The organism is Kitasatospora sp. NPDC101157, from assembly GCF_044768255.1.
Classification (GTDB): Bacteria; Actinomycetota; Actinomycetes; order Streptomycetales; family Streptomycetaceae; genus Kitasatospora.
The window spans coordinates 26,030-133,579 of the sequence record NZ_JBIWPL010000013.1; the positions used below are offsets into that span (position 1 = coordinate 26,030).

111 protein-coding genes and 11 pseudogenes (1 of these 122 running past the window's edge) are annotated in these 107,550 nt (G+C 72.9%); 54 read left to right on the forward strand and 68 right to left on the reverse strand.

Annotated features, from left to right (window positions below):
• Window positions 1–147: 147 nt before the first annotated feature.
• Entirely contained in the window at window positions 148–321 is a 174-nt protein-coding gene (locus ACIRVF_RS24140) for a CsbD family protein (protein ID WP_402821365.1), read from the reverse strand.
• A gap of 158 nt (window positions 322–479) precedes the next feature.
• Here ACIRVF_RS24140 and ACIRVF_RS24145 point away from each other — a divergent pair.
• Window positions 480–659: pseudogene (locus ACIRVF_RS24145) on the forward strand (GNAT family N-acetyltransferase); the annotation flags it as partial.
• A 198-nt stretch (window positions 660–857) separates the two neighbouring features.
• A complete protein-coding gene (locus tag ACIRVF_RS24150; protein WP_402821367.1) occupies window positions 858–2,207 on the forward strand; it encodes a M48 family metalloprotease in 1,350 nt (449 codons plus the stop codon).
• Between the two features lie 200 nt (window positions 2,208–2,407).
• Here ACIRVF_RS24150 and ACIRVF_RS24155 read toward each other — a convergent pair whose 3' ends face one another.
• Window positions 2,408–3,040 (reverse strand): hypothetical protein, encoded by a 633-nt coding sequence (locus ACIRVF_RS24155; protein WP_402821370.1) that lies wholly within the window; start codon window positions 3,038–3,040, stop codon window positions 2,408–2,410.
• A gap of 211 nt (window positions 3,041–3,251) precedes the next feature.
• On the opposite strand from ACIRVF_RS24155, the gene pip reads away from it, so the two are divergent.
• Window positions 3,252–4,208, forward strand: coding sequence for a prolyl aminopeptidase (pip, locus tag ACIRVF_RS24160; RefSeq protein ID WP_402821373.1), 957 nt, complete (start codon window positions 3,252–3,254; stop codon window positions 4,206–4,208).
• Between the two features lie 205 nt (window positions 4,209–4,413).
• Here the strand turns inward: pip and ACIRVF_RS24165 are convergent, their stop codons facing one another.
• The 5 genes from ACIRVF_RS24165 to ACIRVF_RS24185 are packed head-to-tail and all read right to left on the reverse strand — an operon-like array spanning window position 4,414 to window position 10,295.
• Window positions 4,414–5,181: a 3-oxoacyl-ACP reductase gene (locus ACIRVF_RS24165; RefSeq protein WP_402821376.1), complete on the reverse strand. Its 768-nt coding sequence runs from the start codon at window positions 5,179–5,181 to the stop codon at window positions 4,414–4,416.
• 5 nt (window positions 5,182–5,186) lie between these two features.
• Entirely contained in the window at window positions 5,187–6,560 is a 1,374-nt protein-coding gene (locus ACIRVF_RS24170; protein ID WP_402821379.1) for an aldehyde dehydrogenase family protein, read from the reverse strand.
• On the reverse strand, window positions 6,557–7,333 hold the full coding sequence (locus ACIRVF_RS24175) for a gamma-glutamyl-gamma-aminobutyrate hydrolase family protein (protein WP_402821382.1): 777 nt from the start codon (window positions 7,331–7,333) through the stop codon (window positions 6,557–6,559). The genes ACIRVF_RS24170 and ACIRVF_RS24175 overlap by 4 nt, the downstream gene beginning before the upstream one ends.
• Entirely contained in the window at window positions 7,330–8,688 is a 1,359-nt protein-coding gene (locus ACIRVF_RS24180; protein WP_402821384.1) for a glutamine synthetase family protein, read from the reverse strand. Before ACIRVF_RS24180 ends, ACIRVF_RS24175 begins: the two co-directional genes overlap by 4 nt.
• Window positions 8,685–10,295 (reverse strand): amino acid permease, encoded by a 1,611-nt coding sequence (locus ACIRVF_RS24185; RefSeq protein ID WP_402821387.1) that lies wholly within the window; start codon window positions 10,293–10,295, stop codon window positions 8,685–8,687. The genes ACIRVF_RS24180 and ACIRVF_RS24185 overlap by 4 nt, the downstream gene beginning before the upstream one ends.
• Before the next feature lie 211 nt (window positions 10,296–10,506).
• On the opposite strand from ACIRVF_RS24185, the gene ACIRVF_RS24190 reads away from it, so the two are divergent.
• The 3 genes from ACIRVF_RS24190 to ACIRVF_RS24200 all read left to right on the forward strand — a co-directional run bounded on the left by ACIRVF_RS24190 (window position 10,507) and on the right by ACIRVF_RS24200 (window position 12,773).
• A complete protein-coding gene (locus ACIRVF_RS24190) occupies window positions 10,507–11,256 on the forward strand; it encodes a FadR/GntR family transcriptional regulator (protein WP_402821390.1) in 750 nt (249 codons plus the stop codon).
• 176 nt (window positions 11,257–11,432) lie between these two features.
• Window positions 11,433–12,320, forward strand: coding sequence for an NAD(P)H-binding protein (locus ACIRVF_RS24195; RefSeq protein WP_402821393.1), 888 nt, complete (start codon window positions 11,433–11,435; stop codon window positions 12,318–12,320).
• 216 nt (window positions 12,321–12,536) lie between these two features.
• Complete coding sequence (locus ACIRVF_RS24200; RefSeq protein ID WP_402821395.1) at window positions 12,537–12,773, forward strand: hypothetical protein; 237 nt, start codon at window positions 12,537–12,539, stop codon at window positions 12,771–12,773.
• 110 nt (window positions 12,774–12,883) lie between these two features.
• On the opposite strand, the gene ACIRVF_RS24205 is transcribed toward ACIRVF_RS24200, so the two are convergent.
• From ACIRVF_RS24205 to ACIRVF_RS24230, 6 genes are all read right to left on the reverse strand, one after another.
• Window positions 12,884–13,507, reverse strand: a complete 624-nt coding sequence (locus ACIRVF_RS24205; RefSeq protein WP_402821396.1) for a hypothetical protein — start codon at window positions 13,505–13,507, stop codon at window positions 12,884–12,886.
• A 466-nt stretch (window positions 13,508–13,973) separates the two neighbouring features.
• A complete protein-coding gene (locus ACIRVF_RS24210; protein ID WP_402821398.1) occupies window positions 13,974–15,245 on the reverse strand; it encodes an ATP-grasp domain-containing protein in 1,272 nt (423 codons plus the stop codon).
• Window positions 15,238–16,878, reverse strand: a complete 1,641-nt coding sequence (locus ACIRVF_RS24215; RefSeq protein ID WP_402821399.1) for a condensation domain-containing protein — start codon at window positions 16,876–16,878, stop codon at window positions 15,238–15,240. Before ACIRVF_RS24215 ends, ACIRVF_RS24210 begins: the two co-directional genes overlap by 8 nt.
• Entirely contained in the window at window positions 16,868–17,758 is an 891-nt protein-coding gene (locus ACIRVF_RS24220; protein WP_402821400.1) for a thioesterase II family protein, read from the reverse strand. Before ACIRVF_RS24220 ends, ACIRVF_RS24215 begins: the two co-directional genes overlap by 11 nt.
• A 19-nt stretch (window positions 17,759–17,777) precedes the next feature.
• Window positions 17,778–19,127 (reverse strand): lysine N(6)-hydroxylase/L-ornithine N(5)-oxygenase family protein, encoded by a 1,350-nt coding sequence (locus ACIRVF_RS24225; RefSeq protein ID WP_402821401.1) that lies wholly within the window; start codon window positions 19,125–19,127, stop codon window positions 17,778–17,780.
• A gap of 49 nt (window positions 19,128–19,176) precedes the next feature.
• Window positions 19,177–20,703 (reverse strand): condensation domain-containing protein, encoded by a 1,527-nt coding sequence (locus ACIRVF_RS24230; RefSeq protein ID WP_402821402.1) that lies wholly within the window; start codon window positions 20,701–20,703, stop codon window positions 19,177–19,179.
• A gap of 193 nt (window positions 20,704–20,896) precedes the next feature.
• Between ACIRVF_RS24230 and ACIRVF_RS24235 the strand changes: the two genes are divergently transcribed.
• Window positions 20,897–21,100: an MbtH family protein gene (locus tag ACIRVF_RS24235; protein ID WP_402821403.1), complete on the forward strand. Its 204-nt coding sequence runs from the start codon at window positions 20,897–20,899 to the stop codon at window positions 21,098–21,100.
• 69 nt (window positions 21,101–21,169) lie between these two features.
• Here ACIRVF_RS24235 and ACIRVF_RS24240 read toward each other — a convergent pair whose 3' ends face one another.
• The 9 genes from ACIRVF_RS24240 to ACIRVF_RS24280 all read right to left on the reverse strand — a co-directional run bounded on the left by ACIRVF_RS24240 (window position 21,170) and on the right by ACIRVF_RS24280 (window position 35,365).
• Complete coding sequence (locus ACIRVF_RS24240; RefSeq protein ID WP_402821405.1) at window positions 21,170–24,397, reverse strand: amino acid adenylation domain-containing protein; 3,228 nt, start codon at window positions 24,395–24,397, stop codon at window positions 21,170–21,172.
• The gene (locus tag ACIRVF_RS24245) at window positions 24,394–26,202 is read right to left on the reverse strand and encodes an amino acid adenylation domain-containing protein (RefSeq protein WP_402821407.1); all 1,809 of its coding nucleotides are present in this window, start codon (window positions 26,200–26,202) and stop codon (window positions 24,394–24,396) included. Before ACIRVF_RS24245 ends, ACIRVF_RS24240 begins: the two co-directional genes overlap by 4 nt.
• 13 nt (window positions 26,203–26,215) lie before the next feature.
• Window positions 26,216–27,460 carry a cytochrome P450 gene (locus ACIRVF_RS24250; protein WP_402821410.1) on the reverse strand — a complete coding sequence of 415 codons (1,245 nt, stop codon included), beginning with the start codon at window positions 27,458–27,460 and terminating at the stop codon, window positions 26,216–26,218.
• Window positions 27,461–27,479: 19 nt separating this feature from the next.
• Window positions 27,480–28,274, reverse strand: a complete 795-nt coding sequence (locus tag ACIRVF_RS24255; RefSeq protein WP_402821413.1) for a thioesterase II family protein — start codon at window positions 28,272–28,274, stop codon at window positions 27,480–27,482.
• Window positions 28,271–29,563 (reverse strand): cytochrome P450, encoded by a 1,293-nt coding sequence (locus tag ACIRVF_RS24260; RefSeq protein ID WP_402821415.1) that lies wholly within the window; start codon window positions 29,561–29,563, stop codon window positions 28,271–28,273. Before ACIRVF_RS24260 ends, ACIRVF_RS24255 begins: the two co-directional genes overlap by 4 nt.
• Window positions 29,560–31,443, reverse strand: coding sequence for an amino acid adenylation domain-containing protein (locus tag ACIRVF_RS24265; protein WP_402821418.1), 1,884 nt, complete (start codon window positions 31,441–31,443; stop codon window positions 29,560–29,562). Before ACIRVF_RS24265 ends, ACIRVF_RS24260 begins: the two co-directional genes overlap by 4 nt.
• Window positions 31,440–32,201, reverse strand: coding sequence for a hypothetical protein (locus ACIRVF_RS24270; RefSeq protein WP_402821421.1), 762 nt, complete (start codon window positions 32,199–32,201; stop codon window positions 31,440–31,442). Before ACIRVF_RS24270 ends, ACIRVF_RS24265 begins: the two co-directional genes overlap by 4 nt.
• Entirely contained in the window at window positions 32,194–33,990 is a 1,797-nt protein-coding gene (locus ACIRVF_RS24275) for an amino acid adenylation domain-containing protein (protein WP_402821424.1), read from the reverse strand. The genes ACIRVF_RS24270 and ACIRVF_RS24275 overlap by 8 nt, the downstream gene beginning before the upstream one ends.
• A 91-nt stretch (window positions 33,991–34,081) precedes the next feature.
• Window positions 34,082–35,365 carry an MFS transporter gene (locus ACIRVF_RS24280; protein WP_402821851.1) on the reverse strand — a complete coding sequence of 428 codons (1,284 nt, stop codon included), beginning with the start codon at window positions 35,363–35,365 and terminating at the stop codon, window positions 34,082–34,084.
• A gap of 707 nt (window positions 35,366–36,072) precedes the next feature.
• On the opposite strand from ACIRVF_RS24280, the gene ACIRVF_RS24285 reads away from it, so the two are divergent.
• Window positions 36,073–36,870, forward strand: a complete 798-nt coding sequence (locus tag ACIRVF_RS24285) for an acetate uptake transporter (RefSeq protein WP_402821427.1) — start codon at window positions 36,073–36,075, stop codon at window positions 36,868–36,870.
• A gap of 48 nt (window positions 36,871–36,918) precedes the next feature.
• On the opposite strand, the gene ACIRVF_RS24290 is transcribed toward ACIRVF_RS24285, so the two are convergent.
• The 3 genes from ACIRVF_RS24290 to ACIRVF_RS24300 form a co-directional block, all read right to left on the reverse strand.
• The gene (locus ACIRVF_RS24290) at window positions 36,919–37,815 is read right to left on the reverse strand and encodes an aminoglycoside phosphotransferase family protein (RefSeq protein WP_402821430.1); all 897 of its coding nucleotides are present in this window, start codon (window positions 37,813–37,815) and stop codon (window positions 36,919–36,921) included.
• 70 nt (window positions 37,816–37,885) lie between these two features.
• Window positions 37,886–39,049 carry a serine hydrolase domain-containing protein gene (locus ACIRVF_RS24295; RefSeq protein ID WP_402821433.1) on the reverse strand — a complete coding sequence of 388 codons (1,164 nt, stop codon included), beginning with the start codon at window positions 39,047–39,049 and terminating at the stop codon, window positions 37,886–37,888.
• A 69-nt stretch (window positions 39,050–39,118) separates the two neighbouring features.
• Window positions 39,119–40,282 carry a serine hydrolase domain-containing protein gene (locus ACIRVF_RS24300; protein WP_402821435.1) on the reverse strand — a complete coding sequence of 388 codons (1,164 nt, stop codon included), beginning with the start codon at window positions 40,280–40,282 and terminating at the stop codon, window positions 39,119–39,121.
• A 304-nt stretch (window positions 40,283–40,586) separates the two neighbouring features.
• Between ACIRVF_RS24300 and ACIRVF_RS24305 the strand changes: the two genes are divergently transcribed.
• Window positions 40,587–41,342 (forward strand): hypothetical protein, encoded by a 756-nt coding sequence (locus ACIRVF_RS24305; protein ID WP_402821437.1) that lies wholly within the window; start codon window positions 40,587–40,589, stop codon window positions 41,340–41,342.
• A gap of 135 nt (window positions 41,343–41,477) precedes the next feature.
• On the opposite strand, the gene ACIRVF_RS24310 is transcribed toward ACIRVF_RS24305, so the two are convergent.
• The 4 genes from ACIRVF_RS24310 to ACIRVF_RS24325 all read right to left on the reverse strand — a co-directional run bounded on the left by ACIRVF_RS24310 (window position 41,478) and on the right by ACIRVF_RS24325 (window position 44,291).
• Window positions 41,478–42,095: a DUF3159 domain-containing protein gene (locus ACIRVF_RS24310; protein WP_402821440.1), complete on the reverse strand. Its 618-nt coding sequence runs from the start codon at window positions 42,093–42,095 to the stop codon at window positions 41,478–41,480.
• Complete coding sequence (locus ACIRVF_RS24315) at window positions 42,092–42,418, reverse strand: hypothetical protein (RefSeq protein WP_402821443.1); 327 nt, start codon at window positions 42,416–42,418, stop codon at window positions 42,092–42,094. Before ACIRVF_RS24315 ends, ACIRVF_RS24310 begins: the two co-directional genes overlap by 4 nt.
• Window positions 42,419–42,468: 50 nt before the next feature.
• Window positions 42,469–43,149: a DJ-1/PfpI family protein gene (locus ACIRVF_RS24320; protein WP_402821446.1), complete on the reverse strand. Its 681-nt coding sequence runs from the start codon at window positions 43,147–43,149 to the stop codon at window positions 42,469–42,471.
• A gap of 188 nt (window positions 43,150–43,337) precedes the next feature.
• Complete coding sequence (locus ACIRVF_RS24325; protein ID WP_402821449.1) at window positions 43,338–44,291, reverse strand: GlxA family transcriptional regulator; 954 nt, start codon at window positions 44,289–44,291, stop codon at window positions 43,338–43,340.
• 192 nt (window positions 44,292–44,483) lie between these two features.
• Here ACIRVF_RS24325 and ACIRVF_RS24330 point away from each other — a divergent pair, with 192 nt between their 5' ends.
• Together ACIRVF_RS24330 and ACIRVF_RS24335 are read left to right on the forward strand one after the other, a co-directional pair.
• Window positions 44,484–45,596: an FAD-dependent oxidoreductase gene (locus ACIRVF_RS24330; protein WP_402821452.1), complete on the forward strand. Its 1,113-nt coding sequence runs from the start codon at window positions 44,484–44,486 to the stop codon at window positions 45,594–45,596.
• A gap of 263 nt (window positions 45,597–45,859) precedes the next feature.
• Window positions 45,860–46,474: a hypothetical protein gene (locus ACIRVF_RS24335; RefSeq protein WP_402821455.1), complete on the forward strand. Its 615-nt coding sequence runs from the start codon at window positions 45,860–45,862 to the stop codon at window positions 46,472–46,474.
• Between the two features lie 96 nt (window positions 46,475–46,570).
• Here the strand turns inward: ACIRVF_RS24335 and ACIRVF_RS24340 are convergent, their stop codons facing one another.
• Complete coding sequence (locus ACIRVF_RS24340; protein ID WP_402821457.1) at window positions 46,571–47,839, reverse strand: Ig-like domain-containing protein; 1,269 nt, start codon at window positions 47,837–47,839, stop codon at window positions 46,571–46,573.
• A gap of 235 nt (window positions 47,840–48,074) precedes the next feature.
• Here ACIRVF_RS24340 and ACIRVF_RS24345 point away from each other — a divergent pair.
• Together ACIRVF_RS24345 and ACIRVF_RS24350 are read left to right on the forward strand one after the other, a co-directional pair.
• Window positions 48,075–48,290: pseudogene (locus tag ACIRVF_RS24345) on the forward strand (helix-turn-helix domain-containing protein); the annotation flags it as partial.
• A gap of 378 nt (window positions 48,291–48,668) precedes the next feature.
• Window positions 48,669–49,406, forward strand: a complete 738-nt coding sequence (locus tag ACIRVF_RS24350; RefSeq protein ID WP_402821869.1) for a hypothetical protein — start codon at window positions 48,669–48,671, stop codon at window positions 49,404–49,406.
• Between the two features lie 81 nt (window positions 49,407–49,487).
• On the opposite strand, the gene ACIRVF_RS24355 is transcribed toward ACIRVF_RS24350, so the two are convergent.
• Window positions 49,488–49,907: a hypothetical protein gene (locus ACIRVF_RS24355; protein ID WP_402821460.1), complete on the reverse strand. Its 420-nt coding sequence runs from the start codon at window positions 49,905–49,907 to the stop codon at window positions 49,488–49,490.
• 331 nt (window positions 49,908–50,238) lie between these two features.
• Here ACIRVF_RS24355 and ACIRVF_RS24360 point away from each other — a divergent pair, with 331 nt between their 5' ends.
• Both ACIRVF_RS24360 and ACIRVF_RS24365 read left to right on the forward strand, forming a co-directional pair.
• Window positions 50,239–50,634: an STAS domain-containing protein gene (locus ACIRVF_RS24360; RefSeq protein ID WP_402821463.1), complete on the forward strand. Its 396-nt coding sequence runs from the start codon at window positions 50,239–50,241 to the stop codon at window positions 50,632–50,634.
• A 64-nt stretch (window positions 50,635–50,698) separates the two neighbouring features.
• On the forward strand, window positions 50,699–51,145 hold the full coding sequence (locus tag ACIRVF_RS24365) for an ATP-binding protein (RefSeq protein WP_402821466.1): 447 nt from the start codon (window positions 50,699–50,701) through the stop codon (window positions 51,143–51,145).
• A gap of 127 nt (window positions 51,146–51,272) precedes the next feature.
• On the opposite strand, the gene ACIRVF_RS24370 is transcribed toward ACIRVF_RS24365, so the two are convergent.
• The gene (locus tag ACIRVF_RS24370) at window positions 51,273–51,635 is read right to left on the reverse strand and encodes a hypothetical protein (protein WP_402821469.1); all 363 of its coding nucleotides are present in this window, start codon (window positions 51,633–51,635) and stop codon (window positions 51,273–51,275) included.
• A 123-nt stretch (window positions 51,636–51,758) separates the two neighbouring features.
• On the opposite strand from ACIRVF_RS24370, the gene ACIRVF_RS24375 reads away from it, so the two are divergent.
• Together ACIRVF_RS24375 and ACIRVF_RS24380 are read left to right on the forward strand one after the other, a co-directional pair.
• The gene (locus ACIRVF_RS24375) at window positions 51,759–52,514 is read left to right on the forward strand and encodes an alpha/beta fold hydrolase (RefSeq protein ID WP_402821472.1); all 756 of its coding nucleotides are present in this window, start codon (window positions 51,759–51,761) and stop codon (window positions 52,512–52,514) included.
• Window positions 52,507–52,965 (forward strand): MarR family winged helix-turn-helix transcriptional regulator, encoded by a 459-nt coding sequence (locus ACIRVF_RS24380; protein ID WP_402821475.1) that lies wholly within the window; start codon window positions 52,507–52,509, stop codon window positions 52,963–52,965. Before ACIRVF_RS24375 ends, ACIRVF_RS24380 begins: the two co-directional genes overlap by 8 nt.
• Before the next feature lie 167 nt (window positions 52,966–53,132).
• Here ACIRVF_RS24380 and ACIRVF_RS24385 read toward each other — a convergent pair.
• Window positions 53,133–53,411 (reverse strand): annotated as a pseudogene (locus tag ACIRVF_RS24385) (response regulator transcription factor); the annotation flags it as partial.
• 171 nt (window positions 53,412–53,582) lie between these two features.
• Here ACIRVF_RS24385 and ACIRVF_RS24390 point away from each other — a divergent pair.
• A complete protein-coding gene (locus tag ACIRVF_RS24390) occupies window positions 53,583–54,392 on the forward strand; it encodes a hypothetical protein (protein ID WP_402821478.1) in 810 nt (269 codons plus the stop codon).
• Window positions 54,393–54,604: 212 nt separating this feature from the next.
• Window positions 54,605–55,219 carry a class I SAM-dependent methyltransferase gene (locus tag ACIRVF_RS24395; protein WP_402821481.1) on the forward strand — a complete coding sequence of 205 codons (615 nt, stop codon included), beginning with the start codon at window positions 54,605–54,607 and terminating at the stop codon, window positions 55,217–55,219.
• A gap of 122 nt (window positions 55,220–55,341) precedes the next feature.
• Here ACIRVF_RS24395 and ACIRVF_RS24400 read toward each other — a convergent pair whose 3' ends face one another.
• Window positions 55,342–56,193 (reverse strand): class I SAM-dependent methyltransferase, encoded by an 852-nt coding sequence (locus tag ACIRVF_RS24400; protein ID WP_402821483.1) that lies wholly within the window; start codon window positions 56,191–56,193, stop codon window positions 55,342–55,344.
• Between the two features lie 272 nt (window positions 56,194–56,465).
• On the opposite strand from ACIRVF_RS24400, the pseudogene ACIRVF_RS24405 reads away from it, so the two are divergent.
• Window positions 56,466–56,615 (forward strand): annotated as a pseudogene (locus ACIRVF_RS24405) (FCD domain-containing protein); the annotation flags it as partial.
• A 169-nt stretch (window positions 56,616–56,784) separates the two neighbouring features.
• Here the strand turns inward: ACIRVF_RS24405 and ACIRVF_RS24410 are convergent.
• Both ACIRVF_RS24410 and ACIRVF_RS24415 read right to left on the reverse strand, forming a co-directional pair.
• Window positions 56,785–57,429, reverse strand: coding sequence for a DUF4360 domain-containing protein (locus tag ACIRVF_RS24410; protein ID WP_402821486.1), 645 nt, complete (start codon window positions 57,427–57,429; stop codon window positions 56,785–56,787).
• Between the two features lie 207 nt (window positions 57,430–57,636).
• The gene (locus ACIRVF_RS24415) at window positions 57,637–58,674 is read right to left on the reverse strand and encodes an Lrp/AsnC family transcriptional regulator (RefSeq protein WP_402821489.1); all 1,038 of its coding nucleotides are present in this window, start codon (window positions 58,672–58,674) and stop codon (window positions 57,637–57,639) included.
• 202 nt (window positions 58,675–58,876) lie between these two features.
• Between ACIRVF_RS24415 and ACIRVF_RS24420 the strand changes: the two genes are divergently transcribed.
• Window positions 58,877–59,593, forward strand: coding sequence for an SDR family oxidoreductase (locus ACIRVF_RS24420; protein ID WP_402821492.1), 717 nt, complete (start codon window positions 58,877–58,879; stop codon window positions 59,591–59,593).
• A 53-nt stretch (window positions 59,594–59,646) separates the two neighbouring features.
• Here ACIRVF_RS24420 and ACIRVF_RS24425 read toward each other — a convergent pair whose 3' ends face one another.
• Entirely contained in the window at window positions 59,647–59,982 is a 336-nt protein-coding gene (locus tag ACIRVF_RS24425) for a YrdB family protein (RefSeq protein ID WP_402821495.1), read from the reverse strand.
• Complete coding sequence (locus tag ACIRVF_RS24430) at window positions 59,979–60,374, reverse strand: hypothetical protein (RefSeq protein ID WP_402821498.1); 396 nt, start codon at window positions 60,372–60,374, stop codon at window positions 59,979–59,981. Before ACIRVF_RS24430 ends, ACIRVF_RS24425 begins: the two co-directional genes overlap by 4 nt.
• A gap of 61 nt (window positions 60,375–60,435) precedes the next feature.
• Here ACIRVF_RS24430 and ACIRVF_RS24435 point away from each other — a divergent pair, with 61 nt between their 5' ends.
• From ACIRVF_RS24435 to ACIRVF_RS24450, 4 genes and pseudogenes are all read left to right on the forward strand, one after another.
• The gene (locus ACIRVF_RS24435) at window positions 60,436–60,888 is read left to right on the forward strand and encodes a MarR family winged helix-turn-helix transcriptional regulator (RefSeq protein WP_402821501.1); all 453 of its coding nucleotides are present in this window, start codon (window positions 60,436–60,438) and stop codon (window positions 60,886–60,888) included.
• A gap of 311 nt (window positions 60,889–61,199) precedes the next feature.
• Window positions 61,200–61,523 (forward strand): annotated as a pseudogene (locus ACIRVF_RS24440) (hypothetical protein); the annotation flags it as partial.
• A 251-nt stretch (window positions 61,524–61,774) separates the two neighbouring features.
• Window positions 61,775–61,936 carry a hypothetical protein gene (locus ACIRVF_RS24445; protein WP_402821872.1) on the forward strand — a complete coding sequence of 54 codons (162 nt, stop codon included), beginning with the start codon at window positions 61,775–61,777 and terminating at the stop codon, window positions 61,934–61,936.
• Between the two features lie 105 nt (window positions 61,937–62,041).
• Complete coding sequence (locus tag ACIRVF_RS24450; protein ID WP_402821504.1) at window positions 62,042–62,812, forward strand: hypothetical protein; 771 nt, start codon at window positions 62,042–62,044, stop codon at window positions 62,810–62,812.
• Between the two features lie 193 nt (window positions 62,813–63,005).
• On the opposite strand, the gene ACIRVF_RS24455 is transcribed toward ACIRVF_RS24450, so the two are convergent.
• The 4 genes from ACIRVF_RS24455 to ACIRVF_RS24470 form a co-directional block, all read right to left on the reverse strand.
• Window positions 63,006–64,490: a purine-cytosine permease family protein gene (locus ACIRVF_RS24455; RefSeq protein WP_402821507.1), complete on the reverse strand. Its 1,485-nt coding sequence runs from the start codon at window positions 64,488–64,490 to the stop codon at window positions 63,006–63,008.
• 483 nt (window positions 64,491–64,973) lie between these two features.
• Window positions 64,974–65,180 carry a hypothetical protein gene (locus tag ACIRVF_RS24460; protein WP_402821510.1) on the reverse strand — a complete coding sequence of 69 codons (207 nt, stop codon included), beginning with the start codon at window positions 65,178–65,180 and terminating at the stop codon, window positions 64,974–64,976.
• Window positions 65,181–65,302: 122 nt separating this feature from the next.
• Window positions 65,303–65,755 carry a peptidoglycan-binding protein gene (locus ACIRVF_RS24465; protein WP_402821513.1) on the reverse strand — a complete coding sequence of 151 codons (453 nt, stop codon included), beginning with the start codon at window positions 65,753–65,755 and terminating at the stop codon, window positions 65,303–65,305.
• 262 nt (window positions 65,756–66,017) lie between these two features.
• The gene (locus ACIRVF_RS24470; protein ID WP_402821516.1) at window positions 66,018–66,305 is read right to left on the reverse strand and encodes a hypothetical protein; all 288 of its coding nucleotides are present in this window, start codon (window positions 66,303–66,305) and stop codon (window positions 66,018–66,020) included.
• Window positions 66,306–66,549: 244 nt separating this feature from the next.
• Between ACIRVF_RS24470 and ACIRVF_RS24475 the strand changes: the two genes are divergently transcribed.
• Entirely contained in the window at window positions 66,550–66,882 is a 333-nt protein-coding gene (locus ACIRVF_RS24475) for a hypothetical protein (protein WP_402821518.1), read from the forward strand.
• Window positions 66,883–67,060: 178 nt separating this feature from the next.
• Here the strand turns inward: ACIRVF_RS24475 and ACIRVF_RS24480 are convergent, their stop codons facing one another.
• On the reverse strand, window positions 67,061–67,534 hold the full coding sequence (locus tag ACIRVF_RS24480) for an ArsI/CadI family heavy metal resistance metalloenzyme (RefSeq protein ID WP_402821520.1): 474 nt from the start codon (window positions 67,532–67,534) through the stop codon (window positions 67,061–67,063).
• Window positions 67,535–67,622: 88 nt separating this feature from the next.
• On the opposite strand from ACIRVF_RS24480, the gene ACIRVF_RS24485 reads away from it, so the two are divergent.
• From ACIRVF_RS24485 to ACIRVF_RS24505, 5 genes and pseudogenes are all read left to right on the forward strand, one after another.
• Window positions 67,623–67,994 (forward strand): ArsR/SmtB family transcription factor, encoded by a 372-nt coding sequence (locus ACIRVF_RS24485; RefSeq protein WP_402821523.1) that lies wholly within the window; start codon window positions 67,623–67,625, stop codon window positions 67,992–67,994.
• Entirely contained in the window at window positions 67,991–68,737 is a 747-nt protein-coding gene (locus tag ACIRVF_RS24490; protein ID WP_402821526.1) for an aquaporin, read from the forward strand. Before ACIRVF_RS24485 ends, ACIRVF_RS24490 begins: the two co-directional genes overlap by 4 nt.
• A 45-nt stretch (window positions 68,738–68,782) precedes the next feature.
• Window positions 68,783–69,223 carry an arsenate reductase ArsC gene (locus ACIRVF_RS24495; protein ID WP_402821529.1) on the forward strand — a complete coding sequence of 147 codons (441 nt, stop codon included), beginning with the start codon at window positions 68,783–68,785 and terminating at the stop codon, window positions 69,221–69,223.
• A 374-nt stretch (window positions 69,224–69,597) separates the two neighbouring features.
• Window positions 69,598–69,975: pseudogene (locus ACIRVF_RS24500) on the forward strand (MFS transporter); the annotation flags it as partial.
• Between the two features lie 405 nt (window positions 69,976–70,380).
• Entirely contained in the window at window positions 70,381–70,608 is a 228-nt protein-coding gene (locus ACIRVF_RS24505; protein ID WP_402821532.1) for a hypothetical protein, read from the forward strand.
• On the opposite strand, the gene ACIRVF_RS24510 is transcribed toward ACIRVF_RS24505, so the two are convergent.
• Both ACIRVF_RS24510 and ACIRVF_RS24515 read right to left on the reverse strand, forming a co-directional pair.
• Window positions 70,605–71,114: a GNAT family N-acetyltransferase gene (locus ACIRVF_RS24510; RefSeq protein ID WP_402821535.1), complete on the reverse strand. Its 510-nt coding sequence runs from the start codon at window positions 71,112–71,114 to the stop codon at window positions 70,605–70,607. The two genes, ACIRVF_RS24505 and ACIRVF_RS24510, sit on opposite strands and share 4 nt — an antisense overlap.
• Window positions 71,108–71,596, reverse strand: a complete 489-nt coding sequence (locus ACIRVF_RS24515) for a rhodanese-like domain-containing protein (RefSeq protein ID WP_402821538.1) — start codon at window positions 71,594–71,596, stop codon at window positions 71,108–71,110. Before ACIRVF_RS24515 ends, ACIRVF_RS24510 begins: the two co-directional genes overlap by 7 nt.
• 108 nt (window positions 71,597–71,704) lie before the next feature.
• Between ACIRVF_RS24515 and ACIRVF_RS24520 the strand changes: the two genes are divergently transcribed.
• The 4 genes from ACIRVF_RS24520 (at window position 71,705) to ACIRVF_RS24535 (ending at window position 73,624) form a co-directional block, all read left to right on the forward strand.
• Complete coding sequence (locus ACIRVF_RS24520; RefSeq protein ID WP_402821541.1) at window positions 71,705–72,064, forward strand: NucA/NucB deoxyribonuclease domain-containing protein; 360 nt, start codon at window positions 71,705–71,707, stop codon at window positions 72,062–72,064.
• Window positions 72,065–72,096: 32 nt separating this feature from the next.
• Window positions 72,097–72,630, forward strand: a complete 534-nt coding sequence (locus ACIRVF_RS24525; RefSeq protein WP_402821543.1) for a hypothetical protein — start codon at window positions 72,097–72,099, stop codon at window positions 72,628–72,630.
• Between the two features lie 397 nt (window positions 72,631–73,027).
• On the forward strand, window positions 73,028–73,441 hold the full coding sequence (locus tag ACIRVF_RS24530) for a hypothetical protein (protein ID WP_402821546.1): 414 nt from the start codon (window positions 73,028–73,030) through the stop codon (window positions 73,439–73,441).
• Window positions 73,442–73,465: 24 nt separating this feature from the next.
• Window positions 73,466–73,624, forward strand: coding sequence for a hypothetical protein (locus ACIRVF_RS24535; RefSeq protein WP_402821549.1), 159 nt, complete (start codon window positions 73,466–73,468; stop codon window positions 73,622–73,624).
• Between the two features lie 69 nt (window positions 73,625–73,693).
• On the opposite strand, the gene ACIRVF_RS24540 is transcribed toward ACIRVF_RS24535, so the two are convergent.
• The 3 genes from ACIRVF_RS24540 to ACIRVF_RS24550 form a co-directional block, all read right to left on the reverse strand.
• On the reverse strand, window positions 73,694–74,686 hold the full coding sequence (locus tag ACIRVF_RS24540) for a nucleotidyl transferase AbiEii/AbiGii toxin family protein (protein ID WP_402821552.1): 993 nt from the start codon (window positions 74,684–74,686) through the stop codon (window positions 73,694–73,696).
• 159 nt (window positions 74,687–74,845) lie between these two features.
• Window positions 74,846–75,481 (reverse strand): dihydrofolate reductase family protein, encoded by a 636-nt coding sequence (locus tag ACIRVF_RS24545; protein ID WP_402821555.1) that lies wholly within the window; start codon window positions 75,479–75,481, stop codon window positions 74,846–74,848.
• A 298-nt stretch (window positions 75,482–75,779) separates the two neighbouring features.
• The gene (locus ACIRVF_RS24550; protein ID WP_402821558.1) at window positions 75,780–76,070 is read right to left on the reverse strand and encodes a DUF4287 domain-containing protein; all 291 of its coding nucleotides are present in this window, start codon (window positions 76,068–76,070) and stop codon (window positions 75,780–75,782) included.
• Window positions 76,071–76,444: 374 nt separating this feature from the next.
• Between ACIRVF_RS24550 and ACIRVF_RS24555 the strand changes: the two genes are divergently transcribed.
• Window positions 76,445–77,575 carry a helix-turn-helix domain-containing protein gene (locus tag ACIRVF_RS24555; protein ID WP_402821854.1) on the forward strand — a complete coding sequence of 377 codons (1,131 nt, stop codon included), beginning with the start codon at window positions 76,445–76,447 and terminating at the stop codon, window positions 77,573–77,575.
• A gap of 57 nt (window positions 77,576–77,632) precedes the next feature.
• Here ACIRVF_RS24555 and ACIRVF_RS24560 read toward each other — a convergent pair whose 3' ends face one another.
• Window positions 77,633–77,932, reverse strand: coding sequence for a hypothetical protein (locus ACIRVF_RS24560; RefSeq protein ID WP_402821561.1), 300 nt, complete (start codon window positions 77,930–77,932; stop codon window positions 77,633–77,635).
• A 473-nt stretch (window positions 77,933–78,405) separates the two neighbouring features.
• Here ACIRVF_RS24560 and ACIRVF_RS24565 point away from each other — a divergent pair, with 473 nt between their 5' ends.
• Together ACIRVF_RS24565 and ACIRVF_RS24570 are read left to right on the forward strand one after the other, a co-directional pair.
• Window positions 78,406–78,822: a nuclear transport factor 2 family protein gene (locus ACIRVF_RS24565; RefSeq protein WP_402821564.1), complete on the forward strand. Its 417-nt coding sequence runs from the start codon at window positions 78,406–78,408 to the stop codon at window positions 78,820–78,822.
• Between the two features lie 158 nt (window positions 78,823–78,980).
• A complete protein-coding gene (locus ACIRVF_RS24570) occupies window positions 78,981–79,610 on the forward strand; it encodes a helix-turn-helix domain-containing protein (protein ID WP_402821566.1) in 630 nt (209 codons plus the stop codon).
• Between the two features lie 136 nt (window positions 79,611–79,746).
• On the opposite strand, the pseudogene ACIRVF_RS24575 reads toward ACIRVF_RS24570, so the two are convergent.
• A pseudogene (locus ACIRVF_RS24575) lies at window positions 79,747–80,040 on the reverse strand (helix-turn-helix domain-containing protein); the annotation flags it as partial.
• Window positions 80,041–80,126: 86 nt separating this feature from the next.
• On the opposite strand from ACIRVF_RS24575, the pseudogene ACIRVF_RS24580 reads away from it, so the two are divergent.
• Window positions 80,127–80,216, forward strand: a pseudogene (locus ACIRVF_RS24580) (IS5/IS1182 family transposase); the annotation flags it as partial.
• A 7-nt stretch (window positions 80,217–80,223) separates the two neighbouring features.
• On the opposite strand, the gene ACIRVF_RS24585 reads toward ACIRVF_RS24580, so the two are convergent.
• Complete coding sequence (locus ACIRVF_RS24585; RefSeq protein ID WP_402821568.1) at window positions 80,224–80,610, reverse strand: hypothetical protein; 387 nt, start codon at window positions 80,608–80,610, stop codon at window positions 80,224–80,226.
• Window positions 80,611–81,041: 431 nt separating this feature from the next.
• Here ACIRVF_RS24585 and ACIRVF_RS24590 point away from each other — a divergent pair, with 431 nt between their 5' ends.
• On the forward strand, window positions 81,042–81,653 hold the full coding sequence (locus ACIRVF_RS24590) for a hypothetical protein (RefSeq protein ID WP_402821571.1): 612 nt from the start codon (window positions 81,042–81,044) through the stop codon (window positions 81,651–81,653).
• A 151-nt stretch (window positions 81,654–81,804) separates the two neighbouring features.
• Here the strand turns inward: ACIRVF_RS24590 and ACIRVF_RS24595 are convergent, their stop codons facing one another.
• The 3 genes from ACIRVF_RS24595 to ACIRVF_RS24605 form a co-directional block, all read right to left on the reverse strand.
• On the reverse strand, window positions 81,805–82,395 hold the full coding sequence (locus tag ACIRVF_RS24595; RefSeq protein WP_402821574.1) for an adenylate kinase family protein: 591 nt from the start codon (window positions 82,393–82,395) through the stop codon (window positions 81,805–81,807).
• 141 nt (window positions 82,396–82,536) lie between these two features.
• Window positions 82,537–83,082: an MFS transporter gene (locus ACIRVF_RS24600; RefSeq protein WP_402821577.1), complete on the reverse strand. Its 546-nt coding sequence runs from the start codon at window positions 83,080–83,082 to the stop codon at window positions 82,537–82,539.
• Window positions 83,049–83,828 carry an MFS transporter gene (locus tag ACIRVF_RS24605; RefSeq protein ID WP_402821580.1) on the reverse strand — a complete coding sequence of 260 codons (780 nt, stop codon included), beginning with the start codon at window positions 83,826–83,828 and terminating at the stop codon, window positions 83,049–83,051. Before ACIRVF_RS24605 ends, ACIRVF_RS24600 begins: the two co-directional genes overlap by 34 nt.
• 696 nt (window positions 83,829–84,524) lie before the next feature.
• Between ACIRVF_RS24605 and ACIRVF_RS24610 the strand changes: the two genes are divergently transcribed.
• Complete coding sequence (locus tag ACIRVF_RS24610) at window positions 84,525–85,349, forward strand: nucleoside-diphosphate kinase (protein WP_402821583.1); 825 nt, start codon at window positions 84,525–84,527, stop codon at window positions 85,347–85,349.
• Between the two features lie 10 nt (window positions 85,350–85,359).
• Here the strand turns inward: ACIRVF_RS24610 and ACIRVF_RS24615 are convergent, their stop codons facing one another.
• From ACIRVF_RS24615 to ACIRVF_RS24630, 4 genes are all read right to left on the reverse strand, one after another.
• Window positions 85,360–85,833: a transposase gene (locus ACIRVF_RS24615; protein ID WP_402821586.1), complete on the reverse strand. Its 474-nt coding sequence runs from the start codon at window positions 85,831–85,833 to the stop codon at window positions 85,360–85,362.
• 157 nt (window positions 85,834–85,990) lie between these two features.
• Window positions 85,991–87,013 carry a transposase family protein gene (locus ACIRVF_RS24620; RefSeq protein ID WP_402821589.1) on the reverse strand — a complete coding sequence of 341 codons (1,023 nt, stop codon included), beginning with the start codon at window positions 87,011–87,013 and terminating at the stop codon, window positions 85,991–85,993.
• A 157-nt stretch (window positions 87,014–87,170) separates the two neighbouring features.
• Complete coding sequence (locus ACIRVF_RS24625; RefSeq protein WP_402821591.1) at window positions 87,171–87,548, reverse strand: bleomycin resistance protein; 378 nt, start codon at window positions 87,546–87,548, stop codon at window positions 87,171–87,173.
• A 148-nt stretch (window positions 87,549–87,696) separates the two neighbouring features.
• Window positions 87,697–88,284 (reverse strand): DUF6939 family protein, encoded by a 588-nt coding sequence (locus tag ACIRVF_RS24630; RefSeq protein ID WP_402821594.1) that lies wholly within the window; start codon window positions 88,282–88,284, stop codon window positions 87,697–87,699.
• 1,067 nt (window positions 88,285–89,351) lie between these two features.
• Between ACIRVF_RS24630 and ACIRVF_RS24635 the strand changes: the two are divergent.
• Together ACIRVF_RS24635 and ACIRVF_RS24640 are read left to right on the forward strand one after the other, a co-directional pair.
• Window positions 89,352–89,504 (forward strand): annotated as a pseudogene (locus tag ACIRVF_RS24635) (IS5/IS1182 family transposase); the annotation flags it as partial.
• Between the two features lie 40 nt (window positions 89,505–89,544).
• On the forward strand, window positions 89,545–89,742 hold the full coding sequence (locus tag ACIRVF_RS24640) for a hypothetical protein (RefSeq protein ID WP_402821596.1): 198 nt from the start codon (window positions 89,545–89,547) through the stop codon (window positions 89,740–89,742).
• Between the two features lie 76 nt (window positions 89,743–89,818).
• Here the strand turns inward: ACIRVF_RS24640 and ACIRVF_RS24645 are convergent, their stop codons facing one another.
• From ACIRVF_RS24645 to ACIRVF_RS24655, 3 genes are all read right to left on the reverse strand, one after another.
• Window positions 89,819–90,298, reverse strand: a complete 480-nt coding sequence (locus ACIRVF_RS24645; protein WP_402821599.1) for a hypothetical protein — start codon at window positions 90,296–90,298, stop codon at window positions 89,819–89,821.
• Between the two features lie 45 nt (window positions 90,299–90,343).
• The gene (locus ACIRVF_RS24650) at window positions 90,344–90,754 is read right to left on the reverse strand and encodes a DUF5959 family protein (RefSeq protein WP_402821601.1); all 411 of its coding nucleotides are present in this window, start codon (window positions 90,752–90,754) and stop codon (window positions 90,344–90,346) included.
• A 218-nt stretch (window positions 90,755–90,972) separates the two neighbouring features.
• Window positions 90,973–91,425 carry a DUF6210 family protein gene (locus tag ACIRVF_RS24655; protein WP_402821604.1) on the reverse strand — a complete coding sequence of 151 codons (453 nt, stop codon included), beginning with the start codon at window positions 91,423–91,425 and terminating at the stop codon, window positions 90,973–90,975.
• Between the two features lie 220 nt (window positions 91,426–91,645).
• On the opposite strand from ACIRVF_RS24655, the gene ACIRVF_RS24660 reads away from it, so the two are divergent.
• Window positions 91,646–93,148, forward strand: a complete 1,503-nt coding sequence (locus ACIRVF_RS24660) for a hypothetical protein (RefSeq protein WP_402821607.1) — start codon at window positions 91,646–91,648, stop codon at window positions 93,146–93,148.
• Window positions 93,149–93,174: 26 nt separating this feature from the next.
• Window positions 93,175–93,288: pseudogene (locus ACIRVF_RS24665) on the forward strand (Imm7 family immunity protein); the annotation flags it as partial.
• Window positions 93,289–93,351: 63 nt separating this feature from the next.
• Here ACIRVF_RS24665 and ACIRVF_RS24670 read toward each other — a convergent pair.
• Window positions 93,352–93,660, reverse strand: coding sequence for an HIT family protein (locus tag ACIRVF_RS24670; protein ID WP_402821609.1), 309 nt, complete (start codon window positions 93,658–93,660; stop codon window positions 93,352–93,354).
• A 283-nt stretch (window positions 93,661–93,943) separates the two neighbouring features.
• On the opposite strand from ACIRVF_RS24670, the gene ACIRVF_RS24675 reads away from it, so the two are divergent.
• Entirely contained in the window at window positions 93,944–94,366 is a 423-nt protein-coding gene (locus tag ACIRVF_RS24675; protein WP_402821612.1) for a hypothetical protein, read from the forward strand.
• An 83-nt stretch (window positions 94,367–94,449) separates the two neighbouring features.
• Here the strand turns inward: ACIRVF_RS24675 and ACIRVF_RS24680 are convergent, their stop codons facing one another.
• The 4 genes from ACIRVF_RS24680 to ACIRVF_RS24695 form a co-directional block, all read right to left on the reverse strand.
• The gene (locus tag ACIRVF_RS24680; protein ID WP_030556097.1) at window positions 94,450–94,854 is read right to left on the reverse strand and encodes a DUF6009 family protein; all 405 of its coding nucleotides are present in this window, start codon (window positions 94,852–94,854) and stop codon (window positions 94,450–94,452) included.
• Window positions 94,851–96,548, reverse strand: a complete 1,698-nt coding sequence (locus ACIRVF_RS24685; RefSeq protein ID WP_402821617.1) for a phage/plasmid primase, P4 family — start codon at window positions 96,546–96,548, stop codon at window positions 94,851–94,853. The genes ACIRVF_RS24680 and ACIRVF_RS24685 overlap by 4 nt, the downstream gene beginning before the upstream one ends.
• A complete protein-coding gene (locus ACIRVF_RS24690) occupies window positions 96,545–97,648 on the reverse strand; it encodes a bifunctional DNA primase/polymerase (RefSeq protein WP_402821620.1) in 1,104 nt (367 codons plus the stop codon). Before ACIRVF_RS24690 ends, ACIRVF_RS24685 begins: the two co-directional genes overlap by 4 nt.
• Window positions 97,649–98,616: 968 nt before the next feature.
• Window positions 98,617–99,204, reverse strand: coding sequence for an SMI1/KNR4 family protein (locus ACIRVF_RS24695; protein WP_402821623.1), 588 nt, complete (start codon window positions 99,202–99,204; stop codon window positions 98,617–98,619).
• Window positions 99,205–99,454: 250 nt separating this feature from the next.
• On the opposite strand from ACIRVF_RS24695, the gene ACIRVF_RS24700 reads away from it, so the two are divergent.
• Both ACIRVF_RS24700 and ACIRVF_RS24705 read left to right on the forward strand, forming a co-directional pair.
• Window positions 99,455–99,607 (forward strand): hypothetical protein, encoded by a 153-nt coding sequence (locus ACIRVF_RS24700; RefSeq protein WP_402821626.1) that lies wholly within the window; start codon window positions 99,455–99,457, stop codon window positions 99,605–99,607.
• Window positions 99,604–99,975 carry a fic family toxin-antitoxin system, toxin component gene (locus ACIRVF_RS24705; protein WP_402821629.1) on the forward strand — a complete coding sequence of 124 codons (372 nt, stop codon included), beginning with the start codon at window positions 99,604–99,606 and terminating at the stop codon, window positions 99,973–99,975. The genes ACIRVF_RS24700 and ACIRVF_RS24705 overlap by 4 nt, the downstream gene beginning before the upstream one ends.
• Before the next feature lie 11 nt (window positions 99,976–99,986).
• Here the strand turns inward: ACIRVF_RS24705 and ACIRVF_RS24710 are convergent, their stop codons facing one another.
• Window positions 99,987–100,946: an alpha/beta hydrolase gene (locus tag ACIRVF_RS24710; RefSeq protein ID WP_402821631.1), complete on the reverse strand. Its 960-nt coding sequence runs from the start codon at window positions 100,944–100,946 to the stop codon at window positions 99,987–99,989.
• 486 nt (window positions 100,947–101,432) lie between these two features.
• Here ACIRVF_RS24710 and ACIRVF_RS24715 point away from each other — a divergent pair, with 486 nt between their 5' ends.
• The 5 genes and pseudogenes from ACIRVF_RS24715 to ACIRVF_RS24735 all read left to right on the forward strand — a co-directional run.
• A complete protein-coding gene (locus tag ACIRVF_RS24715; protein WP_402821634.1) occupies window positions 101,433–103,820 on the forward strand; it encodes a helicase-associated domain-containing protein in 2,388 nt (795 codons plus the stop codon).
• 192 nt (window positions 103,821–104,012) lie between these two features.
• Entirely contained in the window at window positions 104,013–104,774 is a 762-nt protein-coding gene (locus tag ACIRVF_RS24720) for a carbonic anhydrase (protein ID WP_402821637.1), read from the forward strand.
• A 334-nt stretch (window positions 104,775–105,108) separates the two neighbouring features.
• On the forward strand, window positions 105,109–105,246 hold the full coding sequence (locus ACIRVF_RS24725) for a hypothetical protein (protein WP_402821640.1): 138 nt from the start codon (window positions 105,109–105,111) through the stop codon (window positions 105,244–105,246).
• Window positions 105,247–105,448: 202 nt separating this feature from the next.
• Window positions 105,449–105,739, forward strand: a complete 291-nt coding sequence (locus ACIRVF_RS24730; protein WP_402821643.1) for a hypothetical protein — start codon at window positions 105,449–105,451, stop codon at window positions 105,737–105,739.
• A gap of 126 nt (window positions 105,740–105,865) precedes the next feature.
• Window positions 105,866–106,246 (forward strand): annotated as a pseudogene (locus ACIRVF_RS24735) (TetR-like C-terminal domain-containing protein); the annotation flags it as partial.
• Here ACIRVF_RS24735 and ACIRVF_RS24740 read toward each other — a convergent pair.
• On the reverse strand, window positions 106,234–107,085 hold the full coding sequence (locus tag ACIRVF_RS24740; RefSeq protein WP_402821646.1) for a LysR family transcriptional regulator: 852 nt from the start codon (window positions 107,083–107,085) through the stop codon (window positions 106,234–106,236). The pseudogene ACIRVF_RS24735 and the gene ACIRVF_RS24740 overlap by 13 nt on opposite strands.
• 81 nt (window positions 107,086–107,166) lie before the next feature.
• Here ACIRVF_RS24740 and ACIRVF_RS24745 point away from each other — a divergent pair, with 81 nt between their 5' ends.
• Window positions 107,167–107,550 carry the 5' portion of a cupin domain-containing protein gene (locus ACIRVF_RS24745; RefSeq protein WP_402821649.1) on the forward strand. Its footprint extends 111 nt past the window's final position, so 384 of the gene's 495 nt are visible here — the first part of the coding sequence; it begins with the start codon at window positions 107,167–107,169; its stop codon lies off the right edge, out of view.

Below are 107,550 nucleotides of genomic sequence, written 5' to 3' on the forward strand. Positions count from 1 at the left end.
TTGGTGGCGGGGGGGGGGGGTGGGGGGGGCCCCTTGTTCCTGGGGGGGGCGGGGGGGGGGGGGGGGGGGGGGGGCGGGTGGGGGGGGGGGGGGGGGGGGGGGGGGGGGCCGCCCCCCCACCGCGGGAGAGAGGCAACGGGCGCCAGGTCAGTGCTTGAAGGCGTCCTTGACATGCTCGCCGGCCTGCTTGATGTCGCCCTTGGCCTGGTCGGTCTTGCCCTCGGCCTGCAGCCGCTCGTTGCCCGTGGCCTTGCCCGCGGCTTCCTTGGCCGCGCCCTTGGCCTTCTCGGCGGCGTTCCCGATCTTGTCACCCATGCCCATGACGGCCTCCTCGGTAGGGCTGCTTCGCGGTCCTTGCGACAGTCCGTGTGCCCCCGCCGGCGAGGAACATGCCCGGTGGATGAGCCGCCGCCGGCCGGGCAGTCGCACGGCCGAACGCTGGTGGCCGGGGCGGCAGTTGACGGTGAGGCCAGCCGGTCGGCTACTCGCGGTTCTGTCCGACCGAGGACCTGGACGACGACCCTGCGACCGTGTCGATGGGCACCCTCTACCTGCTGCCCGAGGTGTGGGGTACCGGGATCGGCAGGACCTTGATGGCGCGGACACTGACGACCACGGCCGAGGCAGGGTTCAGGCCGGCGTCGCTGTTGGGTCCTTGAGGACAACCTGCGTGCCCGACCCGACCCGCAGCGCCATCACCACCGGCCCTGCGCGGGCACACCCTGACGCGCACCCGAGGAGCGGGAGAAGAGAAGGCCCTGTGCTCCCGGCCGGGGCAGCCCGAAGGGGAACGGGCATGGTCACGATACGAATAACCCCCTGCCCACCAGCGCCCCGACCCGCCATCATGATCAACCGTGTCCACCTCCACCGAGCCGCCCGCCGCGGCGTCCGCCGGCAGGCCCGTCCACGGTTCGCCGTGCCCGCGCTGCGCCGCCCCTCTGACCGACGACCCGCGCTTCCTCCTCTGGTGCCCGGCCTGCGACTGGAACCTCGTGCCCGGCGAGGACGCCGCCGCCGGACTCACCCGGCGTGAGCGGGCCGCGGTCGCCCGCACCGACCGGCTCTACGAGGAGCAGGCCGCCGGGGGCGACTCCCCCACCGCCCGCCGGGACTGGCTGCTGGCCTCCGTCGCGGCCGGGATGATCCACCTCGTCACCGTCGGCACCTTCGCCCTGGCGCTCTGGCTGCTGATCACCGGGACCGTCGTCCAGCGCTGCGTCGGCGCGGTGGTGCTGGTGATCGCGGTGACCCTGCGGCCCCGGCTCGGCCGGCTGCCGAAGGACGCGGGCGTGCTCGACCGCGCCGGGGCGCCGGCCCTGTACGGTCTGGCCGACCGGGTGGCCGCCGAGGTCGGCGCCCGCCCGGTGGACGTCATCCAGGTCACCGACGAGTTCAACGCCTCGTACGGGCTGGTCGGGCTGCGCCGCCGGTCGGTGCTGCGGATCGGCCTGCCGCTGTGGGAGGTACTGGACGACCGGGAGCGGACAGCCCTGCTCGGCCACGAGTTCGGCCACCGGGTCAACGGCGACCGCCGGCGCTCGTTCTGGCTGTACAGCGCCGTCTCGGCGCTCTGGGCCTGGTACGACATGGCCCGCCCGGGCCATGCCGGGCCGGTCGTGGGCCGGGACGAGGTCTCGCTACTGGTGCGGCTCGGCGCGGTGTTCGGCCGGCTGGTGCTGCGGGGCGTCGCCTGGGTGCTGTACCGGGGGCTGGTGCTGTTCGACCGGCTGACCTCCCGGGCCGGCCAGCAGGCCGAGTACCACTCGGACGTGCTCGCCGCCCGGGTGGCGGGCGGCGAGGCGGCCCGGGGCATGCTCGCGGCGCTGCTGCTGTCCGGCTCGGTGGACACCGCGATCCACCAGATCCGGGCCGAGGAGCGCGGACGGCCCCGGATCGGCCGCGCCCGGAGCCGCCGGGCCGAGGACGCGCCCGCGCCGCCCGCGCCGGACCTGCTCTGGGAGCGGGTGCGCGAGCACCTCGCCTCCGTCCCCGCCGTCGAGCGGGAGCGCCTGCTGCGGCTCAGTGCCCGTGACCGGTCTGCCGTGGACGGCTCCCACCCGCCGACCCACCTGCGGATCGCCCTGGCCGCCGGCGCCGGGGACGGGGACGCCGCCGTCACCGTCACCGCCGCCGAGGGCGCCTCGGTCGCCGCCGAGCTGGCGCCGCACCGCGCCCGGATCGCCGCCGAGCTGCTGGCCGGCTGACCAGGCGGGCCGGCGGCGGAGCGCCGACCTCGCAAGCAGACCGACGGCACACCGAGGCTCCGGTACAGGGTGACTCGGCAAGGTCACCCCTTCGACCGGAGCCTCGGTGCGTCGGCAACGGGTCGGCCGAACGGGGGCCGAGCGCGGAGCCGCTCGCAGAGGCGGACTGCTGCTGTCCCGCTCTGCCTCGGATCCAGGTCCTATGCGTCTGTTCCGTTGCCGTGGTGCCGACGCGTCCGCGGCGACACCAGACGGGCGACCGCCTGCCGGGCGGCCTCGCGGTGGTCCGGGCGAGGCGCCGGCACCCGGGGGCCGGCCAGGTCCCGGCCGGTGAGCGACCTGGCTCCGACCACGGTCCAGTCGGCGCGGTGCACCACGGCGGCATGTCCTTCCACGTGGGCCTTGTGATCCTTCCAGTCGTCCGGTGGCGCCATCAGGACGCGGAGGTCCTGGTGGTTCAGCCAATCCAGGCCAAGGATCTGGCGGCCGAGGTGGTGTTCGATGAGCGAGCGGGTGGTACCGGTCTCCAGGTGGACGAGCAGGAGCTCCCCCTCGAAGTGGTAGCCGCCGTCGTACTCGCCGGATCCCACGGCCAGCAAGGGAAGAGTGGGATGGAAGGCCATCGCGTTCACCGGGTACTGCGAGCTCAGGAGCCAGCGGCGGCGGGCGCGGTCGGTGACGTGGAAGACGCCTACCGTCCTGGCCTCGTCGTACTCGTGCGCGCCGGCCACCGCCACCACGCCTCGCCGCTCGTCCGCGACGGCCAGGACGGGATCGCCGATCTCGGCGAAGGGGTCACCGGAGGCATCGCGGTCAGCAGGAAACAAGGTCATGCCGAGGATCTTCGCAAGGATCCGGGCGGGATGAGTATCCGAGCGCTGGTTGAGCCGCCGGCTGCACACCTTGCCCAGCTGGCCGACTTGTCCGCAAGCGGCGCAGGGGCGTGCTTGCAGAAGGCGACGACCCGAATGGTGCAGGCGGCCGGCACCGGTGAACTGCCGGACGGGGCACGGTGGCGCGGTTCAGGTGGCTACGATCGCGTCCATGACCCTCTACGCTCCGACCGAGCCGTACGACTCCGGGTTACTCGACACCGGTGACGGCAACCAGATCTACTACGCGCAACTCGGCAGCCCCCAGGGCAAACCCGCCGTGTACGTCCACGGGGGCCCGGGGGCGGGCACGGTACGACGGCCGCTCAGGGCCTGGGACCCGCAGCGTTACCGCGTCGTCCTCTTCGACCAGCGCAACTGCGGCCGCAGCACCCCGCACGCCAGTGACCCGGCGGCGGACATGGGCCTGAACACCACGCAGCACCTGATCGACGACATGGAGCGGCTGCGCGAGCACCTCGGCATCGAGAAGTGGCTGGTCAACGGCGCCTCCTGGGGGGTGACCCTGGCACTGGCCTATGCGCAGCAACACCCCGAGCGGGTCAGCGAGATGATCCTCCAGGCCGTGATGACGACCAGCCGCACCGAACTCGACTGGCTCTACCGGGGGGCGGGGCGCTTCCGCCCCGAGGCCTGGGACCGGTTCCGCGACGGCGTCCCCGAGGGCGAGCGGGACGGCGACCTGCTCGCCGCGTACGCACGGCTGATGGAGCACCCGGACCGCGCCGTGCGGGCGAAGGCCGCAGCCGACTGGCTGGCCTGGGAGGACGCGGTGATCACCGGCGAGCCGAACAACTCGCCCGGCATGTACAGCAACCGGGAGGTCGACGAGCAGATCGCCTTCGTCCGGATCTGCTCCCACATCTTCAGCCACGGCGCCTGGCTGACCGAGAACCAACTCATACGCGACGCCGGCAAGCTGGCCGGCATCCCGGGCGTCATCGTGACCGGCCGCCACGACATGGGCTGCCCGCCGCAGACGGCCTGGGAGCTGGCGAAGAACTGGCCGGGCGCCAGGCTGCACATCTCGGACGACTCCGGCCACATCGGCAGCCCGAGCATGGTCCAGGTCGTCCACGACGCCATCGAGGAGTTCAAGACCCGCTGACCGGTAGGGCCGCCCCGGGCCGCCCCGGCCCGCAATGACCCGAAGGCCGGCCCGCGAGACAGTGTCTCGCGGGCCGGCCTTCGCCGTTGCGTCCTGGACCACGCGTTCCCGGCTGCCCCTTGTCCGGGGTGGCGCTGCTCGAACCGGCCCCGTTCCAGGGCCTGTTGGAGGTTCGGCAGGGCCGGTCCGGCCGGGGCGGGCGCGGCTACTGCGGGGTGACGTAGGCGCCGGAGATGCCGCCGTCGACGAGGAAGGTGTTGGCGGTCATGAAGGAGGAGTCGTCGGAGGCGAGGAAGGCCACCGCGGCGGCGATCTCCTCGGGCTCGGCGAAGCGGCCCAGCGGGATGTGGACCAGGCGGCGGGCGGCGCGCTCCGGGTCCTTGGCGAAGAGCTCCTGGAGCAGCGGGGTGTTCACCGGGCCGGGGCACAGGGCGTTGACGCGGATGCCCTCGCGGGCGAACTGCACGCCCAGTTCGCGGGACATGGCCAGCACGCCGCCCTTGGAGGCGCTGTAGGAGATCTGGGAGGTCGCCGCGCCCATCACGGCGACGAAGGAGGCGGTGTTGATGATCGAGCCCTTGCCCTGGCGCTGCATGTGCGGGATCGCGTACTTGCAGCACAGGTAGACGCTGGTGAGGTTGACCTCCTGGACGCGCTTCCAGGCCTCCAGGCCGGTGGTGAGGATGGAGTCGTCGTCCGGCGGGGAGATGCCCGCGTTGTTGAAGGCGATGTCGAGGCGGCCGTACTCGTCGACGGCCCGCTGGAAGAGCTCGCGCACCGCACTCTCGTCGGTGACGTCGGCCTGGACGAACAGGCCGCCGACCTCGTTCGCGGCCTTGGCGCCGGTCTCGGGGTCGAGGTCGACGCAGACCACCTTCGCGCCCTCGGCGGCGAAGCGGCGGGCGGTCGCCAGGCCGATGCCGCTGCCGGCTCCGGTGATGACGGCCACGCGGCCGTCGAGTCGCTGGGTCATGCTGATCATTCCTCCGTGGAGATGAAGACGTTCTTGGTCTGGGTGAAGGCGTCGAGGGCGTCCGGGCCGAGCTCGCGGCCGAGTCCGGACTGTTTGAAGCCGCCGAACGGCGTGGTGTAGCGCACCGAGGAGTGCGAGTTGACGGACAGGTTGCCGGCCTCGACGCCGCGCGAGACCCGCAGCGCGCGGCCGAGGTCCCTGGTCCAGACGGAGCCCGACAGGCCGTACTCGGTGGCATTGGCGATGCGCACGGCGTCCTGCTCGTCACGGAACGGGACGACGGCGACGACCGGTCCGAAGATCTCCTCGGTGAAGGCGCGGTCCTCGTGCCGCACCGGCGCGAGGACGGTCGGCGGGTACCAGAAGCCCGGCCCGTCGGGAGCGCTGCCGCGGAAGGCGACGGCCGAGCCGTCCGGGACGTACGAGGAGACCCGCTCGCGGTGGGCGGCCGAGATCAGCGGGCCCATCTCGGTCTTCTCGTCGGCCGGATCGCCCACCCGCACCCCGCGCACGGCCGGTTCCAGGAGGGCCATGAAGTCGTCGAACACACTGGCCTCGACGAGGATCCGGGAGCGGGCGCAGCAGTCCTGGCCGGCGTTGTCGAAGACGGCGTAGGGGGCGGTCGCGGCGGCCTTGGCGAGGTCGGCGTCGGCGAAGACGATGTTGGCGCTCTTGCCGCCGAGTTCGAGGGTGACCGGCTTCACCTGGGCGGCGCAGCCCGCCATGATCTCCTTGCCGACCCTCGTCGAGCCGGTGAAGACGACCTTGCGCACGTCGGGGTGGGTGACGAAGCGCTGTCCGACGACCGGACCGCGGCCGGGCAGGACCTGGAGGACGCCCTCGGGGATCCCGGCCGCCAGGGCGAGTTCGGCCAGGCGCAGCGCGGTGAGCGGGGTGAGTTCGGCCGGTTTGACGATGACGGTGTTGCCGGCGGCGAGCGCGGGGGCGAGGGCCCAGGCGGCGATCGGCATGGGGAAGTTCCAGGGCACGATGACCCCGACGACGCCGATCGGTTCCTGGAAGGTGACGTCGATGCCGCCGGCGACGGGGATCTGCCGGCCGAACAGCCGCTCGGGGGCGGCGGCGTAGTACTCGATGACGTCCCGGGCGTTGCCCGCCTCCCAGCGGGCGTTGCCGATGGTGTGGCCGGCGTTGGCGACCTCCAGGGCGGCGAGGTGTTCGCGGTCGGCGTCGACGGCGGCGGCGAAGGCGCGCAGCAGTCGGGCGCGGTCGGCGGGGGCCACCCGGCGCCAGGTGTCGAAGGCGGCGCGGGCGCGGGCGACGGCGGCGTCGGTCTCGGCGGGGCCGGCCAGTTCGACGGTGGTGATCACCTCCTCGGTGGCGGGGTTGACGACCTCGTAGAGGTCCGGTTCGGTCATCGGGCGGTCTCCCTCTGGCTGGCGGTGATGAACGCGTGGAACAGGCGCGGGTCGCCGGGGTCGGTCTCCGGGTGCCACTGGACGCCCAGGGCGAAGCGGTGGCCGGTCAGTTCGAGCGCCTCGACGGTGCCGTCGGCGCTGTGCGCGGTGGCCGTGAGGCCGGTGCCGATCCGGTCGACGGCCTGGTGGTGGTAGCAGGAGACGTCGGCGGCGGGTCCCAGGACGGCGGCGAGGCGGCTGCCAGGCCGAGGGGTGATCCGGTGGCGGACGAAGCGGGCGGGGACGGTCTGGTGGCTGTCGTCGGGCAGGTGCTGGACGAGGGTGCCGCCGAGTTCGACGTTGAGCAGCTGCATGCCGCGGCAGATGCCGAGCACCGGGAGGTCCCGGGCGAGGGCGGCGTGCAGCAGCCGGCTCTCCCAGTCGTCGCGGGCGTGGTGGGGCGGGCCGGTGCGCGGGTGGGGCGCCGCCGCGTAGCGGGCCGGGTCGACGTCCGGTCCGCCGGCGAGGAGGAGTCCGTCGAGGGTGTCGAGCAGGTGGCCGGTCCCGCCGGGCTGGGGCGGCAGCAGGAGCGGGGTGCCGCCGGCGCGGACGACCGCGTCGACGTAGGTCTGGGGCACGAGGGAGGCGCGCTGGTTCCAGACGGACCAGGCGGCGTCGTCCTGGTAGCTGCTGATGCCGATGAGTGGTCGTCGGTGGTCGTGGGGTGGTGTCAGGTCGGTGGCGGTCGCACCGGTGCCGGTCGCGTCGGTGCGTGGCGGGGCGGTGCCGGTCACAGCCGCTCGAATCCGCGGCGCCGCTCCCAGTCGGTCACCGCCCGTTCGTAGGTGGCGAGTTCGGTGCGTCCGGCGTGGGTGTAGTGCCGGACGACGTCCTTGCCGAAGGCTTCGGTGGCGACGGCGCTGCGTTCGAAGGCGTCGACCGCGTCGCGCAGGGTGGCGGGCACCCGGGGCGCGTCGGAGGCGTAGGCGTTGCCGGTGAACTCCGGCTGGAGTTCGAGCTGTTGCTCGACTCCGTGCAGTCCGGCGGCGATCAGGGCGGCGACCGCGAGGTAGGGGTTGACGTCGCCGCCGGGGACGCGGTTCTCGAAGCGCAGCGACGGGCCGTGGCCGACGACGCGCAGGGCGCAGGTGCGGTTGTCGCGGCCCCAGGCGATGGCGGTGGGCGCGAAGCTGCCGGGGACGTAGCGCTTGTAGGAGTTGACGGTGGGGGCGAACAGCAGGGCGAAGTCGGCGAGGCAGGCGAGCTGGCCGGCGAGGAAGTGCTCCATGGTGCGGGAGAAGCCGTACGGGCGGTCCCCGGCGAACACCGGGGCGCCCCGCTCGTCGCGCAGGCTCAGGTGGATGTGGCAGGAGTTGCCCTCGCGTTCGTCGTACTTCGCCATGAAGGTGAGGCTGCAGCCCTCCTGGGCGGCGATCTCCTTGGCGCCGGTCTTGTAGACGGCGTGGTTGTCGCAGGTGGTGAGGGCGTCGGCGTACTTGAAGGCGATCTCGTGCTGGCCGAGGTTGCACTCGCCCTTGGCGGACTCGACGGTCAGCCCGGCGCCGGCCATGCCGTTGCGCAGGCGGCGCAGCAGCGGCTCGATGCGGCCGGTGCCGAGGATGGAGTAGTCGACGTTGTACTGGTTGGCCGGGGTGAGGCGGGTGTAGTCCCTGTCCCAGGCCTGTTCGTAGCTGTCCCGGAAGACGATGAACTCCAGTTCGGTGGCGGCCTGGGCCTGCCAGCCGTAGCCGGCCAGGCGGTCGAGCTGGCGTCGGAGGACCTGGCGCGGGGAGACGGCGACGGGGGTGCCGTCGTGGTGGACGACGTCGCACTGGACCATGGCGGTGGCGGGGTGCCAGGGGACGGCCCGCAGGGTGGTGAGGTCGGGGCGCAGGGTCAGGTCGCCGTAGCCGTTGTCCCAGGAGGAGACCTCGTAGCCGTCGACGGTGTTCATGTCGACGTCGACGGCCAGCAGGTAGCCGCAGCCCTCGGCGGCGCCGGTGACGACGTCGTCCAGGAAGTAGTCGGCGGCGACGCGTTTGCCCTGGAGGCGCCCCTGCATGTCGGTCATGGCGAGCACGACGGTGTCGACGGACCCGTCGGCGACGCGGGTGCGCAGCTCGTCGAGGGTGAGCCGGGGGGTGGTCATCGGGTCTCCGGTTCGGTGTCGGGGGTGGGCTGCGGGGCGGTCATCGGGTCTTTCGGTCGGGGGGCCGGGGCGTCGGGCGCGGACGGCGTGGCGCCGGTGTGCGGCCCGGTGAACCAGTGCCGGGCGGAGGCCAGCCACCAGAGGCCGGCGAAGCCGCCGACGACGATGACGGCGACCGGGGTGTAGTTGAAGCTCTCGGCGGTGATCGGGCTGGCGGTGGGCAGCATGAACAGGACGCTGATCACCGCCGTCCAGGCGACGGCGACGACGCCGATCGGCCTGCTCCAGCGGCCCAGGTGCCAGGGGCCGCGCGGGAAGTCCTCGCCCTGGCGCAGCCGCAGGTACACCGGGATGACGTAGGAGATGTAGAGGCCGATGACGGAGATCGAGGTCACGGCCGTGTAGGCGGTGTTGTTCCAGAGCGCGGGCAGTCCGAGCAGCAGGGCGCCGCCGGTGGCCAGCCAGACCGCGTTGGTGGGGGTCTGGGTGCGCGGGGAGATGCGGTGCCAGAGGCGGGAGCCGGGGAGCGCGCCGTCGCGGGAGAAGGCGTAGATCATGCGGGAGTTGGCGGTGACGGAGGCCATGCCGCAGAAGAACTGGGCGCCGATGACGATGAGCAGCAGGAACTGGGCGCCGCCGGAGCCGATCGCGTCGATGAAGATCTGCGCGGGCGGGACCTGGGTGGCGCTGTCCAGCGCGCCGTCGTAGTCGCGGATCGCGAAGGTGATGCCGAGCAGCAGGATCCAGCCCGCCACCAGGGAGACGGTGATGGCGTTGACGATGCCGCGCGGGCCGGAGCGGGCGGCGTCCTGGGTCTCCTCGGTCATGTGCGCGGAGGCGTCGTAACCGGTGAGGGTGTACTGGGCCATCAGCAGGCCGAGCATCGCGACGTAGAACTGGCTGTGGAAGCCGGTGCGGTTGACGAACTCCGTGAAGACGGAGGAGGCGGAGGCGTGCCGTTCGGGGAGCAGCGCGAGGGCGCCGACGATGATCGCGACGCCCGCCAGGTGCCACCAGACGGAGACGCTGTTGAGGACGGCGACCAGGCGCACCCCGAAGGTGTTGAGCAGGCCGTGCGCCAGCAGGATGACCGCGAAGATCTCCATGGTGTGCTCGGGGGTGGCCGCGAGGCCGTAGCGCAGTTCGAGGAACGCGTTGGTGAAGAAGGCGGCGCCGTAGTCGACGCTTGCGGTCACCGCGACCTGGCCGAGGAAGTTGAACCAGCCGGTGAACCAGCTCCAGGCCGGGCCGCGGCTGCGGGTCAGCTTGGCGGACCAGTAGTAGAGTCCGCCGGCCGTCGGGTAGCTGGAGCAGATCTCGGCCATCGCGAGGCCGACGCAGAGTGTCAGCAGGCCGACCACCGGCCAGCCCCAGATGATCAGGGCCGGGCCGCCGGTCTTCATCCCCGTCCCGTAGAGGGTCAGGCAGCCGGACAGGATCGAGACGATGGAGAAGGAGACGGCGAAGTTGGAGAAGCCCGACATCGAGCGGGCCAGCTCCTGGGTGTAGCCCAGCTCGCGGAGGCGTTGTTCGTCGGCGGAAACGGGGGATGACTCCACCGGAAACGCGGCGGGGCCAGGGTGGTCGGGTGAGCGTGCGTCGGTCATGGGCACCCCTGGGGGTTGAGGGTGTGCCGGGTGCTCGCGGCCACGACGGCGTGGCGCACCCGCCCCGGCGGGTCGACGGTCTGACGGCTCTTCAATGGTCTGAAGTCAGACCATTGGGTGGGTGAGCAGCATCGTTCCGGCTGGACGGCGGCCACGTCAAGGGTGGAACGGGAACGAGTGCGGGAGATCCGTTCGCAGGTACGATTCCGGCGTGGACGTGGACGTGACGCGTGAGCAGGCACGCCTCGACTGGGAGGCCGGGGCGATCTTCCGCCCGATCCGGACCGGCAACGCCTTCGAGGAGACCGTCGAGCGGCTGCTCCAGGCGATCAAGCTCGGCGTCTTCGGCCCCGGCGACCGGCTGCCCGCCGAACGCGACCTCGCCGCCCGGCTCGGCGTCAGCCGCGAGACCCTGCGCGAGGCGCTGCGCACGCTCCAGCAGGCCGACTGCGTCGAGTCCCGCCGCGGCCGCTACGGCGGCACCTTCGTCACCTACCGGATGCCCGAACCGGACGTCGCCGACCTGCGTCGCGCCGCCCGCGACCTCGGCGGCGCCCTGGAGGACGCGCTGACCTACCGGCAGGTCCTGGAGGTCGGGGCCGCCGAGGCCGCGGCCCGGCGCCCGCTCTCCCCCGAGCAGCGCGCTCACCTGGAGGGCCGGCTGACCGAACTGGACGCGGCCCCGGCGGGGCAGTACCGCCAGCTCGACTCGCGCTTCCACCTCGCCATCGGCGAGCTCACCGGCTCCCCCGCCCTCGCCGCGGCCATCACCGAGGCCAGGATGCGGCTCAACGACCTGCTCAACGCGATCCCCATGCTGGACCGCAACATCGAGCACGCCGCCGAGCAGCACCGGGCGATGGTCCGGGCGATCCTCGACGGCGACGGCGACGCCGCCCGGCGCGCCACCGAGGAACACCTCGCCGCGACGGCCTCGTTGCTGCGGGGATTCCTGGCCTGACGGCCACCAAGGCGCCGCCGGTCCGGCTCACCGGCGGCCGCCGATGTCGGCGGCGAACGCCCCGGCGTCCCGGCGGGACGGATGCCGCCTCGCCGTGGTGGTCGGCGAACCGGTGCAGCACCAGGCATTTCATAACCGAGTTGCTTTTTTAACCAAGTAAGGTTTCTATGGGCGGCATGAACCAGCCACCCATTCCTCCCGTGCTCGTCACCGGGGCGACGGGCCGGATCGGCCGCGTCGTCATCGACCAGCTCCTCGACGCGGGCGTGCCGGTCCGCGCCCTGACCCGTCGTCCCGCGGCGGCGGCGACGCTGCCGGCGGAGGTCGAGGTCTTCACCGGCGACCTCACCGTGCCCGAGTCGCTCGACCCGGCGCTGAGGGGCGCCGGTGCGGTCTTCCTCGTCTGGACCGCACCACCCCGGACCACCGAGGCAGTCGTCGAGCGACTGGCAGCCCACGTGCGACGGCTCGTCTTCCTCTCCTCCCCGCACCGGACGCCGCACCCCTTCTTCCAGCAGCCCAATCCCATGGCGGCGCTGCACGCCGACATCGAGCGGCTCATCGCCGCCACCGGACTCAGCTCGACGATCATCCGGCCGGGGATGCTCGCGTCGAACGCGCTGGCCTGGTGGGCACCCGCGATCCGGGCCGGCGAGGTCGTCCGGTGGCCTCACGGCGCTGCCGAGACGGCACCGGTCGACGACCGCGACGTCGCAGCCGTCGCGGCGCGGATGCTCCATCAGGACGGACACGTCCGAGGGGACTACGTCCTGACGGGCCCCGAATCGCTGACCCAGGCCGCACAGGTGAGCGTCATCGGCGACGCCCTGGGGCGGCGGATCGCATTCGAGGAGATGACGCCGGACGAGTTCCGGAGCCTGTCGGCCGGTACCGCGCCCAGCTCCGCCGTCGACATGCTGCTCGCCGCGTGGAGCGCGGCGGTCGGCCGGCCCGCGTACGTCACCACCGCGGTGGCCGACCTCCTCGGGAGGGCGCCGCGGACGTTTCGCCAGTGGGCCGCCGACCACGCCACCGGGTTCACGGAGGGTCCGGAGGGTTCGTGAGGACACGGCCTGTCAGGTTCCGGACAGCGCACGACCTGTCCGGAAGGCGATCCTCGGCCCGGCGGAGGAGCCCTTGACCTGCGCCGTCACAGAAGCACCCCACTGCTTCCGGTCGGAATTGGTCTCGACCATTGTCTCGTCTTCACATTCGGAGGATGCTCCTCGACGAAGCGCAAGGGGGGCAGACCCCGGCGCTCACCGTTGAGAGGAAGACCCATGTCGCTTCGCAAGGCGTTCTCCGCCGTCGCCGTGGCCGGCCTCGTGGCCGGCGGCGCCCTCATCGCCGCTCCGGGCGCCCAGGCGGCCACCTACACCTACATCGGCATCTACCCGACCGCCGCCGCGTGCCACGCGGCCGGCCAGGCGTACGTGAACAGCCAGCAGGCCATCGTCTACTTCTGTGACACCACCACCGAGACCGGCCCGGCGCGGCTCTCCGTGGTCCTCCGCTGAACCACCGGAACGCACTGATGGTGGGCCGCACGGCCGGCGGCCCACCATCGATCGAAGGGGTCGGGTTCCCCCCGGCGTAAGGCCGTCAGGCGTCCGGCCCGGTCACCCCCTTACGGGGCGAAGGTCAGCTGCGGCCGGGGCTTGAGGCTCGTCAGGCACAGCAGGTACTTGTCGCTCCCCCGCTTGTACGTGAAGTAGCTGTCGGCGTCGGGGTACTTGCGGCACTCCGCCTCACCGTCGGTGGTGTCGTCGGCCCGGCCCACGACGCGGGCGTCCGCCTGCGGGTCGGAGCAGGGGACCACCTTGACGTCCGGGTTGGTGTCGGTCAGGCCGGACATGGCGAGCGGGCTGCTGTTGTGGATGCAGTCCCCGGCCTTGGCGAACTCGGGGTCGTCCTTCAGCAGGACGAAGAGCAGCGTGATCAGGACCGCCGGGATCAGCAGGCCGACGATCGTGGGCCGCAGGTAGACCGGCTTGCCGGTGTCCATCGGCGTACCGGGGGCTCCGGGCAGCGGCTCCGCCAGCTTGTTGATCTTCAGCCGCTGCGGGATGTTGAACAGCATGACGATCGGGTTGACGATCATCGACGGAATGCCCCACCAGCCCTGCCAGAGGGTGTCGGAGGTCATCTCCCGATGGGTGGCGATGCCGCAGGTGCGGCAGAACGGGCCCCGTCGCTTGAGGTAGCGCATGACGATGACGAAGCCCTGGTGGCCGCGGATGGTGGCGTCCACAGCCGGGACCGAGCCGCAGACCGCGCAGCTGAGCTGCCCCTCGCCGTACGCCGGCGCCCCCTCGACCGGGGCTGCGGAGGCGGTCTCCGCGGGCGCGGTGGTGTCGGGCAGCTCGGCAGACTGAGTGGAAATGGTGAATCCCCCGTGGTGATCAATGAAGTGCGCCGGGGAAACCTATCGTCCTGCGGACACCGAGAACGGGCCAACGGCCTCCCAAGAGCCGGAAGGTCACCGAACCGTGATCACAAACCCCCTCACAACCCCGGAATCCCCGCTGGGTGCTGGTCGTGCTCGGCGCGCAGCAGGTGCGCCATGACGGCGGTTCGGGCGTGTACCAGCCGTCGCGGCGAGGGGCCCCGGCCGCGGGCGTGCGCGCTGCGGCGGCCGTTTCCCTGGCCGCGGTCCCGGCTGATGACGGGTCAAGGGTGGCGGCGGGGCCGCGGCCTCTCGGCGGGCGCGGACGCCGTCAGCCGTGAGGCGGGTGGGACCGGCGCGGGGACTCGGTCCAGGTGGCGCTGCCGTCGGTGAACTCGTAGCGCAGGAGGGGCAGGGCGCGGTCGAGGAGGTCGACCATGGCCCGGTGGTCGGGCGCGTCGCCGGTGAGGAGGTCCAGGAAGACGCTGCCCACGCCGCCGGGGAGCTGGTCGCCGGGGCGGACGTAGGGCCGGTGGCCGGTGATGCCGTCCAGGCTCCGGACCTCGTCGCCGCCGGTCAGGGCGCGCAGTCGCCCGGGGCGGACCGGGGCCAGGCCGTTGAACTGGAAGTACACCCGGTCGGGTGGGGCCGGGGCGGGCGGCGGGAGGGCGCCGAGGGCCAGCAGGGCAGCGGCGCGGACGAGGTCCGTTCCGCAGGCGCGGCGCGCGAGTTCGTTGAGGTGGCCGCCCAGCCGGCCGTTGACCTCGATGATCCGGGGGCCGTCGGGCGTGAGCTTGATCTCCGTGTGGCACAGGCCCGTGGTCACGCCGAGGGCGTCGACCGCGCGGACCGCCAGCCGGGAGACCGCCGTGCGGTCCCGGTCGGACAGCGCGGAGGGCCAGAACTGTCCGCTCTCCCGGAACGGTGGGGTCAGCGGGTGCTTGCCGGTCACCGCGAGCACCGTGGTCCCTTCCGGGCCGGTCGCGGTCTCGACGGACACGTAGTCGCCCAGGGGCCCGCTCGGCCGTCCCGGCAGGAGTTCCTCGACCACCCAGGTCTCCCCCGGGCCGGCGAACAGCCGTGCGCGTGTCCGCTCCGCCTCCGCCCGGTCGTGGACGGCGTAGGTACCCCGGCTGCCCTGGCCGTGGACGGGTTTCACGACCGCCGGCAGGCCGACGGCCGCCAGGGCCGGCTCCCATGCGGCGGCGTCCGGGACGGTCCGGCACCGCACCGCGTCGACGCCGGCGGTGCGCAGCCGTTCGCGCTGCCGGTACTTGTCGGTGAGCAGCTCGGCCACCTCGGGCGGGTGGCCGGGCAGGCCCAGGGCGTGGGTGAGGGCCGAGGTCAGGCGCACCAGGTTCTCGGAGAAGGTCAGCACTCCGGCCGGGGCGAGCCGCCGGACCAGGACGGTGTCCCGCCGCCGGTCCCCGGTCAGCTGGACCACCCGGCCCAGTCTGGACAGGACCGGTCGCAGGGTGCGCACGTGCGGCGAATGGGGCAGCAGGAACGCCAGCGGGGCCAGGTCCGCCGCCCCGACCGCGATCTCGGCCGGGGAGACCGAGCCGACGTCGTACGCCACCGCGAGCGGCGCCGGTTCAGCCATCGAGGGACTCCGTCCCCGTGGTGTGCGCGTTGCGGGCCGCGGCGCGCAGGCCGGCGGCGGCCAGGGTGAGGTAGGCGTCGACCCGGTCCTCGCTCAGCCGGTGCGGGTCGAAGGAGAGGAGCAGCCCGCTGCCGAAGCCGGGGTAGTCCAGGGTGAAGTCGCAGGAGAGCGGGTGGCTGGCCTTGTCGCGGTCCCACCAGCCGTCCGTGGACAGTGCGCGGAGCGCGGAGAGCCGGCGGTAGACGTGGAAGTCGGTGAAGTTGAAGGTCACGTCGAAGGAGCGGCGCCCGAGGTCCTCCTCGATCAGGGCGAGCGGGTGGCGCCGGTGGGGCGCGGCGGCGACCTCGGTGTCCCGCAGGGTCCGGGCGAGGTCGGCCCAGGTGCCGCTGGTGGAGGGCAGGCGCAGGGGAACGGTGTTGAGGAACAGCCCGACGACGCGGTCCGCGTCCGGCAGCTCGGGCCGCCCGTTGACCACGACGCCGGTGACCACGTCGGTGGTGCGGTCCGTCATCCGGCCGAGGGCCCAGCAGTGCACCGCGAGCAGCAGGCTCTTCAGCGGCACACGCGCTTCGGCGGCCTGCCGGCGCAGCTGGACGAACAGTTCGGGGGGCAGCGCGGCGGCGCGGCGGGCGGAGGCGTCGGCCGGGCGGCCGTAGCGCTCCCGGTCCGGCAGCAGGGGCGGCACGTCGCACTGGGCGCGCCAGAACGCGGTGGACTCGGCGTGGTGGACGGCGGCCCGTTCGAGCCGGATGAACTCGGCGGCCGCGGCCGGGGGCGGTTCGGGCAGTCCGTGGCCGGTGTCCGTCAGCCGGGCGTCGTACAGGGTGAGCAGGTCGACCAGGACGGTGGCGAAGCTCCAGCCGTCCATGATCGCGTGGTGGATCGCGACCGTCAGCCGGAAGGTGTCGCCCGGTCCCGCGACCACGTGGCAGCGGAACAGCGGGGCGTGCTCCCAGTCCAGGGCGGTGGAGAGCTGCGCGTCCCGCCAGGCGGCCACGGCGGCGTCGGCGTCCGCGGCCGTGGTGGCGCGCCCGGTCTCCAGGGGTTCGGTGACGTCGTCCCAGAACAGCTGCATCGACTCCGAGTAGCCGCCGAGGTCGAAGGAGCTGCGCAGCGCGGGGTGGCGTCGCAGCAGTTCGCGCAGCGCGGCCCGGAAGTGGTCCTCGTGGTAGGGCGCCGTGACGCGCAGCCCGATCAGGTCGTGGTAGAGGCTCGGGTCCTCGGCCATCTCGCACTGGAAGATCAGTCCGGTCTGGAGCGCCGAGGCGGGCAGTGCGTCCCCGACTCCGGGAGGCAGGGCGGCGCGGTCCTCCGGGTCCACCAGCGGGTCGGCGGGGTCCGCCGGGGCGTCGCCGGGGTGCGTGGGAGTGCGGCCCGGGGTCTGCGGTGTCCGGGCCCCGTCGGCGGTGGCCGTGGCGCGGACGTGGTCGGCGAGTTCGTGGACGGTCGGGTTCATCAGCAGGTCGATCAGGCGCAGCGGGATGCCCTGGGCCGTGGCGCGGGTGATGACGCGCACGGCGGTGAGGGAGTCCCCGCCGACCGCGTAGAAGTCGTCCTCCGGGCCGATCTCGTCGGAGCCGATCTCCTCGCGGAAGAGCGTGAGGAGGGTGCGGGTCGTGGGCTCAGGCTCCATGGGCCGTGCTCCTTCCTTCGGCGGTGAGGCTTGCTCCGGCGGTCGGGCCTCCGGCGGTCGGGCTTGCGGCGGTCGGGCCTCCGGCGGTCGGGCTTGCGGCGCCGGCCTCGGCGAGGGCCTCCTCGACGGCGGCGAGGACGGCGTCGCGGTGCTGCCTCAGGTAGAAGTGGCCGCCGGGGAACATGCGGACGCGGATCGGCGCGCTGAAGTGGTCCTGCCAGGCGGCCAGCCGGGACTCGGTGACGTCGTCCTCGGTGCCGCCGAGGGCGAGCAGCGGCACGGGCAGGCGGCCGAACGCCGGTTCGTAGTCCCGCAGCAGCCGCAGGTCGCTGCGGATCGTCCCGAGGAGGATCTCCCGCAGTTCGGGGTCCTCCAGCAGTTCGGCGGGGGTGCCGCCCGCACTCAGGACGCGCTCCACGAGCCAGTCGTCCTCGGGTGTGCCGGGATCGGGGCGGACGTGGTTCACCGGTGGCCGCGCCGAGACGGCGATCAGGGCGGGCAGCGGGTGGCCGGCCCGTCGGAGCCAGGCGGCCACCTCGGTCGCGATCGCGCCTCCCATGCTGTGCCCGAAGAGCACGAAGGGCCCCGGAGCCAGATCGGTGATCAACGAGCCGATCAGGGCGGCGAGTTCGGGCATCCGCTCGATCCCGGGCGAGTCGATCAGCTGCTCGCGTCCGGGCAGTTGGACGGGCTGGACGTCCAGGGTCGCGCGGGCCCGGACCCACGTGCGGTAGGCGGAGGCGCCGCCGCCCACGTGCGGGAGGCAGAAGACGGTGGCCCGGGCGCCGGGCGGCCGGTCGTCCCAGAAGGGCAGGAGGGCGCGGGCCGGGTCGAGCGCCCGGGCGCGGTCCTCGGACCGGTGGGGGTGGGGGGCGTGCACGGGGGTCCTTCCGCTCGGATCAGTGGGGGGCGGCCGGCCGGTGCCCGGCGGCGATCGACTCGGTGATCTCCCACGCCCGCCCGGCGATGTTGGAGAGCAGGGAGGCGGAGATGCCGTGGGTGTGCTCGGTGCCGCCCTGGACGTAGATGCCGGCCCGCACCGACGGCTCGGTCTCGACCCGGTGGTCGCGGGCGACGCGCAGGGTGCCGGAGTCGGTCCGCTTGCACAGCTCGGCCACCGGGCCCAGGACGGCCACCGCGTCCATCGGGTCGTAGCCGGTGGCGAACACCGCCACGTCGACGGCGAGTTCCTCGGTGCGGTTCGTCATCGCCCGGTCGACGCGCAGCCGGACCCCGCCCCCGGTCTCGGTGGCTTCGGTCACCCGGCTCATCGGGAGCATCCGGATGCGGCGCGGGCCGCGCACCGACTCGCGGTACACGCGCCGGTAGAGGTCGTCGATCAGGTCCTGGTCCACGACCGCGTAGTTGGTGTTGGCGTGGTAGGCGTAGAACCTGTCCTTCACGTCGGGCGGGGAGTGGTAGAAGTCGTCCACCGCGTCGGGGTCGAAGACCTGGTTGGCGAACGGCGAGTCGTCGGCGGGACGGTAGCCGTACTGCGGGATCACTCCGGTGACCTCGGCCTCCGGGAAGGCGGAGTGCAGGTGGGCGACGACCTCCGCGGAGCTCTGCCCGGCGCCCACCACCGCGAAGCGCCGCGGCTGACGGCCGTCCAGGCCGGCGAGCCGGTGCAGCAGTTCGGAGCTGTGCCAGATCCGGTCGGACCGGCTGACACCCGCGGGCATCCGCGGCACCAGGCCGGTGGCGACCACGAGGTTGCGGGTGCGCAGGGTGGCGGTGCGGCCGGTGGCCACGTCGCGGGTGGTGACGTCGAAGGCGTGGACCTCGCCGCCGGCCCGGACGGGCAGGGCGCGGACGGCTTCGGTGCCGTAGGTGACCAGGTCGGGGAACTTGGCGGCGGCCCACTCCAGGTAGTCGTGGTACTCCAGCCGGGTGGGGAAGAAGTCCTTCTGGTTGACGAAGGAGACCAGTCGGCCCCGTTCGTGCAGGTAGCTCAGGAAACCGTACGGGCTGACCGGGTTGCGCAGGGTCGCCAGGTCCTTCAGGAAGCTCACCTGCATGGTGGCGTCCTCGATCAGCATCCCGGGGTGCCAGCCGAAGCGCGGCCGGCGTTCGAGGAAGGCCGCCCTCGCGCCCTGCCACGGGTGCTCGCGCAGGGCGACGGCGAGGGCGAGGTTGGCCGGGCCGAAGCCGACGCCCAGGACGTCGTACCCGGCCCCGCCGTACGCGTCGGGCCCGCCCCGGGCCTGGTCCGTATGCCCCGCGGTCCGCGGCGCTCCCGCAGCTTCCACCCCAGCCTCCGTTCCCGCCTCGATCGGTGTCCGCGCCGCCCCGGGGACGTCACCCGGTGCCGACGCTCCAGTCGTCCAGCAGGGTGGACCGTTGGCGCGCGGAAAAGATCGGCACGCGCGACAGCCGCAGCCCCGGGTCGGCGGCGACCGCCGCCAGGAAGTTCGTGTAGTGCTCGCAGAACGCCTCCGCCGTCGCCGCCCCGAAGAGGTCGGTGGCGTACAGCAGGCGTCCGGTGACCGTTCCGTCGGCCCGCTCGCCGAGGTGCATCTCGGCGTCGAAGCGGGTCCGCAGCCGTCCTTCGGTGAAGTAGCCGATGCGCACCCCCGGCAGGTCGAGGAGGTCCGCCGCGGTGCCGGTGCCGCCCGCGTCGAGGTCGAACCAGACCTGGACGAGCGGGTTGCGGCTGAGGTCGCGCTGCGGCGACAGCTCCCGCACGATCCGGTCGAAGGGCACGTGCTGGTGCGCGTGCGCGGACAGCAGGGCCTCCCGTGCCCGGTCCACCATGACGGTGAACGCCGGGTCGTCCCCGAGCCGGGCGGTGATCGGCAGGGAGTTGGCGAAGAACCCGACGAGCCTCTCGTACGCCACCTTCATCCGGCCGTTGACCGGACAGCCGACCGTCAGGTCGCTCGCACCGGTGTAGCGCGACAGGAGGCCCTGGAAGGCGGCCAGGCAGGTCATGAAGAGGGAGGCGCCGCGGTCGGCGGACAGCTCGCGCAGCCGGTCCGCGGTCCGCGCGTCGACGTGGACCGCGGCCTCGCCCGCCCGGTACGTCGGCTCCTTCGGCCGCTCGTGGTCGGCGGGCAGTTCCAGCACGGGCGGCACGCCGTCCAGGGTCTCCCGCCAGTGGCCGAGGGCCCGTTCGTACACGGGGGTGCCGGCCAGCCCGCTCTGCCAGACGGCGAAGTCCGCGTACTGGGCGCCGAGCGGGGGCAGGCCGGGTGCCGCGGCGCCGGTGCCGGCCGGATCGGGGGTGCCGGCCGGATCGGGGGTGCCGGTGCCCGTCTCGGCCCGGTAGGCCGCGGACAGCTCGCCGGTCAGGATCGTCAGGGACTCCCGGTCGAACGCGATGTGGTGGACCACGACGCCCAGGACGTGGTCGTCCGGCCCCAGCCGGGCCAGCCACACCCGGAGCGGGCCCTGCGTGTCGAGCCGGAACCGGTGGTCGGCCTCCTGGCCGGCGAGCCGCAGGGCCGCCTGCGCCGGATCGGGCGCCGAGCCGAGGTCGTACCGGGTGACCGGTGTCCTCCCCGGCGCCTCCGGCCCCGCATCCGTCCCCACCTCCGGCCCCGCGTCCAGCACCCGCTGGAAGGGCTCGCCCGCCTCGTCGGCCGGGTAGCAGGTGCGCAGCACCTCGTGCCGTCGCACCACGCGGTGGACCGCGCGTTCCAGCGCGTCGGCGTCCAGGGGGCCGAGCAGCCGGTACGCGGTGGACACGTTGTAGGCGGGGCCGCCCCGGGTGAGCTGGTGGAGGAACCAGAGCCGGCGCTGGGCCGGGGCGAGCGGCGGGCGGTCGGGGCGTGGGGCCGGGGTCTCCGGCGGGGGCGCCGCCAGGCCGGCCAGCCGTCGTTCCATGAGTACACGGGCGGCTTCGGAAAGATTGCCCGTCACATTCCGCTCCCTTTTCGGTCGGCACTTCCGCAAGCTGGACGATACGCTTCCCCGGCATCTGGCACAAGGGATTACGACGCCCTCGACAATTCCCGTTCCGGATGCCTACACTCCATCGCCGGTGAGTTCTCTCCACCACGAGTCCGGGAGGTTTCGAATGGCCGACGACCGCACCTACCAGGTTGTGGTGAACCACGAGGAGCAGTACTCGATCTGGGACTCCGAGATGGATGTTCCCGCAGGCTGGAGCCCGGTCGGGGTATCCGGGAGCAAGGCGGACTGCCTCGCCCACATCGAACGGACCTGGACCGACATCACCCCGCTGAGCGTACGGAAGAAGTATTCCGTGGCCACTTCCTGAGGAAATTTGTCCGGGCATCACGGATACCGCCGCGACATGGCGTCGCGGCGGTATCTCCGTGTTTCCGCCCTAGGGATTCAAGGCCGCGTCTATTTCACTCTCGGTCATCCCGGCAATCGATTCGAGGACGAGTTCCTCGATCGCGGCGCACTGCTCGGCGACGGTACGGAAGTCGAATACGGACCGCACCGGGAAGTCGATTCCGAAGACCTCCCGGACCCGTACCGCCAGCCGGGCCGCGGACAGCGAGGTGCCGCCCGAGGCGAAGAAGTCGTCCTCGACCCCCGGTGGAGGCCCGGGCAGCACCTCCGACCAGAGTCCGTGCACCGCCGACTCGGCCGGGGTGCGGGGCGCCACCGCCGGGCCGGCCCCGGCCGCCGACGGCGGGCGCAGCGCCCCGCGGTCGATCTTGCCGGTGGCGGTCAGCGGCAGGCTCTCCAGGCGGACGAAGACGGCGGGCACCAGGTGCGAGGGCACCTCCCGGCGCAGCCGGGCGCGCAGTTCCGCGTCGCCCGGAGCGCTCGGGTCGCACACCAGGTGGGCGGCGAGCATCCGCGCTCCCTCGGGGCCGGCCGCGGTGACCACCGCCTGCCGCACGCCCGGGCAGCGCAGCAGCACGGCCTCCACCTCGGCGGGCTCCACCCGGTGTCCGCTGACCTTCAGCTGGCCGTCGGCCCGGCCCCGGAAGCGCAGGGTGCCGTCGGCCGACCAGTGCGCCAGGTCCCCGGTGCGGTACATCCGCGCTCCCGGTTCCGGGGCGAACGGGTCCGGCCGGAACCGTTCGGCGGTCAGCCCGGGCCGGCCCGGGTAGCCGCGGGAGACCAGGGCGCCGCCGAGCCACAGTTCGCCGCGGACCCCGCGGGGCACCAGGTTCAGCCGGTCGTCGAGGAGGTAGGCCCGCACCCCGGCGATCGGCCGGCCGATGGAGCGCTCCGGCCAGGGTGGTGCGAGGGCGTCCGTCGCGGTCGCGACCACGGTGTTCTCGGTGGGGCCGTAGTGGTTGAACACCGGGATGCCCGGGGCGTCCTCGGCGCGCGGGCGGAACAGGTCGCCTCCGGTCAGCAGCCGCCGCAGCGGGGTGCGCCGGCCGAGCGGCTCGCGGATCAGCAGTTCCGCGGACGGGGTGGGGACGAAGACGGAGCCGGTGCCCGAGGCGGCCAGCCGTTCCAGCAGGCGCGACGGCGTGCGCACCTCCTCCGCCGAGCACACCTCCAGCCGCGCGCCGCTCGCCAGTGCCGCCCAGATCTCCCAGGCGGCGGCGTCGAAGGAGGATCCGGCGGTCTGGGCCACGGCCGTCCCCTCGCTCACCGGGTACCGGTCCAGGTGCCAGTCGAGGAGCCGGGTGAAGGTGCGGTGGGTGACGCCGACGCCCTTCGGCAGGCCGGTGGAACCGGAGGTGTAGACCACGTAGAGGAGCCGGTCCGGGTCGGGTGCCGTGGCCGGGCCGTGCACGGACGGCCCGGCGGACGGGTCGGCGGACGGGCCGGGCGCCTCCGCCGGACCGTCGACGCGGACCAGGCGCACCCCGGTCGCGGCGGTCAGCCGCTCGGTCCGGGCGTCCCCGAGCACCGCGACGGCGCCGGAGTCGCGCAGCAGGTACGCGATCCGCTCGGCCGGGAGCTCCGGGTCGACCGGCAGGTAGGCCGCGCCCGAGCGGACGACGCCCAGCAGGGCGCAGACCAGTTCGGGCCCGCGCGGCAGGCAGACCGCGACCACCCGTTCGGGCCCGGCTCCCAGCTCCCGGACGGTCCGGGCGATCCGCCGGGCGCGTTCGTCGAGCCGGCGGTAGGTGAGCCGGCGCTCTCCGGCGCCGACGGCGACCGCGTCCGGGACCCGGGCCACCACCCGGTCCACGTGCGCGTCCACCGTCGCCGGACCGCGGGGTGCGGTGGGCCCGGTGCCCAGTTCCAGCAGCCGGGCGCGTTCGGCTCCGGCCGTGACGAGCGGGATCGAGTCCAGCGGCCGGCCCGGTTCGGCGGCCGCCGCGGCGAGCAGCGCGGCGTAGTGCCCGGCCAGCCGCTCGGCGCTCTCCCGGTCGAACAGGTCCGCCGCGTACAGCAGTCGACCGGTCAGGGCGGCCCCGTCGGGGCGCAGGTGCAGTTCGGTGTCGAAGCGGGTGGTGGTCTCCGGGGCGGGGACCGGCCGGACCCGGATGCCGGGGAGGATCAGCGCCGGCCGGTCCAGTTCCGGGTCCGCGAGGTCGAACCAGTGCTGGAAGAGCGGGTTGCGGTGGGCCTCGCGGGTCACTCCGAGCCCGGCGACGAGCTGGTCCAGCGGCAGGTCCTGGTGGTCCAGGGCCTGCAGCAGCCGGTCCCTGGTCCGCCGCGTCAGCTCGTCGAGCGACGGGGACCCGTCGAGGTCCCCGCGCAGCGGTACGGAGTGGGTGAAGAACCCGATGGCGTGCTCGACCGCCGGATCCTCGCGGCCGGCGAACGGCACTCCCACCAGGACGTCCCGGACGTCGGCGTAGCGGCCCAGGAGGTGCTGGTGGACGGCGAGGGCCACGCAGAACAGGGTGGTCCGGTGCGCCGCCGCGACGCGGTGCAGGGCGGCGGTGACCTCCTCGGGGACGTGGAGGTCCACCTGTCCGGCGCGGATGCCGGGCTCGGCCGGGCGCGGGCGGTCGGACGGCAGCTCCAGCACGTGCGGCGCGCCGTCGAGTGCGGCGCGCCAGTGCGCCAGCAGCCGGTCCCGTTCGGCCGGGGTGAGCGCGGCGCGCTGCCGGGCCGTGTGGGCGGTGCGGTCCGGGTCGGACGTGGCCGTCGGTGCCGGCCGGCCGCCCGTCAACTGCCGGTACTGCGCTGACAGTTCCCGTTCCAGGATGCCCCGGGACACTCCGTCGAAGGCGATGTGGTGCACCTGGACGTGGAGGAGGAAGCGCTGTTCGGCCAGCCGGAACAGCACGGCCCGCAGCCAGGGCGCCGCGGTGAGGTCCATGGGGGTGGCCAGCAGGGTCCGCACGGCCTCGTCGGCGGCCCGGTCAGGGTCCGGGGCGCCGCTCAGGTCGGCCCGTTCCAGGCGCACGGTCGTGGCGGCCTCGGCGACGGGGACGGGCCGTCCGGCGGTGGTGTCGATCCGGGACCGCAGCACCGGGTGGCGTTCGGCCACCGCCCGCAGTGCGCGCTCCAGCAGGTCGGCGTCCACCGGGCCGTCCAGCAGGCGGCTGAACGGTGTCAGGTAGCCGGTACTGCCGGGAGAGAGCTGGTCGAGGAACCAGAGGCGCTCCTGGGCGAAGGACAGCACGGGCCGTGCGTCCGGCTCGCCGGCCGTCGGCCGCGCCGTCCGCCGCGCCGTCATCCGCGCTCCCCGCGCAGCCGGCGCGCCTCCTGCGCCAGCCCGGCGGCGGTCGGCCGTTCGAAGACCGCCCGCAGGGGCAGCTGCACGCCGAGTTCGGCGCGCAGCCGATGCACCACCTGGGTCACCAGCAGGGAGTGGCCGCCGAGCCGGAAGAAGTCGTCTGTGACGCCGATCCGGTCCCGGCCGAGGGCCTGGGCCAGGATCCGCGCCGCCGTCCGTTCGGTCTCGTCGCGCGGCGCGACCCAGGGCCGGTCGCCGCCGTCCGGCAGCGGCAGGGCCCTGCGGTCCACCTTGCCGGTGCCGGTCATCGGGAACTCCGGGAGGACGACGTAGCGGCTCGGCACCATCGGTGCGGGCAGCCGCACCGCGAGGTACTCCCGGAGGTCGTCCGGGGTGGGGGGTTCGCCGTCGGCGGTCAGGTAGGCCGCCAGGTAGGCGTCCCGGCCCTCGCCGATCCGGACGACGACGGCGCGTTCCACGTCGGTCCGCTCGCGCAGCAGGGCCTCGATCTCGCCGGGTTCGACGCGGTAGCCGTGCAGTTTGATCTGGAAGTCGGCCCGGCCCAGGTACTCCAGCACCCCGCCGGGCCGCCAGCGTCCGAGGTCACCGGTGCGGTACATCCGGGCGCCGGGCGTCTTCGCGTACGGGTCGGGCAGGAAGGCGGCGGCGGTCAGGTCCGGGCGGCCGGCGTAGCCGCGGGCGAGCGGGCCGCCGCCGACGTAGATCTCCCCCTGCACGTTCGGCGGTACGGGTGAGAGGTGGTCGTCGAGGACGTAGATCCGCGCCCCGGACATCGGTCGTCCGGTCAGCGGGTGGTCGGGCCATTCGGCGGCCGGGGCGGTCAGCCGGGGGGCGGTGACCACGTTCACCTCGGTCGAGCCGTAGTGGTTGTCGAGGAACGTCCCGGGGTGGCGGTCGCACAGTTCGCGGACGGCCGAGGTGATCACCTGCCGGTCGCCGGTGGTGATCAGCTCCCGGAGGGTGGCCAGCCGGCCGGGTTCCGTCCTGCCGTGGCGGGCCAGTGCGTCCAGGACGACGACCGGCAGCAGGGCCTTGGTGATGCCGTGGCGTTCGGTCAGTGCGGCCAGTGCCGGGACGTCGTAGCGCTCCGGCTCGGTGGCGATCACCGCGCAGCCGCCCAGCCACCAGGTGGACATCAGTTCCAGGAAGGCGACGTCGGCCGTGACGGGGTAGTACTGCAGGGCGACCGGGCGCTCGGCGTAGTGCTCGCGGCACCAGTCGAGCAGGGTGATCTGCGGCCCGCACTGCATGGCGATGCCCTTGGGCCGCCCGGTGGACCCCGAGGTGTAGATGACGTACAGCAGTTGGTCGGCCTCGCCCGCCGGTGCGTCGTCGGCTCTGCGGGCCGGGCCGGCGGCGACCGGCGGCGGGTGTTCGCCGTCCAGCTCGTGGGCCGGGACCGGGCCCCAGCGTTCGGCGTCCAGGCCGGCCGACACGGACCGGTCGGTCACCACCAGCCGGGCGCCCGCGTCGGCGAGCACCGCACGGGACCGCTCCGCCGGGTGCGCGGGGTCCAGCGGCAGGTACGCCGCGCCGGACTTGACCACGCCCAGCACCGCGACGGCCAGGCCGGTCCCGCGTTCGACGCAGAGCCCGACCACCGTCTCGGGCCCGGCGCCGAGCGCGCGCAGGTCAGCGGCCAGCGACTCGGCCGCCTCGTCCAGTTCGCGGTAGCTGAGGGTGCTGCCGCCGGAGGTGACGGCGGGTTCGTCGGGGGCCTTGGCGACCCATGCGTCGTAGCCCTCCAGGACCGTCCGGGCCGGGGCGGCCCGATGTTCTGTCATGGCGCACTCCAGATCAGATCGTCGTCTCGTGGTTGCCCGGGGCTCGGGAGGGCGCGGTGGCCGGCAGCCGGACCGGTAGCGTCCGCGGTCCGCGGAGCATGGGCCCGTACGTCCACACCACCTCGTCGAAGGGCACGGCCAGCTCGATCCCGGGCAGCCGCCGGAAGAGGACGTCGAGGGCGACCTCGCCCTCCAGCCGGGCCAGGTGGGCGCCCAGGCACCGGTGGGCGCCGTGGCCGAAGCCCAGGTGGCCCGGGCCCCCGCGGTCCGCGCGGAAGACGTCCGGGTCGGGGAACCGGGCCGGGTCGCGGTTGGCGGAGCCCAGGGAGATCAGCAGCGCGTCGCCCTTGCCGATCCGCACGCCGCCCAGCTCGATCGGCTCGGTGGCGAAGCGGTACGCCGTGGACTGGATCGGGGCGTCGTAGCGCATCAGCTCGTTCACGGCGGACTTCCAGGGGATCCGCCCCGCCCGGATCGCCGCCAGCTGGTCCGGGTGCTGGAGCAGCCGGTACACCGCCGTGCCGAGGAACTGGACGGTCGTCACGTGCCCGGCGCCGATCACCGAGAGGATCATCGCCGCCAGCTCGTTCTCGTCGCGCAGCTGTCCCGACTCCAGTCCCCGGACCAGGTGGGTGCCGACGTCGGGCCCGGGGTGGGTCCGCTTGTACGCGGCCAGGCCGGCCGTGTACTCCAGCAGCCGGGCCAGCCGGTCCACGTCCGGCGGGTCGGTCAGACCGGTGTGGTAGAAGAGGTCCAGGCAGCGCGCCGGGGGCTCGCGCAGCTCCGGTGGGATCCCCAGGACCTCGTGGATGACGGCCACCGGCACCGGCAGGGAGAAGTGCTCGACGAGGTCGCAGCCGTCGGGGCCGGTCATGGTGTCGACGGCCCGGTGGGCGGTGCGGGCGATCGTCCCCCGCATCCGCGCGACCGCGGCCTCGCCGAACGCGCCCGCCACCAGCCGCCGCAGCCGGGTGTGTTCGGGCCGGTCGAGGTCGAGCAGTCCTCGCGCCGGGTCCCACTCGCCCGTGCCGAAGGGGGCCTGGGCGCCCGCCGAGTTGCGGTCGTCGTTGCTGAGCCGGGGGTCCAGCAGGCAGGCGCGGGCCAGGTCGTAGGTGGTGACGAGCCAGGTGGTGCCCGCCCGGTGCGGGGTGTAGACCTCGCTGACCGGGGCGTGTTCGCGCAGCCAGGCGTAGTTCGGGTAGGGGTCGGGGTCGCCGTTCTCCTTGATGGAGCCGGACACGTAGGCGTCGGAGGCCACGTCGATCTCCTCTCGGTGGTCAGCGGGACGCGGCCGCGGCGACCGCGCCGGCCATGCCGTCGGCGAGTTCGTCGATCAGCGGGCCGGGGGCGCGCAGGAAGGCGTGGTGGTCGCCCGGCAGGATCTTGCGCTCGCACTGCCCCGGCGGGCAGCAGGCCGACCAGCCGGTCATCAGCCCGGGTGCGACCTCCTGGTCGTCGCTCCAGCCGAGCAGCCGGATCCGGGTGGGCAGGACGACCGGTCCCGCGGTCCGGTAGGCGCGGTTGGCCGCGAGGTCCGCCGTCATCACGCGCAGCCCCAGCTCGATCAGGTCCGGGACCGGCTCCGAGCCCATGATCCGGGTGAGGCGCTCCAGTTCGGTCCTCAGCTGCGGCTCGTCCATCGTGAGGTAGCGGCCGTACGGGCCCTCGTGCGGTGCCACCTGGGAGGAGACGAAGAGCACGTCGGGGACGGGGAGGCCGAGCCGGGCGAGCCGGTGCGCGGTCGCGAAGGCCGCGAGCGCGCCCCCGCAGTGGCCGAAGAAGCCGAACGGCCGGTCGAGGTGGGGCAGCAGGGCCGGGGCGAGTTCGTCGGCGAGTTCCTCGTAGGTGGCGAAGTTCGCTTCGCGCACCCGGTTCTCGCGGCCGGGCAGCTGGATCCGGCACACCTCGGCCGGCCCCGTCCGGGCGGGCCACTTGCTGTACATCGACGCGCCGACCCCGGAGTACGGGAAGCAGAACAGCCGGGCCGGGGCGTCCGCGTCCGGGGTGCGCAGCAGCCATCTCTTCTTGCCCGGCGCCCGGCGCGGGGCCGGGTCCGCTTCCTGCGGGGTCATGCGAGCACCTCCGGTCGGGGCAGCGGTCCGTGGGCGGCCAGGGCGTCGCGCATGCCGTCGCGCAGGACGGCGGTCACGGGCAGGGAGCTGATCCCCGCGACGAAGTTGGACCCGAGGTGGCGGACGGGACCGGCGGGCCGGAACTCGGCCACGTGCCGGACGATCTCCTCCAGCATGATGCCGAGGGCGATCCGGGCCAGGGGCGCGCCGACGCAGTAGTGCGGGCCGAAGCCGAAGGCGACGTGCCGGTTGGGGGTGCGGTCGACGGCGAAGCGGTACGGGTCGGGGAAGACCGAGGCGTCCCGGTTCGCCGAGCCCAGCCAGGCGACGACCGCGTCACCGCGCGGGATCCGCACGCCGTGCTGCTCGGTGTCCCGGACGGTGTGCCGCAGGAAGTGGTTGGCGGGTGAGGACCAGCGCAGGCCCTCCTCGACCGCGCTGGGCACCAGCTGCGGTTCGGCCAGCAGCCGGCGGTACTGGTCGGGGTTCTCCATCAGGGCCAGTACGGTTCCCGCGAGGGCGTGCGGGGTGGTGACGTTCGCTCCCAGCAGCAGGCTGTAGCAGTTGTAGACCAGCTCGTCCTGGCGCAGCGGGCGGCCGTTCGCCCTCATCCGGACCAGGAAGCCGGTGAGGTCGTCGCCGGGGTCGGCGGAGACCTCGCGCACCCGCTGCGCGAAGTACCGGAACAGTTCGTGGTGGGCGGAGAGCAGGGTGGTGTGTCCCCCGCCCTCCTGGAACGCCGGGTCCTGGGGGGCGACCGCCATCGTGGTCAGCCGGGCGAGTCGGGCCCAGTCCGCCTCGGGCAGTCCCATCAGCGCTCCGGTGAACGCCATGGGGAAGGACGCCGCGGCCTCGGCCAGGTCCAGCGGGCCGTCGGCGAGCGGCGCGAGCAGCCGGAGCACCAGGTCGCGGATGCGCGGCCGCCAGCGTGCGAGGGCGCGGGCCGACATCGCCTTGCTCAGCGGCTCGCGCAGCGCGGTGTGCGCGGGCGGGTCGCTGGCGGCCATCATCAGGCCGCCGGCCGGGTCGGCGGAGCCGAGGACGGAGAGCAGCGTGCCGCGCTCCGAGGTGTAGCGGGTGTGGTCGCGCAGCACGTCGTTGACGTCGCGGTAGGTGGTCACGGACCAGAAGGACCGGCCGTCGGGCAGGGTCTGCCGGTGGACGGGGGCCCGTTCGCGCATGGCGTGCCAGACGGTGTGCGGGTCCCCCGAGGCGTACAGCTCGGGGTCGGCGAGGTCGACGGTGTCCAGCGCGATGGCCGCGGGGTCCGCGGGGTGGCCGGTCCTCATGACGTCATCTTTCCCAACTCCTGTATCACTTCGGCGAGTTCGGCGACGGTGGGGTTCTCGTAGAAGGACCGTGCGGTGACGAACACGCGGTGGACCCGGCCGATCTCCTCGGTGATCGCGGCGGCGACCAGCGAGTGCCCTCCCAGGTCGAAGAAGTCGTCGTCCACCCCGACGGTGTCGATCTCCAGCAGATCGCCCCACAGCTGGGCCAGCCACTGCTCCAGTTCGCTGCCGGGCAGCCGCAGCGGCGCGTCGACGGCGGGTCTGGAGCGTTCCTCGCGCGCGGCGAGGGCGCGCCGGTCGACCTTGCCGGACGGGCCGAGCGGCAGCTCGTCCAGCTGGACGAAGGCGCCGGGCACCAGGTGGGCGGGCAGCCGTTCGGCGAGCTCCCTGCGCAGACCCGGCAGGTAGAGCGGCTGGTCCGCCGTCAGGTAAGCGACCAGGGCGCGCTCCCCGGTCGGGCGGGTCCGGGCGACGACCGCGGCGTCCCCGACGCCGGGCAGTGCGCGCAGCGCCGCCTCCACCTCGCCGGGCTCCACCCGGAATCCGCGGATCTTGACCTGGTCGTCCACGCGTCCGTGGAACTCCAGGAGCCCGTCCGGGCGCCGCAGGGCCAGGTCGCCGGTGCGGTACAGGCGGGCGCCCGGATCGGGCGAGAAGGGGTCGGGGACGAACCGCTCGGCCGTGGCGGCCGGCCGGCCGAGGTAGCCGTGGGCGACACCGGTGCCGCCCGCGTACAGCTCCCCCACGGTGCCGTCGGGCACCGGTCGCAGCCGCTCGTCGAGCAGGTGCACCTCGGTCCCGGGAATCGGGCGACCGATCGGGACGGGGCCGGGAGAGACCGGTTCGGTCACGGCGTGGCAGCAGGTGAAGGTGGTGTTCTCGGTCGGACCGTACCCGTTGACCAGCGTCATCCCGGGGAAGGCCGCGAGCATCGCGTCCACGTGCCGGGCGGAGAGGACGTCGCCGCCCGCGAGCAGTCTGCGGACCGTCGCCAGCCGGGGGTCGGGCCGCTGCGCGACGAGGTGGAACAGGCCGGCGGTCAGCCACATCGCGGTGACCCCCTCCGCCTCGACCACCTCGGCGAGCCGTTCCGGGGTCACCTCCCCGTCCGGGAAGACCGCCAGCCGCGCGCCGTTGAGCAGGGGCGCCCACAGTTCCAGCGTCGAGGCGTCGAAGGCGGCGGGTGCCAGGTGCAGCACGACGTCCCCGGGGCCGACCGGCAGCACGTCGCTGTCCCTCACCAGGCGCAGCACCGCGCCGTGCGGCACCAGCACGCCCTTGGGCTCGCCGGTGCTGCCCGAGGTGTAGGCGAGGTAGGCCGGGTCCCGGCCGTCGCCCGGTGGGGGCGGCGGCGACGCGGGGGCGGTGCCCGGGGGGTCGGTGCCGAGCGGGTCGGTGCCGAGCGGGTCGGAGGCGTCGGAGGCGTCGGAGGCGTCGAGGGTGTCGGGGGCACCGGGGACGTCGAGGGTGTCGACGTACACCGGCTTGACCTCGGCGAGGAGTTCGGCGGGCGCCTCGGGCCGGGTGACCAGCAGCGCGGCGCCGCAGTCCCGCAGCAGCGCGGCCGCCCGGGCGGCGGGTTCGCCCGGGTCCAGTGCCACGTGGAAGCCGCCGGTCTTCAGTACCGCGAGCAGGGCGACGACCAGCGCCGGCGAGCGTTCCAGCCGGACGGCCACCGGCCGGCCCGGCCCGGCGCCGAGGCCGCGGAGCCGGGCGGCGAGCGCGTCGGCCGCGGCGTCCAGCCGGGCGTACGTCAGGACGGTGCCGGCGCAGCTGAGCGCCGGTGCCCGGGGGGTCGCGCGGGCCTGGGCGGTGAAGCGGGCGTGCACGGTGGCCGGGTGGTCGCCACGGGTCGTGGGGGCCTGGTGCCGGTTCATGCGCTGTCCCTTCCTCGTGGGTCGGAGACGGGGGTGCCGGGGTGGGTGAGCGCGGTCCAGGTGGCGGTCGCGCTGGCGAGGAGTTGCGCCGAGGTGTCGTAGAGGGCGCTGTCGACGCGGAGCAGCCGGCCGCCGACGGTGCCGCGGCGGGCGACCACGACGCACGGTTCGCCGGCGCGCGGCGCGCGCAGGACGACGGCGGTCATCCGGGTGAGCAGCCGGGGGCGGGCGACCGGGTCGTCGGTCCAGCCGCCGGGGCAGTCGAGTGCGCTCCACAGGAGCTCGGCGGGGACCGGGGCGCCGTCGACCGCGTCCTCGGTGGCCGGTCGCCAGGGGCTGGCCACGGTGCCGGGCCGTCCCTCCACCGGCCCGGGGGCCAGTCCCAGGCCGTCCCGGGCGGGTCGGCGGTCCCCACAGGCGAAGCAGGTGGGGAACGGGTGCCCGGTTCCTCCCGGGAAGCGGTCGGCGGCGGCCCGGGCGGCGGCCGGGTCCACGGCGGGTGGCGGATCGGCGGGGGTGCTGCCGGGTGCCACGGTGGCCAGCAGCCGGGTGCCGTGGGTCACCGTCGAGCGCCGGAGGCCGGGGACGAAGGTGAGCGGCTCGTCCAGCGGGACGGGGGCGTGGAGGGTGACGGTGGTGACGGCGCCCTGGTGGGCGGCCGCGAGTGCGGCGAAACGGCCGCAGACGTACCCGCCGTGCCCGCTGGCCGCCGGCCCGTTGTACCGGGGCGGTATCCGCAGTGTCCGTCGCTCAGCCAACGCCGGACCCCTCCCGCTCGGCGACGGCCGCGTCCACGGCGGCGGCGAAGCCCGCCAGGGTCGGCGCGTCGAAGATCGTCCGGGTCGGCAGCCGGACCCGGAACCCGGCCCGGACGCGGGCGATGAGTCGCATGGCGAGCAGGGACTGCCCGCCGAGTGACAGGAAGTCGGAGTCACGCCCGACGCGTTCGACCCGGAGCAGGTCCTGCCAGATCAGGGCGACGGCCCGTTCGGTCTCGGTGTGCGGGGCCCGGTGCGGCGGCCCGCCGGGGGCGGTGGCGCCGTCCCGGGCGGATTGCCGGGCCAGTTCCAGGCGGTCGATCTTGCCGCTGGTCAGCCGGGGCAGGGCCGGGTGGCGCCGGTAGCCGTCGGGGAGGGCGGCGGAGACCAGGCGGTCGGCCAGGAAGCGGCGCAGCGTGGCGTCGTCGGGCGACCGGTCGCCGGTCACCAGGTGGGCCACGAGCCGCACGCCGCCGTGCGGCCGGTCCTGGACGGCGACCACGGCGGCCTGGTCGACGTCGGGGTGCAGCAGCAGGGCGTGTTCGACGTCGGAGGGCTCCACCCGGACGCCGCGGATCTTCACCTGCTGGTCGACCCGCCCGAGGAATTCGAACACCCCGTCCGGCCGTCGGCGCGCCAGGTCACCGGTCCGGTAGAGCCTGCCGCCGGGGGCGCCGTGCGGGTCGGGGACGAACCGGGCGGCGGTCGCGGCGGCGGCCCCCGCGTACCCCCAGCCGACACTGGTGCCGCCGATCAGCAGTTCGCCCGGGGTGCCGGGCGGGACGGGCGCTCCGGCGTCGTCGGCGATCACGGCGTGCACGCCGTCGATGGGCCGGCCGATGGGGACGGCGTCCAGTTCCTCGTCCCCGGGGCCGATCTCGTGGGTGAGGACGTCGATGCAGGTCTCGGTGGGGCCGTACTGGTTGAAGATCCGCGCGCCCGTCAGGTCCAGGACGTGGCGGACCAGGTCGCCGGGCAGCCGCTCGCCGCCGATCAGCAGGTAGCGCAGTGCCGCCAGGGCGGGGCCGCCGCCCTCGGCGGTGAACTCCCGCAGCAGGGAGGGGACGGAGTGCATCACGGTGACCCGGTGGCGGTCGAACCGGGCCGCCAGTTCCCGGGGTTCGGCTTCGGTGCCGTCGGGGGCGACGTACAGGGTGGCGCCGAAGCAGAGGGGCGCGAGCAGGAGCCAGAACGAGCAGTCGAAGACGAGCGACCCCCAGTGGGCGACGGTGTCGCCGGGGCCGATGGGATAGCAGCTCTGCGCCCAGAGGAAACGATTCTGCAAAGCGCTGTGCGGCACCTGGACCGGCTTCGGCCGCCCCGAGGAGCCGGAGGTGTGGAGCACGTAGGCGAGGTCCGCCGGCCCCGGACCGGGCGGCGGTGGCGAACCGGACGGCACCCCGTCCGCCGACAGCAGGTCGTCCAGGCGCAGCGCGCCGGGGACGAGCTCCGCTCCCGCGGTGTCGGCGAGGACGGCGGCGGGTGCCAGCCGCGCCACGTTCTCGCGGACGGCCGCGGCGGCGTGGCGCACGTCGAAGGGCGCCACGGCGGCCCCCGCGCCGAGGATGCCGACCAGGGCCAGCACCTGCTCCACCGACCGGGTGGAGCACAGCGCCACGGTGTCCCCCGGCCGCACGCCCGCGGCGTGCAGCGCCCGCGCGAAGCGGGCGGCCGCAGTGGCCACCTCCGCGCGGGTGAACCGACGGGTCCCGTCGGTCAGGGCCACCTCGTCGGGCCGGTCCGCATTCGTGGCGGCCATCAGGTCCCACACCGTCGTGTCAGGTCTCACGCCGGTACCTGCGCATGACGACGAGAAATCCGTGAAATCACCATGACCCCCGTTTCGGGAAGCTGCGGCGGAAAGGAGGAGAAGGAATGTGTCAGGTTGCCGACGTGGTGGATCCGGCGGAATGCGCCGGATCCGTCGCAATGCCCTCGGCGGGGCCGGAATTCGGCGCACGCAGGTTCCGCACGGCCGGGGACATCAGGACGAGGAAATTGGCGGCGATCTGCCAGCCGACACCGACGGCCAGCACCAGACCGATGCTGGTGGCCTCGGCCAGCGGGCCGGCGAGGGCGAGCCCGACCGGTCCGATCGAATAGGCGCCGAGGGTCACGTACGACATCACCCTGGACAGGCTGTCCGCCGGGACGTGCTGCTGGATCGTCGTCATCCAGAGGCTGTTGAACACCGCGCTCGACACACCGGCGGCGAGGGCCGCGGCGCACACCGCCCACAGCGGCGCGCGGACCGCCAGGGCCGCCGAGGGCGCCGCCCACAGGAAGGTGACCAGGGTGGTCACCACCAGCGGACGGGACGGCCGCCGGCCGAGCAGCACCAGGCCGCCCAGCAGGGAGCCCCCGCCGAACGTGCCGACGATCAGGCCCCAGGCCTCCGGTCCGCCGTAGCTGCGGTCCGCCGAGACGGGGCCGAGCACCAGGTAGGGCGCCCACACGATCAGGTTGAACAGGGTGAACTGGAGCGTGACGGTCCACAGCCAGGTGTGGGCCGAGAAGGTCCGCCAGCCGGCCCGCAGTTCGGCCGGCAGGGAGCCTCCGCCGAGGCCCCGCCCCCGGTCGCCGACCCGCAGCAGGAGCAGGGCGCCGATGCTGACCAGGTAGCTGAGGGCGTCCACCAGCAGCACGGCGGCCGCCGAGGTGACCGCGACCATCACGCCCGCGACGGCCGGCCCGCCCACCGCCGCCGCGGACTGGGCCATCCCCAGCAGCGCGTTGGCCTCGGGCAGCCGGTCCTTCGAGGCGATCTGCGGGACCAGACCGTCGAACGAGGGCCGGAACAGGGCCTCGCCCAGCCCGCCACAGGCGGCGAGGGCGAGCACCGTCCACAGCGGCACCGGGCCGGCCAGGAACAGCACCGCCAGCGTGCCCTGGCTGAGGGCGCGGACGGCGTCGGCCGTCAGCATCACCAGCCGCCGCGGCAGCCGGTCACCGAGGACGCCGCCACCCAGCAGGAACAGCACCATCGGGACGATGCGGGCGGCGAGCACGAGGCTCAGGTCGGTGGGGGACCCACCGTTGTGCAGAACCGCGAAGGAGAGCGCCACGGACGCCATGGACGTGCCGAGGTTGGACGTGACGTATCCGACGAAGAAGACCGAGAAATCACGTTCACGGAAAACCGCGAAACGCTCCCGTGATCCCATCACCGACCGGTCCCGGCCGCCACGGGAAAAGAATTCTCCGGCGCAGCTGCACGCGCTGACACGAAATCCCCCTTCGCGCGACGGACAACCAACTTCCGGAACGTCGTGAGCTTAGGCACCGCCGGCAACCGAAGTCAATCATGATCAGCGCGGCGGGCACAGTCGGAATGGGCTGTTCTTCACATCTTCCTTGGAATCAGGGGGAAGGTCCCGCCTTCTTTCGGCCACGGTGGTTCCCGCCATTCCGTTTTCCGCCGGTCGGCCTGCCGCCCCTCGGGGCGCCCTGAGCTGGCCGGACGGCACCGGTCCGGTGTGGCCCGTGGGACGGAAGGGGCCAGGCGGGCGCATCGGTACGGACGAGGCCCCGGGGGCCGCGAGGCGAGAGTGTCCGGATCGCGCCCCTCGGCGTCCGCCGGCGCCGCCGGGGCCGCCGGCGCGTCGAGCTCACCGCCCACGTCCGCGCGCACCTCACCGAGCGGCGGAACGAGCGCGCACCTCACCGAGCGGCCCCCCGCCCGCCGTTTGAGCCCGGGCGGACCGGAAAGGCGCGCCCGATGCGACGGGCCGGCGGCCGGGGAGCCCTCCCCGGCCACCGGCACGGCCGCCGAGCAGCGGGTGCCCGGGACACCCGCGTTCCGTCCGGCGTCGTGTCCGCCCTTGGACACGGACGGGCGGGCGCGGCCGGCACGCCGTGGAGAGGAGTCAACGTGGCAGTTCCCGGCCGGACCGATCCCGGGTCCGTACTCCCCCCGAAACCGCCGGCCCCGCCGACGCCCCCGACGGCCCCCGAGGCCGTCGCCGATCCGGGCGCCCTCGGCCTCGCGGCCTTCGCGATGACCACGTTCGTGCTGAGCTGGTTCAACGCGGGTCTGATCAACGAGTCGGTGGCCGGGGTGGTGCTGCCGCTGGCCCTGTTCTACGGAGGCATCGTCCAACTGCTCGCCGGGATGTGGGAGTTCCGGCGCGGTAACACCTTCGCCGCGACGGCCTTCGCGTCCTTCGGCGCCTTCTGGCTGGCGTACTGGGGCTTCGCCCACCTCGTCGTGCCGCAGCTGCTGCACACGCCCCAGCTCTACCAGGCGACCGGCCTGTTCCTGCTGGCGTGGACGATCTTCACGGCCTACATGACCATCGCCGCCCTGCGGACGACGGGAGCCGTCCTCGCGGTCTTCGTCGTGCTGACCCTGACCTTCCTGCTGCTGACCATCGGGGCCTTCGCCCGGTCCGACGGCTGGACCAAGGCCGGCGGCTGGCTGGGACTGGTCACCGCGGTGATCGCCTGGTACGCCTCCTTCGCCACCGTCACCAACGGGACCTTCCGACGGACCGTCCTCCCGGTGTGGCCGCTCAGCGGCCCCGCCGCTCCGCTCGGCCCGACGCCTCCCACCGGCCCTCCGCCTCCCGCCGGCCCCACGCCGCCGGCCGGTGGTTCCGTCCCGCCCGCCGGCCCCTCGGATCCCGGGTACGGGCAGGCCCGGGGGTTCCCGGACCGCCCCGGGGAGTAGCGAGTGAGCCGCATGACCGAGCTGTCGGTCAGCCATCAGTAGCGTGCCTCAGAAGCCCTTCAGGACACGAGCGAGTGCCGCCCGGCCCGCAGGACCCCAGTGCGGCTTGCCACCGGGAAGACCCCGATCGCCGTTCTGCCCCATGAGCATCAGGAAGAGGCTCTTCATCGCGGCCAGGCCACGAGCGCGCCGGATCGCCGCCTCGTCGGCACGCGCGTACCGGTCGAAGAACCGTGCGGCCGTGCCCGCGGGGAGCAGCACCCAGGCGGCGGCGAGGTCCCACGCCGGGTCGCCGGCGACCATGGCACCGAAGTCGACGATGCCCGACAGCGTTCCGTCCGAGAGGACGACGTTCGCGGGATGGAGGTCGCCGTGCACCCACACCGGCGGGCCCTCCCACGCGTCGGCCGTGACGGCGTCGTCCCAGACGGCCCGGACGTCGTCCGCGGTGCCGTCGGGGGCGACGGCCCGGAGGAAGCTCTCGAAGCCGTCCGTGCAGTTCCTGGGGTGGGTACCGAAGTCCGTGGCGACGGGCGCCTCGGCGGGCGCCTCCACATGGAGCGCCCGGAGGAAGCCCGCCAGCGTGTCGGCCGCGTGGGCGCCGCGGCTGATCGAACCGTGGTCCAGCGGCTCGCCGGGAACCCACGTCATCACGGTCCAGTGCTTGGGGAAGCGCTCGGACGGGTCACCGAACCGCACGGGGAGCGGCACCGGGAGCGGCAGGCGCGGGGCCAGCACCGGGAGCCACCGCCGCTCCTTCAGCTGGAGCTCCGGAGTGGGGTCCATGCGCTGCATGCGCACGGCCAACTCGTCCCCGAGACGCCACATCTGGTTGCCCCAGCCGCCCGCCACCTCCCGGATGGCCAGCCCCGCGAGGTCGGGATGCTGTTCCCGCAGCAGCTCGCGAACCAGGTCTGCGGTGATCTCGATCTCGGTGTCGGCCATGCGACGTCACCGTACCGGGCGGGGGGCGGAACGGCTGCCGTTTCCCGGAATCGCCGGGGCCGGGCGGGAGTCAGCGGCAGAGGGCCGCGTCGACTGCGTCGGTCAGGCGCACGGCGGTGGGCCCGTCCGGGACGACGGTGAGGGCGATGTTCACGGCCCGGCCGTCCTCCGTGACGCCGCCCCGGGTCCGGTAGGCCATGGCGGTGCCACCGTGGCCCCAGACGAGGCCGCCACAGGTCAGCGGCCTGCTCTGGATCCCCAGGCCGTAGCGGACGCCGGGGCCCAGGAACTCGGCCGGGACGGTGGTGCGCATCTGGGCGAGCTGGGCCGCGGGCAGCAGGCGGCCCGCCAGGAGGGCGCCGTAGAAGGTGTTGAGGTCGGTGTTGGTGGACACGACCGCCCCCGCGGCCCAGGCCATCGAGGTGTCCATGTCGGTGTAGTCGACCAGTGGCGCGTCCGGGGCGGTGCGCAGGTAGCCGTGCGGGTGGGGCTCGCGGAGGGTGGTCTCCCCGACGGCCGGTACGTAGGTGTGGCGCAGGCCGATCCGGTCGATGACGCGCTCGGTGACCTCCTCGCCGAAGGGCCGGCCGGTGACCTTCTGGATCAGCAGGCCGGCCACCAGGTAGTTGGTGTTGCTGTACTCCCACTGGGTGCCGGCGGGGAAGTGCGCCTTCTGGGCCAGTGCCCCGTCGAGGAGTTCGCGCGGCTCGAAGTAGCGGAACCGGATGGCGGTGTCGTCCGACAGCGCGGGGGCTGCCATGTAGTCCGGTAGGCCGCTGGTCTGCTGGAGCACCTGGCGGACCGTGATGTTCCGGCCGTCGATGCCGTCGCCGCGCAGGAGGCCCGGCAGGTAGGTGTCGACGGGCGCGTCGAGGCCGACCTTCCCCTCGGCGACCAGTTGCAGGACGACGACGGCGACGAAGGCCTTGGTGTTGCTGCCGGCCCGGACCTGCCCGTCGACCGGGACCCGGGCCCTGGTAGCCAGGTCGCCGACACCGGCGGTGTAGGTGCGGCTGCGGCCGTCGCGGCCCTTGACGGTGGCGAGGGCGGCGGGCACCCCGTCCTCCTTCACCAGCGCGTCGAGGCGCTGCTGCACGACGTCCGGCCGCGGTGCGGCGGAGGCCGGGCGCGGGGTGAAGGCGGTCAGGGCGAGCCCGGCGGCGGCCGTGGCCGTCAGGGCGTGCCGCACCAGGCGGATGCGGTGCGCCCGGCGCTGCGGGGCGTTCTCGTTCATCGGGACTCCACTGCTGAGAAGCGAGGGGGCAGGTAGGCGGTGGTGCGGCGGGGTGGCGGGTGTCCGGGGTCAGTGGCAGAGCGCATCGTCCACCGCCTGCCCCACGTGCGCCCCGGTGTCATCGCTCGGCAACGTGGTCACCGCGAAGTTCACGGCGCGGCCGTCGTCGGTGGCGCCACCGGCGGTGTAGGTGCCCGGGATCGCCCCGCCGTGCCCCCAGGCGACACCGCCGCAGGAGAGCGGGCGGCTCACCAGGCCGAGTCCGTAGCGGGCTCCGGGGCCGAGCGTCTCGGCGGGGACGGTGGTGCGCATCTGGGCGAGCTGGGCCGCGGGCAGCAGGCGTCCGCCGAGCAGGGCGCCGAAGAAGCGGGTCAGGTCCGTGTTGGTCGAGACCATCGCGCCGGCCGCCCAGCCCCAGGACGGGTCCAGCGAGGTGAAGTCGCGCGTCGATCCGTCCGCGGCGCGCTGGTAGCTCCTGGGATGGGCCTCGTGGATAGTCGTGTCCCCGGGGACGGGGAAGTAGGTGTGGCGCAGGCCGATCCGGTCGATGACGCGCTTGGTGATCTCCTCGCCGAGCGGGCGGCCGGTGACCTTCTGGATGATCAGGCCCGCCAGCAGGTAGTTGGTGTTGCTGTACGCCCACTGGGCGCCGGGGGCGGACCGGGCCCTCTTGGCCAGCGCGGCGTCGAGGAGTTCGCGGGGCTCGTAGTAGCGCTCGGGGGCGCTGAGCACGCGCTCGTGGTCCACGTAGTCGGGCAGGCCGCTGGTCTGCTGGAGCAGCTGACGGACCGTGATGTTCCGGCCGTCGATGCCCTCGCCGCGCACCAGGCCGGGCAGGTAGGCGTCCACGCTCGTGTCCAGTCCGACCTTGCCCTCGGCGACCAGTTGCAGGACGACGACGGCGGTGAACGTCTTGGTGTTGCTGGCGATCCGCACCTGTCCGTCCACCGGCACCCGGGACCCGGTGGCCAGGTCGCCGACACCGGCGGTGTAGGTGCGGCTGCGGCCGTCGCGGCCCTTGACGGTGGCGAGGGCGGCGGGCACCCCGTCCTCCTTCACCAGCGCGTCGAGGCGCTGCTGCACGGCGTCTGGCCGCGGTGCGGCGGAGGCCGGAGCCGGTACCAGGGTGGCGGCCACCGCGGCGGCGGCCGCCGCGGTCACGGCCGCCGCCACCCCGCGCCGGCCGGCGCGGGGGCGGTTCGGACGGTGGTGCCGCGGTGCGTGTTCGTTCATGGGAAAGCCCCTCCGGGTAGGGCGCCGGAGCTCTTCTCGGCGCCCTCCAAGAGGACCATCCGACGGACCGTCAATCCGTCCGCACGCAGGACGAATCCGCACCCGGGAACGCGCTCCGGGTCCGGGCCGGGCACAGGACCGTGCTCCCGGGGCCGTACGGCTCCCCCCGCGTGCACATCAACCGGCGACCCGCCGCCGCGATTCCCAACTTCCCCGGCTGACAACGTCGTTGACGGCCCGCACGGCCGTCGGGCGGTGGATGGCAGCTCTTGAGCGGCCGTGGTGGTGGTGCTTCACTGTGCGGATGAGCGGCGAGGCGGAGATGACGGAGCGGTTCGGTGCCAGAATCGGCCGGCACCGGGTGGACACCAGGGCACGGTGGCAGAACACCGCGTGGGCGCTGGTGGTGGCCGTGCCCACCGGCTGGCTCGGGCTGTGGGCCCTGCTCAGCGCGGACGACGGCCGCCCGGGCGGCGGACGGGCGATCGGCGTGGTGATCGGCCTGTCCCTGGGCGCGCTGTACGTCGCCGTGACGCAGGCGTGGCGCGCGGTGCGGGGCGGGTCGGAAGAGTACTTCGAGGTCCGCGAGCACGGCCTCGTCCACGGCTCACGCCGGGGCGCGACGGGCTGGGAGTGGAGCCGGGTGGTGTCGATCACGATGCCCGGCAGCCCGAGGATCCACGGCCTCGCCCGCCGGCTGGGAAACGACTACCGCTGCCGCCTCGCCCTCGACGACGGCACCCGCCTGCACATCGACGGGCACACCGCGGGGGCCTCCGGCCTGGGCCGCGCGGTGGTGGAGCACTGTCCCCGCGCGCGCCGGCTGCAGGGGGACGAGTGGCAGGAACGGGCGGGCGGCTGGTTCCTCGCCGGGGCGGTGGTGTTCCTGGCGGTCGGCGTCTCGCTGGTCGCCTACTTCGTGAGCCACGCCGACGAGGACGCCCAGAACGTCAGTGCGGGCGTGACCATGGCGGTCGGGCTGGGCCTGCCCGTGTGCGCGATCGGCGTGATCACCTGCGTCGTGCTGTACGTCCGCTACCGGATGTACCGCCCGCGCTGACCTCCGACCCTCAGCCTGGCCTCCCGACCCCGCGCTCCTGACCGCCGTCCGCCCGGCTGCCGCCCGTCGCCGGCCCGGCCGCCGCCCGTCGCCGGCCCGGCCGCCGCTCGTCGCCGGCCCGCAAGCACCGGTCCGTCAGGAGCGCGTACGGCCCCCGGCCCCGGCGGCGTCCCGCTCACGGGTGACCGCCCTGCGGGCCAGCAGGAGGGACAGCGCCGTGACGCCGGCCCACAGCGGTCCCATGAGGACGTGCAGGAGCCCCAGCCAGGCGACATCGCTCCAGCGGTACAGTGCCACCTGCCCGGCCAGGCTCGCGGAGCTCACCAGGGCGATCACCAGGGTCGACACCGCGTAGAAGCGGTGCAGCACGCGGTGGGAGCGCCATCCGGGCGGGCCGCCCACCACCCGGTTCGCGACCAGGCCGGCCAGGGGCCGGTCGGCCGCGAGGGACAGCAGGCAGGCCGCCGTCGCCGCGGCCGGGACCGCCATCGGGAGCAGGAAGAACCCCCGCGCCTGACCTGTCCAGAGGGCCACGCCGGCGCACGCCGTGGCCAGCAGGGCGCCGAGGACCGCGTGCGGCACGTACTGACGGGCTCGCAGCCGCCACCCGAGGAGCACGACGGCGGTCACCGCCGCGGCGACGGAAGCGGCGCGCGGGCCGCCGGTCCCGTTCGCGGCCAGGAACACCACGGTGGGGGTTCCCGCCACCGCCGCGGCCGTGGCCGCCGTCCTGGCGCGCGGTGGGGTCGTCACGCCGGCCCGGCTTCGTCGTCGCGGCGGCGTCGGCCGGTGACTTTCGAGGACGGCAGGCGACCTGCCCTGGAGATCCCGGTGAGCGTGTCACCGTCGACGGTGACGCTGAAGGTCAGGTCGAGACGAACGGGCCGGGTGACGGACTGCTTCCAGGTCAGCCGGTCACCGTCGAGGACGATGTCCCGGAGCGGCAGGATCTCGTCCCCGCCGTGGGCGGTTCCGACCAACTCCCCCTCGTGTGACCGCAGTTCGACGACGGGTCGGACCCGCCCGATGGGCGTGGCGATGGTCAGCTCCCAAACGCCCTGGACTCGGGTGGACATGGAATGCCCCTTTCTCACTCACAAATCGGGAACGGACAGCTGCGGAGCGTTCAGAGGACGGCGGGCGCGGGACCGCCGGGGCGCCAGGTGGTGCCGCGCCGCTCGTGGGCGAACAACTCCTCGACGGCGTGGGCGATCCGCGGGCCCACCTCGCGTTCCAGCAGGTACAGGCCGAGGTCGAGTCCGGAGGTGACCCCGGCGGCGGTGACCAGGTCGCCGTCGTCGACCACGCGGGCGCGCACGGCGTGGACACCGGTCGCGTCGAGGAGATCCAGGCCCAGGTGGTGGGTGGTCGCGTGGCGGTCCTGGAGCAGGCCCGCCATGGCCAGGACGAGCGCGCCGCCGCAGACCGTCGCCACGGTGACCCGCGCGTCCTCCATGGCGGCCTTGAGCAGCGCCGGCAGTTCGGTGTCCAGCGTACGAGCCAGCCGGGCCACAACGGTGTCCCGCTGCTCCCCGTCGTCACCGGGGTCCTCGCCGTCGTCAGGATCGCCGAGGCGCCCGGAAGCGCCGGGCACGAGGACGACACCGGGACGACACGGGTCGAGGAGGCCCGTGGTGCGCAGCGACAGGCCGCCGGTGCCGCTGACCACCTCGCGCGGGCCCTCGGCGCTGACCAGCTCCACGCCGACCGCGCCCCCGGAGGCGGTTGCGCCGGCGTGGAGGACTTCGAACGGTGCGATGGCGTCGAGCGGGTCGAACCCGTCGAACAGCACGATCTGGACGTGCACGTGAGCGCCTTTCATCGGGCGGGAAGCCGGTGGTCACCGGCTTGACCTCGATGCTAGGAGCGGGTGCACACGGCGGAGAGGGGCCCGAATGACACATTCCGACGGGATCTCGCCAGGAGCGCGCGCCGCCGCCCGGAGCTGCTCCCCGACCGCGCCCGGGCACCGCGTCGGTGCGCGACCCGGGCGCCTCAGCTGCGCTCGCGGCTGCGGAAGGCGGCGCGGTAGCTGTGCGGAGTGGTACCGGCAATGCGTTTGAAGCGCTCGCGGAAGGCGGTGGGGGAACCGAACCCGGCCTGGTCGGCTATCCGCTCGACGGTGTGGTCGGTGTTCTCCAGGAGGAACTGCGCCCGCCGGATCCGCGCCCGCAGCAGCCACTGCAGCGGCGTGGTGCCGGTCTGTTCACGGAACCTCCGGCTGAAGGTGCGCCCGCTCATGCCGCTGCGCCGGGCCATGAGGTCGAGCGTCAGCTCCTCGTCGAGGTGGTCCTCCAGCCAGGCGAGCACCGGTTCGAGCGTGGAGCCGCGCGGGACCGGCGGCTGGGGATGGACGATGAACTGTGCCTGCCCCCCTTCGCGTTCCAGTGGGGCGACGGCCAGTCGGGCCGCATCGGCGGCCACCGCGGAGCCGAAGTCGCGGCGGATCATGTGCAGGCACAGGTCGAGACCTGCCGAGGCGCCTGCGGAGGTGAGCAGCTGCCCGTTGTCGACGTAGAGGACGTCGGGGCGCACCTCGACGGCGGGGAAGCGCCGGGCCAGTTCGGCGGCGGCGACCCAGTGGGTGGTCGCCGCCAGTCCGTCGAGCAGTCCGGTCAGGGCGAGGTCGAAGGCGCCGGCGCAGATCGAGGCGATCCTGCTGCCCCGGGCCGCCGCTGCGCGCAGCGCCTCCAGCACCTCCCCGTCCGGCGCGGGCGCGTCCTGCGCACGACCGGGAACGACCACGGTGTCGGCGTCGGCCAGCCCCTCCAGACCCCAGGGGGCGGTGATCACGAATCCCTCGGCCGGGATCCGCGCCCCGGGTCCGCACACGCGCACCCGGTAGGGGTGGCGGCCGTCCGGGAGCCGGACCCGGGTGAACACCTCCAGGGGCGTGGCGAGGTCGAACGGGATGACCTGGTCGAGTGCCAGGACCGCGACGGTGTGCACGACGACTCCTCAACTACGGCGGGGCCACGACGGGTCCCCTGGTTCTGCGGTTCGCGACGGCGTGGTCAAAGGATCAGCCGGTTCGGGGCCGAGGGGGAACCGGATAATCGTTGGATCTGCGCGACCGGTCCGTGTTTTCGTGGCGGAGCGCCGGAACTCCCGGCATTTCCCCGACCTCTGAGAGACAGTCCCATGCGCTCCACCACCAACGCCCGCGTCGCCGTCGTCGGCGCCGGCCTCGGGGGCCTCACCTGTGCCCGCGTCCTGCACCGTCACGGCCGGTCGGTCACCGTCTTCGAACGCGAGGAGTCCGCCGACGCCCGCCCCCAGGGCGGTAGCCTCGACATCCACTCCGGTACCGGGCAGGCGGCCCTGCGGGCGGCGGGTCTGCTCGACGGGTTCCGTGCGCTGGCCCGCCCGGAAGCCCAGGAGTGGCGCATACTCGACCCCGCCACCGCCGCCGTCCTCCCCGTCCCGGGGCCGCCCCGCCACGACGACGACAGCCCAGAGATCGACCGGGGCCAACTGCGTTCCCTCCTCCTGGACTCCCTCCCCGAGGGCACCGTCCGGTGGGGCCGCGCCGTGACCGCCGTCAGCCCGATCGGAAACGGCACCTGGCGCCTGCTGTTCGAGGACGGGAGCACGGAGGAGGCCGACCTGGTGATCGGCGCCGACGGTGCCTGGTCACGCGTGCGCCCGTCCGTGTCCGAGGCCACCCCCGCCTACAGCGGCGTCACCTTCATCGAGACCGGATTCACCGACTGCGACACCCGCCACCCGGCGCTGGCCGCCCTCGTCGGCAAGGGCACCATGCTGGCGACCGCCGACGGCAGGGCCCTGCTGGCCCAGCGCAACGGCGAAGGCCACGTCCGCGTCTACATCGCCTTCCGCGCCCCGCAGGACTGGCAGGTGGCGGCGGGTGTGTCGTTCGACGACGTCGAGACCGTACGCGCGCACGTGTTGAACCTGCTCGACGGCTGGGACGGGAGCCTGCTCGACTTCGTCCGTCACAGCGAGAGCGGATTCATCGCCCGGCCCGTGTTCGTCCTGCCCGTCCCGCACGCCTGGGAGCACGTGCCCGGCATCACCCTGCTGGGCGACGCCGCACACCTGATGCCGCCCGTGGGCCTCGGCGCGAACCTCGCGATGCTGGACGGCAGCGACCTGGCCCACGCCCTCGTCACCGGGACGAGCGTCGAGGACGCGGTCCGGGCCTACGAGGACACCATGCTCCCCCGCTCGGCCCGAGCCGCCCAGGACTGCGCCGAGGCCCTGGAGGCCATCCTCGCGCCGGGGGCTGCCTGATCGGTGGCCGGATCGGCGGCCGGAAGCCACGGCTGTCAGGGGCTCGGAAGGACGTGCTCGGTGACGACGATCGGCCGACCTGAACCGGAGGAACCGCGCACGGGTGTCTAGACGGCGGCCGACGGGATGATCAATCCGGGACGGAGCGGAGGGCTGACGGCTCACCGTGCGTGCTAGAACCTTCGACGGCGGTGAACGCTCACCCGCGACCACCGCCGTCAGCACCGTGCATCCACCGGCCGCTCCTCCACCGAAGGGGAACCATGTCCGTCGCACGAACCGCACGTTCCGTCAGGTCCGCCCTGCTCGCGGCCCTCGCCGCGCTCGCGCTGCTGCTCTCGGGCGCGGCCGCCACCACGCCGGCCTCCGCCGCCACGGCCGCCGCCACCGGTCTGGACGGCGTCTGGGCCTGTGACGTCCCGGCCGGCTACGTCTACGACCAGGTGTCCATGAACCGCAGCTGCAGCGGCGGCGGCTCGTGGAACTCGCCGCAGTTCCACCTGCGCACGCCCGTCGACGGGCTGACCGCGTGCACCAGCACGCCGGCCTTCGTCTACGACTCCATTTCCTGGGGCTACGCGTGCAGCCAGCAGTCCGGGGTGATCTCCAACGCCTACCACCTGCGCACCCCGTACGACGGCCTGACCGCCTGTGTGGGCACCCCCGCCTTCACCTACGACTTCGTCGGCCACAGCACCTCCTGCAGCCTGTCGTACGGAAGCGGCGTGTCCGCCACCACCTTCCACCTCCGCACGCCGGTCAACGGCATGTGGGCGTGCGACGTCCCCCGCGGCTGGACGTACAGCGCCACCACCTCGAACCTGGACTGTGCCGGCATCCAAGGCGTGCCGACCACCAAGTTCCTCCTGGTCGGCTGATTCCGCGCAGAACCCGTGGAACGGGTGGGCGCCCCGGCTGCGGCCGGGGTGCCCACCCTCCCGCCCCGCTGTGGACGGCTGCGCGGCGGGCGGGTGCTACCAGCTGGCCCAGGGGAGGTTCCAGCCGCCGAGGCCGTTGTCGGGAGCGACGATCTTCTCCTTGGTGTTCACGACCCTGACGACGTCGCCGATCATCGAGCTGTTGAAGAACGACCCCGCGGGGGACGTGTCGCTGCCGCCCTCCACGTCCTTGAGCGAGACGCAGCCGTGGCTCGTGTTGGCCTTGCCGAACAGGTCGACCTTGTACCAGTAGTTCCCGTGGACGTAGGTGCCGCTCGTCGTCAGCCGCATCGCGTGCGGGGCGTCGGGGATGTCGTACTCGTTGCCCAGGCCGACGGTCTGGGAGTTCATGTGGGTGACCTTCTCCTTGGACATGATGACCATGATCCCGCCCCAGGAGGGGTACTTGTCGTCGCCGAGGGTGGCGGGCACGGTGGTGGACTTGTCGTCCCGCACGATCGTCATCTGGTGCGTGGCCGCGTCCGCGGTGGTGACCTGGGACCGGCCGATGGTGAACGGTTCGTCCTTGTCGACGTCGCCCCACACACCGGGGGCGACCTCGACGTTCTTCAGCCGGTAGTGGATGGTGACCTTGGTGTTCGGCTTCCAGTAGTCCGCCGGGCGGAAGTCGATCCGGTTGTCGCCGAACCAGTGGCCCTTCACCTCCGTCCCGTTGTCCGTTTCGAAGGTGATGGCCTTGGCGACGGCGTCCTTGTTCACGATCCTGCTGCTGAACTCCACCTTGACGATCATGCCCACGCCGTAGGTCTGGCCGTCGGCGATGTTGTCGTCGGTGGACACCTGCTTGCCGGGCGCAGCGGTGGTGAAGGCGCTGGTGGCCGCGACGACCAGACCCTCGGAGTCCTTGGCCTGGGCGTTCACCGTGTACGCCGCGCCGGGGGCGAGCGCGGCGGCGGGCTTCCAGCCGGTGCCGTCCGCCGTGATCGAGCCCTGGACGGGCTTGCCGTCCTTGTCGGTCACGTCGACCGTGGTGAGCTTGCCGTGCGACACCGACACCTGGAGCGCGGTCGGTGCGACTCCCCGGGCCCCGTCCTTCGGCTCCACGTCCAGTACGGCGGTCGAGGTCCTCGCCGCGGCCGTGGCCGCCGTCCCGCCCGGGGCGCCGGGCGTGGAGGTGGCGGCGGAGGTGGCGGTGCCGGCGGCATCGGCGCTCTTGTCCTTGCCGTCGCCGTCGCCGCAGGCCGCGGACATCAGCAGGACCCCACCCACCGCCAGTGCCACCGCACCGCGGTGGAATCGGTCGTTGGCGCGTATCGCGGCCCGGGCCGCCCGAACAGTGCTCACAAGTTGCTCCTCTAGGTGTTCGCGGTCAGCTTGTGCGCCGGTTCGTCCCCGCCGCAACGGGGGGCCTGCGATCTGGGACGCGGGGACGCCTCTACCCTGTTTGAGCTGGGAAGACGTAACCTTCCTGGGACGCGCCGTCAGGGGCTCGGGACGGCGCGGCCGGTGCTGCCGGCGACCTCGGGGGAACCGTGGGACGGTCTGCGGCGTGCGCGGTTCGCGAGCGGGTGGAGGATCAGTGTCAGAGGGGACCGGGGAGTTGGGGGAGGCACAGGAGATCGCACGGCTGCTCCAGGAACTGAAGAGCCGTTCGGGTCTCAGTTACGGCGCGCTGGCGAAGCGGCTGCACGTGAGCACGTCGGCGTTGCACCGCTACTGCACCGGCGACGTGATGCCGGTGGAATTCGATCCGCTGGAGCGCTTCGCGCGGTTGTGCCGGGCGACACCGGAGGAGCGCGCCGAGCTCTACCGGCTGTGGGTCGCCGCCCACACGACGCGGGGGAACCGGCAGTCGTCCGCACCCGCGCCCGCGCCGAAGGCCCCGCCGGCATCGGAAGCGGAAGCGGCGCCGGAAAAGGGTCCGGTTCCCGAACCGGTCGCAGAAACGGTCGCGGACCCGGTCACGGAACCGGTCGCGGAACAGGTCGCGGAACAGGTCACGGAACCGGAACCGGAACCGGTCGCGGAACCGGAACCGGAAACGGTCGCGGAACCGAAACCGGAACCGGAAACGGTCGCGGGAAGCGTCGTGAAGGAGGACGGGGCGACCGCCCCTGCGAGCGCCCCCACCGTGCCGTCCCGGCGGGGCGTACGCCGGGGCATACTCGCCGGCGTGACGGCCGCCGCCATGCTCGCCACCCTCGGGGCCGTCGCCACGGGGCTCAAGCCCCACCCCGGTGGTGACCCCACGTCCGCTCCGGCCCCGGCGGCGGGCGCCGGACCGACCGGCGCCGTGGACCGGGGTGCGGGCGCCCCGATCACCGTCACGGTCCGCCCGGACGTCCGGGACGCCGAGTGCGACAAGTACCTGGTCAACCGCCCGCCGTCCGAGGTCCCCCGCCCGCCCGCGGTGGTGGACGTCCCCGGCTGGGCTGCCGAGACCGGCGCGGTCGTCGGCCACTACCAGTCGATCGAGCTCACCGTCCAGGGCATCGGCAGCGAGACCGTCGTGCTGACCGCGCTCAACGTCCGCATCGCCCGGATCGCGGCCCCGCTGGCCTGGAACGCCTACTCCATGGGCGAGGGCTGCGGCGGAGGAGTCGACCTCCACTCGTACGACCTCGACCTGGACGCGGCCCGCCCCCGTCCGGTCGTGACCGCCGGCAGCACCGGCCTGCCGGTCAAGGTGAGCGAGCGGGATCCGGAGGTCATCGAGGTCACCGCCGAGACCACCTCCCACGACGTCAGCTGGTACCTGGAGCTGGAGTGGTCCAGCGGCAACCGGACGGGCACCCTGCCCATCGGCGTCCGTGACGGCGTGCCGTTCCGGATCAGCGCGGTCAAGGGCCGACCGCTGTTCAGCTATCCGATCGACGGGAAGGCGTGGAAGCCGAGCGCCTTCCAGGAGTGACGGGACGACCTCGCGGACGTCAACGACGCGGGCTGGCCCGTCAGCCGGACGAACGAACGGTCCGGAGCGGAGCGAGGGCGGTCAGGCGCTGTGGCCGGTGCGGGTGAGCATGGCGGCGAGGTGCCGGACGGCGGCTTCGGCGTCGGCGAGTTCGTCTCCGGCGGGCAGAACGGCCCCGAAGGTGCGGTTGTCGGGAGCGTCCAGGGCGCGCCAGTGGAGAACCGGTGCGAGGTGGCTGCTGGCGTCGGCGAGGAACCAGGCGAGGGGGCCGTGGGTACGGGCGACGGTCACGGCGACGGCGGCGAGGGCCTCGCGCAGCGCGGCGAGCCGCTCGATCCTCGGCAGCGCCTCGTGTGCCTCGGCGGGACCGACGGCATCCGTCAGGGCCGCAGCGGTCTGCCGGACCAGGTCCGAGTCGGCGGGGCGGAGCTCCCACACCCCGTCGCCGAGCTGGAGCTCCGCCTCGTGAACGACCCGAGCGACCGCTTCGAACATGCCCATGACGGTGAGCCTATCCGGGCACTGTCCCGAGTCGTCGCCCGGCAGGCGGGGCGGTCGGGGGCGGAGCCGCCGTTGCTGCCCCCTACGCGCCACCGCGGACGGCCCACCTCGTCCGGGACCATCCCCTGGGCCCCTTGCGGATCGCCTCGGCCGGTTCCGTGTAGGGGCGACCGCGGGGGGGTAGGAGCGGGCTGTACCGGGTTCCGCCACCGTGGCGGACCGGATGCCCGTCGGCTGTCGCCGCACTGTCCCCCGCTCGTCCGCGCGGGTTCGATGCCCCGGCCCACCTCTGACGGTGGAGCCTTCGGTGGGCTTGGCTTGGAGCAGTGCCGTGACCACGTACCAAGATCACGCAGACGTGTATGCGGAGCCGGACCTGAGGATCGAGACCAGCCGCGTGGGCAACGCCGTGGTGTGCTCGCTGGCCGGTGACCTGCACATGGACAACGAGGAACCGGTCCGCGACGCCCTGGCCCGGGCGCTCGACCAGGCGCCGGGCCTGCTCGCCGTGGAGATGTCCGCCGTCACCCTGCTCACCCTCAGCGGTCTGAACGCCCTGCTCACCGTCCGCCGGCGCGCGAACAGCAGAAGCGTGCCGCTCGTTCTGGCGGCACCCAGCCCGACGGCGCGGCGCCTCCTGCGGATCACCGGGACCGATCTCGTCCTCCCCGTCTACCCGTCCCTGGACCAGGCGGTGCGCCACCGGAGACCGTCACGCAGGGTGTGAGCCGCGTCCGGCCGGGCACACGCACGGATCGGACCCCGACCCGGATTCCCGTACGGACGTTCTCATGCCTCCACCCCTGGCCGCCCCGGCCTCCCGCGACCGTCTGGACTTCCCGGCGGGCAGCGCACGGTGCGCGCGCCGCGGCCTCGCGTTCGTCCGGACGACGATGGCGCGCTGGCGGATCGATGCCGACAGCAGGGCCGTCGACGACGCGCTGCTGGTGACGGCCGAACTGCTCGCCAACGCGGCCGACCACGCCGGCGGCCCCCTCGCGCTGGACGTACGGCTCGACCCCGACAGGCGGACCCTGCGGATCGCCGTCACCGACGCGCTGTCCGACCCACCCCGGATTGCGGCTTCCCCTCCGGCGGATCAGCCCCACGGCCGGGGCCTGCGCATCATCGACCGGCTTGCCAACGCCTGGGGCACCTCCCCTGCCGGAGCGGGCAAGACCGTCTGGGCCGAGCTCGGGCTTCCCCCGGCGGACCACCACCGGCCGCCCCGGGCGTGAGTACCTCGCCCTCAGCTGACCTCGCGGCCCCCGGCCGCCGCCTCGTCGGGCATACCCGGGCCTTCGGTCGCTTCAGTCGCTGCTCCCGCGGCCCCGCACGCGACCACGGGCGCGACCGCTCCGCGTATCAACCGCCCGGTCTCCCCGACCGGTCAGCGACGAACGAGGCTCGGACCTGGACCCGGACCGGCTGCGGGTAGCCGATCTCCGCGATGTCCTCGGCCAGGTCCGCGAGGGTGACCTCCGAGTTCAGCGATGACACGAGCTTCTGGTTCAGCGGTCGCAGGGCATACACACCGCGCACGACTTCCAGGTCCACGGGAACCTCGTAGTAGTCCTCGGCGAAGCGCTGGAACGCCTCCGGCGAACGGTCGACCAGGAGCTCGAACAGACCCGTTGCCCCGTCCGGGTCGGAACACCCCTCGGGGAAGTCGATCACCCCGTGCCGCCACCGGTCATCCGTCGCTTCCCGCCACAGGCAAGCCGTCATGCGCTCATCCAACCGGACGCCCCTGACACGCGGAAACTCCCCGGTCCGTCGACACCGAGCCACCCGTGGAATGTGACCCAGGTAACTTGTGTCACGACACATGTGTTGTGTAACGTGTCCGATATGAGCACTTCAGAGAAAAATCCGACCCTCGTCTTCATCCCCTGCTTCTCCGGCGCCCCGTGGAGCGCCGAGCAGCTCGCGCCCTACGGCGACGCGCCCAGGCGGACGCTGCACCTGCCCGAGGGCGTCGACGACATCGAGCGCTACGCCGACCACGTCGAGAGCGCGATCGCCGACCTGGACGACTTCGTGCTGGTCGGCGACTCGTTCGGGGCGAACATCGCGCTCGCGCTCGCCACCCGCCGTCCGCGGGGCCTGCGCGCCCTGGTCCTGTCCGGCGGCTTCGCGGCCAACCCGGTCGACTCCAAGCCGTGGAAGGCCCTGATGCGGACGATCGGCAAGGCCCGCGGCCCGCTCTACCGGCAGCTGACACTGCGGGCGCACGCCCACCGCCTCGCCTCGCCGTTCGACGGCGAGGGACAGGTGCCCTGGAACGAGGCCCGCAGCCGCGAACTGTTCCTCACCAACACCCCGGCCGCCTCCTTCGGCGCCCGCGTGCAGGCCGGTCTCACCGCCGACTACGTCGACGCGCTCGGCCGGATCCAGGTCCCGACCCTGCTGCTGACCCCCTCGCACGACGTGCTGATCGGCGAGAACGCCTCCGCGATCATGCTCGCGGGCATCCCCGACGCCCGGGAGGTCGTGCTGCCGCGCACCGGCCACATGTTCCGCTTCTCCCACCCGGCCACCTACGCCACCGCGGTCAAGGACTTCCTCGTCTCCCTGCCGGCCACCCGACAGGCCACCGATGCGTAAGGCCGAACACCTGCGGTTCGCGATCCTGGCAGCGCAGCGCGAAGGCAACCGACTGCTGATCCAGGCCCTCAAACCCCACGGCATCACCCCGTCGCAGGCCGAGGTGCTGCGCCTGCTCCAGCAGCACGGCACCTTGACCCTCAACGGGCTCGGACAGCTCCTGGTGTGCGAGAGCGGCACCAACCCCAGCCGGCTGGTCGAACGCGTCGTCGCGGCCGGGCTGGTCGAGCGCCGCACGGACGCCGCGGACCGCCGCTACCTCCAGCTGAGCCTCACTCCCGAGGGCGAGCGCCTGGCAACGGCGGTCGCCGAGATCGAGGAGGTCCTCTACGCCGGGATGGACGCCGCCTGCGAGGGCCTGGACACCGACGCGATGCTCGCGTTCCTCCACAACTTCATCGACCCCCTGCCCTCGGGCCAGGCCCTCAACAAACGCCTCGGCCTCGACTGAGCACTGAGCACTGAGGACTGAGGACCGAAGTCTGGGGCCTGGGAACACGACCGCGCGCGACCCGCCGGCCACGCGCCGAGCACGACGGAGCGACCGGCCGCCACCACGCGGATCGCGTCCAGGATCGCGTCCAGGGTCATGCTCTTGTGCAGGAATCCGCTGGCCCCGGCGCGCAGTGCGCCGTAGACGTACTCGTCGTCGTCGAAGGTCGTCAGCACCAGCACCTTGGGCGGGTCCGGCTCGGAGGTCGCCTGCCGGGTCGCCCCGATCCCGTCCATGCCCGGCATCCGGAGTTCCATCACCACGACGTCCGGCCGCAGTTCACGCACCAGGCGCACTCGACGGGGCCGCCTCGCGGCCGTCGCCGTCCTCGCCGTCACCCGGAGTCCGCCCTCCGGACGCCGGCCCGCGCTGAACTGGCCGGACAGCAGCGCCCGCTCGCGCATGCCGAGCAGGCCGAAGCCGCTCCCGCCGGCCGCCGCCGGGTCAGTGGCGTCGGCCCGGCGCGTCGCCCCGGGGATGTACGCGGGGTACGCCCCGGGGCCAACGGCCTGGCGGCAGAGGTGACTCCCGCCGGCCGACGCGATGGGCCATGGTCCCTTCGTAGGTTCGTGGCCATGACGAATGCGCCGATGATCGACGTCCGCGAGGCGACGAAGAAAGACGATGACGGGCCGCCCGCGCCGGCCGGGGTGACCCTGTCCGTGGCCTCCGGTGATCGTGTGGCGGTCCTCGGCCGTTCCCGCGGTGGGAAGTCCACGCTGCTGACCCGGATCGCCGGCTCCTTCCCGTTCTTCGACCTGCTCGACGATCCGACCGCGTCGGACAACGTCGTGGTTCCGGCACCGGCCGGCATGGGCGAGGCGAAGCGCCGGGCCGTCGAGCCGCTCGGCTCGCTGGGCATCGGACGCCGTGTCAAGGCCCGTCCGCAGCGGCCGTCCGGTGGTCAGCGGCAGCGGGCGGCGGTGGCCGCCCTGATGAACAAGCCCGCGTTGCTGCCGGCCGGCGAGCCCACCGGCGCGCAGGCGGCGGCCGCTTCGACGTTCCCCCTGCTGCTTCGCCGGGCGGCCACGGTCCTCACCGTGCTCGGGCTGGCGATGATTCCCTGGCTGGTCTTCCTGCACACCGGGCTGCCGGCCACCGTTCAGGCCTCGCACTGGGCCTGGACGTGGACGGGTCTGGACAGCTTCGAGGCGCTCGGCCTGCTCTCCACCGGACTGCTCCTCAGGCGCGGCGACTGCCGGGCCTGCCTGACCTCCGCCGCGACCTCGGCCGTGCTGCTGGTCGACGCATGGCTCGACACCATGACGGCTGCCCCGGGTTCGGACTTCGAGCTGGCGGTACTGATGGCCCTCTTCGCCGAGTTGCCGCTGGCGGTGGCCTGCGGAGTTCTCGCGACCAGGACCTTCCCTCGGCCGGGCCGCTGAGCGGAAGAGCTCGTGACGCGACCGGCGCCTGCGCTCCGGTCCGTCTCGGGAAGTCCCCGGTCTGCCGCAACGGCGGTCCACGGGCAGTTCGTTCGGCCCGCTCGGGCCGAGTGCCGACAAAGTCGGCGCACCGGCGCAAGCAGATTACCCACCAACACAACTGATGGACCATCAGAGCTTCTTCGATGGCCAAAGAGGATATTCCAGGAGGAATGATGAGGAATTCGCGGGCATTGATCGGCGCGGGCGCTGCCGCCGCCGTCGCCACCTGGTGGTTCACCGACTCCGCGCCGTACCCGTACTCTCAGCGCTGGCTGCTCGACCTGCCGCTGCCGTTCCTGACTCTGAAGCGCCTGGACCACGTGCTGCAGGCCCGGGAGGGCGAGAGGATCCTGGAGATCGGCCCCGGAACCGGCCTGCAGTCGCTGCACGTCGCACCGCAGCTGGGCCCGGACGGCCGGCTGGACATCGTGGACATCCAGCAGGAGATGCTCGACCACGTGGGCCGCCGGGCCAGGGAACAGGGCGTCGACAACATCGTGCCGAACTGCACCGACGCACATGAACTTCCTTTTGCGGACGGCTCGTTCGATGCGGCTTACCTGGTGACGGCACTGGGCGAGATCCCGGATCCGGCGCGTACGCTGGCCGAGCTGCGCCGGGTGCTGAAGCCGTTCGGGCGGCTGGTGGTCGGCGAGTTCTTCGACCGGCATCAGATCCGGCCGTCCTCGCTGATCGGCCTGGCGGAGGGAGCCGGGCTGCGGGTCGCCCGGCTGTACGGTCCGCCGTTCGCGTACTACGCGGTGCTGCGTCCGATCGACGCATGACACCGCTCGGCGGTTCCCGCCCGGCCGAACCGTCGACCGAACGGCCGCAGCCGTAGCCGTAGCCGTAGCCGTAGCCGCAGCGGCTCACACCGAGATCATCCAGGCTCCGGGGGCGGGGCGCGCTACCGGCGGAGCGCGGAGATCAGGCCACCGGGCCCTTCTTCGCGCTGGGGCGGGGTGGTGATCGGGCGGCCGTAGGCGGCGGCGCGTTCGCGGATGGTGTGGCAGCTGGCGTCCCAGCCGTGGCCGGCGAGCCAGTGGACCGGGTCGTCGGGCATCTCCGAGACCCACAGGGAGGCCGCGGAGCCCGGTGCGGCGTCCGTGGTGAAGCGCTCGATGACACCGCGCGAGCCCAGCGTCAGCCCCATCCGGCTGCCCGGCGCCGACTGCGCGCCGATCCGGGCCAGCAGCAGTTCCACCGCATCCTCGGGCAGGTAGATCAGCAGTCCTTCGGCGATCCACGCGGTCGGCACCGACGGGTCGTGCCCGGCGGCGGCCAGCGCGGCCGGCCAGTCCTCGCGCAGGTCGACCGGGACGGTGATCCGCTCGCAGCGTGCGACGGCCTCTTCCCGGCGCAGCACCGAGGCCTTGAAGTCCAGTGGCGCGGCGGTGTCGACCTCGAACAGCCGGGTCCCTTCGGGCCAGTCCATCCGGAAGGCCCGGCTGTCCATGCCGGCGCCGAGCAGCACGATCTGCCGGACCCCGGCCGCGCAGGCCTGCTGCAGCAGGTCGTCGAGGAACTTCGTCCTGATGACGACGGAGAACGACACGGCCAGCCGCCGCCGGCGCGCGGCCTCGTCGTCGGGCAGCTGCGGCGAGGAGGGCCACAGACCGCCGGCGGCGGCGAAGGCCCGTGCCAGCGGGTCGTGGAACAGCGCGTCCTCGCGCTCGGTCTCCAGCGCCCGCACCCTGGCCACCCCCACCGCCGTGGCCCACACGCCCGACGGCTGCACCCGCTCCTGCTCATCAGTCACCGCGCCAGCCTAGACGTCCGGTCGTAAGGGCCGGATCAGTGGAGGCGCGTGCACGGCCCTCGGCGGTCCTCAGGGTGTCGGGGCGGTGAGACAGCGGTGGACGGTCGGTCCCAACCGGTCCACGATCTCCTCGCGGCCGAGCGCCACGCTCGCCGGAAACCGCAGCACATGGCGCATCAACGGTCTGCTGAGGAGCGTGAGACGCACGGTCGCGGCCGCCCCGGTCTCGGCCGCCGCTCCGCAGCCCACGTGATCCCACCGGCAGCGGGTACCGGGAGAGCACCGCCGACGCGCACCGGGCCCTGGTCGAGGCGATCGCCGCGGGCGACCCGGACGCCGCCGTCGCGGCGACCCAGGCCAACCTGGACCGCACCCTCGACCGGTTGCGCGCGGCCGGAGCCGGACCGTCGCAGGTCCGGTGACACCGTCGCAGGTCCGGTGACTCGGCGTGGTGCCCCCCCGCAGCGCCGGCCCCACCTGGCCGCCCTGCGGGACGTACCATCCGGCGCGATGCGGGAGGGCTGCACTGCGCGCTCCGGCCCGGGCCGCGGCGCGCAGCCGCCCGGTAGCGGCAGCGGCAGCGGCAGCGGGTCACTGGCACCGCTGGAGGGCCAGGCGGTACACGGTGGTGATCCTGCCGTCCGTCGAGTCCATCTCCATGAAGCTGGTGGCGCTCGGGCTCGACGTGCCCCGGTCGATCTGCAGTTCCGTGGTGATGTCGAGGCTCCGTTCCTCCCCGCAGGGGGCGAAGACCAGGGCGGCGACGGGCACGGTGTCGGTCGTCCGCCAGTTGTTGTCGAACGGGCCCTTGAAGTGGTGGTTCGAGGTGGTGGTACGGGGGTCGCCCTGGAAGCGGTAGCCGGCCCGCTGGGTCGCGGACGCACCCGCCGCCAGCGACGCGAAACCGCTGTAGCCGGCGGACACCACCGCGTAGGTGTAGCCGCCGGGGGCGTGGACGCGCAGGCTGAGCTGACAGTCCTTCCGGGCGTCGGCCGGGGACGTCCCGGGCCCGATCTGGGCGATGTAGTTGCTGTAGGTGACGGTGAAGGCGGTGCCGTCGGGGGAAACGGCCACGGCGGAGGTCCCGGTCGGGCAGCCGGTGCCGTTGGCCGTCACGCTGTCGATGACGATTCGGTCCTGCGGCGGGGGCGGCGGCAGCGGCAGGCTGTCGGCGAAGGCCGGTGAGCCGAACAGTGACGTGGCGACACTCGTCGCGGCCAGCAAGCGGAGCAGCATGGGCTTCCCTTCCGTCGTCCACGGTCCGGGACAGGCGATCGCTGTCCGCGCTCGGGCCCCGGATTCACCTGGGCATCGCACCACACACCGGCTCGCCCGAGCACAGAACGTGACAGCGCAGTCACTCGAACGGCCCGGCAGGGCGGAGACCCCGTTCACCCGCCCACGGGAACGGGGGTGGCCCTCAGCGCGTGCGCGGGCGGCCCCTCAGCGGCGTGCGCGGGCGCCGGGCGGCTCGACCAGGCGATCGCCGTAGAGCCGGGTGCCGGCCTGCTTGACGTGCCGCAGCACGGGTGAGACCTCCATGCTCTGCAGTCCGGTGAGGGAGCCGATGCGCTCCGAGGTGAACTCGAACAGTTCGTCGAGGTCCCGGCAGTGGGCGACGGCGTGGAGGTTCCAGGGCCCGGAAATGGCCGCGGCGAAGGCGATCTCGGGTTCCCGCGCGAGCGCGCGGCCCGCGCTCTTCACCGCCGACGGGTGCACGCGCAGCCACAGGTTCGCGCGGGCGTGGTAGCCCAGGGCCGCCGCGGCGATCTCGACGTCGATGTGCACGGCGCGGTGCCGGATCAGGGTGTCGAGGCGTCGGGAGACGCGCCCCGGGGTGAGGCCGGTGGCGGTGGCGAGGTCGACGAGACCGGCGCGGCCGTCCGCGGCGAGCGCGGCGAGCAGCTTCTCGTCCTCGGCGGTGAGGCGCAGCGGTTCGCGGGCGACAACCGGGGACTCGCTGAACGGGGGCCCGTCGCTGCCCAGCGCCGCTTCCTCCTCGGGGGTCAGGGTGCCCTGCAGGGCGGACCAGTAGTGGCCGCGGCCGCCGAGGAACTGACGGAGCATGGCGAAGGCGTTGATGTCGATCACCGCGGCCGTCCGGGGCAGCCGCTGTCCCAGGAGGTCCTCGCGCTGCTCCCGCGTCCGGGACTGGGTCGCGCAGATGATCTCGCAGCCCGCCGCGCTGAGGGCCACCCAGTTGACGTCGTCGCGTTCGGCGAGCGCGTCGGCGATCGCCGAGCCGCTGCCGGGGCGGCAGCGCAGCCGCACCAGCCACCTGCTCTGCCCGAGGGCGCCCGGGTTGACCACGCCGGCGACACGGATGACACCGTCGGCGCGCAGCCGGCGGTACCGGCGGTTGACGGCGCCCTCGGTCAGGCCGAGGGCGGAGGCGATCGCGGCGAACGAGGCCCGCGGGGCGATCTGCAGGGCCCGGATGATTCGCACATCGTCGGGCTGCAGCGCAGCGGATTCCGTCATCAGGGCCCTCACCATGGCGGCAATCCTACAAACCGGCGCCTGTGGCTCGCCCACGGTGCGGTCCGGACGGAACACTCGGAGCAACGCGACGCGACGCAACTCGACGCGGGGAGACGCGACGCGACTCGACGCCGACCCAACGCGACGCATCGCGACGCCGATCCAACGCGACCCGACGCCAGAAGAACGGAGATGACGCCGGATGTCATCGACTGTCACCGAACAGCACCCCCCGACCGCCCTCATCGTCGGAGCCTCGCGCGGCCTCGGCCACGCGATGGCCGCGGAGCTCCTCGATCGGGGGTGGCACGTCGTCGGCACGGTCCGCGACACCACCGCACGAACGCCGCTGCACGACCTCGCGGACCGCGCCGACGGACGGGTGAGCGTCGAACACCTGGACATCAACGACTCCGCCCACCTCCCCCGGCTGCGCGAAAGCCTGGCGCACCGCCGGCTCGACGTGCTCTTCGTCAACGCGGGCACCACCAACGACCAGCGGACGCCCATCGGCGCGGTCACCACGGCCGACTTCGTCGACGTGATGGTCACCAACGCGCTCAGCCCGATGCGCGTCATCGAAGCCCTGGAAGACCTGGTGCCTCCGGCGGGACTCATCGGGGCGATGTCCTCCGGCCAGGGCAGCATCACGAACAACACCGCCGGCGGCCGCGAGGTCTACCGGGCGAGCAAAGCCGCCCTGAACATGCTCCTGCGGAGCTTCGCCGCCCGGCAGGGCGAGACCCGGCGCTCCTTCCTCCTCCTGGCACCGGGGTGGATCCGCACCGCCCTCGGCGGGCCGGACGCGCCGTTCACCATCGAGGAGACCGTCCCCCTCCTGGTCGACGTCCTGCTCTCCCGCCTCGGCACCCCAGGCCTCGCCTACCTGGACCGCTTCGGCCGGACCGTCCCCTGGTAGACCGCGGCCGGCCGTTCGAACCGCCGTGGCCACCGCCCGGCAGCGGGTCCCCGTCACAGCATCAGGTGCACCGCCGTGGTCAGCAGGTAGGCCACCGCGAACGCGATCGCCGTACGGCGCAGGCCCGTTGCCCGGACGAGGAGGGCCGCACTGCCGAACCAGAGCAGGTCGAGCACCGCCCGGCCCGCCCCGTGCAGCGGAACCGTCGCGCCCGGCGCGCCGAACAGGGCCCAGACCGCGGCGTACCCGGCCGGCAGGGCGAGGGCGAGCGCCCAGCGGGCCGGCAGGGCAACCCGCCGGGTGAGCCCGAACCGCACGGCAGCGGCGTAGACGGAGAGTTCGAGCAGGAGGGCGAGGGTGTCGTCGGCCAGGCGCAGCGCCCCGGTCACCGCGCGCCCCCGACGACCCGCCGGGCCGTCCCCAGGTGCAGCAGTGCCAGCGCGCCGGCCCCGAGCGCCATCCCCGGGTTACGGGTGCGCACCCCGATCGCGGCGTCCCCCGCCTGCACCGCGCCCGCGAGCAGCAGCACCGCCGGCAGCGCCGGTCCGCCGCGCCCGCGTACCAGTTGGTGCAGCAGTACCGCCCCCAGCGGCAGCGCCCGGGCGGCGTACGCCTGCGCGTAGAACCGCACGCCCGCGGTCACCGGCTCCTCCTTCGGCAGCCCGACCCCCGGGTTGATCAGAGCGGCCACGCAGGAGGCCATCGAGAGCGCAGCCCCGGTGGCGTTGGCGATCACGAGCGGCTTCGGCAGCGCGTCGGCGCCCGTCACGGTCCCGACCATATCGGTCACTCCTCAAATGATTCGAGCTCTGAATGATTCCTTAGGAGATATTATCGCCGCCATGAACGCCGTCAACCCCCTCGCGCTGACCTCCTCGCTCTCCTTCCGCCTCGGCACCCTGGGCACCATCGCGACCGCGCGCTTCACCGCCGCGATCGAGGAGCGCGGCCTCAAGCCGAAGCACGTCGCGCTGCTCGCCGTCCTCGACGCCGGCGCGGCCTCCTCCCAGCTGGAGCTGGCGCAGGCGATGGGTGTGGCGCCGAGCCTGGTGGTGAGCCTGGCCGACCAGCTGGAGGCCCTGGGCGCGGTGGCGCGCGAGCGCGACCCCGCCGACCGCCGCCGCCAGACGCTCGCCCTCACCGAGGACGGCCGCGTCCTGCTGCACGAGTGCGCCGCCCGGGCGCACGCCATCGACGCCGAGCTGGCCGCCGCCCTCTCCCCCGCCGAACGCGAGGCGCTGGGCCGGGCGCTGGGCGTGCTCGCCCGCGAGGCCGGGCTGCCGGTCGAGGAGTGACCCCGGGGCGACGGCCCGTACGTCGGCCCGTCCAGCCCGCGCGCCCGGGCCCCTCTCCCACGGCCGTGCCACCCTCGCCCGAGGAGACCGCCCGCCAACTCCGCGGCTGGGCCGCACCGGAAGCCCCGTTCCTTGAGGGAATTGACGCCCCGTCAGGCTGAGATGCCGCCTGGTCGAGGTGATGCGGCCCGTTCACCGTCGACGGCGACACCCGGATCACCGCCACCGTCCCCGCCGGGAGCACCCCCGGCGCCGTCGCCGTCACCGTCACCACCCAGGCCGGCGCCAGCACCGCCCAGCGGTACACCTATGTGGACCCGTTGTCGACCGGCTCCTACGTCTTCTCCGAGACCGCCGAGCCCGCGTCGCGTTCGACCGTGAAAACGGGCGACACGGTGACCTACAGCGTGACCGTCGCCCAGAAGGGCTCGGAAGAGGCCGAGGGCGCGACCGTGACCGACGACCCGTCGAAGGTGCTGGACGACGCCGCCTACAACGGCGATGTCAAGGCCACCTCCGGCAGCGCCGAGGTCAAGGACGGCAAGCTGACCTGGACCGGCGACCTCCCGGTGGGCGGCACCGCGACGATCACGTACTCCGTGACCGTCAACGGCAAGGGCGACCGCCGGCTGCACAGCGCCGTCACCACGCCGGACGACATGCGGTGCCTGCGACGCCGAGAAGGGCTGCGCGACCGACCACACCGTCCAGGCCGCGAGCACGCCGTCGCCCACGCCGGCGCCCACCGACGGCGGCCAGGCACCCGCCGGCCCCAGCCCGACGACCCCAGGGAGGCTCGTCCACCACCAACGGCTCGTCCACCACCGAGGGCTCGTCGGCCCTCTCCGCCCCGGCGTCCCCCGACGCACAGGGTCAGTCGGCCCCGATGGCTTCCGCCCCCGACCAGGCATCGGCTGCCCTCGCCGGCACCGGCACCACCGTGCTCACCGCCGGAGCGATCAGCGGCACCCTGCTGGCGCTCGGCGGCCTCACCTCCGCCCTCAGCCGCCGCCGGCGCCGCCACGGCCGAACCGGCCGGAACCGATGAGCGGGTGGTCGTGGCATCCGCCCATGACCACCCCGCGGCGGCCCCGACGCCGGGGCCGCCGCCTCGCTCCCGCCCGATGTCGGCGGGGCCGACGACAATCCGCCCGTGAACAACGACGCCGCCCACCCTCCCGAGGCCCTGCCCGGCCCTGCCGAAGTTCTCGCCCGGACGCCCTGGAGTGATCTGTGGCACGCGATGGGACCGGCAGCAGATGTGCCCGTGAACCTGGCCGCGTTGCTGGACCCGGACCGGCGGCGGCGCACCGACGCCCTCGCCTTCCTGAATTACGTGGTGCACCACCAGAACACGCTGTACGAGGCGACGGCGCCCGCCGCGGTGTACGTGGCCGGGATCCTGTCCGACTCGCGCACGACGCGTCCGATCGACCTGGGACGTCACGACCCGGCGGGGCCGCTGCGGGCCGCGCTCCTGCGATGGCTCGGTTCGGTGGCGGCCGAGGCCGGCGACTCAGCCGCGGAGGCGTCCCGCCGGCACGGGTTCCCGCCCGAGGAGTATCCGCCCTTCGTCGAGACGAACCGGTTGCTGCCGCAGCTGTTCGGCGCCGTCTGCGCCTGCCTGCGGGATCCGGACGTGACGGTCCGGGAGGCCGCCGTCGCCGCGTGCGTCCCCCTCGTCGACGACGCGCGCCTGCGGCGGCACCGGAAGGAGCTGATCCCCTTGGTCCGCGGCGTTCTCGGAGCGAGCGCCTCGTGGCAGTACCGGGAGCAGGCGATCGACGCCTTGGAGGAGTGGGGCGAGGACACCGCCGGGATCGACGGCCGCGGTCCCTGGGCGTTCATCGACGCCGACGTCACCCCTTGCTCCCCCGGGCCGGCTCGCCGCCACGGCGGATCGGCCGATCAACCGCCGTTCTGACGGCTCGGCGGTGAGCCCGAGCACGAAGCGCAAGGGCCCGCCGTCCGCGGAGACCGTCGACAGACCGGTGACGCCGGACGCGGAAGCGCCCGGTCCCCCGCTCGAACGAACGGGGGACCGGGCGCTTCCGGCGACGGACGTCCGTCAGGTTGACGGGCGTCCGTCGGTCACGGGGGTCAGACGGTCACGCGGGTCAGACGGTGACCCGTTCGATCCGCTCCGCCTCGGTGGCGGCGTCGGCGGCGACCGCCTCGGTGGCCCGGGTGTTCTCCCGGGGCGTGGGGAGGACGGCCATGATCACGGCGGAGATCACGATGGTCGCGGCCCAGGCCAGCCCGTACTTGCCGACCGGGGTGCCGGACAGCGGGCCGGCGAACCAGTCGCACTTGGTGAAGGCGAGCCCGAACAGCAGCGCCAGGACCCACGAGACCATCGCCTGCCAGCAGAAGCCGCCCACGTACCAGTAGCGGCTGCCCTTGCCGGTGTCCATCAGCGCGGCGGCGTCGTAGCGCACGGCGCGCGTACGGCGGCGGAACATGTCCACCGCGTAGACGCCGATCCAGGCCGAGAAGGAGACGGCGAGCAGGATCAGGAAGGTGATGAAGGAGCCGAGGAAGCTCTTGGCGACCAGCATCAGCATCAGGCCGCCGACCAGCGAGATCACGGCGTTGATGCTGACGGCCATGGCGCGCGGCAGCTTGACGCCCATGGTCTGCGCAGTGAAGCCCGCCGAGTACATGGAGAGGCTGTTGATCAGCAGCATGCCGACGATCGCGGTCAGCAGGTAGGGCACGGCCAGCCAGGTCGGCAGGAGGTCGCCGAGGAAGGAGACCGGGTCGGCGGCCTGGGCCAGACCGGGCGAGGCCACCGCCATCACGGCGCCCATCAGCACCATCGGCACCATCACCAGGCCGGCGCCGGAGACCGTCACGCCGACGATCTTGCGGCCGGAGGCGGCGTGCGGCAGGTAGCGGGCGAAGTCCGGGCCGGTGGGGACCCAGCTGATGCCGCCGGCGGCGATGGTGCCGATGCCGGCGATCATCATCGCGGTGGTGCCCGCGGGCTTGGAGAAGACCTCGCTCCAGTGCATGGTCGCGATCAGGTAGCCCAGCACCAGGATGCTGAAGACGCCGAAGAGGTACGTCGACCAGGTGTTGCAGACGTTCAGCGCCTTGCGGCCCATGCCGGACACCAGGAAGGTGCAGGCGACGAAGGCGAAGAGCGTGACCACGATCAGCACGGTGTTGCTCTTGATGCCGAAGAGCAGGTCGAGCACGGTCAGCACGGCGTAGGCGCCGGTGACCGCGTTGATCGTCTCCCAGCCGAAGCGGGCGATCCAGAGGATCGCGCCGGGGAAGAGATTGCCCCGCACCCCGAAGGTGGCCCGCGAGAGGGTCGCGCCCGGCGCCCCGCCCCACTTGCCGGAGACCGACAGCACGCCGACCAGGCCGAACGAGACGAGCGCGGCACACGCCGCGACGATCAGGACCTGCCAGAAGTTCAGCTGGTTGAACACCACCAGGGCGGCGCCCATGGTGAGCAGCAGGACGCTGATGTTCGCCGCGACCCAGGTCGGGAAGAGCTCGCGGACTCTGCCCCGGCGCTCGTGGTCCGGGACGGGTTCAATACCGCGGGTCTCTATCGCACCGTCGGTGACGGCGGCGGACGTGTTGTCCATGAGGGTGGCTCCGTGCGTGTGAAGCGGGAGAAAATTCGGGCAATTGACATATATGCGGAACTCTTCGCGCGTAGCGCGGGAGTTGAGTCATCCTACTTTGTTCAAGATGTGTCCTGATTGATGCGGTTACCGCTATGGGCGGCGGGGTCTTTCGCTGATATGGCCGGGGCGCCGTTCGCCGGGCCGCCGGGCCGCCGGACGGCCCCCTGGCCGCCGGTACGCCGGCGGCCGGTGCCGGGGCCTGCCGCCCCGTCCAGCACGCCCCGTCCAGCCCGTTTCGCCGACGGCCGCGACGCCGCCGAGCCGGCCGAGCCCGCCGAGCCGTTTCACCGCGGGCGTGAACTGGAGCGCGCACCCGCTGCCGCTGTTGCTGCGCCCCGCCGTATCGGACGGCGGGGCGCAGCGGTCGGGCTCATCGGTGCCGGCTCATCGGTGCCGGCGCAGCGGTGGGACGCACGGGGGTGGGACGCGCGGCGGTGCGGCTCAGCGGTGGGTCCTGCAGGCGGGCTCGTGCCAGGTGGTGCGCACCACCGTGCCGCCCGGGGTGAGGTGTTCGCTGGACCAGGTCCGGCAGCAGCCGCTGCCGCCCGGCCGGGCCGGAGCCGTTGGCCGGGCGGCACGGGCCGGAGCAGCAGCGGTGAAGGCGTCCGGGCGGCGGCTGCGGCGGTGGCGCCGGGTGGGAGTCGTCATGCCGAAGGCTCTGCCCACCGGACGCCGGCGCCGAACCCGGCCGCCACCCGTTCGGCGCAACGCGGCGCGTTCACACCTGCTGCTGGCCTGGAGTTGGAGGTTTCCGCGGCTGGATCACCGACTCAGCAGCCGGTCGCGTTGTAGTTCCAGAAGGCGGACCTGGTCTGCGGTCCGGCGATCCCGTCGGGGGTTCCGGCGTTGAAGCCGACGGCGTTCAGGAACTTCTGCAGCGCGGTGATCGTGTTGGGCCCGAGGTCGCCGTCGACCGTACCGGCGTTGTAGCCCCAGGCGTTCAGCATCCGCTGCGCCGCCGCCCAGCTGTTGGAACCCAGCTGGCCGTCGACGGTGCCGGCGTTGAAGCCCCAGGCGTTCAGGCAGCTCTGCCAGTTCTTGGCCCGGTCGGTGCTCAGGCCGAGGTTGTTCACCGCGAGGACGGTGACGCGCGGGCTGCTGACCGCGGGCCTCGCGGCCTGCTGGGGGGCCGCGACGCTCGCGCCCGCGCCCGCGAGGCTTCCGGCGGCGATCCCGACGACGGCGGCCGCGGTGACGAATGCCCTTGCCAAGGAAGATCGCATGAGTTCCTCTTTCCTGACGGATTCTGGAGGGCTCTGGCGCGAACGCCGTGACGGCTGCCCGCCCGGCCGCCGCCCGACTGTCCGCGCCATGCCAATCCTGGCCGGAAGCGGGCAGCCGAAGACAGTACGAATCCGGACGGTCGCCGCCTGGCGACCGATTCGAGCCAGGTGGCAGGCGCCCTGCCCGCCTGGCCCGAAACCGTCCTTCGAAACGGGCCACCCCACCCGGCCGGGGCGCCGGGCGCTACGGGCGCTACGGGCGCTACGGGCGACGGTAGGCGGAGCAGCGGCAGTACACCTCGTTCCGGTAGCCGACCCAGTCGCCGGCCCCGTTGTAGATGTCCCCCCGGGCCGAGACCCGCACGGCGCAACCGCTGCCGGCACGGTGCCGGCGGTGGCCGTGGCCGCAGGTGGCGCAGTCCGGCCCGGGCGGTGGGCGGTCCGGGAGCGGGGGGAAAGGCGAGCCCGTGCGCCAGATGGCGACGACGGCGACGACCACGGCCACCACGATCAGGATCCCGACCAGGCCGATGATGGTGTGCGCTGTCATGAGTGCCCCCCGTGGCGTACGCGGCGTACATGGCCCTGCCGTCCCCGGGACCATGAGACCAGCCGGCGGCCGCCCGCGTCGAGCGACAGCGGGCCGTACGGGAGGCGTTTCGCGCCGCGGCGAACGGCTCACTGCTGGTCAGCGCCAGGGGCGTCCGGCAGGGACGGCGGCCGTACGGCATGCCCCGCCGCTGGCCTGCTGCCCCGGTGGCGCGCCCGGGACCATGGCCGCAGCGTCGCGGAGGGTGGCGGCCGGCCTCGGGTTCAGCGGGCTCGGCTCCCTGGGCGTCCAACTGCGCCGACCCCAGCGGCTGCTGACACCATCGCAGGGGACCGGGGCCGGCCGGGACGAACTGCTGCGCAGCCTGCCGGAGCCCGCCGAGCCGTTCATCACCGAGGAGAACCGCTGGTTCGTGCTCCTCGCCTTCCTGCGCCACCTGCCCGACCCCGCCGCCCAGGCGGCCGTGCTGCGCCGTCGCCTCGCCTTCCTCGACGAACCCAGCAGCTACTTCTACGACGGTGACACCCCGCTCAGGGCCGCGGACGTCGACGACCCTTCCGCAAGGGCGTGCTGCTGATCGCCCGGGCCACCTCGCGCACCGAACCGGACCGGCTCCGGGCCGCGTTCGACGACCTGACAGCAGCTGCCGCCGCGGCCAACCGCGGACCGGAGACCGGAGGCCGGGCAGGCGGTCCACGGCTGACGCCGATCGGCGCGCGGTCGCGGGCCGCGGCGAGCACGGCGGGCGGTACGGATCAGCCGCAGGCGCACCTTGCGGTGGCTGCGCCCGGCTCGGCCGTCTGCTCGGCGCCGCTGGTGCAACAGGTGCCGGGGACGCCGTCGGCGCTCCTGCCGAGGGTCGAGGCGTCGGCCTTGACGGCGTAGACCTCCCAGGGCTCCTTGCCGGGGCCGTGGACCCAGACCTTGTCCTGGAGGGCGTAGCAGCAGGAGGTGTCGCTCTCCTCGAAGGTGGCGAGGCCGGCGGCCTTGAGGCGGATGGTGGCGGCGGTGACCTGCTGGGTGCTCTCGACCTCGACGCCGAGGTGGTCCAGGCGGGTGTCCTCGCCGCCCTCGCCCTCGATGAGGACGAGCTTGAGCGGCGGGTCGGCGACCGCGAAGTTCGCGTAGCCGGGCCGGCGCTTGGCGGGCTCGGTGCCGAACAGCTCGGAGTAGAAGGCGATGGAGCCTTCGAGGTCGGCGACGCGCAGGGCGAGTTGAACACGGGACATGACGGACTCCCGGATCCGGGGCCTTGATTCGACAATTGTCGATATGGCCGAGGTTGGCACCCGCATAGATGGATGTCAACATAGACGTATGTCGAATCCGGAACTCGAAGTGCTCGGCCAGGACGACGCGGCCGCGTGCTGCTCGCCGATGGTCCGCGAGCCGCTGGACGAAGAGGCCGCCGTCGACCTGGCACGGATGTTCAAGGCCCTCTCCGACCCGGTCCGCCTGCGGCTGCTCTCGCTGATCGCCTCCCACGAGGGCGGGGAGGCCTGCGTCTGCGACCTGACCGGCCCGTTCGACGTCTCCCAGCCGACGATCTCCCATCACCTCAAGGTCCTGCGCGAGGCCGGGCTGGTCGGCTCCGAGCGCCGCGGGACCTGGGTCTACTACTGGGTGCTGCCCGCCGCGCTGGCCAAGCTCTCCGCCCTGCTCCAGGCTCCCGCGGGGGAATCCAGATGACCGAGACGGCTCCGCTGGGCCGCCGGGCGGCCGTCGAGTTCGTCGGGACCGGCGCGCTGGTCGCCGTCGTGGTCGGCTCCGGCATCCAGGCCGTCAGGCTCTCCCAGGACGTCGGCCTGCAGCTGCTGGCCAACTCCCTCGCGACCCTGTTCGGCCTCGGCGTGCTGATCCTGCTGCTGGGCCCGGTCTCCGGCGCCCACTTCAACCCGGCCGTGACCCTCGCCGCCTGGTGGACCGGCCGCCGCGGCGGCGAGGGCCCCGATCTGCGGGAGGTCGCGGCCTACGTCCCGGCCCAGGTCGCCGGGGCGATCGGCGGGGCGGTCCTCACGGACGCGATGTTCGCCGAGCCGCTCGTCCGCTGGTCGACGCACGACCGCTGGGCGCCGCACCTGTGGCTGGGCGAGGCCGTCGCGACCGCGGGGCTGGTCCTGCTGGTCCTCGGCCTGGCCCGGGTCGGCCGCGCGCACCTCGCCCCGGCCGCGGTCGCCTCCTACATCGGCGCCGCCTACTGGTTCACCTCCTCTACCGGCTTCGCGAACCCGGCGGTGACCATCGGCCGCGCGTTCACCGACACCTTCGCGGGCATCGCCCCCGCCTCGGTGCTGCCCTTCGTCGCCGCCCAGCTCGTCGGTCTGGCCGGCGGCGTCGGCCTGGCCGCGGTGCTGTTCGGCCGCCCGACCCCGGCCGCCGGGGACGTCCTCGTCCCGCACGGCGACCACCAGCCGACCGCCGCCGGCCACTGACCCACTGCCTCCTGCCCCGCCCCGAAGACCGAAGGACCCACTTTCGTGAGCACTCCTGCCGTCCCGTCCGTGCTGTTCGTCTGCGTGCACAACGCCGGCCGGTCCCAGATGGCCGCCGCCTTCCTCACCCGCCTCGGCGGCGACCGGGTCCAGGTCCGCTCCGCGGGCTCCGCCCCGGCCGGGACCGTGAACCCGGCGGTCGTCGAGGCCCTGGCCGAGGTGGGGATCGACATCTCCGCCGAGACCCCGAAGGTCCTCACCGTCGAGGCGGTCCAGGCCTCCGACGTGGTGATCACCATGGGCTGCGGCGACGCCTGCCCGTACTTCCCCGGCAAGACCTACCTCGACTGGAAGCTGGACGACCCGGCCGGCCAGGGCGTCGACGCCGTCCGCCCGATCCGCGACCGGATCGAGCAGCGCGTCCGCGGCCTGCTCACCGACCTCGGCATCGAGCCCCTGGCGTTCGGAACCACCGCTCCCGAGTAGGCGCCTTCGCCGCCGCCCACCTCTCGGCCCACACCTCCGGCCCACACCTCGGCCTACCCCTCGGCCCACACCTCGGCCCGCCCGGCCCGCCCGGCCTCGGCTGCGACCGGGCGGGCCGAGCCGTCGGGTCGGCCCGGCCGTGTCGGGCGGTCGTCCATTTCGCTCGAACCACCGCGCGGGTGCTCCTACGGTCGGTTCACCCTTTGTCGGCTCCCGCGAATCCGCAGCCCACGGCGCCCTTCCCGCTGGCAGACGCACGGGGGACCGCCCGGCCGAACGCTTCTCGGTGGCCCCGCTGCTGGGCCTCGGGCTGTCCGTCTTCGCGCTCTGCTCCGCGGAGTTCGCGCTGATCGGACTGCTGCTCGACGTCTCGTCTGCTCGACGTCTCGTCCGACCTGCACGTCACCGTCGCCGACCCCGGCCGACTGCTCAGCGCGTACACCTTGGCGGTGGCCGTCAGCGGTCCGGCCGTCACCGCGCTCACCGCCCGCTTCGCGCCACGGCCGCCGGCCCTGACGCTGCTCGGCGTCTACGCGGGCGCCAACGTCCTGGGCGCCCTGGCGCCCGGCTTCACCGTCCTGATGGGCGCCCGCACCCCCGCGGCACTCACCCACAGCACCTTCGCGGCCGCCTGCATCATGCTGGCGCTGCGGCTCTCGCCGCCCGACCGCCGGGGCTCCGCCATCGCCGGGGTGGCGGGCGGCCTCGGCCTGGCCACCGTGCTCGGCGGTCCGATCGGCACCGTGATCGGCGAGCACCGGGGGGTTGGCGGGCCACCTTCTGCACGGTCGCGGGCGCCGCCGTCGTCGGCGCGGTGGCGATCTCGCTGCTGGTCCCGGGCGGCCTCGGCGGCGGGCAACGGGTGTCGGTGGCCGCCGAGCGCGCTGGTTCCTGCTCTACAGCTCCGTCACCCCTCTGCTGCGCGACCTCACCGGCCTCGGCGGGTCCATGGTGGCCGGCATGCTGCTCGTCTTCGGCGTCGGAGGGTTCCTCGGCAACGCGCTGGGCGGCCGGCTCGCCGACCGGTCGCTGCGCGGCACGATCGCCGCGACGCCGGCCGTCCTGGCGGTGATGCTGCTGCTGATCGGCGCGGGGGCCCGGCACGCCTGGCAGACCGGCATCGCCGTACTGCTCGTCGGCGCGGCCTCGGGGGCCTGGTGCCGCCGTTCCAGGCCTGGGCGCTGGACCCTGGGCGCCGCCGGCGGCGGGTCGACGCCCCCCTGGCCGCCAACGCCTCGCCCTTCAACCTGGGGAACGCGGCCGGCCCCTGGGCCGGTTCGTGGCTGCTCGGCGGCGGCACGGCCGTCAACGTCCTGGGGTACGTCGGCGCGGGGATCGTGCTCCTGTCGCTGGTCGGCGCGGTCGTGGCGCTGCGGAAGCGTTAGGCCGGTGGCGGTGGCGGTCCCCATGCCGGCGCCGGCGCTGACGCCAGGGAGAACCGGACCTTGGCGCGGCTCCGGGCACCCGCGCGGCGGTAGAAGCGGACGGCGTCGGTGTTCCAGTCCGGCGTCTGCCACTGGAGCTCCGCCGCACCCAGCGCCGCTGCCGCGTCCCGGACGGCGGTGAGCAGCGCGCGCCCCCAGCCCTCGCCCCGGTGGGCTTCGCTGACGAACAGGCAGTCCAGGTGGATGTGATCGGCGGCCTGCCAGGTGGAGAACTCGCGGGAGTAGCTGGCGTAGCCGATCAGTTCGCCGCCGCGCTCGACCACGAGGCACCAGGCCCGCGGGTGGGCCGAGAACAGCAGGGGCTCCAGGTGGACGGCGAGGTCGGCGGGCACGGGTTCGGCGCGTTCGAAGGCGGCGTGGGCGGCGCACAGCAGGGCGACGGCCGGCAGGTCGGCCGCGGTGGCCGGGCGGATCGCGCCGCCCGGCCGGACGGTGTCGGTCAGCATGCGCAGGTGATGCCCGAACGCGGAGCGGTCAGGTCGTCGACGGGGCGCTGGTCGGTGCCGGCGGCGGTCTCGTAGGCGAACCCCTCGCGCACCCAGTACTCGAAGCCGCCGAGCATCTCCTTGACCCGGTAGCCGAGGCGCGCGAAGGCCAGCGCCCCGCGGGTCGCGCCGTTGCAGCCGGGTCCCCAGCAGTAGGTGACCACGGTCAGCGACGGGTCGATCTGGTGCGGCGCCAGTTCGGCGATCCGCGCGGTGGGGAGGTGGAGGGCGCCGGGGATGCGGCCCTGGTCCCAGGCGGCCTCGCCGCGGGTGTCGACCACCACGATGCCGGGCACGCCGGACGCCAGGTCGGCGTGGACGTCGGAGACGTCCGCCTCGAAGGCGAGCCTGGCGGCGTAGTGGGCGGCGGCCTCGGCCGGTTCGGCGGCCGGCACGCTCAGGACGGCGCTGGGGATCTCGGCGGGCGTGGCGGTGACAGACATCGGGGGAATCCTCTGTTCTCGCTGATCAGAGCGGGTTTCGGTGGCCCGTACCGGGCTTTCCCGGTCGGCGATGGCTCCATCCTCCGGCCCCCGGGGCCCGCCCGACGAGTGGCGTCAACGCCTTGGGTCGCCAAGATCCCGCCAAGCGGCGTCGGCATCCGCTGCGGGGCGTCGGCGACGGGCGAAGGAACCCCTGCACCGCCTGGTCGAGAAGAGCAGAAGAAGAATCGTGAAGCCGCCATCAAGACCTGCGAAGACATCTGGGGCGACTACTTAAAGTCCGGCCTGGAGTGCGACGAGTACCCCTTCGCCTCCACCGAAGAAGGTGCGAACAAGGGAGACAGGCGTTACTCCGCCGGCCTCATAGTCGGCGACAACAACCGCAAGGGCGACAACATGATCGGAGAGGTCTACTCCGTCAACCGGCTCTTGAACGGCGACGCCTTCTACGTGACGATCCCCCGGTAGCCGAACACCTATCAGATCAGCAAGGAGAAACGGTGCCCCTCCTCTTCGAGTTCCGCACCGAAACCTGGCCCGACGACGGCAAGATCGTGGTGTACGACGCCGACGCCACCGTACCCAGCAACGAAGCCCTCGTCAGGAGCCGACAAGAGGTGGTCGCCGGGACGGGCACCCAGCTCTACATCCACAGCCTTCAGGGCACCGCCCCCGCCGAGATCCTCTTTCGCGTGTGGGATGGCCCGGCGCCGGTCGACGGAGCCTGGGAAGCCGAGGGTGAACGCGAGGTGGAACTCGACACGCCCACCGGATGCGTAGTCATCCGCGCGTTCTCACCCGAGGTCGCCGGCGACTTCCAGGTGCCGCGCCCCGGAGTCTACGAAGGACGCGTCTCCTGGAAGGGACGCCAGGCCGCCGACGACCAGCAGAGCAGCCTGCGCGCCCAACTGGCCACCCTGAAGGGGCAAACCAACTCGGAGGCCGTCTTCGCGGCCCATCACGAAACCCTGGAAACCTATCGGATCGACCTGTGGTGGACCGCCGAGTCCGAGGACGACGAGGACGACGAATAGATCTCCCCAGGGGTCTGGCTCCGCCGCCCACAGAACGTGTCCATTCGCACCGCAGTCCAGTCGATCTGCGTCTCCGACGTCCGGAGGCTCTGGATGTGAGCGCGCCATTCCGACTCGTCCTGCGCCTCGAAGAGCACGTCCCAGTGGCCCGCGCCAGGCGCGAAGCGAGCGGCAGCCCGCCGCATCTCGTCCTCCTGCTGACGCCTTCTCTTCCGCTGCCCTGGCATCGGCCCAGCATCGCTGACCTCCACCATCGCGGCAACGCCATTCCCCTCGGACATCAAGCACGTCGGGCTCGAACTCTGCATGTGAGCTTGTACTTCGCTCTGCAGATGAACTCGTACCCCGTCACCGCCGGCCCCTCGGCCCCGCGTCGACTTCTTGACATCATCAAGGCATGACCCCGACCCTTCCCCGCACCGTCCGAGCCGTCGACACCGATCAGCTCCTGGACCTGGCCCAAGAGGCTGCCGTACACGGCTTCAGCCAGCGGCTCCCGGTCGACTGGCTCCAAGAGCACCTCTCCGCAGAGGCGACGCACTACCTGTTCCCCACACTCGTGCAGCGGCTCACGCACCGTCCCGAAGTGCCGCTGCAGTGGCGGTGCCAGCAACTGCTGACGGTCAGGACCGGTGAGCAGATCCTGGGTCTCCTCGACGTCCTTCCCGACACCTTCGACAAACTCCCGGAGACGCTGGACACGGCGTCCAAGAAGGACATCGTCAGCCGCATCGAGCGAGCCGTGACCCAGCGCGAGTGGGCGGAACGGATGTCCGCGATCGCCGTGCGCCCAGCCGGCGACGAGTCATGACACAGCCGCCAGAGGTACACACACATGAAGCAGCTCTCGGAGATGAGCGAACGCGAGTACTCCGCTTGCGTCGGCCAACGTCCCGGCATGTTCGTCTGCAGAACCTCCTTCCACCTGCTGACGGCCTTCCTGACAGGACGGCCTCACGCCCTGCTCCACCGCGCGAAGTCCCCAGCCGAGTAAGTAGTTCAGGTCCACAGGTCTTGACGGTTGCTCCGCGCAGCCGGGAACAGTCTTCCAGCCCTCCTGGGCTCACCGCCCCAGCAGTGGTGCCAGCGCCCGGCTGAGGCGCTCCAGCCACTCCTCGGCCGTACCCCGCACCTGCGGGTGGTTCGCGCGGAAGTCCTCCCAGTCCACCGGCCGCAGCGTCACCGCGTCCAGGTGCAGGGCGTCCGTGGGCGCCGTGTTGCCCCGCTCGTGACGGAACACCTTGCGCAGCAACTGTTCGGACAGCCTCGTGCCCTCGGCCTCGGCGAGGAGCACGGCGTCGTAGAGGTCCTTGGCCCGCGCCCGGCCGTCGGCGGCGGAGTCGGCGTGCAGCCACAGCAGCTTCCAGGCGAGCGACAGTTCACGGCCCGCCGTGCGTACGACGGTCGGCCCGGTGCCGTCGCCACGGGGTACCGCCGTCCACACGGGCGGTTCGGGGAGCCACTCGTCGCGGGCGAAGTCGACCGTCACCTGGCCGGGCGGGAGGCCTTCCGCCGTCCACGGGATGACGAGACGGATGCCCGGGGTGTCGTAGTCCGAGTAGGTCCAGGTGCCGTCGTTACGGGCGGCGTCCGCGTCGAGCACCAGCCCCGGCGCGACCGTCGGCCGCTCCCGCACCAGGTCGAGCAGGGCTTCGTGCGGTGGGCAGGACTCCGGCTCCGCCTCGGGGATCCAGTGCAGTCCTTCCGGCGGTACCGCCACCGGCCGCAGGCCCCCGGTGTCGAACTCCTCGAACGTCCAGATCTCGTACCCGCCGGCCCCGTCGGCCGCCTCCGGCCACTGCTGGACCGCCGCCAGGTCCTCCACGTGCGGGCACGGGTGCCCGTGATCGACCGGGACCAGCAGGGGCCGGGGAACGATCCAGTCGAGGTCCGCCGGCTCCCGCGCACCGGCCCCCACCCACGCCTGCATCACCATGCTGCCCCGCAGCACCAGGTACTCCCCCGACGGGGATCCGGCGACGAGAGCCAGCAGGTGGTCGAGCACCGCCCGGTGCGCGACGCGCCGACGTTCGCCGTCCACGGCGGAATCCCTCACGACCGCTCCCCATGTGTCCGTCCGCTTGCCGGCGGCCGACGGTACCGGCGGCCACTGACAGCGGCGGCGGGGCGGGGCGGTGTCCGGCGTCCGACGTCGGGCGACCGACGTCAGGCGTCAGGCGGCCGGCGTCAGGCGGCCGGCGTCAGGCGGCCGGCGTCAGGCGTCGTCGTTGAGGCCGCGGTCGGGGGCGGACATGTCCCCGGTGCGGGGTGTGCCGTCGGCGAGGCCGTAGCGGAGGTGAACGGTGCCGGTGGGACTGGCGGCCGGGGGCTGGAGGAGGACGAGGTTGGTGGGGACGGCGCCGGTGTCGAAGACCTTCTTGCCGACGCCGAGCATGATCGGGTGCAGCCAGAGGTCGAGGCGGTCGAAGAGCTTCTCCCGCAGGAGGGTCTGCACCAGGTTGAGGCTGCCGACGACCTTCACGTTCCGGTGCCGCTCCCGGACCTCGCGCACCGCCGCGGCCAGGTCCGGGCCGAGCTGGGTGGATCCGGCCCAGGAGAGGTCCGCCCGGCCGCGGGAGGCCACGTACTTCGGCACGCTGTTGAAGAGCTCGGCGATCTCGCCCTCCTTCTGGTGCGGCCAGTAGGAGGCGAAGAGGTCGTACGTCCGTCGGCCGAGCAGGAGGGCGTCGGTGCCCTCGTACGCGGCGGCGATCTGCGCCCCGGTGACCTCGTGCACCAGGGGCGCCTGCCAGCCGCCGAACGGGAACCCCTCCGGGTCCTCGTCGGGGCCGCCGGGCGCCTGCCCGACGAGGTCGAGGGTCGCGAACAGCTCGATGTGGATCAGGCCCATGCTCTTGCTCCCGGTCAGTCGGTTCTCTCGGTCGGAATACCAGTTCACCGCCACGTCCTGACGGCCCTTCACTTGTCCGGCGGCGCGGTCGCGACTCGGCGTTGACGCGGCCAGGGCCCCGCGGTGGACGCCGGGGCCGGGCCGACCCCGGCTCCGACGAGTGCCGGGACACGGACGTGCCCGGGGTGCGCCGGGAGCGCCGTGCGGTGGGTCCGTCCGGCGCTCCCGGCGGCGGCCCCGGCGGCGGATCCGGCGGCGGCCCCGGCGGCGGATCCGGTGGCGGCCTGCATGTCGGGGGTCATGCGGGTCGGGTCGCCTTTCCGTCCAACCAGAGGGTGTCGGAGGCGTCGCGGTGCGAGCCCGTGGTTCCGACGTGCTTGGCATCGATCTTCGCGCCGTGCTTGAAGACGTGGACGAGGGCCATGCCGTGCCCCCGGCCCAGGTCGTAGTCCTCCTTGAGCCACGCGAGGACCACGCCCGCCTTCGTCGACGGGTCGTCGAAGCCGCGCTCCTCGGCGAGCGCGATGAACTCGCGCGGGGTCAGACCGGTCTTGGTCTCGATGGTGTCCAGGTACGCCTGAAAGGACATGTGCCCTCTCCCTCTCGTGTCGGTGTTCTGGGAGGTAGACCGGCACCGGGAGGAAAACTCATCGCTCGACGGAAAAAATTTTTCGAGCGGGACTCAGTCGGCTGCCGAGGACGGCCGTGACGGCGTCGGCGATCTCGGTGCGCGTGGCGTTCAGTTCGCCCTGGGGGTTCGGCGATCGGATGACCGAAGCCTGCTGAGCGATCCGTCCCGGGCGCCACAGCTGACGGCACGCTGGATAGGGTGGAACCGCGAACCGGCCCCTGACCTGCGGGAGGGGTAGAACGGGCCTGGAACGCCGGAACGGGACACGGGGGATTCGGAGGGGACGGGTGTCGGAGGGGACGGCGGCCGCGGAGTCGGAGGAGTTCGCGCGGCTGCTGCGGGAACTCAAGACCCGCTCGGGCCTGAGCTACGGAACGCTGGCCAAGCGGCTGCACACGAGCTCGTCGACGCTGCACCGCTACTGCAACGGCACGGCGCTGCCGCACGAGTACGCGGCGGCGGAGCGTTTCGCGCGGGCCTGCCGGGCGACGCCGAAGGAACTCGCGGAGTTGTACCGGAGCTGGATCCTGGCGAATGCGGCCCGGGCGCGGCGGGCCGAGCGTGGTGCCGAGCGGGCGGTGCCGGCCGAGCCGGCCGCGGAGCCTCCGGTCGTCCCGGCCATCCCGGTTGGACCCCCTGCGGGTGAGGAGGGCGGGGCGCCGGTCGTCGAAGTGGCGGCGGAGCCCGCGCCGCCGCGGCGGCGGAGCAGCAGCACGCTGATCGCCTGCGCCGCGGCCGTCGCCCTGCTGGGCGCCGTCGTCGTGGTGGCGCGTCCCATGATCTGGGGTGGCAGGAACGGTACGTCCGGTGCCACGGCCGCGACGGCGGCACCGTGGACCACCGCGACCCCGTCCGCCGACGCGCCCGCGCCGCTCACCGTCGCCACCCGCCCGTACGTCTACAACGACCCGTGCAGCCAGCACTTCCTCGTCAACGGCGCGCCCGCCCAGGTCGGGCCGCCCGCCGCCGAGCGCGACGCCCCGCGCTGGGCCGCCGCCCACGGCGCGGTCTCCTCCGGCGAGCAGGAGGTCGCCCTCACCGTGCAGGGCACCGGATCCGACACCGTCGTCCTCCAGGCACTGCACGTACGGGTGACGGCCAAGGGCGCGCCGCTCCCCTGGAACGACTACTCGATGGGCATCGGCTGCGGCGGCGGGGTCGCGACTGAGTCCTTCGACATCGACCTCGACCGGGGCAGTCCCGTCATCACCGTCAAGAACGGCCAGCGCGACTTCCCGTACAAGGTCAGCGAGTCCGACCCCGAGGTCTTCTACGTCACCGCCCGCACCAAGGCCCACGACGTCCAGTGGGTCCTCACGCTGGACTGGTCCAGCGGCGACCGCCAGGGCACCGTCGCGATCGACAACAAGGGCACCCCGTTCCGCACCAGCGCCAACGTCAACCGCCCCGGCTACGACTACCCGCTGGACAACAGCGAGTGGATCAAGCGGGAGGGCGGCTGAGAAGCCCTGCCCCACCTGAGGCGGACCGGAGCCAGCGGACCGAGTCGCACCTCGTACCTACCGGGCGGCGTCCCACCATGTCCGGGCGGCGGCCGCGCCGGGCTGCACCGCTGTGGTCCAATCCCCGGGATGGCCAACGGCGCGGGCGCAGGACAGATCCCGGAGCAGGTCGAGGAACGCCGCATCGTCGGCGACGCGTTCGGACCGGTCCTCGCCGCGCTCGATGTAGTGGATGATCCAATTGCCCGACGACACTTCGAACTCGGCCGTGATCACCGGGTCGTTCTCCAGGAGCAGGAAGGAGGTGGTACTCGGGTTGGGGCTGAAGTCAGGGGTCAGAAGACTGACGTCCTTCATGGCCCGGATCAACTCGGCCGGGGTCCAGGCGACCGGAAACCGACCTGCCACGGCGATCGCCAGAACGGTTCGGCACGGGTACGGAGGCCCGCACTCCACTCTCGGTCACCGCTCGACTGTAGGCCGCGCCCGCCGACGCGCCGACGGCCACCCCACGCCTCCGCCCGGCGCAACCTCCTCAACCGCCTGCTCGGCTGCTTCCAGCACACCGCCCCCACCAAGCGCGTCCACTACGACAGGAGCGTTGCCCTCACCGCCCGGCCCGGACCGCTCTCGCGGTCACGGCTTGACTCCCTGAGCGCATGCGACGACTGACGATGGCGGGGCGGCGGGCGGAGAAGTCGGTGGCACGCGGACCGCCGATGAGGGACGATCGCGAGGTGCACGGCCGCGCCCCCAAGCCTGTGGTGCCGTGCTGACGTCGGATCGATGCTCGGCTCTGCGCCTTCCACGCCGGGCCGGAGAGGACGCGTGTGTCGCTCGCTCTTGAAGATCGCCTGGCCGTCATCGAGCTGGTCTCGTTGCACGGTCACCTCGTCGACGACGGGAGTCTCGACCGCTTGGACGAGCTGTTCACCGCCGATGTGGTCTACGACCTCACCGACTTCGGCCAGGAGCCGCTGTCCGGGGTCGCAGCCGTCCGGGAAGCGGCGTGGGCACTCGGAGCGGCCAACCCCGTCGCGCACCACGTCACCAACGTCGTCGTCACCGCAGCGGCGGACGGCCGGGTGCAGGTCCGCTCCAAGGGGCTGGGCATCAAGGCGGACGGCTCCTGCGGTTCCGTCACCTACGACGACATCGTCGTACGCACCGCCGACGGCTGGCGGATCAGCCATCGCAGGGTCTCGGCCCGCCGGACTCCCCTGGGCGGGATGACGAAGCCCGGCTGACCGGACGACGGCCGCAGCCCTCCCGGGCGGCGTGGGCCGCAGTTGGAGAGCGGCCCACGCAGGACCAGGCCGGAAACCGTCTGCGGCAGATGCACAGCTAGCGCATCGGACAACGTTTGCCTCGTCATGGGACACTGCTTTGTCGACTGGGGGAGGGTATGGCCGTGGAGACTGCCGACCGAGCGCTGACGGCGGACGTGATCGCGGCACTGAGGTACTGGCCCGGTGTCATATGGGCAGGTCAGAAGCATCCTCCGGATCCGGTGGACATGACCGTCCTGCCGCCCTTCTTCAACGAGGTGCTGCAGGATCTTCCGTGGTGGAACCGCGACTGGAAGGTCGACCGTGTCCAGCCGGGACTTCCCGTAGAGACTGGGGATCACCTTTGTGATCCCGCCGTGAGGTTCACCGAGGTGTCGATCCCGGGAACGGTCGTTTCCGGCAACGGCGAGAGCCTGCCGTTCGTGGCGAAGGTCGGGTTCACGGGCGCCAGGCTGATCCGTTTCCAGGCCAAGATCGGTGACATTGTCATCGGCCCGGCCGCTTCCCCTGCCGGGCGGTCGGAGCCGCATCCGTTCGGACGGATGCTCACCGGGTTGATGGACCTGCGCGGGATTCCGGTCAGGGACATGGCCAGGGCCGCCGGACTGTCGATGTCCACCATCCAGATGCTCCGCCGCGGGCACAACCCGAATCTGCTGCAGGTCCGCCTGATCGCCGGGATCCTGGACATGTCCGAAGCGGACGTCAGAGTCATCGCCGGACTCGACGACAACAGCACGCAGTAGCTGACAGGTGGCGGCGTCACCATGCGGCCTTGGCGCTGTGTCAAGCGACGTTCGCCCTGGTGACGACTTCGCGTAGGCGCTCGTCGGCGGCGTGCTTGTTCGGCCGGATAGGCCGGCCGAGCACGGCCTGCCGTTTCTTCCTGATCTCCCGGCGCTCGGGCAGCGTGAACGTCCTCGGCCGTCCGCCCCGGTATTTCGGGTGGAGCGCCTCGAAGCCGTCGGCATTGAAGCCGTGGATCACATCCCGGACTCGGTCCGCACTGGTGAACGTCACCTCGGCGATCTTCGCCACCGGCATGCGCTGGGCGGACAGCAGCACCATCTGAGCCCGCCGCCAGGTCACCACCGACCCGGTACCCCGGCGGACGATCCGCAGCAGCCGTCGGCCCTCGTCGTCGTCGAGCCCACGGACCTGCACGCGTTCAGCCATGTACTCCTTCTGACGATCCGATGCCGCCCCGCACAGCAAGCAGGCGACACCTCACGACGGGGCGAACGTTGCCTGACGCGGCACCAGGCCGTGCTGGCGGCCGTCCGCCCGCCTTCGACGTCGAGACGTACAAGCAGCGCAACACGGTCGAGCGATTCATCCGGGCCCGACGTCAGACCGCTGTCAACGATCGACCACCCAATGCGCGTCCGCCGGCCACGAGCCCGTGCCGACGATGTGCTCCACCAGTCTGAATGCTTCACCAATGGGCACGGTGTCCTGGTCCGGGTACTCGTCATGCTGTCCGTTGGACAGGACGAACCCATCGCTCGACCCGTCGGATCCGGGTTCCACAGCATGTTCGCCAGGATCGCCCTCCTCTTCGAGCAGCATCACCATCGCGCGCTCGGTGTTCGTCACGAAGGCCAGCGACCGGCCGGACGAACTGATCAGCCAGGTCTCGAACCGCCCGCTGCCGATCCTCAAGCGGAGAGTTTCCCGCACCACCTCGGACGACACAGGGGCAGGGATGTCGTCACTGATCACCCAGGTCTCGATCACGAGCACCACGATCTCACGGAAGGATCCAAGAGACCGTGCCGGGCTCCCGGCAGACCGATGCCGGTCGGGCCGTCCCCGGGTTCGGCGGTCCCGAACGGTGGCGGGAGCCGGAAGTAGGCCCGCTGGAAGTCGGTGACGGCCTCCTGCTGCTCGTGCGGGGCGAGGAGGGATCCGTCGGCGAGGCCCTCGGGGCTGTCGGTCGCGAGGTAGCCGTCGTTGATCCGCCCTTCGGCGCACGGGTGGTCGCATGGGCGCAGTGGACTGTCGGGGTGACCGGGGCTTGGGAGGCATCCGTCGGGGCTGTTCGGCACACCACCGGGGATCGATCACCCTGTCGAGGTCTGCTAGCTTTTCCGGCTTGTGGGCGGAGCGGAGTCGATCAACAACATCGGCCAGATCATGGCGGGCGGGTACGACAACATGATGAAGCAGGAGAGCCGATGAGCAGTTCGCCGGCGGGCATTCGCGGACTGGGCATCGCGGTCGCCGCCCTGGCGCTGTCCCTGACCGCCTGCTCATCCGGCACTGGCACGTCCGGCACAGGAACGTCCGACGCCCGGGCAACCGAGCAGCTCGTACCGCCCGAGCAGGCCCTCCGGCGGATGGACGTGCTGCTCGACGAGTCGCTGGCCGACGTCCGGCCGGCCCTGCGGTACTGGGACGACAACCCCGACGCGGTCGAGCAGTTCGCCAAGGGTCTCGACGAGCACTCCCTCGGCTACGCGGAGGCCAACCGCCGACGCCACATCACGACCAGGATCGCGCCGGCCAAGTACGACACCCTGCTGGACATGGTCGAACGCGGTTGGAGAGCCAAGGGGTACACCGTCACCCGGACCACCTCCACCCCGCCCACCAGCGTCGCCACCGCTCCGGACGGCGCGGGCGTCGGCATCACCGTCCACTCCTCCGGGACCATCGACATCGCGGCGCACGTCGCCCCCGTCCCCGTGGTCCGCGGCGCCTTCGGAACCCCCACCCCGGTTCCGACCATGCCCAACGGCAACCCCGACGACGTCCCCCAGTACGACGACCCCTTCTGGTCCACCTGACCTGCTGTCACGGCATCGGCAGGCGGGCCTGAACCGTCCTTCGACCGGATCGCCGTACGATCCCACACCGGGTCGAAGGCGGCACGACCCTCTTCCGGGACGGCGGCGGACGGCGGCGGATTGGCGCGCCGGTAGGCGCGCCCAAGCCGGGTCAGTCACGTCCGAGCGCACCCAGGGCGCGCCCGGCTATGTCGTCGTGCGTGCCGGCCGCGTCGACCGTGGCGAGGAGGCCTTGAGCGGCGTAGTGCCGGATGACGGGTTGCACCATCGCCTCGTACGCCCTGAGCCGCCCCCGGACTCGTTCCTCCGAATCGTCCTCGCGTCGGTACAGGACCGGGCCGCCGCCCCAGGGGCTGCAGGCTGCCTGGCGGCGAATGCGGCACTCCGTCTCCCCCGCGGAAAGGCGCAGGAACAACGCGGCGTCGAGCGGAGTGCCGAGTTCGAGGAGCACCTCGTCCAGTGCGAGGGCCTGGGCGGTGTTGAGCGGGTGGCCGACGAGGAGGAAGGCGGCCGGAGCCGCACGGCGCAGGTGGTCGCGGGCGACGGCGGTGGCGAGCAGGTCCGGAAACGGCCCGCCGGAGCGGATGGCCTCCGCGCATCGGATTCCCAGCTCGGTGCCCTGGGCGAGGTGGGCGCGGATGAGATCGCCGAAGACGATGCGCGGCACCGCCAGGGCCTCGGCGAGTGTGCCGGCCGGGGGTCCCGCTCTCCACGCCGGTGGCTGCAGGAGGACAACGCGCACTTCCCACCACTCCTCGGAAATTGGTTCAGTTGGTCACGGAACTCGTCGAAGGACCCGTCCGGGTCCGGGGGTTTCCCCTCGTACGGGCAGTGCCTCACCGTGGTCGCCTCGGCCGGCGCGGGTGACGGCGCCCGGTTCCTGTCACTCGGCAGCCTGCGCCGGAAACTCCCGCAGCGTTCGGACGTCCTTGGTCAGTACCAGTGGCAGGCAGGAGAGGAGTCCGATTGCGGCGATCAGCCACAGAGTGGGGCGGGTGCCGAGGGCCGAGCCGAGGTAGCCGCCGGCCAGGGCGCCGATCGGGAGGGTCCCCCAGATGGCGAAGCGGACGGAGGCGTTCATCCGGGCCTGCATTCCGGTCGGTGTGATGGCCTGCCGCAGGCTCACCTGGCCGATGTTGTAGACGGTGATGCCGCACGCCATGATCCCGGTGGTGGCGATCAGGGTGGGTACGGCGCGGGCCGGGTCCGCCGTCGCCAGGATGATCACGGCGGTCCCCGACATGGACTTGGCCGCGATCAGGACCGGGCCGAGCCCGGCGGTCCTGATGAGGCGGCTGCTGACCGTGGCGCCGAGCAGCGCGCCACAGTTGCCAACGGTCAGGGCGAGCCCGAGTTCTCCCGGGGAGAGCTTGAGATCCCGCAGGGCGTACGCGGTCAGTACGGCCCCCAGCGCGCCGCCCAGCCCCACGAGGTTGCTGATGCCCGTCGCCAGGGCCAGAGACCGCAGGGTCCGGTGGCGAAGACGAACCGCAGCCCCTCAGCGATCTGGGTGCGCATCCTGGTGCCCGTTCGTGGCTGAGCTGCCTGCGCCCGGGGTGTCCGGATGAGGTTGAGCAGCAGTGCGGACACCAGGTAGCTCACGGAGTCGACCACGGCGATCAGGGGTGCCGTGACCAGTTGCAGCAGGAGGCCGCCGAGGCTGGGGCCGGCCAGTTCCGCCGTCGAGCGGGAGAATTCCAGCCTGCTGTTGCCCTCCGGGGTCTGTTCCCGAGCGACGACGCTCGGCAGGAACGCCTGATCCGCGATGTCGAAGAAGACCGTGAACAGTCCGACGACGAACCCGACCGCGCAGAGCAGGGGCACGTTCAGCAGCCCGGCGAGGTGGCCGACGGGCAGGACGGCGATGGCCACGGCCCGGCCGATGTCGGCCGTGATCATCACGCGCTTACGGTCCCAGCGGTCGAGCAGTGCGCCCGCCTGTAAGCCGACCAGGAGAAACGGCAAGGTCTCCATCGCAGCGATGAGACCGAGCTGGCCGGTCGACGCGGAGAGGGTCGTCAGGGCGAGCACGGGGATGACGAAGAACGTGATCTGGGTGCCGAACTGACTGACCGTGTACACGGACCACATGGCCTGGAAGTTGCGCTGCCGCCATACGCTGATCGGCCGTGCGGCAGTGACGGCCGGTTCGAGACCGGATTCGACGTTCGTCATTTCCGTGCGTTCCTCGCCTCTGGGTCGGTGGGTCGCGGGTCGCGGGTCGCGGCGGACCTTATGGTCGGGCGGCAGCGCGAAGTCGCCCCGAGACTCCTGACCGCGCGTCGCTGACTCCCGTGAGCGGGCCATCGCCCCGGGCCTGGTCTACTGCAGGTTTACTGACGTCATTTGTGTTCAGGGCTCGAAGCGCGATGCGCGCGAAGTCCTCCGATTCCTTGATTCGAGAGAACGGAGGGCCTGTCCCCCGGTCCAGCCGTTGCCGTTCTCGAAGCCCGTCTCCTCGCGCCCTCGGAAAGCCGGTGCCTCACGTCCGATGCCGAGGGCACTCGCCACAGCTCGGGCATCGAACATCGGCACCGGGCAGAACCCGCATCCGCATCGGCATCCGCATCGGCTCGACCGGTGGCCTTGGCAGGATCGCTGGTTCGAGCACGAGTGGTCAAGAATGGTCCGACCGTCGCCAGGCCGGGAGCCAGGCGGTTCTGTCGGACCAGATGCCCTGAGACGGTGAGGGAGTTCAGCTACTCCCCCGGGGCCGGAGCTACCCGACTCCGGGGGCTGGAATTTTCCGCGGAAAATCGGGGTCTGGCTCAACTTCCGTGAAATGGCCATGCAGAGTAGCGAAATGGTTTGGCCTGGGCTCCAGGTACAGTCGGAGCGCCCCGTGAGATCGTGCTCGCACAGGAGTCCTCCTTGCTCGAACCGGATCGCTTCGCCGTTCTCGTAGTCAAGCCAGACGGAGTGGCCCAGCACCTCACTCGGCTCATCTCCCTCTGGACACGCGACCGGGGCTACAAGCTGCGCGGGTTCCGGGAGCTGATCCTGAGCCCGGAGCACCAGCTCATCCTCGACGCGGACACCCAGGTTGGAGGCCGGATCGATCGGCAGCTGAGCGAGGTGTTTTACGGCTTGGGGCCAGCGCACGCCCTGCTCCTGGAGCGGGAGGGGAGCCGGTCCTCGGACAAAGGGTCGGCTGCAGCCGAGCTCGCGGGGATCACAGGGGATGTCCTTCCCCACCGGGCGCGACCGGGCACTTTGCGCGGCGATTTCGGGGCCCTGAATCCGGTCTTCAACCTGGTCCACGTGACCAGCGGCACCGATTACCTCGACCGGGACGCCCGGGCCCTCTTCGATCGCCCTCTCGTTGAACTCCTGGGACTGAACGGTGCCAGACCGGATGGAATATCCCAGACCCCGCATCTACTGCGCCCGTTCAAGCTGTGGAGCGTTGTGGCGGACATTCTGGCCGCCTGGCTGGGACCGGAGGTGGTACGGCCCACCAACTGGCCTGCCGAATCCCACGGCCCGTCCCACCCGGCGGTCGGCGCCGCCCTGATGGCCTGCACCCGTGCCGCACAGCGAGCCGGAGGCGAGAATGGCGAAGTGCTGACGGGGGTGCTGGACGGAAGAACGTCTTACGTGCACTTCGCCCGCCAGGTTCCGATGGTGGACACATGGCACGGATATCTCGCGTACACGACGCTGCGTCACTTGACGCTGTGCGCCGACACTCCGTGAGCCGTGATCGTTACTGGGCCTGCCATTCGCGGTGCAGCGAGGCTCCTTCACGCCAAGAGACGCGCTTGCAAAGGAGCTGGAAGCCTGCGCGGCCGAACATCTGGCGTTTCAGCGTCTTGATCCTGTTCACGGCGCCCTCGACGTGGCCGGAGTTCCACTGCGTGGTCAGTCCGGCGTGGACGGCGGCGTAGTCGCTGTTCAGGCCGTTCGCGAAGGTGCTGATCCCGGGCAGGCCGGCCGCTTTGGCCTCCGCGATCCACTGGGGCAGACGGTCCCCGTCGAGGAGGATGAGCATCCCGGCGAACGTGGTGACCAGGTGGGCGATGGCCTCCAGTCCGGGGCAGTGGACCAGGAGGGTCTTGCGCCGGACGGCATCGTCGGCGGTGAGGCCCTCGGGGTGGCGGGTGAGCCAGTCGGCGACCTCGGGACCGTGGGCGGGCCCGGTGGCGGCGGGCCGTCCGGGAGCAGTTCGCGTTGCTTCCATGTGGCGAGCTGGGTGTATCCGCCGCGGTAGCCCCGGGCGGTGATCTCGCCGAGCAGCGCCATGCCGCTGATCCTGCCGCCCGTCTCCTCCCAGCGCCGCTGCATGTAGGGCTTGTAGGGGTCGAGCCTGACGGCGCGCGGGGCCTGCGGACCCTTCATCAGGTCCTGCCACTGCTCGGCCTCCGCGTAAACGGCGCACAGTGTTGCGGCTCCAGCCCAGGTGCTTCGCGACGGCGCGTTGGCTCATGCCCCCGGCCAGGAGCTCGTGGGCGTGGGCGTGGTTGGCGCGCCGCCGTTCGGCGAGACGCCCGGCCGGGTCCACCGGCCGGGCCCCAGCGGCGTTTCCGGCCTCGGCGGGCAACGGGGTCTCCCACTGGGGTCCGGGCTCCGGCTCGGATTCGGGACCGCGCAGGCAGGCGCGGTGGTCGGTGACGACGCGCTTCACCGCATGGACCGGTTCGCCCACAGGTGATAGCGGTCTGCCACTTGCCGGGCCTGCGGCGCCGCGCGGTCGGCCGCCTCCGCGTAGGCGCTGGCGCTCCCGGGCGATCACCTCGATCTGCGGGTGTCCGGCGAGCCACAGGGCGAGCGTGGCCGCGTCGCGCTCGGGCAGCAGGTCCAGGACCTCGTGGGTGATCGCGTTCGTGATCACTGTCCCCGTAGGTGTGGCCCTTGCGCAGTGCGAAGTCGTCGACGCCGACCGCCACTGGGGCCCCGACGGCCGGATCAGGCAGCTCCGTCACCCGCCGCAGCAGCGTGCTCCGGCTCGCCCGGATGCCCAGCAGCTCGGCCATCCGCGCACCGGCCCGTCCGGCCGGCGCCAGACCCAGTCCGGCGACCGACGAACGCTGCCGCTCGGTGACCTGCCCGTGGCGACGTGTCAGCCCGTCGACCTGTTCGACGAACGTTCGCCGCCGGCACACCAGGGCATGGCAGGCGAAGCGGCGCACCCGCAGGACGACCGTCACGGGCCGCCCGCAGCTGGGCAGATCCGACGGATAGCGCAGGTAGGAGCCGTGAACCCGCTCCGACCACGCCCCGCAGTCGGGGCAGGACGCATCCGGAGCCGCCGCGCGGGCAGCGATCCGTACCACCGAACCGGACGCTTCGACACCGACGACCTCCACCTGGGGCAGCGACGGGAACAGCAACTCACCGAACCACGACCACGATTGCGACACAGCCGCCGACTGTCAGCCGCCAGGGTGGCTCGACCGGTCAGTTCCGGACGATCTCCAGGCCCCGCCAACACCCAGAATCCGTCACCCAGCATCACCGGTCACACAACCTGGGCCAGACCCGAAAATCGGAGCCACGAATGACCTGTCGGGCCCCTGCCTACGAGCGCTGCGGGCTGCCGATCCGCAGGAGGTTGCCGCTGCGGTCGACCAGTGCGAACTCCCGCATTCGGTAGGCGGTGTCGACCACCGGTGTCAGGCGGCTACCGGTAGCAGGGTCCGTGGGGATGCCCATCCGGGCCCAGTCGCGGTGCAGTGCGTCCGCGTCCCGCACCTGGAGGTAGCAGCTGCCGGCGGTGGCCAGGGGGTCCACCGCGGGGTCGTGACGGAAGTGGAGTTCCACGGTGCCGCGGACGACGATCAGGTAGCCGTCCGGCCCGTCCCAGCGCCCGCGGGGCTCGAAGCCGAGGCGGCCGTAGAACTCCTGTGTCTCGTCCAGGTCCCGGCTCGGGAGGATCGGGACTGCGTACTCATCCATGGCGCCGCCTCAAGGGAGTGTCGTGCGGGCCGTAGGGGATCCGGCCGCAACCTTCTGGTGCCCAGGCGGCGGATCCGGCGCACGAACCCGGGTCGGGAAATTTTCCGCGGAAAATCGGTGGAGCTCTGTTGTCTCGACCTCGGAGCGGTCATGAGGTCCGACGCCTGAGGCTGCCCGGAGCCTCGCGGTGGTCTTTGGTGGGCCAGCGCCCTTCTATGTGAAGTTGGATGAGCGCGGCGTGGGACAGCGGGCTGGTGGGATCGGTGACGTTCCCGTTGGTGGTGTAGTCCAGGAGCACGACATCGTCCTTGGTCCTGAGCTGCTCGACCAGGTCGGCGACCCGGTGCTCAAGGACCCACCGGTAGGCCGGCAGGTAGATCCGGCGCCGAGCGATTTCGTAGGACAGCAGCCGGTCGCCCTCCAGACCGGTTCGGTGGCCTCGGACGGGACCGTACCGGCGGACCGTCCGCTTCAGGCCCTTCATCGTGGTGACTCCGAGCTTCGCGGGGTCGACGTCGGAATCCCGGAAAACCTTGAGGGCCTGCCAGATGCCCTCCACGGACTGGCTGGTCACTCCCTCGGAGAACGGGACCGGGATACCGCCGTGCGGATAGAACGGGCTGAACCGCACCCAGGGCTCCGCTGCCTTGGACGTCACGTCGATGATCTCGGCACCGGGGAAGGCCTCGGCCAGCGAGGCCATCGCGCGGCGGCGGCTGGCAATGCGGATCGACACTGAAGCCCCCTGAGTTGATGGCAACGACCACCACCGAGCATCCCCTATGCCACTGACAATCCGGCAAGGCCCGGGTCCGATTCGACCTGCGCACCGACCTGGACTGGGCCGAGGCGGAGCTCCGCAACCAGATCCACCTCCTCGGCCCGGCCCCGTCTCCAGTTCCAGGGCACTTCTCCCCCGGAGAAGACGACGATCGCACGGGCCACCGCCGTACCGATCGCCGGACCACGCCCGCCGCAGCGCGGCCCCGGCCGACCGAGCGGCTGATGCCGGCCGGTACCGGCTGGTGCCAGCACCAGCGCGCCTCCTCCCCCGCGCCTGCGGGGGTCAGGTCCTGAACTCGTGCGTTGGAGAGCTCGTGTGCCCGGCGGGGACGGCGGCTGCGCACGCACGAGGATCCGGCCGCCAGCGGCCGAACTCACCTCCGCTGCCGAGCCGTCCACCGGTCGTCGCGGAGCCGCGAAATTTTCCGCGGAAAATCCGTGCCTGCCGACGGACGACCCCGAGGGATGCAGCCGGTCCTGGTCAGAAATTTTCCGCGGAAAATCGGCCGGCCAAAGGAACGGTCACCGCTGACGCCCACGTCGGAACCGGCAACCGCTACGAGCCCCGACGGATGGCAGACGTGTACTCGCCCGCGACGTTGAGCACGCCGGCGGAGTGTGGGCATTCGGGGTCACCGAAAAGCTGGGTGGTCCCGTCGACGAGTGTCTCCGGCCCGTCCCGGGCAAGGGTCTCGTGAATCCATCAGCCAATCCCCGAGAACTCCTCGGGGGACAGCGGCCGTGGGTCGTACCCGTCGACGTCTCCCAGGTTCCAGTCCCGGATCTCCGAGTGGCCCGGTCGTCGTCGATGGCGGTCGTCACCTCGGGCGGCTTGGTGACTACGCCTCTGCGATCTGCTCACACCGCTCCCCCACGTCGCCCGGCGCGCTCTCTCCCCGGCAACCCTTCGGCAGCCGCGATTGTTCTCCTTCTCCGTCACCGGGCGATCGTGGGAACCGGCTCGGACAGTTGAGACCATCGCCCAATTTTCCGCGGAAAATTCGGAGGCTCTAAGGGGCCGACGGCCGCGAGGCCGAACCGACCGCGGGGCTGATCGACTCCCGGTCCGGTCGCTCGGCCGGCACCGTCCCGGCTGCAACCATGCGGGCAAGAAGGTGGAGGGGCGGCGCAAGCGGTTCATCGTCAGCGACACCCTTGGCCTGCTCCCTGCCATACACGTCGTCGCAGCGAACATTCAGGGTTCGTCGGCCGTGTGGTCGACTGGACTGCTTCGATTCTCGGCCGCGAGCTGGACATCGTGCGCAAAGATCCAGACCGGCGTGGCTTTCAAATCCAGCCCAAGCGGTGGGCGATCGAGCGGACCTTCTCGTGGCTCAGCGCCCACCGCCGCTTCGCACGGGACCATGAGACCAGCCCGGCCGACGCGGAGACGTTGATCCGCGGGCGGTGATCGGCGTAATGGCCCGCCGGCTGGCCCGACGCCGAGCAGTAGTCCGGAGCGGCCCGCGGCTTCTCGCTCCTCGGCCTCAGGTGTCGTAGCAGCCGTTCCAAGGAGCGTGGAAACCTAGCCCGTCGGGGTAGAGCTCGGCCCACACGCCATCGTCCTCCTCCTCGTCTTCCTCGTCCTCGTCTTGCTCCAGGACCAGGCCGAACAGGGCCCCCTCGAACCGGACGACGAAGGGTGCGATCGCGATGTCCTGGTGGTTCCGCTCCGGAAGAGCTTCCAGCCACCCGACCAGCAGCTGGCGGGCGGCGGTGATCGCCGCCTCTTCGCCGTCCGCTGTGGTGCCGGTGAACTGGATGCGCGAGTCCAGATGGTTGCCGGCCTCGTCGAACCGATGGAGCACAGCGCACCAACGCTTCTGGGACTGCCAGTCGTCGCCGCTCCAGCCCTCGGGGAAGGCCGCAGTGACCGATGCGAAGAACTGGCCGCCCTGCCACTGCCCGATGGTGCTCGTGCGGTAATCAGGCTCATGTCGGATCGGGATGACATCGGGAACACTCATGGGCGAACCGTAGCCGCTACCTGGGACAACGGGTCCTGACGCCCCTCACCGGACGTCGCCCGATGAGATCTCGGCCGGCCCCGGCGCCGCCCGTGTGGTCGTCGTCCTTCCAACAGATGACCTGACCTGTAGCAAGGCGGTCCAGCGCACGAGCCAAGCTCTCCAGATCGGACGGCGACAGGGCCGTGGCCAGCCACCGCTGACGAAGCTACTTGCGACGAGGGCCTCCGCGTCGAGCAGGTCATGGAGATGCAGCACGCCTGGCGACCTGCGCCCCAAGACGCGCACCCGGAAGCTGTTGTCGCCATCCACAAGGCTGATCAGTTGCCTCGCGCCACTCCCCCACCTCGCCCGGCGCGCTCCCTCCCCGGCAGCCCTTCGCCAGCCCGGCTGATCCCCTTCTCCGCCACCAGGCGATCGTAGGAACCGGCACAGACAGCCAGGACCACCGCCCAATTTTCCGCGGAAAATCGAAGGCTCTACACGGACGGGCCCGCCGAGGCCGTGGGGGAGTGGTCAGTTGTACCGCACGCCCCGCGCCGCAGGGCCGGACCGGTGGTCCCGGATCCGTACTCCTCGGTGGTCATGGGCGCAGGCTATGGGATCGCGCGGACAACCGCCGTGGACCGTGCGCACCGACCAGTGATCGGCCGGACAGCTCCTTGGTTAGCTGGCTAGTCCGAGTTCTCCCAGACCAGTACGCCGGGACCGTCAGGCGTGATGACCGGGATCCAGGCCTCGGCCGCTTCCGAGAGCCGGGACTCGTCGAAGATCAGCGAGGGCGGGCAGAGATCGTCGCTGCGGCCGGAGCCGTACATCCCCAGGGAGCCGACGGCGGCCCGCAGCCGGTCGAGCACTTTGGCCGACCACTCCTCGCCACGCATGCCCCACCCCTTGAGCTCCCCTACGAAGATCTCCTTCATGTCCTCGTCCAGATCCGTTCCGTAGAGCGGGACGAGGTAGCCCTCCTGCTCGTACTGGGCGCAGGCGTAGCCGCCGCACTGGTTCCGGTAGACGACGCCGGTGGGAGCCGCCACGATGACGAACATCCAGCCGCCGCCGCATCCGTCCGGATCGAGGTAGACGTGGCGCTTCGCCGTCGTCGCGCCAGGGGGCTGGTCCGTCATCAGGTCGGTCTCCGCTGTGGGTCGGGGTGATCGGCAACAGGGTCATCGAACCCCGAACGAAGTCCGCGGGACCACTGGATTTCGGTCGGAGCCCGGTGGGAGCCCGGTGGAGCCCGCGGCAGCCAGCGGCCCCCACCGGGCTCCGGAATTTTCCGCGGAAAATCCGGCGGACCGACGCCCCGACTCGTGGCCGCTTCTTGATCACTGCGACGATGTCCCGATGTCCTCCTCGCCTTTCCCCGATCTCTGGCTGCGCGGCGTCGCCGCCAATCCGGCCGCTCCGTCCGAGGTCCTGCTGCGCCTTCTCTCCCCGCAGGCGCGTGCGGCCTGGCCGGTCCTCTGCGGGGAGAGGGCGCTGCCCGAAGAGGTCGTCGAAGCGGTGCTCGTCCACCCCGAGAGGGCGGTTCGCCGTGCCTTCACCCGCAACCGGTACGCCGCTCCCGCCCAGCGCGGGCGGCTGGTCGGCGACCCGGATTCGCTCGTCCGCGCGGGCCTGGCCGCCGGCCCTCGTCCGCGTCTGGAGGTGGCCGAGCCTCTCCCCGACGACGTCCTGGAGACGTTGCTGACGGCCCGCAACGACGACTGGTCGGAGCAGCGGCTCACCGCCGACGAGATCAAGCAGGAGCTGGCGTCGTCCGGGCAGATCCCGCAGTCGTTCCGCCGCGGGATGCTCCGGCACCCGAACCCGGAGCTGCGGGCCCAGGCCACGAGCCTGTGGCTGTGGCTCACCCCCGCACAGCGCGAGGCGCTTCTGGCCGACCCGGACCCGGCGGTGTCGGAGGCGGCGCGCGAGCACCGCCGGATCCTGGATCCGGCGGCGATGGAAGCGGACCTGCCGGAACCCGATTGCCACCACCGGGCCGTGCTGCTCGTCAACTACGCCGTCTCCCGGTCGGTGGCCGAGCGGTGCCTTGCTCAGGGGCGCAACCTGTGGGCACTCGCCTCCAACCAGCACACGCCCGCCGACATCGTCGCCCGACTCGCGCGCGACTCCGATCCGGAGGTTCGTGAGCGGGTGGCCGCCCGGGCCGACCTGGATCAGACGTTGCTGGCGGTGCTCGCCGAGGATCCGGACGAGGCCGTACGGACCCGGGCCCGGCTGCAACCGCTCCCGCGCACCTGGCCTCAGCGTGCCGCGCTCGACCGGGCACTCGGGCACACGGCCGAGTGCGTCGGCCAGGTCGGCGAGATGTTCCTGGAGCCGGAGACGAGTTGGTACGAGGCGTGCGCGGCGTCCGAGGAGCCCCGGCTGCGCCGGGTCGCCGCGACGTGCGCGTGGCTGCCGGGGGAGTGGGTGCGGCGTCTGTCCGCCGACCCCGATCCGGAGGTACGGCACGTGCTGGCGCTCAACCATCCGCTGGCGCCGCCGGCGCTCGTCCTGGACGCCTTCATCGCGCTACCACGCCACCGCCCGTACCTGCTGACGCTGGCCCGGCTTCCGCGCACCGGGCTGGCGCACCTCCTCGACCACGCCGACCCGGAGGTCCGCGCCCTGGCCGCCGCCGACCGCGGCCTCGCCGAGCCGCCGGTGCGGCTGCTGTCCGACCCCGGCCCCGGGGTCCGCCGGGCGGCGGCCGCCAATCCGCTGCTCCCGCTGGAACTGGTGTCGTCCCTCCTGGAGGACCCGGAGTTGGCCGAGGGCGCCTCGGCCAACCCGTCGCTGCCCGTCGCACGGCTCCACGAGCTGCTCGACCGTGGCGGGCTGGCAGCCGCTGCCACGTAGGGAGAAGCCGCACCAGGTCGGACCCGGCTCACGAGAACGAGGTCTACGTCCTCCGGATGGTCCGGGGCGAGGTCAGTGAGCACGCGGAGCCGATGCTGTCGCCCTGCGTCCCCGTCCTTGAGGATCCCTTCCACGGCTGACCGGGCAGCGGACACGCCGACGCGCTCCCACCCCCTGCGGAGAAGGGGGATGGGGGCGCCGGCTCAACTGCCGTGGTACTTCTCAGCCGTCAGCGCGGCCGCGAGCCGTGTCGCCGGGTCGTCGGCGATCCGGTGGTGCGACCGCCCGGTCGGCCAGGTGGAGATGCCGTCGTCCGGCCACCGCGGAACGACGTGGAAGTGCAGGTGACGCACCGACTGCTCCGATGCCGGACCGCTCGCGTTGAGGATGTTCACGCCGGTTGCGCGCAACGCGGAGCGCATGGCGCCTGCCACGCACTGAACCAGGTCGACGGTCTCGGCCAGCACGTCGGTGGGGGTGTCGAAGACGTCGGCGTGGTGAGCCGTCGGCACCACCAGGGTGTGCCCTGGAGCGAGCGGGTCGAGGGGGGGCGAACGCGCAGGCGGACGGCCCGCGGGCCACCCCGTGGGCGGTGTCCTCGCGGATGATCCGGCAGAAGGGACACGACATGCGAATGACTCTGCCACAGGTGAGGAACGCGACTGCCGGGCGTTCGGAGGGGCTGACGGCCGTACGGCTCGGAGGTACCGGACGGCCGTGAGGACAGGGGAGGGGCCCGGATAGGCTGGAACAGCACGTCAGAGGGCCGTGAACGGCCGGGGAGGGTCCTGGAGCATGGGGAAGAAGAGCGAGCTGGACGACCTGCGGGCGCGGCTGGAGACGCTGGAGGCGGAGGTCAGTCGGCTGCGCGGTGCGGCTGCGGCGACGGGTACGGCGGTGGGTACGACGCCGGGCCCGGCGGCAGCAGTGAGGGTCGAGGACCAGCCCGGGCAGCCCCAGTCGATGACCCGTATCGCCGATGCCCTCGGTGTCATGGTCTCCGGCCGGGCCGAGGCACGGGCCCAGGCTGAGGCACAACCCGAGAAGCAGCCCGAGAAGCAACCCGAGAGGCGGGCGGAGGAAGGAACCGAAGCGCGGACCCAGGTCCTGCGGACCCGCCCCGAGCCCTCGGAGCGCCGGAGCGTTCCCCTCCCCGAGCGCAGCGGCGGCCAGTTCCTGGAGAGCCTCCTGTCCGGCCGACCGGCGCTCCAGAAGTAGCCGCGCCCGCCCGCCGACGGCAAGGCACCTGTGCGGGGGGCGCCCAGGGAGTCCTGGTCGCCCCCCGCACGGTTCCGGGGCCCTCAGGCCTTCGGCAGCGTTATCCCCAGTTCGAGCATGGCCGGTGAGGCCGGCCCGCCCTCCGAGCGCTCGGTCTTGTAGCCCTTGACGCCCGGGGCGACGGTGCGCGGGTCCACGGCCTCGGAGGGGGCGCCGGTGGTGTAGAGGCCGTCCGGGTCCTGGTCGCGGTCGTGCGGCAGCAGCCAGAAGACGCGGCGGCGGAAGGTGCCGGAGGCGCGGGAGGACTTGGCGTCGGGGCCGAGGATCGCGTAGCCGACCATACGGCCGTCGCGGTGGTAGGCGGGACGGCCGCGTCGGGTGGTGAGACGGTCGAGCGACTGGCGCACGTAGTCGAGGTCGGTGGTGTCCTCAAGCCAGACGAGGTCGGTTTCGTGGGCGAGCTCGGCCGGGTCGATCAGCGCGCTCACGCGTTCTGCTCCTCTGTGTCGTCGGTGATCAGGCCGATGCCCGGGTAGTACTTGCGGCTGTTGGACAGGACCATCTCCTTGGGAGAGGTCATACCCAGTGTCTCTCGGACTCGTGCGGCGAACGCGCGGCCGGATACGGGATTGGCTCCTTCGAAGCCGCACCAACGGGTGTAGGCGCCGAAGAGCTGGGACTGTTCGGCACGCATGCCCTCCCCGGTGACGCAGGCCTCCTTGAGGAAGCGGCCGACGTGGTCCTCGGTCTCGGCGTACGCCGTGGTGGCGGTCTGGACGGCCTGGGGCCCGGCCAGGTCCTTCTCACCTGCGAAGTAGCGGCGCGCGCCGTCGATGAGCCAGGCGAGGATACCGGGGCCCTCCTCGGCGACGAGGACGTGGGCCAGGTTGTCGATCTTGCGTTCCTCGGGGACGACCCGTTCGAAGGGGATCAGGCGCATGCGGCGCCAGAAGGCGAAGCCGCCGGTGCCGACCTCGGGGCGGTGGTTGCCGAGCAGCCAGAGCTTGTGGGTGGGCTCGAAGGAGAAGAAGTCCTGGCGCATCCGGCGGGCCTTGATCTTGTCGCCGCCGGTGAGGAGCTTGACCCGGGCCTCGTCGAAGCGGTCGCCGGGCTTGAGCTCGGAGCAGACGATGATGCGCCGGCCGTGGAGTTCGGCGAGGTCCGTGGGGTGGCCGTCGAAGGTCTTGGCCATCAGGAAGCCGGGCGGGGCCGCGTCCGCGTAGTCGCCGAGCAGCTGGATCATGACGTCCAGGAGGACGGACTTGCCGTTCTTTCCCTGGCCGTAGAGGAAGGGCATGACCTGGGCGCCGACGTCGCCGCTGATCGAGTAGCCGAGCAGCAGGTGGAGGAAGTCGCGGGTCTGGCGGCCTTCCTTGTCGTCGCCGAAGGTGTCGGTGAGGAAGCGGTCCCAGCGCGGGGTGGGCATCCGGGCGGGAGCGAGCGTGGTGGAGCGTGAGTGGTGGTGGACCTTGGGGTCGGGCGGGACGATGGCGCCGGTGCGCAGGTCGACGACGCCGCCGGGGGTGCACAGGGCGTAGGCGTCGGCGTCCAGCAGAGCCGCGTTGAGGACCATGCCGGGGGCGGACTTGGCCTGGGCGAGCATGGCGTTCATGCCCGAGGTGGACAGGGCGCGGCGACGGTGCCGGCGCAGGTCGGTGTTGGTGTAGAGGCCGCGGGCGTCGTGGGTGGCGATGCTCTCGGCCATCTCACCGGCGGCCCACAGGACGGTGTCGTCCTCGTCGAGCTGCCAGCGGTGGGCGGCCCAGCGGTACCAGCCGATGCCGGGGACGTGGCGGTAGTCGCGTCCGTAGAGGTGGACGAAGAGCTTGGCGTTGCCGCGGTCGGAGAGGGAGTCGGGCAGCAGGCCGTGCTGGCTCGCCTGCGGGCCGGCCTTGGAGCCCGCCCGGACCTGAGCGGTCTGCGGTTCCTGGGAGCCGTGGAACGGCTGGACCGGCCCGTGCGAAGCCACGCCGGGGGCAACGCCGGGACCAGGAGCAACGCCGGGACCAGGACCGGGGGCAGCGGCAGGGCCGGGCGCGACGGGCGCGTCGAGGAGGCTCTCCTGGACGGCTGTGCCGTGCCAGGGAGCCTGCGCGGGCCCGGGGACGGGCGGGTACTCCAGGATCTGCTGGGCAGCGGCCACGGGGTCGAAGACCGTCCTCTTGCGGGGGCTGTCGCTCATCCTCGCGCCCTCCCGACGTGCAGGGGCTGCCGGGCCCCGGCGGCGAGGCCTGAGCGGATGACGGCTGAGCTCTGCCGGTCCTGGGAGGGGCGGGCGGTGCGGGCGGCGTCGGTCAGCAGCCGCTCGGCGGCGGCGTGGGTGAGGTGTCCGGCGGAGACGAGGCCGCCGACGGTGTAGGCGGCGCGGTTGAGCTTGCCGGTGAACCCGGCTCCCTCGGGGGTGGTGGCGCAGTCGGTGACGTCCTGGAGGACGGTGTCGAGGACCTTCTCGGCGCCGCGCCGACCGCCACCCGCCGCGATCACGGCCTGGCGGGCCCGGTCGGGGACGGCCGGCAGCGGGCTGCCGGACTGCTGGGGGCGGTCCTTGAGGTGGCCGGTACGGATGAGTTCCTCGGCGAGCCACCGGGGGAGCGGGGCCGGGACGGTGGCACCGGGCAGCGGCGTGTAGGTGCCGCTGGTGGTGACGGTGCTGGGCGCGACGATGTAGCCGCCGTGGGCGCGGACGTCGACCTGCCAGGCGAGGGCCCGGCCGGTGGAGGAGCCGGTGGAACAGGTGAAGCGGTGGTGGGCGTCGTCGCGGTACCAGATGTGCAGACCACCGGAGGGGGTGCGCACGCGCAGGGTTCCGGTGTCTGCGCAGGGGTCGGGGGCCTTGCGCAGGGCGGCCAGCAGGGCGAGCGTGTGGTACCCGTTCTCCAGGCCGTCGAGGTCGACCCGGTCGTGGATCGGGATCCCGGGCAGGATCCGGTCCCGGGCGGGGACGTCGGCCGGGTGGCTGTCCACGTCGATGACCACCAGGCCGGCCGGGCCGCAGGCGACTCCGGTGCCGAAGCCGGGGTTGACCCGCCACCAGGCGCCGATGACGTCCTGGTCGGTGGTGGCGGCGTGGAAACCGTGGCACCAGCGACCGACCCGGGGACACGGGCAGTCGGCGGGGGAGTGGGGGGAGTCCTGGCAGGGCTGGCAGTTCGCCGGCGGGGTCTTGCGCCCGGGCGCCAGCGGATGGACGGGCCATCCCTGGGCTGCGCACCAGCGCGCGACCGCCAGCGCGTCCGGCTGACGCTCCGTTCGGTCGCTCCCCACGGCCTTCGGCGCCGTCACGCTGGTCCCTTCCCCTTGGTTCGGTAGCTGCTGCAGCTCCCACTCAGCTTCTTCGGTAGCTGAGTAGCTGCCCGGATTTGGGTCGCTCGTTCAGTCGCTGACGGCAAAAAGCCAGGTCAGAGCACTGGAGGGCGCCGGATCAGCGACTGAAGCGACCGAAGTCCAGAAGATAGCTCACACAGACTAGCCGAGCGAGCACATACGGTCCCGGACTGCCGGTACTTGCGGGGAAACTGAGCGACCGAACGCCACGGCAGCGACCGAGTCGCTTCGGTCGCTGTTTTCGGTCCACCGACGTTTCCCCAGGTCGGAGCCGATTTTCCCAGCAAACAGCGACTGAAGCGACTGAAGCCCGGGTCTATAACGCGCACACGCACACGGGAATGTCTTCATATACCCGACCTTGAGTCGCTTGGGTCGCTGTTGGGGTAGGTCCATAGGCTCTGACCTGGGGTTTTGTCCAGCGACTGAAGCCCAGCGACCGAAAGCGACTGAGTCTCTGGGGGCCTGGGCCTCGGCGTGTCGCGCGTGTCAGGGCCGGGTGCGAGCCGCTGGTTCGGTCGCTTGGGTCGCTTCGGTAGCTCCGGGCCCGCCGACCGAGGAAGACGCCTGCGGCTCGCGGTCCCGCAGGAGTTCCTCCGGCGCTGGGTCGCTTCAGTCGCTTGGGTCGCTTCGGTAGCTCCGGTAGCTCGGACCGCTCGGTCGCTGTCCGCCGGACAGGAAGCCGTCCGCGCCTGGAAGAACAGGGATCCGACCCGGCAGACCAGCTACCGAAGCGACCCAAGCGACTCTGGCCCGGACATGAGGCCACCTCCGCAGCCCTGCCCCGGGCCGATCCCGGCCAGGCCTCCTTCCTGCCGGTCGCTCCGCCGCCGGATCGCCGCGACAGGAGCCCGTCGGAACCGACGGCCGGAGCGACCGTGGGCCCGCCGGTCCACCACGGCCTGACGGCCTTGCGGCGGCCGGCCCTACCAGTCGACCGTCCCGTCGCCCGGGAGCATCGGCCGGTAGGCCGGCCCGACCCAGCCACGGTCGTCGTGGTGCAGCATCGCCTGGGCGATGTGGTGCAGCCATGCGGCGAGGCTCGGCCAGCCGGTGAAGTGGGCGGCCTCGTCGTGGGAGGCCCGGCCGAGGTGGTTGTGCCAGGTGCCGGGACCCGCGTCCACGAAGTGCTCGTCACCGTCGCTGCCCGCGAACGGAATCCACAGAGTCCCCCACCACGGGGATTCCTGCTGGTCCGGGTCATCGGCGTCCCAGATGCTCATCCGCATGTCGCGGATCTCGACGATCCGGTCCGTCGAGTACAGCGGCCCGCAGGGCAGGACGGTGAGGTACGAATCGTCCCCGTCGTGGCAGAGCAGCGACTCGCGCAGGTCGGCGGGGAGCGCGAGGCCGAGCTGTTCCTCTGCCCGTGCGATGGCCTCGGGCGTCGCGGGCGGGCGCAGGTCGGCCAGGCTGACGGGCGCGAACTCGGCCAACCAGGCGTCGATGACGCTCCAGGACTCGCTCACCGGGGCGAACACCGGACTGATGCCGGTACGGGGAAGATCGATCATGAGCCAGAGCCTCCCAGACCGCTGTGACACGACGGCGGTCGCGTGGTGCCCCGGAGTACGACCGCCCCGGGGCGGCGAAGGCGTTCCCCGGGGCGGGGAAGAGGGTCCTCGGGTCGCCCGCATCGACGGCGTGGTCCGATTGCCCTCCGGGGCTCTGGCGGGCCCCGGAGGGCCACGGAGGGCCCCGCCGAACGAGCCGGAATCCACGGCGCTTTGGTAGCACTCGCTACACACCGCTACGCTCGCGCACATGACGGAGCTGACCGCGCGGACGGAGAACGCCGCGCAGGCCCGGAGGACGGTTCTGGAGCCGGACTCCCACCCTTACCCGGCCTGGTTTCCGGCCCGGACCTCGGTCCCGGTCCCGGTCCCGGCCCGCGACGCCACCGCGGACGTCGCGTGATCCTGCGGATCGACCGGGCCTGGCTGCTCGACATCGCCCACCAGTTCGTACCCGGCGACCCGGACGTGACCGACTACGGAACCCTCGCCGCTGCCGTCGCCCGGCACGCCGACGAGGTCATGGGCGTCCCGGTCTACGAGGCCGTGAACCAGCGCGCCGCCGCGCTGATGCACCAGCTGATCCGTGTCCCCGCCCTGGAGTCCGCCAACGAGCACTTCGCCGCCGTGGTCGCCGCCTCGTACCTCAGCGCCTCCGGCGTCATCGTCACCGCCGACCCCCACCAGGCCGTCGACCTCGCCACCCGCATCCGCGCGGGCCACGCCGACGTCCGGGAGGCCGCGGCCGTCATCCGCACCTGGTACCGCTGACGGCATTCCGCTCAGGCGGCGGTGGCGAGCGCGTGGCCGAGGAGCGACATCGCGTCGGGCATCACCCGCCGCCAGAAGCCGTCCGTGTGCTCCCCGTCGGGGAACCGCCCAACCCGCGCTCGCGCCTGCCGCGCGACCTGGCGGGCAGCGGGGCAGAACGGGTCCTCCTGGCCGCACCACACGCCCAGGGCGCCGGTCTGCAGCTGGTCCAGGCGGAGCGTCGGCTCGTGGGCCTGCCAGTCCGCCTCGTCGGCGTACCCGCCGGTGGTGCGGGCGTCCGCCCAGGCGCGGAAGACGGCCGGGCTGAGCAGCGCCACGGCGTCGAGGTTGCGGCCGGCCAGGGTGCGTCCGACGGCGTACTGCAGGGCGCCCGAGCCGCCCATGGAGATACCCGTCACGGCGCGCGGCGTGGGCAGTTGGCGGGTGTGCAGCCAGCCGGGGAGCTCCTCGCGGAGCATCGCCTGCGGGTCGTCGTCGCCGGGGGTCTGCCGGTGCCAGTACGTGGCGTCGCCGCCGTCCACCGCGACGACGGCGAACGGCGGCACGCCGCTCCCGACCGCGGCCGCCAGGAACTGAGGCACCCCGAGCGCCACCATGCCCTGCGCGTCGTTGCCGCGGCCGTGCAGCAGGACGCAGACCGGAAGGTTCGTGCTCGCCGCGGCACCGGGCGGGAGCATGGTCACCATCGTGACCTCCCGGCCCCGCGCCGCCGAACGCACCTTCTCGACGCGCACGGGCCCCGGGACCACGTCCGGCACCGTGCCGTCCGTCCCGGTCATGCCCAGCGCCTTCTTCAGCGTCACCCCACCGGGCAGCCACCCGGCGAGCACTCCGCCCCCGGCAGCGGCCCCGAGCAGGGCGCCGCCGCCCGCGACGCCCGCCCCGATCCGCAGCAGGCGCCGCCGCGACAGCGGACGGCCGTCGGGATCCGCTGAGGGCTGCTCAGTGGTGCTGCTGGTGTGTGCGGTCATGTGCGTCCGCCTTTCGCCGTTCGGTTCGTCGTTCGGTTCGTCGTTCGGTGCGCGGTGTTCGGTGCACCGTTCGGCTTCGTGTGCGCGGCCGCGGGCGGTGGTGGGTGTCGGCCCGCTTCCCCCGGTCGGCCGGCCCAAGCAAAAATGATCATCGTAGTTGACGGGGGGCAGATCACCCGGTTCCGTCGTTCGCGCAGACTGCCGGCGGCCAGGGCGAGCGCAGGAAGTGAGCGAAGCGGGGTGCCGTAGCACCGCCGGCTCGGCTGTGTCCCCGGTGGTCGCGGCCACCCCTCGCAATGGGCCATCCTGGTGTTCCCGGCCGGTCTCGTGGACGGGTTGCCGTTCGTCCCAACACGGTGAGGTGTCCCCATCGGCGAGAAGAGCGGATCGGCGCTGGCCGTACGGCTGCACGGTCTGGACACGTCCGCGCTGGAGCGGGTCCTGGCGGCGCGCCCGGACGCGGTGGCGGCTCCGGAGCCGCGGTCGGTGGGTGAACTGGCGGACCGTCTTCAGCGTCCGGCGTCGGTGGCGTTGGTGCTGCCCCGGCTGACGCTGCCGTGCCTGCAGGTGGCGGAGGCCCTCGCCGCCCTGGAGCCCCGGTCACGGTCCCGGGACGACCTGGCCGGCCTCCTGGACGCGAGGGACGGGGAACGGGGCCGGGGACTGACGGCCGTGCTGGAGGAGTTGGCCGATCGTGCGCTGGTGTGGCCGGACGGCGAGGGCCTGCTGCACCTGGCGGGGCCGCTGCGGTCGGCCTGGCGCAAGCCCCTGGGGCTGGACGCGGCACTGGCCCAACTCGTGGCGCACATCACCTCGGACGAGCTGGCGCGCGTGCTGGTGAAGCTCGGCGTCAAGCCGGCCGCCAACAACAAGCAGCAGCGGCTGGCCGCGCTGGTCGGCCACCACGGCGATCCGGACCGGGTCGCCGCGCTGGTGGCCAAGGCGCCGGCGGCCACCCGGGAACTGCTCCGGCGGCGGGCGCACGAGGCTCCGGAGCGGCAGGACTTCGTGGTGTTCGGGGGACTGCTGGACGCCTCCGAGCCCGGCAGCCGCTGGGCGCTGGAGCGCGGGCTGCTGATCCAGGACCGCCACCGGTACGGGGCCGCCCGCATGCCCGCGGAGGTCGCACTCGCCCTGCGCGGCCCCGACTGGCACGCCCCGTTCACGCCCGCCCCGCCCGGGGTGCGGTCGGTGCCCGTGACCGCCCCGGAGGTCGAACGGGAGGCCGCGGCCGCCGCGATGGCCTTCGACGCCCACGCCACCTCCGTCCTCGGGGTCTGCGCCGCCGCTCCGCCGACCCGGCTCAAGTCGGGCGGGGTCGGCGCCCGCGAACTGTCGCGGATCGGCAGGGCGGCGCAGTGCGAGGAGCTCCCGGTGCGCCTCGTACTGGAGACGGCGGGCGCGGCCGGGCTGCTGGCCCGGGACGGCGACCGCATCGCGGCGACCGCCGCCTACGACACCTGGGCAGCCCAGGAACCGGCCGACCGCGTCACCGCGCTGCTCCGGGCGTGGTGGGAGCTTCCGCGGACCCCGGGCACCGGCCGCGACGAGGACGGCAAGGCCGTGCCGGCGCTCGCCGGGACCGAGCCCTGCGGAGGCTGCGTCCAGGCCCGGCACGGGCTGCTCGCGGCCGCGGCCCGGCTTCCGGCCGGCGAGGGCGCGGCGGACCCGGCCGACCTGGGCGCGTTGCTCGGGTGGCTGCGCCCGCTCGCCGACGAACCCGCCCAGGACGCCACGCCGTTCGCGACCCTGATCCGGGAGGCGGAACTGCTCGGCGCGCTCGCCCTCGGGACCCTGTCCCCGATCGGTTCCGCCCTGAACGCCCTGAACGCCCAGGACAGCCTGAACCCCCTGAACGCCCGGGACACCGAGGCGGTGGCCGATGCCTGCCGACGGCTGCTGCCCGCCGCCACCGGGACCGCCCGCTTCGGCAGCGACCTCACGGCCGTGGTCTCCGGCACACCGTCAGCGGACCTCGCCGCCCTGCTGGACTCCGTCGCGGACCGGGAAAGCGTCGGCGCGGCGTCCGTCTGGCGGTTCAGCCCGGCAAGCGTGCGCCGCGCCCTCGACGCGGGCCTCACCCCGGACGCCCTCACGGCCGACCTGGCCGTCGTCGCCGCAGTCGACCGGCTTCCCCAGCCCCTCTCCTACCTGATCCAGGACACCGCGCGCCGCCATGGCCGGGTGCGCGTCGTCTCCGCCGCCTGCGTGATCCACGGCCAGGAGCCCGCCCTCCTCGCCGAACTGGCCGCCCACCGCAAACTCGCCCCCCTCGGCCTGCGGCAACTGGCGCCCACGGTGCTGATCAGCCGGACCCCGCCGAACGAGACGCTCGCCGCCCTGCGCGCCGCGGGCTACGCCCCCGTCGCCGAGCAGCCCGACGGGACCGTACGGATCGAACGGGCCCTGCACCACCGCGCGGCGGACCCGATCCCGTCTCCGCGCACCTCCCGCGCCGGCTCCCGAGCGCGTCAGACGGGCACGCGTCGGACGACCGCGCGTCAGACCGGGACACGCGCCGCCACCGCGGGAACGCCCGTCGACCTGCGCGCCCTCGCCGCCCGGCTCCGGGACGCCCCCCAGGACATCGCGGAGCCCGACCCGTACGACGGCCGCCCGTACGCCAGCGACACCGAGGAGATCATCGCCGGGTACGCGCGCAACCTGACCTTCACCGACGTCCGCCAGCTGGCCCACGCCGTCGACGAACGGCGGGCCGTCACGATCGAGTACGTCGCCACCTCGGGCAACGCGACCGTCCGCACCCTCAGCGGGCTCGAACTGGACGCCCCCTACCTGAACGCCTGGTGCCACCTGCGCGAGGACGCCCGGGTGTTCACCATTTCCCGCATCCACGGTGTGATGCCCGCCTAGCTGCCGCTGGGGGCCGCCACCGGGGCCGCCGGACGGGCTGACCCCGGCGGGTGGCGGGTCCTGTGGGCCGTCCGCAGCAATGTGGCCCGCGCCCGCTTGCGCCTGCCGCTCCGGCGCCCGGACCAGGCCGAACAATCGGCCTGGTCCGGACACCGGACGACGGATCCGCGTGGCAGTGAGGAGATGGAACCGATGCAGGGAGCCGATCGCCCGAGTCGTCGAGCGCTGCTCGCCGGCGGGCTGGCGAGCGCCGCGGTGGCGCTCGCGGGGTGTACGACGACGAGGGCGGACTCGCCCGCCCCGCCCGGTTCTCCCGCCTCGCCCACGGGCGGCAGCGCTTCGTCGGAAGCCCGGCCGACCACGCCCGCCGCGGCGTTCACGAGGCTGATGGACGGCAACAAGCGCTGGGTCAGCGGTGACCTCAAGCACCCCGACCGCGACCCGAACCGGCGTCAGCTGGTGGCCCAGGAGCAGGAGCCCTTCGGGTCGATCCTGTCGTGCATCGACTCCCGGGTCCCGCCGGAGCTGCTGTTCGACACCGGCCTCGGCGACCTGTACGTGATGCGCACGGGCGGCGAGGCGGTCGGCCCGGTGGTCACCGGTTCCGTCGAGTACGGGCCCATGACGAGCGGCACCCCCCTGATCGTGGTCCTCGGGCACCAGCGCTGCGGCGCCGTCAAGGCGGCGTACGAGTCCTTCCGGGACGGCAAGCCGCTGCCCGGCAACCTGGACGCGATCGCCAAGGCCCTGCGACCGGCGTACGACCAGACGGTCCGGGAGGGCGGCGCCGACCCGGTCGAGACCATGTCCCGCGCCCAGGTCACGCTGACCGCGGCCGACCTGCGCTCCAACCAGGACCTGGCCCCGTTGGTGGCCAAGGGCTCCCTCGCCGTCGTCGGCGCCTACTACTCGCTGGACACCGGCGCGGTCGAGGTCCTGTCCGGGGCACCCTGACCGCTCGGCGGGGGACCGGGCGCCGCCCTACGGCCGGTCCTTCGCAGCGGAAGATCTGCACTCCGCGGAACGGGCCGGTCCGGTCGTGGAAGAACCGCACCGTCGCGGCGGGACGGAAGAGCCAGGGCCGGTCCTCGGCGGCGACGTGGAACGGAACGTCGCCGAGGCGCCGGCTCCATTCCGCGTGGCAGTGGTAGTAGTGCGGTTGGCCGGCCGAGATCGCGTCCACCCCGCCGAGCCGGGCGATCCGCCGTACGGTCCCGTCGTCGACGAACGGCAGCGGGTCCCGCAGCAGGTTGCCGTGCGGGGTGCACAGCGGATGGCCCGGTGCCCCATGGCGAAGCGGGGGGCGACCCGGAGCCCGTGGACCCCCGGCTCGATCTCCTCCCAGACGATGGTCGTCACGGCCCGCTGGCCCGCCGACACCCCGGTCGACCTCCGCTGGCTGTCCGGCGAGGCCGTCGGCGCCTAGGTCGCCCAGGTCGCCGCCCCGGACTTCGCCGAGCAGGCGCAGGAGACGCTCCGCCTGCCCGCCGACTGGGACGTCCACGCGTGAACGGCGCGGCCACCCAGGGCTTCGGCGGGCCGGCCCGCCGTACCACGGCCGGGGACGCGGCGCCCGTGGCCGTCGATTTCCTTCGCTGACGAGCGCGGGACGCCGATAACCTCGGCGGATGATCAATCTGCAGGTGCGTGACGACGGCGGGGGCGTGGTGGCTCGGGCCGGGGCCGGGGTGCAGTGGACGGCCGCCTTCGCCGAGCTGGATCCGACGCTGTTCCCGATGCTCTTCGCCCTGACGCCGTGCGGGGACGCGGTCTTCAACCGGAGGCAGCTACCGCTGCTGTTGGCGGAACTCGACTGGCTGCCGGACGCGTGCGGCGGGGAGTGGGTCGAGCAGGCCCGGGCGTTGTGCGGGGTCGTCGAGCGAGCGCCGCACCGGTACCTGTGGTTCGTCGGCGACTGACCGGGGGCCGGTCGCAGGTCCGTTCTCCTGCTCCGGGCCGTGGCGACGGTGAGGTCGAACCGTCCGTTCGCGCCGTCCTCCGACGGGTGGTCAGGCCTCGGCGGATTGCGCGCCGGCAGCGGCGTCCTGACCGCCCCCGACACCGGCAGCCTGCGCGAGGACGTCCTGACCCTCATGCGGGAGATCAACGCCACCCGCGTCCAGCTCGTCACCGTCATGAGCGTCTACCTGGCCGGCTACCACCAGGAGACCGGAACCAGCCCCCGCGACCTGTTCGACCCCTCCGAGACCGGCCGCAAGCAGGCCCTCGACGCCATCTACGACCGTGCCGTCGCCCGCGGTGAGATCAGCGCGGAACACCTCACCGAACGCCTCAAGACCCTGCCCTTCGACCTGCTGCGCCACGAGTTCCTGACGACCTTCGCCGCCGTACCCGACCAGGTCCTCGAAGAGATCGTCGACACGCTCTTCCTGCCGCTGGTGCGCCGAGCCGCTCAGCGGCGGTAGGCGGCCGTCGCGGTCCTGACGAAGGACCGGATCAACGGGTTGGTGTCGCCCGCCCTCCACACCGCCACCACCCGGCTCGGCGGCATGTCGACGAGCGGCACCAGGGCGAGCTCCGCGGGCAGTTCGTGGCCGAGCGGGGCCAGGCCGACGGTGCCGTTCCACAGCACGGTCTGCAGGCACTCCTGGACGGCGCGCACCACCGGGCCCTCGCGCGGCCTGCCGCCGTTCCAGTACGACTGCCAGACGGGGTCGGTGCCCGGCGGGAACCGGAACCAGCGGCGGTCGTCCAGCTCGGCCAGGCGCAGCCCGTCACGGCGGGCCAGCGGGTCGTCGGCGCGCAGGACCACGCCCACCGGGTCGGCCCGCAGCGCACTCACCGTCAGGGCGGTCCCGTCGAAGGGCGCCCGGGTCAGCGCGACGTCGACCAGTCCGGTGCGCAGCCCGCAGGTCGGGTCGGTCAGGTCGGTGTCGCGGACGCGGATGTCGACGCCGGGGTGGCTCCGGCGGAAGGCGGCGGCCAGCCTGGCCACACCCGGGTCGGTGCCGTCGCCCAGGATGCCGACGGTGAGGGTCGCGGCCCCGGCCGCCGCGTTGACCCGCACCCGGACGCGGTCGGCGTGTTCCAGGAGGCCCCGCGCCTCGTCGAGCAGCACCGAGCCCACCGCGGTGAGCGTGACCCCCGTGGGCGAGCGGGTGAACAGCAGGGCCCCGACCTCGGCCTCCAGCTGCTTGATCGCCCGGCTCAGCGGCGGCTGGCTGATGTGCAGTCGGGTGGCGGCCCGGCCGAAGTGGAGTTCCTCGGCGACGGCCACGAAGTAGCGCAAGGTGCGTAGCTCCACGCTGCAACGATACCCAGGGGGTATCGGGGGAGCGGAACGGGTCTTGGACGCCGGTGGGCCCGGGGCGGTGGACTCGTGGGCATGACCGAAGACATGAGGAGCAGCGAGCCGCAGACCGGTCCCGCCCTGTCGGTGGTGGGCCCCGGCGAGGGCGAGACGATCGTTCTGGGCACCACGCGCATGCGCGTCCTGGAGGACGGCAGCCACACCGGGCACCGCCTCGCGATCGCCGAGTCCGTCCTCGCCCCGCACACCCAGGGACCGCCGCAGCACCGCCACGGCCGGCACGACGAGGGCTTCTACGTCCTCTCCGGCACGGTGCGGTTCACCGTCGGGAAGGAGGACCACGACGCCCCCGCGGGCACGCTGGTGGTGGTCCCGCCCGGCATCCCGCACACCTTCGCCAACCCGACCGACGAACCCGCCGTGATGCTCAGCACCTTCACCCCCGACCTGTACGTGCAG

Excerpts from the sequence above, each read along its gene's own strand:
- ACIRVF_RS24140 (WP_402821365.1), bottom strand. The coding sequence starts at position 321 with ATGGGCATGGGTGACAAGATCGGGAACGCCGCCGAGAAGGCCAAGGGC.
- ACIRVF_RS24155 (WP_402821370.1), bottom strand. The coding sequence starts at position 3,040 with ATGACCTTGTTTCCTGCTGACCGCGATGCCTCCGGTGACCCCTTCGCC.
- pip (WP_402821373.1), top strand. The coding sequence starts at position 3,252 with ATGACCCTCTACGCTCCGACCGAGCCGTACGACTCCGGGTTACTCGAC.
- ACIRVF_RS24165 (WP_402821376.1), bottom strand. The coding sequence starts at position 5,181 with ATGACCCAGCGACTCGACGGCCGCGTGGCCGTCATCACCGGAGCCGGC.
- ACIRVF_RS24170 (WP_402821379.1), bottom strand. The coding sequence starts at position 6,560 with ATGACCGAACCGGACCTCTACGAGGTCGTCAACCCCGCCACCGAGGAG.
- ACIRVF_RS24180 (WP_402821384.1), bottom strand. The coding sequence starts at position 8,688 with ATGACCACCCCCCGGCTCACCCTCGACGAGCTGCGCACCCGCGTCGCC.
- ACIRVF_RS24185 (WP_402821387.1), bottom strand. The coding sequence starts at position 10,295 with ATGACCGACGCACGCTCACCCGACCACCCTGGCCCCGCCGCGTTTCCG.
- ACIRVF_RS24195 (WP_402821393.1), top strand. The coding sequence starts at position 11,433 with ATGAACCAGCCACCCATTCCTCCCGTGCTCGTCACCGGGGCGACGGGC.
- ACIRVF_RS24200 (WP_402821395.1), top strand. The coding sequence starts at position 12,537 with ATGTCGCTTCGCAAGGCGTTCTCCGCCGTCGCCGTGGCCGGCCTCGTG.
- ACIRVF_RS24210 (WP_402821398.1), bottom strand. The coding sequence starts at position 15,245 with ATGGCTGAACCGGCGCCGCTCGCGGTGGCGTACGACGTCGGCTCGGTC.
- ACIRVF_RS24215 (WP_402821399.1), bottom strand. The coding sequence starts at position 16,878 with ATGGAGCCTGAGCCCACGACCCGCACCCTCCTCACGCTCTTCCGCGAG.
- ACIRVF_RS24230 (WP_402821402.1), bottom strand. The coding sequence starts at position 20,703 with ATGGAACGACGGCTGGCCGGCCTGGCGGCGCCCCCGCCGGAGACCCCG.
- ACIRVF_RS24235 (WP_402821403.1), top strand. The coding sequence starts at position 20,897 with ATGGCCGACGACCGCACCTACCAGGTTGTGGTGAACCACGAGGAGCAG.
- ACIRVF_RS24240 (WP_402821405.1), bottom strand. The coding sequence starts at position 24,397 with ATGACGGCGCGGCGGACGGCGCGGCCGACGGCCGGCGAGCCGGACGCA.
- ACIRVF_RS24245 (WP_402821407.1), bottom strand. The coding sequence starts at position 26,202 with ATGACAGAACATCGGGCCGCCCCGGCCCGGACGGTCCTGGAGGGCTAC.
- ACIRVF_RS24255 (WP_402821413.1), bottom strand. The coding sequence starts at position 28,274 with ATGACCCCGCAGGAAGCGGACCCGGCCCCGCGCCGGGCGCCGGGCAAG.
- ACIRVF_RS24260 (WP_402821415.1), bottom strand. The coding sequence starts at position 29,563 with ATGAGGACCGGCCACCCCGCGGACCCCGCGGCCATCGCGCTGGACACC.
- ACIRVF_RS24265 (WP_402821418.1), bottom strand. The coding sequence starts at position 31,443 with ATGAACCGGCACCAGGCCCCCACGACCCGTGGCGACCACCCGGCCACC.
- ACIRVF_RS24280 (WP_402821851.1), bottom strand. The coding sequence starts at position 35,365 with ATGGGATCACGGGAGCGTTTCGCGGTTTTCCGTGAACGTGATTTCTCG.
- ACIRVF_RS24290 (WP_402821430.1), bottom strand. The coding sequence starts at position 37,815 with ATGGCCGACACCGAGATCGAGATCACCGCAGACCTGGTTCGCGAGCTG.
- ACIRVF_RS24295 (WP_402821433.1), bottom strand. The coding sequence starts at position 39,049 with ATGAACGAGAACGCCCCGCAGCGCCGGGCGCACCGCATCCGCCTGGTG.
- ACIRVF_RS24300 (WP_402821435.1), bottom strand. The coding sequence starts at position 40,282 with ATGAACGAACACGCACCGCGGCACCACCGTCCGAACCGCCCCCGCGCC.
- ACIRVF_RS24305 (WP_402821437.1), top strand. The coding sequence starts at position 40,587 with ATGAGCGGCGAGGCGGAGATGACGGAGCGGTTCGGTGCCAGAATCGGC.
- ACIRVF_RS24315 (WP_402821443.1), bottom strand. The coding sequence starts at position 42,418 with ATGTCCACCCGAGTCCAGGGCGTTTGGGAGCTGACCATCGCCACGCCC.
- ACIRVF_RS24330 (WP_402821452.1), top strand. The coding sequence starts at position 44,484 with ATGCGCTCCACCACCAACGCCCGCGTCGCCGTCGTCGGCGCCGGCCTC.
- ACIRVF_RS24335 (WP_402821455.1), top strand. The coding sequence starts at position 45,860 with ATGTCCGTCGCACGAACCGCACGTTCCGTCAGGTCCGCCCTGCTCGCG.
- ACIRVF_RS24355 (WP_402821460.1), bottom strand. The coding sequence starts at position 49,907 with ATGGGCATGTTCGAAGCGGTCGCTCGGGTCGTTCACGAGGCGGAGCTC.
- ACIRVF_RS24365 (WP_402821466.1), top strand. The coding sequence starts at position 50,699 with ATGCCTCCACCCCTGGCCGCCCCGGCCTCCCGCGACCGTCTGGACTTC.
- ACIRVF_RS24370 (WP_402821469.1), bottom strand. The coding sequence starts at position 51,635 with ATGACGGCTTGCCTGTGGCGGGAAGCGACGGATGACCGGTGGCGGCAC.
- ACIRVF_RS24375 (WP_402821472.1), top strand. The coding sequence starts at position 51,759 with ATGAGCACTTCAGAGAAAAATCCGACCCTCGTCTTCATCCCCTGCTTC.
- ACIRVF_RS24380 (WP_402821475.1), top strand. The coding sequence starts at position 52,507 with ATGCGTAAGGCCGAACACCTGCGGTTCGCGATCCTGGCAGCGCAGCGC.
- ACIRVF_RS24390 (WP_402821478.1), top strand. The coding sequence starts at position 53,583 with ATGACGAATGCGCCGATGATCGACGTCCGCGAGGCGACGAAGAAAGAC.
- ACIRVF_RS24395 (WP_402821481.1), top strand. The coding sequence starts at position 54,605 with ATGATGAGGAATTCGCGGGCATTGATCGGCGCGGGCGCTGCCGCCGCC.
- ACIRVF_RS24410 (WP_402821486.1), bottom strand. The coding sequence starts at position 57,429 with ATGCTGCTCCGCTTGCTGGCCGCGACGAGTGTCGCCACGTCACTGTTC.
- ACIRVF_RS24415 (WP_402821489.1), bottom strand. The coding sequence starts at position 58,674 with ATGACGGAATCCGCTGCGCTGCAGCCCGACGATGTGCGAATCATCCGG.
- ACIRVF_RS24420 (WP_402821492.1), top strand. The coding sequence starts at position 58,877 with ATGTCATCGACTGTCACCGAACAGCACCCCCCGACCGCCCTCATCGTC.
- ACIRVF_RS24430 (WP_402821498.1), bottom strand. The coding sequence starts at position 60,374 with ATGGTCGGGACCGTGACGGGCGCCGACGCGCTGCCGAAGCCGCTCGTG.
- ACIRVF_RS24435 (WP_402821501.1), top strand. The coding sequence starts at position 60,436 with ATGAACGCCGTCAACCCCCTCGCGCTGACCTCCTCGCTCTCCTTCCGC.
- ACIRVF_RS24445 (WP_402821872.1), top strand. The coding sequence starts at position 61,775 with ATGGCTTCCGCCCCCGACCAGGCATCGGCTGCCCTCGCCGGCACCGGC.
- ACIRVF_RS24455 (WP_402821507.1), bottom strand. The coding sequence starts at position 64,490 with ATGGACAACACGTCCGCCGCCGTCACCGACGGTGCGATAGAGACCCGC.
- ACIRVF_RS24460 (WP_402821510.1), bottom strand. The coding sequence starts at position 65,180 with ATGACGACTCCCACCCGGCGCCACCGCCGCAGCCGCCGCCCGGACGCC.
- ACIRVF_RS24465 (WP_402821513.1), bottom strand. The coding sequence starts at position 65,755 with ATGCGATCTTCCTTGGCAAGGGCATTCGTCACCGCGGCCGCCGTCGTC.
- ACIRVF_RS24470 (WP_402821516.1), bottom strand. The coding sequence starts at position 66,305 with ATGACAGCGCACACCATCATCGGCCTGGTCGGGATCCTGATCGTGGTG.
- ACIRVF_RS24480 (WP_402821520.1), bottom strand. The coding sequence starts at position 67,534 with ATGTCCCGTGTTCAACTCGCCCTGCGCGTCGCCGACCTCGAAGGCTCC.
- ACIRVF_RS24485 (WP_402821523.1), top strand. The coding sequence starts at position 67,623 with ATGTCGAATCCGGAACTCGAAGTGCTCGGCCAGGACGACGCGGCCGCG.
- ACIRVF_RS24490 (WP_402821526.1), top strand. The coding sequence starts at position 67,991 with ATGACCGAGACGGCTCCGCTGGGCCGCCGGGCGGCCGTCGAGTTCGTC.
- ACIRVF_RS24510 (WP_402821535.1), bottom strand. The coding sequence starts at position 71,114 with ATGCTGACCGACACCGTCCGGCCGGGCGGCGCGATCCGCCCGGCCACC.
- ACIRVF_RS24515 (WP_402821538.1), bottom strand. The coding sequence starts at position 71,596 with ATGTCTGTCACCGCCACGCCCGCCGAGATCCCCAGCGCCGTCCTGAGC.
- ACIRVF_RS24530 (WP_402821546.1), top strand. The coding sequence starts at position 73,028 with ATGACCCCGACCCTTCCCCGCACCGTCCGAGCCGTCGACACCGATCAG.
- ACIRVF_RS24535 (WP_402821549.1), top strand. The coding sequence starts at position 73,466 with ATGAAGCAGCTCTCGGAGATGAGCGAACGCGAGTACTCCGCTTGCGTC.
- ACIRVF_RS24545 (WP_402821555.1), bottom strand. The coding sequence starts at position 75,481 with ATGGGCCTGATCCACATCGAGCTGTTCGCGACCCTCGACCTCGTCGGG.
- ACIRVF_RS24550 (WP_402821558.1), bottom strand. The coding sequence starts at position 76,070 with ATGTCCTTTCAGGCGTACCTGGACACCATCGAGACCAAGACCGGTCTG.
- ACIRVF_RS24560 (WP_402821561.1), bottom strand. The coding sequence starts at position 77,932 with ATGAAGGACGTCAGTCTTCTGACCCCTGACTTCAGCCCCAACCCGAGT.
- ACIRVF_RS24570 (WP_402821566.1), top strand. The coding sequence starts at position 78,981 with ATGGCCGTGGAGACTGCCGACCGAGCGCTGACGGCGGACGTGATCGCG.
- ACIRVF_RS24590 (WP_402821571.1), top strand. The coding sequence starts at position 81,042 with ATGAGCAGTTCGCCGGCGGGCATTCGCGGACTGGGCATCGCGGTCGCC.
- ACIRVF_RS24605 (WP_402821580.1), bottom strand. The coding sequence starts at position 83,828 with ATGACGAACGTCGAATCCGGTCTCGAACCGGCCGTCACTGCCGCACGG.
- ACIRVF_RS24615 (WP_402821586.1), bottom strand. The coding sequence starts at position 85,833 with ATGGAAGCAACGCGAACTGCTCCCGGACGGCCCGCCGCCACCGGGCCC.
- ACIRVF_RS24625 (WP_402821591.1), bottom strand. The coding sequence starts at position 87,548 with ATGGATGAGTACGCAGTCCCGATCCTCCCGAGCCGGGACCTGGACGAG.
- ACIRVF_RS24645 (WP_402821599.1), bottom strand. The coding sequence starts at position 90,298 with ATGAGTGTTCCCGATGTCATCCCGATCCGACATGAGCCTGATTACCGC.
- ACIRVF_RS24655 (WP_402821604.1), bottom strand. The coding sequence starts at position 91,425 with ATGACGGACCAGCCCCCTGGCGCGACGACGGCGAAGCGCCACGTCTAC.
- ACIRVF_RS24660 (WP_402821607.1), top strand. The coding sequence starts at position 91,646 with ATGTCCTCCTCGCCTTTCCCCGATCTCTGGCTGCGCGGCGTCGCCGCC.
- ACIRVF_RS24675 (WP_402821612.1), top strand. The coding sequence starts at position 93,944 with ATGGGGAAGAAGAGCGAGCTGGACGACCTGCGGGCGCGGCTGGAGACG.
- ACIRVF_RS24685 (WP_402821617.1), bottom strand. The coding sequence starts at position 96,548 with ATGAGCGACAGCCCCCGCAAGAGGACGGTCTTCGACCCCGTGGCCGCT.
- ACIRVF_RS24695 (WP_402821623.1), bottom strand. The coding sequence starts at position 99,204 with ATGATCGATCTTCCCCGTACCGGCATCAGTCCGGTGTTCGCCCCGGTG.
- ACIRVF_RS24700 (WP_402821626.1), top strand. The coding sequence starts at position 99,455 with ATGACGGAGCTGACCGCGCGGACGGAGAACGCCGCGCAGGCCCGGAGG.
- ACIRVF_RS24710 (WP_402821631.1), bottom strand. The coding sequence starts at position 100,946 with ATGACCGCACACACCAGCAGCACCACTGAGCAGCCCTCAGCGGATCCC.
- ACIRVF_RS24720 (WP_402821637.1), top strand. The coding sequence starts at position 104,013 with ATGCAGGGAGCCGATCGCCCGAGTCGTCGAGCGCTGCTCGCCGGCGGG.
- ACIRVF_RS24725 (WP_402821640.1), top strand. The coding sequence starts at position 105,109 with ATGGCGAAGCGGGGGGCGACCCGGAGCCCGTGGACCCCCGGCTCGATC.
- ACIRVF_RS24730 (WP_402821643.1), top strand. The coding sequence starts at position 105,449 with ATGATCAATCTGCAGGTGCGTGACGACGGCGGGGGCGTGGTGGCTCGG.